This is a genomic window from Streptomyces sp. NPDC048057 (assembly GCF_040653095.1).
In the GTDB taxonomy this organism is placed as follows: domain Bacteria; phylum Actinomycetota; class Actinomycetes; order Streptomycetales; family Streptomycetaceae; genus Streptomyces.
The window spans coordinates 1-113878 of the sequence record NZ_JBEZNF010000003.1; the positions used below are offsets into that span (position 1 = coordinate 1).

General features: G+C 72.9%; 100 protein-coding genes, 1 rRNA gene and 4 pseudogenes (1 of these 105 cut by a window edge). 63 read left to right on the forward strand and 42 right to left on the reverse strand.

Annotation, left to right across the window (positions count from 1 at the left end; translation table 11 throughout):
* Positions 1-168: 168 nt before the first annotated feature.
* Positions 169-285: ribosomal RNA gene (gene rrf / locus AB0E05_RS03640) — 5S ribosomal RNA — on the forward strand.
* A 27-nt stretch (positions 286-312) separates the two neighbouring features.
* Here the strand turns inward: rrf and AB0E05_RS03645 are convergent.
* On the reverse strand, positions 313-1419 hold the full coding sequence (locus AB0E05_RS03645) for a hypothetical protein (protein WP_361958188.1): 1107 nt from the start codon (positions 1417-1419) through the stop codon (positions 313-315).
* A gap of 171 nt (positions 1420-1590) precedes the next feature.
* Between AB0E05_RS03645 and AB0E05_RS03650 the strand changes: the two genes are divergently transcribed.
* Positions 1591-2364: a hypothetical protein gene (locus AB0E05_RS03650; RefSeq protein ID WP_361958190.1), complete on the forward strand. Its 774-nt coding sequence runs from the start codon at positions 1591-1593 to the stop codon at positions 2362-2364.
* A gap of 71 nt (positions 2365-2435) precedes the next feature.
* On the opposite strand, the gene AB0E05_RS03655 is transcribed toward AB0E05_RS03650, so the two are convergent.
* A complete protein-coding gene (locus tag AB0E05_RS03655) occupies positions 2436-3716 on the reverse strand; it encodes a DUF1015 domain-containing protein (protein WP_361958193.1) in 1281 nt (426 codons plus the stop codon).
* 72 nt (positions 3717-3788) lie between these two features.
* On the opposite strand from AB0E05_RS03655, the gene AB0E05_RS03660 reads away from it, so the two are divergent.
* The 3 genes from AB0E05_RS03660 (at position 3789) to AB0E05_RS03670 (ending at position 6794) form a co-directional block, all read left to right on the forward strand.
* On the forward strand, positions 3789-4886 hold the full coding sequence (locus tag AB0E05_RS03660) for an HAD hydrolase-like protein (RefSeq protein ID WP_361958196.1): 1098 nt from the start codon (positions 3789-3791) through the stop codon (positions 4884-4886).
* 124 nt (positions 4887-5010) lie between these two features.
* The gene (locus AB0E05_RS03665; RefSeq protein ID WP_361958199.1) at positions 5011-5847 is read left to right on the forward strand and encodes an ABC transporter ATP-binding protein; all 837 of its coding nucleotides are present in this window, start codon (positions 5011-5013) and stop codon (positions 5845-5847) included.
* An 80-nt stretch (positions 5848-5927) separates the two neighbouring features.
* Entirely contained in the window at positions 5928-6794 is an 867-nt protein-coding gene (locus AB0E05_RS03670; RefSeq protein WP_361959042.1) for an isocitrate lyase/phosphoenolpyruvate mutase family protein, read from the forward strand.
* Here the strand turns inward: AB0E05_RS03670 and AB0E05_RS03675 are convergent.
* Both AB0E05_RS03675 and AB0E05_RS03680 read right to left on the reverse strand, forming a co-directional pair.
* A pseudogene (locus tag AB0E05_RS03675) lies at positions 6757-7100 on the reverse strand (IS5/IS1182 family transposase); the annotation flags it as partial. The gene AB0E05_RS03670 and the pseudogene AB0E05_RS03675 overlap by 38 nt on opposite strands.
* A gap of 5 nt (positions 7101-7105) precedes the next feature.
* Positions 7106-7453 (reverse strand): SCP2 sterol-binding domain-containing protein, encoded by a 348-nt coding sequence (locus tag AB0E05_RS03680; RefSeq protein ID WP_361958202.1) that lies wholly within the window; start codon positions 7451-7453, stop codon positions 7106-7108.
* Between the two features lie 42 nt (positions 7454-7495).
* On the opposite strand from AB0E05_RS03680, the gene AB0E05_RS03685 reads away from it, so the two are divergent.
* From AB0E05_RS03685 to AB0E05_RS03710, 6 genes are all read left to right on the forward strand, one after another.
* Entirely contained in the window at positions 7496-7822 is a 327-nt protein-coding gene (locus AB0E05_RS03685) for a hypothetical protein (protein WP_361958205.1), read from the forward strand.
* Positions 7823-7829: 7 nt separating this feature from the next.
* A complete protein-coding gene (locus AB0E05_RS03690) occupies positions 7830-8645 on the forward strand; it encodes a TlyA family RNA methyltransferase (protein ID WP_361958208.1) in 816 nt (271 codons plus the stop codon).
* Between the two features lie 11 nt (positions 8646-8656).
* Complete coding sequence (locus AB0E05_RS03695) at positions 8657-9577, forward strand: NAD kinase (protein ID WP_361958211.1); 921 nt, start codon at positions 8657-8659, stop codon at positions 9575-9577.
* 259 nt (positions 9578-9836) lie between these two features.
* Positions 9837-11579: a DNA repair protein RecN gene (recN, locus tag AB0E05_RS03700; protein ID WP_361958214.1), complete on the forward strand. Its 1743-nt coding sequence runs from the start codon at positions 9837-9839 to the stop codon at positions 11577-11579.
* Positions 11576-12379 (forward strand): hypothetical protein, encoded by an 804-nt coding sequence (locus AB0E05_RS03705; protein ID WP_361958217.1) that lies wholly within the window; start codon positions 11576-11578, stop codon positions 12377-12379. Before recN ends, AB0E05_RS03705 begins: the two co-directional genes overlap by 4 nt.
* A 78-nt stretch (positions 12380-12457) precedes the next feature.
* Entirely contained in the window at positions 12458-13567 is a 1110-nt protein-coding gene (locus tag AB0E05_RS03710) for a glycosyltransferase family 4 protein (RefSeq protein ID WP_361958220.1), read from the forward strand.
* Between the two features lie 570 nt (positions 13568-14137).
* Here the strand turns inward: AB0E05_RS03710 and AB0E05_RS03715 are convergent.
* The gene (locus AB0E05_RS03715) at positions 14138-15775 is read right to left on the reverse strand and encodes a PucR family transcriptional regulator (RefSeq protein ID WP_361958223.1); all 1638 of its coding nucleotides are present in this window, start codon (positions 15773-15775) and stop codon (positions 14138-14140) included.
* A 45-nt stretch (positions 15776-15820) separates the two neighbouring features.
* Positions 15821-17629, reverse strand: a complete 1809-nt coding sequence (locus AB0E05_RS03720) for a glycoside hydrolase family 15 protein (RefSeq protein ID WP_361959045.1) — start codon at positions 17627-17629, stop codon at positions 15821-15823.
* Between the two features lie 610 nt (positions 17630-18239).
* On the opposite strand from AB0E05_RS03720, the gene AB0E05_RS03725 reads away from it, so the two are divergent.
* From AB0E05_RS03725 to AB0E05_RS03780, 12 genes are all read left to right on the forward strand, one after another.
* Entirely contained in the window at positions 18240-19889 is a 1650-nt protein-coding gene (locus tag AB0E05_RS03725; protein WP_361958226.1) for a CTP synthase, read from the forward strand.
* 81 nt (positions 19890-19970) lie between these two features.
* Positions 19971-20630 (forward strand): NUDIX hydrolase, encoded by a 660-nt coding sequence (locus AB0E05_RS03730; RefSeq protein ID WP_361958229.1) that lies wholly within the window; start codon positions 19971-19973, stop codon positions 20628-20630.
* 214 nt (positions 20631-20844) lie between these two features.
* Positions 20845-23055 (forward strand): tetratricopeptide repeat protein, encoded by a 2211-nt coding sequence (locus AB0E05_RS03735; RefSeq protein ID WP_361959048.1) that lies wholly within the window; start codon positions 20845-20847, stop codon positions 23053-23055.
* Between the two features lie 145 nt (positions 23056-23200).
* A complete protein-coding gene (ald, locus tag AB0E05_RS03740) occupies positions 23201-24316 on the forward strand; it encodes an alanine dehydrogenase (protein WP_361959051.1) in 1116 nt (371 codons plus the stop codon).
* A 585-nt stretch (positions 24317-24901) separates the two neighbouring features.
* The gene (locus AB0E05_RS03745; protein WP_361535910.1) at positions 24902-25945 is read left to right on the forward strand and encodes a ParA family protein; all 1044 of its coding nucleotides are present in this window, start codon (positions 24902-24904) and stop codon (positions 25943-25945) included.
* Positions 25930-26508 (forward strand): hypothetical protein, encoded by a 579-nt coding sequence (locus tag AB0E05_RS03750; protein WP_361958232.1) that lies wholly within the window; start codon positions 25930-25932, stop codon positions 26506-26508. Before AB0E05_RS03745 ends, AB0E05_RS03750 begins: the two co-directional genes overlap by 16 nt.
* 44 nt (positions 26509-26552) lie before the next feature.
* A complete protein-coding gene (locus tag AB0E05_RS03755) occupies positions 26553-27578 on the forward strand; it encodes a segregation/condensation protein A (protein ID WP_361958235.1) in 1026 nt (341 codons plus the stop codon).
* Positions 27575-28210, forward strand: coding sequence for an SMC-Scp complex subunit ScpB (gene scpB / locus AB0E05_RS03760; RefSeq protein ID WP_361958238.1), 636 nt, complete (start codon positions 27575-27577; stop codon positions 28208-28210). The genes AB0E05_RS03755 and scpB overlap by 4 nt, the downstream gene beginning before the upstream one ends.
* Positions 28210-29343 carry a pseudouridine synthase gene (locus AB0E05_RS03765; protein WP_361958241.1) on the forward strand — a complete coding sequence of 378 codons (1134 nt, stop codon included), beginning with the start codon at positions 28210-28212 and terminating at the stop codon, positions 29341-29343. Before scpB ends, AB0E05_RS03765 begins: the two co-directional genes overlap by 1 nt.
* Positions 29344-29496: 153 nt before the next feature.
* Positions 29497-30147, forward strand: coding sequence for a nicotinamide riboside transporter PnuC (pnuC, locus tag AB0E05_RS03770; protein ID WP_361958244.1), 651 nt, complete (start codon positions 29497-29499; stop codon positions 30145-30147).
* 96 nt (positions 30148-30243) lie between these two features.
* Complete coding sequence (locus AB0E05_RS03775; protein WP_361958247.1) at positions 30244-31017, forward strand: NUDIX domain-containing protein; 774 nt, start codon at positions 30244-30246, stop codon at positions 31015-31017.
* Entirely contained in the window at positions 31014-32048 is a 1035-nt protein-coding gene (locus AB0E05_RS03780) for an ADP-ribosylglycohydrolase family protein (RefSeq protein WP_361958250.1), read from the forward strand. Before AB0E05_RS03775 ends, AB0E05_RS03780 begins: the two co-directional genes overlap by 4 nt.
* A gap of 351 nt (positions 32049-32399) precedes the next feature.
* Here the strand turns inward: AB0E05_RS03780 and AB0E05_RS03785 are convergent, their stop codons facing one another.
* Entirely contained in the window at positions 32400-33095 is a 696-nt protein-coding gene (locus tag AB0E05_RS03785; protein ID WP_361958253.1) for a nucleotidyltransferase domain-containing protein, read from the reverse strand.
* 29 nt (positions 33096-33124) lie between these two features.
* The gene (locus AB0E05_RS03790) at positions 33125-33562 is read right to left on the reverse strand and encodes a Rieske (2Fe-2S) protein (protein WP_361958256.1); all 438 of its coding nucleotides are present in this window, start codon (positions 33560-33562) and stop codon (positions 33125-33127) included.
* 214 nt (positions 33563-33776) lie between these two features.
* On the opposite strand from AB0E05_RS03790, the gene AB0E05_RS03795 reads away from it, so the two are divergent.
* The 4 genes from AB0E05_RS03795 (at position 33777) to der (ending at position 37900) form a co-directional block, all read left to right on the forward strand.
* Positions 33777-34862, forward strand: coding sequence for a prephenate dehydrogenase (locus AB0E05_RS03795; RefSeq protein ID WP_361958259.1), 1086 nt, complete (start codon positions 33777-33779; stop codon positions 34860-34862).
* Positions 34863-35011: 149 nt separating this feature from the next.
* Positions 35012-35701, forward strand: a complete 690-nt coding sequence (gene cmk, locus AB0E05_RS03800) for a (d)CMP kinase (protein ID WP_361958262.1) — start codon at positions 35012-35014, stop codon at positions 35699-35701.
* A 101-nt stretch (positions 35702-35802) separates the two neighbouring features.
* Positions 35803-36396: a lysophospholipid acyltransferase family protein gene (locus tag AB0E05_RS03805; RefSeq protein ID WP_361959054.1), complete on the forward strand. Its 594-nt coding sequence runs from the start codon at positions 35803-35805 to the stop codon at positions 36394-36396.
* Between the two features lie 55 nt (positions 36397-36451).
* A complete protein-coding gene (gene der / locus AB0E05_RS03810; protein ID WP_361958265.1) occupies positions 36452-37900 on the forward strand; it encodes a ribosome biogenesis GTPase Der in 1449 nt (482 codons plus the stop codon).
* Between the two features lie 76 nt (positions 37901-37976).
* On the opposite strand, the gene AB0E05_RS03815 is transcribed toward der, so the two are convergent.
* On the reverse strand, positions 37977-38279 hold the full coding sequence (locus tag AB0E05_RS03815) for a hypothetical protein (RefSeq protein WP_361958268.1): 303 nt from the start codon (positions 38277-38279) through the stop codon (positions 37977-37979).
* Between the two features lie 116 nt (positions 38280-38395).
* Positions 38396-39184: a hypothetical protein gene (locus AB0E05_RS03820; RefSeq protein ID WP_361958271.1), complete on the reverse strand. Its 789-nt coding sequence runs from the start codon at positions 39182-39184 to the stop codon at positions 38396-38398.
* A gap of 568 nt (positions 39185-39752) precedes the next feature.
* On the opposite strand from AB0E05_RS03820, the gene AB0E05_RS03825 reads away from it, so the two are divergent.
* From AB0E05_RS03825 to AB0E05_RS03840, 4 genes are all read left to right on the forward strand, one after another.
* Entirely contained in the window at positions 39753-40469 is a 717-nt protein-coding gene (locus tag AB0E05_RS03825; RefSeq protein WP_361958274.1) for a transglycosylase family protein, read from the forward strand.
* A gap of 156 nt (positions 40470-40625) precedes the next feature.
* Entirely contained in the window at positions 40626-41909 is a 1284-nt protein-coding gene (locus tag AB0E05_RS03830; RefSeq protein ID WP_361958277.1) for a glycosyltransferase family 4 protein, read from the forward strand.
* A 73-nt stretch (positions 41910-41982) separates the two neighbouring features.
* Positions 41983-42939, forward strand: coding sequence for a YafY family protein (locus AB0E05_RS03835; protein ID WP_361958280.1), 957 nt, complete (start codon positions 41983-41985; stop codon positions 42937-42939).
* 325 nt (positions 42940-43264) lie between these two features.
* Positions 43265-43480, forward strand: coding sequence for an I78 family peptidase inhibitor (locus AB0E05_RS03840; RefSeq protein ID WP_361958283.1), 216 nt, complete (start codon positions 43265-43267; stop codon positions 43478-43480).
* A 91-nt stretch (positions 43481-43571) separates the two neighbouring features.
* Here AB0E05_RS03840 and AB0E05_RS03845 read toward each other — a convergent pair whose 3' ends face one another.
* Positions 43572-44594 carry a phosphatase PAP2 family protein gene (locus tag AB0E05_RS03845; protein WP_361958286.1) on the reverse strand — a complete coding sequence of 341 codons (1023 nt, stop codon included), beginning with the start codon at positions 44592-44594 and terminating at the stop codon, positions 43572-43574.
* 472 nt (positions 44595-45066) lie between these two features.
* Here AB0E05_RS03845 and AB0E05_RS03850 point away from each other — a divergent pair, with 472 nt between their 5' ends.
* Both AB0E05_RS03850 and AB0E05_RS03855 read left to right on the forward strand, forming a co-directional pair.
* On the forward strand, positions 45067-46722 hold the full coding sequence (locus tag AB0E05_RS03850; RefSeq protein ID WP_361958289.1) for an MFS transporter: 1656 nt from the start codon (positions 45067-45069) through the stop codon (positions 46720-46722).
* 227 nt (positions 46723-46949) lie between these two features.
* Positions 46950-48140, forward strand: a complete 1191-nt coding sequence (locus AB0E05_RS03855; RefSeq protein ID WP_361958292.1) for an acyl-CoA dehydrogenase family protein — start codon at positions 46950-46952, stop codon at positions 48138-48140.
* Between the two features lie 63 nt (positions 48141-48203).
* On the opposite strand, the gene sepF is transcribed toward AB0E05_RS03855, so the two are convergent.
* Entirely contained in the window at positions 48204-48650 is a 447-nt protein-coding gene (sepF, locus tag AB0E05_RS03860) for a cell division protein SepF (protein ID WP_361958295.1), read from the reverse strand.
* A gap of 303 nt (positions 48651-48953) precedes the next feature.
* On the opposite strand from sepF, the gene AB0E05_RS03865 reads away from it, so the two are divergent.
* The 4 genes from AB0E05_RS03865 to AB0E05_RS03880 all read left to right on the forward strand — a co-directional run bounded on the left by AB0E05_RS03865 (position 48954) and on the right by AB0E05_RS03880 (position 53719).
* Positions 48954-50297 (forward strand): DUF5685 family protein, encoded by a 1344-nt coding sequence (locus AB0E05_RS03865; RefSeq protein ID WP_361958298.1) that lies wholly within the window; start codon positions 48954-48956, stop codon positions 50295-50297.
* Between the two features lie 706 nt (positions 50298-51003).
* Complete coding sequence (locus AB0E05_RS03870; protein ID WP_361959057.1) at positions 51004-51999, forward strand: LLM class flavin-dependent oxidoreductase; 996 nt, start codon at positions 51004-51006, stop codon at positions 51997-51999.
* Positions 51996-53021 carry an LLM class flavin-dependent oxidoreductase gene (locus tag AB0E05_RS03875; protein ID WP_361958301.1) on the forward strand — a complete coding sequence of 342 codons (1026 nt, stop codon included), beginning with the start codon at positions 51996-51998 and terminating at the stop codon, positions 53019-53021. The genes AB0E05_RS03870 and AB0E05_RS03875 overlap by 4 nt, the downstream gene beginning before the upstream one ends.
* Positions 53022-53242: 221 nt before the next feature.
* Positions 53243-53719, forward strand: a complete 477-nt coding sequence (locus AB0E05_RS03880; protein ID WP_361958304.1) for a hypothetical protein — start codon at positions 53243-53245, stop codon at positions 53717-53719.
* Between the two features lie 65 nt (positions 53720-53784).
* Here the strand turns inward: AB0E05_RS03880 and AB0E05_RS03885 are convergent, their stop codons facing one another.
* Complete coding sequence (locus tag AB0E05_RS03885; protein WP_361958307.1) at positions 53785-54717, reverse strand: DUF4231 domain-containing protein; 933 nt, start codon at positions 54715-54717, stop codon at positions 53785-53787.
* Positions 54718-54964: 247 nt separating this feature from the next.
* Between AB0E05_RS03885 and AB0E05_RS03890 the strand changes: the two genes are divergently transcribed.
* The 5 genes from AB0E05_RS03890 (at position 54965) to fxsT (ending at position 63615) form a co-directional block, all read left to right on the forward strand.
* The gene (locus AB0E05_RS03890) at positions 54965-55111 is read left to right on the forward strand and encodes a hypothetical protein (protein ID WP_361535321.1); all 147 of its coding nucleotides are present in this window, start codon (positions 54965-54967) and stop codon (positions 55109-55111) included.
* Between the two features lie 47 nt (positions 55112-55158).
* Complete coding sequence (gene fxsB / locus AB0E05_RS03895) at positions 55159-57459, forward strand: radical SAM/SPASM protein FxsB, inactivated metallohydrolase extension form (protein WP_361958310.1); 2301 nt, start codon at positions 55159-55161, stop codon at positions 57457-57459.
* A gap of 70 nt (positions 57460-57529) precedes the next feature.
* On the forward strand, positions 57530-58240 hold the full coding sequence (locus AB0E05_RS03900; protein WP_361959060.1) for an AAC(3) family N-acetyltransferase: 711 nt from the start codon (positions 57530-57532) through the stop codon (positions 58238-58240).
* Positions 58241-58352: 112 nt separating this feature from the next.
* Complete coding sequence (locus AB0E05_RS03905; protein ID WP_361958313.1) at positions 58353-59690, forward strand: TIR-like protein FxsC; 1338 nt, start codon at positions 58353-58355, stop codon at positions 59688-59690.
* Positions 59674-63615 carry an FxSxx-COOH system tetratricopeptide repeat protein gene (fxsT, locus tag AB0E05_RS03910; protein WP_361958316.1) on the forward strand — a complete coding sequence of 1314 codons (3942 nt, stop codon included), beginning with the start codon at positions 59674-59676 and terminating at the stop codon, positions 63613-63615. Before AB0E05_RS03905 ends, fxsT begins: the two co-directional genes overlap by 17 nt.
* A gap of 67 nt (positions 63616-63682) precedes the next feature.
* Here the strand turns inward: fxsT and AB0E05_RS03915 are convergent, their stop codons facing one another.
* From AB0E05_RS03915 to AB0E05_RS03925, 3 genes are all read right to left on the reverse strand, one after another.
* Positions 63683-64552 (reverse strand): alpha/beta hydrolase, encoded by an 870-nt coding sequence (locus tag AB0E05_RS03915; protein WP_361958319.1) that lies wholly within the window; start codon positions 64550-64552, stop codon positions 63683-63685.
* Between the two features lie 194 nt (positions 64553-64746).
* Positions 64747-65865: a DUF3533 domain-containing protein gene (locus AB0E05_RS03920; RefSeq protein ID WP_361958322.1), complete on the reverse strand. Its 1119-nt coding sequence runs from the start codon at positions 65863-65865 to the stop codon at positions 64747-64749.
* Positions 65866-66193: 328 nt separating this feature from the next.
* Entirely contained in the window at positions 66194-66862 is a 669-nt protein-coding gene (locus AB0E05_RS03925; protein WP_361958325.1) for a TetR/AcrR family transcriptional regulator, read from the reverse strand.
* Positions 66863-66919: 57 nt separating this feature from the next.
* On the opposite strand from AB0E05_RS03925, the gene AB0E05_RS03930 reads away from it, so the two are divergent.
* A complete protein-coding gene (locus AB0E05_RS03930) occupies positions 66920-68365 on the forward strand; it encodes an MFS transporter (protein ID WP_361958328.1) in 1446 nt (481 codons plus the stop codon).
* 161 nt (positions 68366-68526) lie between these two features.
* Positions 68527-69408 (forward strand): alpha/beta fold hydrolase, encoded by an 882-nt coding sequence (locus AB0E05_RS03935; protein WP_361958331.1) that lies wholly within the window; start codon positions 68527-68529, stop codon positions 69406-69408.
* 69 nt (positions 69409-69477) lie between these two features.
* Here AB0E05_RS03935 and AB0E05_RS03940 read toward each other — a convergent pair whose 3' ends face one another.
* Positions 69478-70455 (reverse strand): lytic polysaccharide monooxygenase, encoded by a 978-nt coding sequence (locus tag AB0E05_RS03940; protein ID WP_361958334.1) that lies wholly within the window; start codon positions 70453-70455, stop codon positions 69478-69480.
* A 367-nt stretch (positions 70456-70822) separates the two neighbouring features.
* Between AB0E05_RS03940 and AB0E05_RS03945 the strand changes: the two genes are divergently transcribed.
* Positions 70823-71269 carry a pyridoxamine 5'-phosphate oxidase family protein gene (locus AB0E05_RS03945; protein ID WP_361958337.1) on the forward strand — a complete coding sequence of 149 codons (447 nt, stop codon included), beginning with the start codon at positions 70823-70825 and terminating at the stop codon, positions 71267-71269.
* A 42-nt stretch (positions 71270-71311) separates the two neighbouring features.
* Here the strand turns inward: AB0E05_RS03945 and AB0E05_RS03950 are convergent, their stop codons facing one another.
* Entirely contained in the window at positions 71312-72001 is a 690-nt protein-coding gene (locus AB0E05_RS03950) for a response regulator (RefSeq protein ID WP_361959063.1), read from the reverse strand.
* A gap of 126 nt (positions 72002-72127) precedes the next feature.
* Between AB0E05_RS03950 and AB0E05_RS03955 the strand changes: the two genes are divergently transcribed.
* Genes AB0E05_RS03955 through AB0E05_RS03970 form a run of 4 tightly spaced genes read left to right on the forward strand, consistent with a single transcriptional unit; the run spans position 72128 to position 75626 of the window.
* The gene (locus AB0E05_RS03955; RefSeq protein ID WP_361958340.1) at positions 72128-73111 is read left to right on the forward strand and encodes a tripartite tricarboxylate transporter substrate binding protein; all 984 of its coding nucleotides are present in this window, start codon (positions 72128-72130) and stop codon (positions 73109-73111) included.
* The gene (locus AB0E05_RS03960; protein ID WP_361958345.1) at positions 73108-73668 is read left to right on the forward strand and encodes a tripartite tricarboxylate transporter TctB family protein; all 561 of its coding nucleotides are present in this window, start codon (positions 73108-73110) and stop codon (positions 73666-73668) included. The genes AB0E05_RS03955 and AB0E05_RS03960 overlap by 4 nt, the downstream gene beginning before the upstream one ends.
* Positions 73669-73672: 4 nt before the next feature.
* Complete coding sequence (locus tag AB0E05_RS03965; RefSeq protein WP_361958348.1) at positions 73673-75172, forward strand: tripartite tricarboxylate transporter permease; 1500 nt, start codon at positions 73673-73675, stop codon at positions 75170-75172.
* Positions 75173-75191: 19 nt separating this feature from the next.
* On the forward strand, positions 75192-75626 hold the full coding sequence (locus tag AB0E05_RS03970) for a GNAT family N-acetyltransferase (protein ID WP_361959066.1): 435 nt from the start codon (positions 75192-75194) through the stop codon (positions 75624-75626).
* A gap of 14 nt (positions 75627-75640) precedes the next feature.
* On the opposite strand, the gene AB0E05_RS03975 is transcribed toward AB0E05_RS03970, so the two are convergent.
* Entirely contained in the window at positions 75641-76117 is a 477-nt protein-coding gene (locus AB0E05_RS03975; protein WP_361958351.1) for a DUF402 domain-containing protein, read from the reverse strand.
* Positions 76118-76185: 68 nt separating this feature from the next.
* Between AB0E05_RS03975 and AB0E05_RS03980 the strand changes: the two genes are divergently transcribed.
* Positions 76186-76566 (forward strand): GntR family transcriptional regulator, encoded by a 381-nt coding sequence (locus tag AB0E05_RS03980; protein WP_361958354.1) that lies wholly within the window; start codon positions 76186-76188, stop codon positions 76564-76566.
* Positions 76567-76597: 31 nt separating this feature from the next.
* Here the strand turns inward: AB0E05_RS03980 and AB0E05_RS03985 are convergent, their stop codons facing one another.
* The 5 genes from AB0E05_RS03985 to AB0E05_RS04005 all read right to left on the reverse strand — a co-directional run bounded on the left by AB0E05_RS03985 (position 76598) and on the right by AB0E05_RS04005 (position 81404).
* Positions 76598-77740, reverse strand: a complete 1143-nt coding sequence (locus AB0E05_RS03985; RefSeq protein ID WP_361958357.1) for a DUF5925 domain-containing protein — start codon at positions 77738-77740, stop codon at positions 76598-76600.
* An 84-nt stretch (positions 77741-77824) separates the two neighbouring features.
* A complete protein-coding gene (locus AB0E05_RS03990) occupies positions 77825-78628 on the reverse strand; it encodes a polysaccharide deacetylase family protein (protein ID WP_361958360.1) in 804 nt (267 codons plus the stop codon).
* Positions 78625-79662, reverse strand: a complete 1038-nt coding sequence (locus tag AB0E05_RS03995) for a glycosyltransferase family 2 protein (RefSeq protein WP_361959069.1) — start codon at positions 79660-79662, stop codon at positions 78625-78627. Before AB0E05_RS03995 ends, AB0E05_RS03990 begins: the two co-directional genes overlap by 4 nt.
* A gap of 68 nt (positions 79663-79730) precedes the next feature.
* Positions 79731-80624 (reverse strand): glycosyltransferase family 2 protein, encoded by an 894-nt coding sequence (locus tag AB0E05_RS04000; protein ID WP_361958363.1) that lies wholly within the window; start codon positions 80622-80624, stop codon positions 79731-79733.
* A gap of 351 nt (positions 80625-80975) precedes the next feature.
* Positions 80976-81404 (reverse strand): hypothetical protein, encoded by a 429-nt coding sequence (locus AB0E05_RS04005; RefSeq protein WP_361958366.1) that lies wholly within the window; start codon positions 81402-81404, stop codon positions 80976-80978.
* Between the two features lie 68 nt (positions 81405-81472).
* Here AB0E05_RS04005 and AB0E05_RS04010 point away from each other — a divergent pair, with 68 nt between their 5' ends.
* Positions 81473-82282: an SGNH/GDSL hydrolase family protein gene (locus AB0E05_RS04010; protein ID WP_361958369.1), complete on the forward strand. Its 810-nt coding sequence runs from the start codon at positions 81473-81475 to the stop codon at positions 82280-82282.
* Here AB0E05_RS04010 and AB0E05_RS04015 read toward each other — a convergent pair.
* Entirely contained in the window at positions 82272-83930 is a 1659-nt protein-coding gene (locus tag AB0E05_RS04015) for a serine/threonine-protein kinase (RefSeq protein ID WP_361958372.1), read from the reverse strand. The two genes, AB0E05_RS04010 and AB0E05_RS04015, sit on opposite strands and share 11 nt — an antisense overlap.
* Before the next feature lie 478 nt (positions 83931-84408).
* On the opposite strand from AB0E05_RS04015, the gene AB0E05_RS04020 reads away from it, so the two are divergent.
* Positions 84409-84675 carry a hypothetical protein gene (locus AB0E05_RS04020; RefSeq protein ID WP_361958375.1) on the forward strand — a complete coding sequence of 89 codons (267 nt, stop codon included), beginning with the start codon at positions 84409-84411 and terminating at the stop codon, positions 84673-84675.
* Positions 84676-84809: 134 nt separating this feature from the next.
* Here the strand turns inward: AB0E05_RS04020 and AB0E05_RS04025 are convergent, their stop codons facing one another.
* The 4 genes from AB0E05_RS04025 to hmgA form a co-directional block, all read right to left on the reverse strand.
* A complete protein-coding gene (locus AB0E05_RS04025; RefSeq protein ID WP_361958379.1) occupies positions 84810-86024 on the reverse strand; it encodes a CaiB/BaiF CoA-transferase family protein in 1215 nt (404 codons plus the stop codon).
* 100 nt (positions 86025-86124) lie between these two features.
* A complete protein-coding gene (locus tag AB0E05_RS04030; protein WP_361958382.1) occupies positions 86125-87327 on the reverse strand; it encodes a type ISP restriction/modification enzyme in 1203 nt (400 codons plus the stop codon).
* 151 nt (positions 87328-87478) lie between these two features.
* Entirely contained in the window at positions 87479-88231 is a 753-nt protein-coding gene (locus AB0E05_RS04035) for a GntR family transcriptional regulator (protein WP_361958385.1), read from the reverse strand.
* Between the two features lie 22 nt (positions 88232-88253).
* Complete coding sequence (hmgA, locus tag AB0E05_RS04040) at positions 88254-89597, reverse strand: homogentisate 1,2-dioxygenase (protein WP_361958388.1); 1344 nt, start codon at positions 89595-89597, stop codon at positions 88254-88256.
* Between the two features lie 139 nt (positions 89598-89736).
* On the opposite strand from hmgA, the gene AB0E05_RS04045 reads away from it, so the two are divergent.
* The 4 genes and pseudogenes from AB0E05_RS04045 to AB0E05_RS04060 form a co-directional block, all read left to right on the forward strand.
* Complete coding sequence (locus AB0E05_RS04045) at positions 89737-90357, forward strand: TetR/AcrR family transcriptional regulator (RefSeq protein WP_361959072.1); 621 nt, start codon at positions 89737-89739, stop codon at positions 90355-90357.
* 218 nt (positions 90358-90575) lie between these two features.
* On the forward strand, positions 90576-92075 hold the full coding sequence (locus AB0E05_RS04050) for a CitMHS family transporter (RefSeq protein ID WP_361958391.1): 1500 nt from the start codon (positions 90576-90578) through the stop codon (positions 92073-92075).
* 46 nt (positions 92076-92121) lie between these two features.
* Positions 92122-93432 carry an MFS transporter gene (locus tag AB0E05_RS04055; RefSeq protein ID WP_361958394.1) on the forward strand — a complete coding sequence of 437 codons (1311 nt, stop codon included), beginning with the start codon at positions 92122-92124 and terminating at the stop codon, positions 93430-93432.
* A gap of 52 nt (positions 93433-93484) precedes the next feature.
* Positions 93485-93730: pseudogene (locus AB0E05_RS04060) on the forward strand (ATP-binding cassette domain-containing protein); the annotation flags it as partial.
* Positions 93731-93749: 19 nt separating this feature from the next.
* Here the strand turns inward: AB0E05_RS04060 and AB0E05_RS04065 are convergent.
* Both AB0E05_RS04065 and AB0E05_RS04070 read right to left on the reverse strand, forming a co-directional pair.
* Positions 93750-94513: pseudogene (locus AB0E05_RS04065) on the reverse strand (DMT family transporter); the annotation flags it as partial.
* A 134-nt stretch (positions 94514-94647) separates the two neighbouring features.
* The gene (locus AB0E05_RS04070; RefSeq protein ID WP_361958397.1) at positions 94648-95292 is read right to left on the reverse strand and encodes a TetR/AcrR family transcriptional regulator; all 645 of its coding nucleotides are present in this window, start codon (positions 95290-95292) and stop codon (positions 94648-94650) included.
* Between the two features lie 58 nt (positions 95293-95350).
* Between AB0E05_RS04070 and AB0E05_RS04075 the strand changes: the two genes are divergently transcribed.
* Together AB0E05_RS04075 and AB0E05_RS04080 are read left to right on the forward strand one after the other, a co-directional pair.
* The gene (locus AB0E05_RS04075; protein WP_361958400.1) at positions 95351-96502 is read left to right on the forward strand and encodes an acyl-CoA dehydrogenase family protein; all 1152 of its coding nucleotides are present in this window, start codon (positions 95351-95353) and stop codon (positions 96500-96502) included.
* A gap of 110 nt (positions 96503-96612) precedes the next feature.
* Positions 96613-97254 carry a TetR/AcrR family transcriptional regulator gene (locus AB0E05_RS04080; protein ID WP_361958403.1) on the forward strand — a complete coding sequence of 214 codons (642 nt, stop codon included), beginning with the start codon at positions 96613-96615 and terminating at the stop codon, positions 97252-97254.
* A gap of 28 nt (positions 97255-97282) precedes the next feature.
* Here AB0E05_RS04080 and AB0E05_RS04085 read toward each other — a convergent pair whose 3' ends face one another.
* Positions 97283-97744, reverse strand: a complete 462-nt coding sequence (locus AB0E05_RS04085) for a MaoC family dehydratase (RefSeq protein ID WP_361958406.1) — start codon at positions 97742-97744, stop codon at positions 97283-97285.
* A 168-nt stretch (positions 97745-97912) separates the two neighbouring features.
* Between AB0E05_RS04085 and soxR the strand changes: the two genes are divergently transcribed.
* Complete coding sequence (soxR, locus tag AB0E05_RS04090; RefSeq protein WP_361958409.1) at positions 97913-98455, forward strand: redox-sensitive transcriptional activator SoxR; 543 nt, start codon at positions 97913-97915, stop codon at positions 98453-98455.
* A 256-nt stretch (positions 98456-98711) separates the two neighbouring features.
* On the opposite strand, the gene AB0E05_RS04095 is transcribed toward soxR, so the two are convergent.
* On the reverse strand, positions 98712-99323 hold the full coding sequence (locus tag AB0E05_RS04095; protein WP_361959075.1) for a hypothetical protein: 612 nt from the start codon (positions 99321-99323) through the stop codon (positions 98712-98714).
* Between the two features lie 397 nt (positions 99324-99720).
* On the opposite strand from AB0E05_RS04095, the gene AB0E05_RS04100 reads away from it, so the two are divergent.
* Entirely contained in the window at positions 99721-102606 is a 2886-nt protein-coding gene (locus tag AB0E05_RS04100) for a penicillin acylase family protein (RefSeq protein WP_361958412.1), read from the forward strand.
* A 17-nt stretch (positions 102607-102623) separates the two neighbouring features.
* Here the strand turns inward: AB0E05_RS04100 and AB0E05_RS04105 are convergent, their stop codons facing one another.
* The 3 genes from AB0E05_RS04105 to AB0E05_RS04115 form a co-directional block, all read right to left on the reverse strand.
* Positions 102624-103964 (reverse strand): serine-threonine protein kinase, encoded by a 1341-nt coding sequence (locus AB0E05_RS04105; protein ID WP_361959078.1) that lies wholly within the window; start codon positions 103962-103964, stop codon positions 102624-102626.
* An 87-nt stretch (positions 103965-104051) separates the two neighbouring features.
* Positions 104052-105434, reverse strand: a complete 1383-nt coding sequence (locus AB0E05_RS04110) for an erythromycin esterase family protein (protein WP_361958415.1) — start codon at positions 105432-105434, stop codon at positions 104052-104054.
* Positions 105435-105521: 87 nt separating this feature from the next.
* Positions 105522-106784, reverse strand: a complete 1263-nt coding sequence (locus AB0E05_RS04115) for a DUF1343 domain-containing protein (RefSeq protein ID WP_361958418.1) — start codon at positions 106782-106784, stop codon at positions 105522-105524.
* Positions 106785-107004: 220 nt separating this feature from the next.
* Here AB0E05_RS04115 and AB0E05_RS04120 point away from each other — a divergent pair, with 220 nt between their 5' ends.
* Together AB0E05_RS04120 and AB0E05_RS04125 are read left to right on the forward strand one after the other, a co-directional pair.
* Positions 107005-107781, forward strand: a complete 777-nt coding sequence (locus AB0E05_RS04120) for an SDR family oxidoreductase (protein ID WP_361958421.1) — start codon at positions 107005-107007, stop codon at positions 107779-107781.
* A gap of 157 nt (positions 107782-107938) precedes the next feature.
* Positions 107939-108532: a TetR/AcrR family transcriptional regulator gene (locus AB0E05_RS04125; RefSeq protein ID WP_361958424.1), complete on the forward strand. Its 594-nt coding sequence runs from the start codon at positions 107939-107941 to the stop codon at positions 108530-108532.
* 10 nt (positions 108533-108542) lie between these two features.
* Here the strand turns inward: AB0E05_RS04125 and AB0E05_RS04130 are convergent, their stop codons facing one another.
* Positions 108543-109184, reverse strand: coding sequence for a TetR/AcrR family transcriptional regulator (locus AB0E05_RS04130; RefSeq protein WP_361958427.1), 642 nt, complete (start codon positions 109182-109184; stop codon positions 108543-108545).
* A 59-nt stretch (positions 109185-109243) separates the two neighbouring features.
* On the opposite strand from AB0E05_RS04130, the gene AB0E05_RS04135 reads away from it, so the two are divergent.
* Entirely contained in the window at positions 109244-109885 is a 642-nt protein-coding gene (locus AB0E05_RS04135; RefSeq protein ID WP_361958430.1) for an SDR family oxidoreductase, read from the forward strand.
* Between the two features lie 357 nt (positions 109886-110242).
* Here AB0E05_RS04135 and AB0E05_RS04140 read toward each other — a convergent pair whose 3' ends face one another.
* The 5 genes and pseudogenes from AB0E05_RS04140 to AB0E05_RS04160 form a co-directional block, all read right to left on the reverse strand.
* A complete protein-coding gene (locus AB0E05_RS04140) occupies positions 110243-111457 on the reverse strand; it encodes an acyl-CoA dehydrogenase family protein (protein WP_361958433.1) in 1215 nt (404 codons plus the stop codon).
* 26 nt (positions 111458-111483) lie between these two features.
* Entirely contained in the window at positions 111484-112506 is a 1023-nt protein-coding gene (locus AB0E05_RS04145) for a phosphotransferase family protein (protein WP_361958436.1), read from the reverse strand.
* A 112-nt stretch (positions 112507-112618) separates the two neighbouring features.
* Positions 112619-112960: a DUF202 domain-containing protein gene (locus tag AB0E05_RS04150; RefSeq protein WP_361958439.1), complete on the reverse strand. Its 342-nt coding sequence runs from the start codon at positions 112958-112960 to the stop codon at positions 112619-112621.
* Entirely contained in the window at positions 112957-113355 is a 399-nt protein-coding gene (locus AB0E05_RS04155) for a DUF202 domain-containing protein (protein ID WP_361958442.1), read from the reverse strand. Before AB0E05_RS04155 ends, AB0E05_RS04150 begins: the two co-directional genes overlap by 4 nt.
* A gap of 34 nt (positions 113356-113389) precedes the next feature.
* Positions 113390-113878 (reverse strand): annotated as a pseudogene (locus AB0E05_RS04160) (NUDIX domain-containing protein) (it continues 93 nt past the right edge of the window).

Here is a 113878-nt window from a genome sequence, read left to right on the forward strand (position 1 = left end):
GCCAGATCTGGAAGCCGGGTAACCGGTGGAGGTGACTGGTACTAATAGGCCGAGGGCTTGTCCATATTTGCTCGCGTCCACTGTGTTAGTTCTGAGGCAACGACCGTTGCCGTTTTGAGCAGAACGTATAAGTGAAGAGTGTGCTTGTTCGCTCGAAACCGATAGGGTTTCGGTGGTTATAGCGTGAGGGAAACGCCCGGTTACATTTCGAACCCGGAAGCTAAGCCTTTCAGCGCCGATGGTACTGCAGGGGGGACCCTGTGGGAGAGTAGGACGCCGCCGAACAATCTTTCAGGGCCCTGGGTCCAGCGTTCACGCTGGACCCAGGGTCTTTTTTCTTTGCCAGAGCGCGTGCCTTCGCTGGGTGCGCGAGAATGACCGCAGTACCTGAAGACAGGAGTCACGTCGATGTCCACCAACTCTCCCGACGACCGTCCGGAGCGCGATTCGCGCCGTCGAGACGGTGGTGACCGGGGCGGATTCCGGGGTGGCCGTGACGACCGTGACCGTGGTCCTCGTCGTGACGGGGACCGGGGCGGGTACCGCGGTGCACGGGACGACCGCGGTGGGCGCCCCAGTGGCGGAGGCTACGGCCGTCGTGATGACCGTCCGTCGTTCCGTCGTGATGACGACCGTGGTGGGTACCGCGGTGGTCGTGACGACCGCGACCGCGGGCCCCGCCGCGACGACCGTCGGGACGACCGCCCCTCCTTCCGTCGTGACGACGACCGTCGGGACGACAGGCGCGATGACCGCCGCGACGACCGGTCCGGTGGCGGCTTCCGTCGTGACGACCGCGACCGCGGGCCCCGCCGCGACGACCGTCGTGATGACCGCCCGTCGTTCCGGCGTGACGACGACCGCGGCGGATACCGCAGCTATGACCGCCGCGATGATCGCCGTGACGACCGTCGGGACGACCGGCCTCCCTTCCGCCGCAACGACGACCGTCGTGATGACCGCCCCTCCTTCCGTCGTGACGACCGTTCTGGTGGCGGCTTCCGTCGCGATGACCGGCGTGACGACCGGCGTGATGACCGTGGTCCGCGTCGTGACGACCGGCGCGATGACCGGCCCTCGTTCCGTCGTGACGACGACCGCGGTGGGCGCCCCAGTGGCGGAGGCTACGGCCGTCGTGATGACCGTCCGTCGTTCCGTCGTGATGACGACCGTGGTGGGTACCGCGGTGGTCGTGACGACCGCGACCGCGGGCCCCGCCGCGACGACCGTCGGGACGACCGCCCCTCCTTCCGTCGTGACGACCGTTCTGGTGGCGGCTTCCGTCGCGATGACCGGCGTGACGACCGGCGTGATGACCGTGGTCCGCGTCGTGACGACCGGCGCGATGACCGGCCCTCGTTCCGCCGTGACGACGACCGCGGTGGCTTCCGCGGCGGACGCCCCGGTGGGCGGGACCATGACCGCGACCGTGGTGGACGGCCCAGCGGTGGCTACGGCCGCGGCAGGGACGACCGCGGCGGCTACGGACGCCGTGACGACCGCGGCCGGGACCGCGACAGGCCCGAGCGCGAGCCGATCAAGCGGCTGCCGATCCCCGAGGAAGTCACCGGCGAGGAGATCGACAAGGACGTGCGGCAGGAGCTCCAGAGCCTGCCGAAGGGCCTCGCCGAGGACGTCGCCAGGAACCTCGTCATGGTGGCCAAGCTGATCGACGAGGACCCCGAGCAGGCGTACGGCTACTCCCGCGTCGCACTGCGGCTGGCCTCCCGGGTCGCCGCCGTCCGCGAGGCCGCCGGCTTCGCCGCGTACGCGACCCAGAAGTACTCCGAGGCCCTCGCGGACTTCCGGGCGGCCCGGCGGATGACCGGCAGCGTCGAGCTGTGGCCCGTCATGGCCGACTGCGAGCGCGGCCTCGGCCGGCCCGAGCGGGCGCTGGCGATGGCCGGCGAGGCCGAGGTGCAGAAGCTGGACAAGGCCGGACAGGTCGAGATGCGGCTGGTCGCGGCCGGTGCACGGCGCGACATGGAGCAGCTCGACGCGGCCATCGTCACGCTCCAGAGCCCCGAGCTGGCCTCGAACTCCGTACAGCCGTGGACCGCGCGCCTGCGGTACGCGTACGCCGACGCCCTGCTGGCGGCCGGGCGCGAGGGCGAGGCGCGGGAGTGGTTCGCGAAGGCGCTCGAAGCCGACAAGGACGGGTCGACCGACGCGTCGGACCGGCTGGCCGAGCTGGACGGCGTGGACTTCGTGGACGCCATGGACCTCGGCTTCGAGGAGCAGGGCAACGACGTCGCCGCCGCTGACGCCGGTGGCGACCGCGACGCCGACGTCGACGCGACCGACGACGACCACGCCGACGGCGACAGCACCGGCCCCGACGCCGACTCGCGCGACGCGAGCTGACCGACCGGCTCGACAACCAAAAGGGCGGCCACTCCGACGAGTGGCCGCCCTTTTGCGTGCGTGCGCGCCCGTCACTCCAGCGCGAGGCTCCGCAGCACCAGCCCCGTCGCCGGCTTCGGCCCGAACGACGTCGACTTGCGGGGCATCGTGACGCCCTCGCGGGCCAGCGCGCGGACCACCTCTTCCCGTACGGGGTGCATCAGCACCGCCGTCCCGCCGTGCCGTTCGGCCTGGGTGACCGCGGCCTGCGCGTCGTGGATGTACGCGATCTGCTCCGGCCCGTCCGGGATCCGCCACAACTGGTCCAGCAGCGTGGAGTGCAGCACGGTGGCGTCCAGGGTGCGCCACGCCTCGGGGCGGTCGGTGCGCACCGTGCGCGCCACCAGCTCCGGATCAGGGCGGTCGACCAGGTGGAACGCGCCGTCCCCGGCGAGCAGGAAGGCGTTCCCCCCGGCCGCGGCGAGCGCGAGTTCGTCGAGGGCCCGGGGCAGCGGGCCGTCCAGGTGCCGTACGCGGAAGGCGTCGCCCAGTGCGTCCAGGGCCTTCGCGGTCGGCAGGTGGTGCAGCAGCCGGTGGATGGCCCGTACGCGCAGCGGGTAGCGGGCGGTGTCGACGAGCAGGACCAGGCCGTAGCTCCAGGGCCCCGGCCGCGCGTGCTCGGTGCGCAGCCGCAGATAGGTGGCCCAGCGGTGGTGGCCGTCCGCGATGAGGGCCTGCCGGCGGGTGAGGTCGGCGTCGACGCGGGCGAGGGCCGCGGGGTCGGTGAGGGACCACAGGCGGTGGCTGAAGCCGTCCTCCGTCGTGGTGGCCAGCAGCGGCGGGCGCTGGACGGTCTCCTCGATGACGGCGGTCGCACCCGTCGCGTCGCCGTCGCCGACGTACGTGAGGAGCAGCGGTTCCAGGTTGGCGTCGGTGGTGCGCATCAGCGCGGCGCGGTCGGCGACGACGTCGGGCATCACGTCCTCGTGCGGCAGGACGACGCCCTCGGCCGGTTCGCTCAGGGCGAGGGCGCCGATGATCCCGCGCTGGAGGACGTCGCCGTGCCGCTGCTCGTACACGTAGAGCGCCGGCTCGGGGTCGGGGGCGAGGACGCCGTCGGCGAGCCAGCGGGCGAGGGTGTCCGCGGCCTTGCGGTGGCGGTCCTCGGGGGTGGCGGCCTGCGGGAGGATGAGCCGCACGATGTTGTGCGGATCGGCGGATTCGAGGTGGTGCAGTCCGTCGGGGCGCACGACGACGTCGTACGGGGGTGAGGTGACGGCGGCGAGTGAGCCCACCCGTTCCGGGACGTAGCGCAGTCCACGGAAGGGGATCAGGCGCAGGCCGTCGTTGGCCGCGGGACCATCGCTCTTCATCCGTGCATCGTATGTGGGTCGGGGCGTGCGCGATGATCGGGGGAGTGACACCGACGTAAGGAGCGTTGACGGATGAGTCCCCTGAACGGGAACCGGTCGGACGGGTCGGAGCGGTCGGCCCGGCCGGACCGGCCGGGTGGGAGCGCGACGCCGCTGTGCACCGCGTACGACACCGCGCTCCTGGACCTGGACGGTGTGGTGTACGCGGGCGGCGCGGCGATCGCGCACGCCGTGGACGCGTTGCTGACGGCCCGGGACGCGGGGATGCGGCTGGCGTACGTGACGAACAACGCGCTGCGCCCGCCGGACGAGGTCGCCCGGCACATCACCGAACTCGGGGTGCCGACGGAGCCGGCCGAGGTGATCAACTCGGCGCAGGCCGTGGCCCGGCTGATCTCGGAGCAGGTGCCTCCGGGGTCACGGGTGCTGGTGATCGGCGGGGAGGGGCTGCGGGTGGCGCTGCGGGAGCGCGGCCTGGTGCCCGTGGAGTCGGCCGACGACGACCCGGCGGCGGTGGTGCAGGGGTACGGGGGGCCCGAGTTGCCGTGGGGGCGGTTCGCGGAGGCGTGCTACGCGATCGCGCGGGGCGTGCCGTGGTACGCGTCGAACACGGACCTGACGATCCCGAGCGCCCGGGGGATCGCGCCGGGCAACGGCGCGGCCGTGGAGGTGGTGCGGATCGCGACGGGGGCCGAGCCGCAGGTGGCGGGCAAGCCGTTGCCGCCGATGCACCGGGAGACGGTCCTGCGGACGGGGGCACGCCGGCCGCTGGTGGTGGGGGACCGGTTGGACACGGACATCGAGGGGGCGTTCAACGGGGACGTGGACTCGCTGCTGGTGCTGACCGGGGTGACGGACGCGGCGCGGCTGTTGGCGGCCGAGCCGCGGCACCGTCCGACGTACGTGGACGCGGACCTGCGGGGCCTGTTGACGCCGCAGCCCGAGGTGACGGGCGGTCCCGGGAGCGGGTTCGCGTGCGGGGGCTGGCACGCTTCCGTACGGGACGGGGTCCTCGTGCTCGACGGGGACGCGGGCCTCGGAGGGGGTGGGGGCGAGGGCGGGGCGCCGATGGACGGGCTGCGGGCGCTGTGCGCGGCGGCGTGGTCGGCCGCCGGCGACGGTGCCTGTACGGCGGACGCCGGCAAGGCGCTGTCCCGACTGGGGCTGTAGCGCCGGGCCCGGGAGCGGGGCGGGAGGGTAGGCTAACCTAACTTTGCGTCGCTCGGCGGGCGGCGGACGGGGGTGGACGTTCCCCTCCGTCGAACGTGGGCCCACGATCCAGGAGTACGACCCCATGCAGCGACTCACCGCGGAATCGGTCACCCTCGGCTATGACCGGCGCGTCATCGCCGAGGAGCTGTCGGTGGTGATCCCCGACCGCTCCTTCACGGTGATCGTCGGCCCCAACGCCTGCGGCAAGTCGACCCTGCTGCGCGCCCTGTCGCGGATGTTGAAGCCGGAGCGGGGCCAGGTGCTGTTGGACGGGCAGGCCATCCACTCGATGCCCGCGAAGAAGGTGGCGCGGATCCTCGGGCTGCTGCCGCAGACCTCGATCGCGCCCGACGGGATCACGGTGGCGGACCTGGTCGCCCGGGGCCGCTATCCGCACCAGAGCCTGCTGCGGCAGTGGTCGCCCGACGACGAGCGCATCGTGCGCGAGTCGATGGAGGCCACCGGGGTCGGGGAGTTGGCGGAGCGCTTCGTGGACGAGCTGTCCGGCGGGCAGCGCCAGCGCGTGTGGATCGCGATGGCGCTCGCCCAGCAGACCCCGCTGCTGCTGCTCGACGAACCCACCACCTTCCTCGACATCCAGCACCAGCTCGAAGTGCTCGACCTCTGCGCGGACCTGCACGAGACGCAGGGGCGGACGCTGGTCGCCGTGTTGCACGACCTGAACCAGGCGGCCCGGTACGCGACCCACCTCATCGCGCTGCGCGACGGCCGGGTGGTGGCCGAGGGCGCGCCCGAGGACGTCGTCACCGCGGAGTTGGTGGAGGAGGTCTTCGGCGTACGCAGCCAGGTGATTCAGGACCCTGAGTCCGGTACGCCCCTGGTGGTGCCGGCTGCCAGGCGGCGTGCCACCGGGGGCGTACGGGACGCTGAGGACCGTACGACCGCGAAGGCGGGCTGACCCGGCCTGCCGGCGGATCACGATGTCGACGGGGTGTGGGTCGCGATCGTCCCTCTGACCTTCATGGTGCAATGTTGCTCATGGCAACACTTCTTGACGTGGCACAGAGGTTCCGTTCCCTGCATGTACCAGGCGCGCCGCTGGTCCTGCCCAATGCGTGGGACGGTGCTTCCGCCCGTGTGGTGGCGGACGCGGGTGCTGCTGCGATCGGGACCACAAGTGCCGGGGTCGCCTGGTCACTCGGACACGGCGACGGCGAGCACATGACCCGCGACCGGGCGCTTGGCGCGATCGCGCGGATCACGGCCGCTGTTGACGTACCGGTCACCGCCGACATCGAACGCGGCTACGCAACTGATGCGCCCGGCGTGGCCGAGACCGTCCGGGGCGTCCTCGCGGCCGGAGCCGTGGGCATCAACCTGGAGGACACCCTGCGCCCCGTCGCCGAGCAGGTCGAACGGATCTCAGCCGCCCGCCGTGCCGCGGACGAGACCGGCATCCCGCTGTTCATCAACGCCCGCATCGACACGCACCGCCTGCCGCCCGGTGACCGCACAGCCTGGCTGGACGAAACCCTCACCCGCGCCCGTGCTTACGCGACAGGTGGCGCGGACGGCATCTTCGTCCTCGGCGCACCGGACGCCGAGACGGTCAGAACACTCGTGAGTTCTCAGCCCCTCCCGGTGAACGTTCTGGCCGACCCCGGCTCACTCCCGGTGTCCGAGCTCGCGAAGGCGGGAGCCGCCCGCATCAGCGCGGGATCCGCCATCGCCGAGGCAGCGTACGGCCTGGTCCGCCGGGCAGCCCGCGAACTGCTGGAGAAAGGTACGACGACCACGCTGGAAGGCGGATTCGACTACGCCACGCTCAACGCGTTGCTCCTGGCCGAGTTCCCGCACTCAGACGCGGTCAAGAGCGCAGCCACAGCCGGATCGCCGCCACGGTGACGGTGCCGTGGAAGACGTAGGCCCGCTGGTCCTTCGGCTCGGGGACGGTGTGCTTGGTCTGGCGCCTGCGCAGGTAGCGGCGGTTGCGACGGGAGCTGTAGGCCTTGTCGCCCCCGAGGTGGTCGTGCCGCGTGCGCCGATGGCCGCCCAGGGGCGCGCGACCCGGATGCGCTCCAGGACGGGGAGCAGCTGCGGGCTGTCGCCCCACTGGCCCGGCGTGATCAGCGGGGCCAGTGGCTGGTGGGCTCGACACGAGGCGGAGTCCACGCCGACCAAGCTCCGATCGATTCGCCCCTGAGTGTCGGCGGCGGTCAGAGCAGGGATCTGAGGCGGAGCAGGTCGCGGAAGCCGGCTTCCAGCCGGACCCGACCCGTCGCCCACGCCTTCGCGAACTCCAACTCGCCGTCCACCATCGCCACCAGGTCGTCGCCGGTCATCGCGAGACGGATCTCGGCCTTGCGGCGCGGCGGGCCGTCGTGGTCGTCCGCCACCCGGATGCGGCCCCCTTCGAGCCGGCCCGTGAACGTGACGTCCAGGTCCTTGATGTGACAGCTCAGGGAGCGGTCGAGCGCGGTGGCGCTGCGGACGTCGCCCTCCGCCCGCGCCAGGTTGTCACTGAGTCTGCCGAGCGCGCTGCGGCACTCTTCCTTCGTGGCCATCGTGATCGACGTTACCGCAGGGCTTCGGGGTAGCGTCGGGGCATGAACGACTCACCGGCCGACGCACCGACCGGCCCGCCGGCCGTCTCGTCGAGCGCCGTGGACCAGCTTCCGCAGCCGGCGCCCGCGGCCCCCGCACCGGAGTCCGAGCCCGCCGCGCCCGCGCCCCTCGGCGTACCGCGGACGCCCACCGGACATCCCGGGGTGGACGCGCAACTGGAGCGCCTCGCGGACGTCGACCACCTCCCGTCCGACGGGCACCTGGAGGTGTACGAGGATGTACACGAGGGCCTGCGCACCACGTTGAGCGCGCTGGACGCCGGCGAGCACGCCCCCTCGCACCGCCCCCCGCACGACCACAGGAGCTGAACCGAACGTGGCAGGAGTCGCCCGTCGCCGTCTCGACGCCGAACTGGTACGCCGCAGCCTGGCGCGCTCGCGCGAACACGCGAGCCAGCTGATCGCCGCGGGGCGGGTGACCGTCGGGGGGAACGTCGCGACGAAGCCCGCGACCCAGGTCGAGACCGCCGCGGCGATCGTGGTCGCCGCGGCCGACGACGACCCCGACTACGTCTCCCGCGGCGGGCACAAGCTCGCGGGCGCGCTGGCCGCCTTCGTCCCGCTCGGACTGCGGGTGGAGGGGCGGCGCGCGCTGGACGCGGGCGCGTCGACCGGAGGGTTCACGGACGTGCTGCTGCGCGCCGGAGCGGCCCACGTCATCGCCGTCGACGTCGGCTACGGACAACTCGCCTGGTCGCTCCAGAGCGACGAGCGCGTGACCGTCAAGGACCGCACGAACGTGCGGGAGCTGACGCCGGAGGCCATCGACGGCGAGCTGGTCGACCTGGTGGTGGGCGACCTCTCCTTCATTCCGCTGGGGCTGGTGCTGCCCGCCCTCGTCGGCTGCACCGCTCCGGACGCCGATCTCGTGGTGATGGTCAAACCCCAGTTCGAAGTGGGTAAGGAGAGATTGGGGAGTGGCGGGGTCGTCCGGAGCCCCGAGCTGCGCAAGGAAGCCGTGCGGACGGTGGCCGCCCGCGCCGCGCAGCTCGGTCTGGGAGTGCTGGGCGTCACCGCCAGCCCGCTGCCCGGGCCTTCCGGGAACGTCGAGTACTTCCTCTGGCTCAGGGCGGGCGCGCCCGAGCTGGATCCGGCGGACGTCGATCGCGCAGTGGCGGAGGGACCTCGTTGACCACACCGGCAGTGACCACACCCGCAGTGACCACGGAACGCACCGTCTTCCTGCTCGCCCACACCGGCCGCAAGGCGGCCATCCGCAGCGCCGAACTCGTCGTGCAGGGGCTGCTGCGCAGCGGCCTGGGCGTCCGCGTGCTGGAGGCGGAGGCGGCTGACCTGCCGCTGCCGCCGTCCGTGGAGACCGTGCCCGAGGCCACGCCCGGCGCCCTGGACGGCTGCGAGCTGCTGATCGTCCTCGGCGGCGACGGGACGCTGCTGCGCGGCGCCGAGTTCGCCCGCGCCTCCGGCGTCCCGATGCTCGGGGTCAACCTGGGGCGCGTCGGCTTCCTCGCCGAGGCCGAGCGCGACGACCTCGACCGGGTCGTCAAACGGGTCGTCGAGCGGGCGTACGAGGTCGAGGAGCGCATGACCGTCGACGTCGTGGTGCACCGCAACGGCGACGTCGTGCACCGCGACTGGGCGCTGAACGAGGCCGCGGTCCAGAAGGTGTCGCCGGACCGGATGCTGGAGGTCGTCCTGGAGATCGACGGCCGGCCGGTGACCGCCTTCGGCTGTGACGGGATCGTCTGCGCGACGCCCACCGGCTCCACGGCGTACGCCTTCTCGGCCGGCGGCCCGGTCGTGTGGCCGGAGGTCGAGGCGCTGCTGATGGTCCCGATCAGCGCGCACGCCCTGTTCGCCAAGCCGTTGGTGACCTCGCCGACCTCGGTCCTCGCCGTCGAGGTGCAGGAGCACACCCCGCACGGGGTGCTGTGGTGCGACGGCCGGCGCACGGTGGAACTGCCGCCGGGCGCCCGGGTGGAGGTGCGCCGCGGGGCGGTGCCGGTCCGGCTCGCCCGGCTGCACCACGCCTCGTTCACGGACCGGCTGGTGGCGAAGTTCGCGCTGCCCATCGCCGGTTGGCGGGGGGCGCCGCCGCCGCAGTGAGCCCCCTCGGCTCGCCTTCGGGTGGCGCCCGAGCGGCGTGCTGGTTGCCGTGCCTCCTGCGTCTGCGGCGCGGTGGGGATGCCACCACTGCCCTCCGGGCGCGGGGCGGGCGCGCTCCTGGGGAGCGGCGGCGGCACGCCGATCATCAGTTCTGGTGAAGCCGAGCGGGGTCTTCGCCAAGGGCGCTCCGGTGGCCCCACCGGGGCCGCGTACGGCGGCGGCACGGGGCCGGCGTCGCGCGCCGGAGCCGAAACCTCGTATGGTCGTGTCCGTGTTGGAGGAGATGAGGATACGGTCCCTCGGGGTCATCGACGACGCCGTGGTCGAGCTGTCCCCCGGTTTCACCGCGGTGACCGGGGAGACCGGTGCGGGCAAGACCATGGTCGTCACCAGCCTCGGGCTGCTGCTCGGCGGACGGGCCGACCCGGCGCTGGTGCGCATCGGCGCCGCGTCCGCCGTCGTGGAGGGACGGATCGCGGTGCGGGCCGGTGGGTCCGCGGCCGTCCGCGCCCAGGAGGCCGGGGCCGAACTCGACGAGGGCGCGCTGCTGGTCAGCAGGACCGTATCCGCGGAGGGGCGCTCGCGGGCGCACCTCGGCGGGCGTTCGGTGCCCGTCGGACTGCTGGCCGAACTCGCGGACGACCTGGTCGCCGTGCACGGCCAGACCGACCAGCAGGGGCTGCTGCGCCCCGCGCGGCAGCGGGAGGCCCTGGACCGCTACGCCGGCGCCGCGGTCGCCGAGCCGCTCGTCGCGTACGCCACGGCCTACCGCCGGCTCCGGGCCGTCGTCGGCGAACTCGACGAACTCACCGTGCGCGCCCGGGAGCGGGCCCAGGAAGCCGACCTGCTGCGCTTCGGGCTCGACGAGATCGCGGGCGTCGAGCCGCGCGCCGGCGAGGACGTGGAACTCGCCGCGGAGGCCGAGCGCCTGGGCCACGCCGAGGCCCTGGCCTCCGCAGCCGCCGTCGCGCACGCCGCGCTCGCCGGCCACCCCGAGGACCCGGAGGACGTCGACGCCACCACCCTGGTCGCCGGCGCGGGCCGGGCGCTCGACGCCGTGCGGGCCCACGATCCGGCGCTCGCGGCCCTGGCCGAACGCATGGGCGAGATCTCCATCCTGCTGGCGGACGTGTCCGGTGAACTCGCGGGATACGCGGACGACCTGGACGCCGATCCGCTGCGGCTGGCGGCCGTCGAGGAGCGACGCGCGGCCCTGACCGGGCTGACCCGCAAGTACGGGGAGGACATCCACTCCGTCCTCGCCTGGGCCGAACAGAGCAACGACCGGCTCACCGAACTGGACGGCGACGACGACCGGATCGACGAGCTGACCACCGAACGGGACGACCTGCGCGGGGAGCTGTCCGCGCTGGCGCAGGCCCTCACCGACGCCCGGACCGAGGCCGCCGCCCGGTTCGCCGCCGCCGTCACCGAGGAGCTGGCGTCGCTCGCGATGCCGCACGCCCGGGTGTCGTTCGCGCTCCGACAGACCGAGGACCCCGAGGGCGTCGAGGTCGGCGGACGGACCGTGGCGTACGGCCCGCAGGGCGTCGACGAGGTCGAGCTGCTGCTCGCCCCGCACCCGGGTGCGCCGCCGCGGCCGATCGCCAAGGGCGCCTCCGGCGGTGAGCTGTCCCGGGTGATGCTCGCGGTCGAGGTGGTGTTCGCCGGGACCGACCCCGTGCCGACGTACCTCTTCGACGAGGTCGACGCCGGCGTCGGCGGCAAGGCGGCCGTCGAGATCGGGCGCCGGCTCGCCAAACTCGCCAGGACCGCGCAGGTCGTCGTGGTCACCCACCTTCCGCAGGTGGCCGCCTTCGCCGACCGGCAACTGCTGGTCGAGAAGACGAACGACGGCTCGGTCACCCGCAGCGGGGTCACCGTCCTGGAGGGCGAGGACCGCATCCGCGAGTTGTCGCGCATGCTCGCCGGACAGGAGGACTCCCAGACCGCGCGCGCCCACGCCGAGGAACTGCTCGCGACGGCGCGGAGCGACCGATGAGCCCGCTCGGGCCGCTGCGGCCGACGAGTCGGACCGGGGCGTTCGTCACGGCCTTCGCGGCCAGCCGGGCCGGGTACGAAACGCTGCGCCGGGTCGTCGGGGACACCTCCGACGGCTGGCGGCGCGAGAACCGGGCCGGCCGCAGCGTCGACCTGTTCGCCGGGCCCGCGGTCGCCGGCGGAGCCGTCCTCGCCAGCGGCGGCCCGGCCGGTGCCGCCGTGGCCGCGGCTGCCGTGTGCGGTGCGTACGACGACGTCGCCGGCCGGGGCGATCCGCGCCGCGGCTTCCGCGCCCACCTCGGCGCACTGCGCCACGGCGAGGTCACCAGCGGGACGGTGAAGCTGGTCGGCATCGGCGCGGCGGGGCTGCTCGCGGGCGCGCTGCTGAAGCGGCGGCCCGTCGACAAGGTGCTGGCCGGGGTGGTGATAGCGGGCACCGCGCACGCCGTGAACCTGGTGGACGTCGCCCCCGGGCGGGCCGTGCTCGCCGTCCTCGGGGCCGGGGCGCCCGGGCTGTTGCGCGGCGGCGCCGCCGGTGCGTACGCGGCCTCCGCGATGGGCTCGGTGGCCGCCGTCGCCCTCGACGACCTCGGGGAGCGGACCATGCTCGGCGACACCGGCGCCCACGCCGCCGGTGCGGCGCTCGGCACCGCGATCGCTGCCGGCAACGGACGCGTCGGACTGGCCCTGCACGCGGCGGCCCTCATCGCTACGGCCGCGTACGGGCAACGAGTGAGCGCCTTCGTCGCCGGCACGTCCCCCCACAGCGGCCCCACCGATGCGACCTCTTCACCCGTGTGAGTGATACGCGGGTGTGCGGGCCCTTGCCCCATACAGGCGCATTGCCGTAACGCCCGCACGGGCTGGCATCCTTGACGGGTGACACAGCTGCGTACGGTCCAGGTGCTGGGCGGCGGCAGCGCGGGGAGCAGCGCGCACGTCCGGTCACTGGCCTCGGGGCTGGTGGCACGCGGCGTACGGGTGACCGTGTGCGGCCCCGCCGCGCTGGAGCGCGACTACGACTTCCCCGGCGCGGGCGCCCGCTTCGCGCCCGTGCCCCGACGGAGCGATCCGGTGGCGATGGGGGCGCTGCGGGCGGCGTTCCTCGGCGCCGACCTGGTGCACGCCCACGGACTGAACGCGGCCCTGCGGGCGGTCGTGGCCCTCAGCGGGCTGCGGGTGCCGCTCGTCGTCACCTGGCACACCCGCTCCCACGCCGAAGGGACGCGCCGGCACGTGGTGCGGATGTTGGAGCGGCGGGTCGCCCGGGCCGCGGCCGTCGTCCTCGGCACCTGCTCCGAACTCGTCGACCGGGCCCGTCGCCGGGGTGCGCGCGACGCCCGACTCGCCCCGCTCGCAGCCCCCGTCTCCCCGCGCCGCGCCGACTACGCCGACGGCATGGAAGGCGACCTCGCCGCCGACAAGGCGAAGGCCGAACTGGGCGTCGTCGACCGGCCGTTGGTGATGACCATCGGCAGCCTGGTGCCCCACCGGGGGTACGGCACCCTGCTGGACGCGGCCGGCCGCTGGCGGGACCTCGGGCTGGACCCGATGCCGCTGGTCCTCATCGCGGGGGAGGGGCGGGAGCGGGTGGAACTCCAACGGCGCATCGACGCCGAAGGGTTGCCGGTGCGGCTGTTAGGACGCCGGGACGACATCGCGGACCTGCTGGTCGCGGCGGACGTCGCGGTCCTGCCCAGCCGGTGGGAGGCGCGCTCGCTGTTCGCCCAGGAGGCGCTGCGGCTGGGCGTGCCGCTGGTCGCCACCGCGGTCGGGGGCGTGCCCGAACTCGTCGGCGCCGCCGCGGAACTCGTCCCGTACGCCGACGCCGACGCGCTCGCCGACGCGGTCACCGGGCTGCTGGACGACGGGGCGCGGCGGGCCGAACTGGCCCGCGCGGGGCGGGCGCAGGCCGCGACCTGGCAGACGGAGGACGAGATGGTCGCGCAGGTGCTGAGCCTGTACGACGAACTCGCCCCGACCCTCTGACTCCTCGCCCGGGGTGCGGCGGAGCACCTGTGCCCCTTCTGGCTGCGCCGTTGTCGTTGCCGACGTCTTGGCCAGGCGCCGTGACGGCGCCTGGCCCGGAGGTGGGCTTGCCGCGCGGTTCTCCCACGCCCAGGCCCGCAGGGCACAGGGGGCGGAACTGCGCGAGAACCCACCACCGGGCCGCGAAGACCACCGCTCCCGCAGGGCCACGGCGGGTGTGTCACCAACGTCCCGGGACAACACACCTAGGGCGTGTCCGGAAAGTCCCGCCTGGCCCGCGACGCCCGGCACGCACAGTCGCTGCGTTGTCGGGTTTCCCTCGTACGTCCAGTACGAGGGAAACCTCCCCCTGGCTTCGCCGGGGGGACTCCCACCGCCTTGCGACTGCACGCACCGGACGCCGCAGACCCCGCCCATCGGGCGGACGGCGCTACTTTCCGGTCACGCCCCAGCGTCTGCGAAAGCCCGCCGGCATCGCGACCGACGATCCACCGGCCCGCGGGAGGGCGGCTGCCCCGGGGCGGTGACACGCCGGCCGAACGGTGCCGCCGGGGGGCGCGAACCGGCCCGTCAGGGCAGATGGCGGCGGGCGCGCAGCGCGAGGCTGAGCGCCAGGACCGTCTGCGGGTCGTCGAGGTCCGCGCCGAGCAGGTCCGCGATCCGGGCCAGGCGGTTGTACAGCGTCTGACGGTTCAGATGCAGATCGCGCGCCGTCTCCGCCTTGCGGCCCGCGTGTGTCAGATAGGACTCCAACGTCGGCAGCAGCGGCGGCCGGGACGTCGCGTCGTGCGCGCGCAGCGGCCCGAGCGCCCGCTCCACGAAGGCCGCGAGGTCCGGATGGTCCCGCAGCCGCCACAGCAGCAGCTCGGTGTCCAGGCGCCGGGCGTCGTACCACGGGCGGTCGGTGAGGCCCTGCGCGGCGGTCGCCGTCTCCGCGGCGTGCCGCAGGCTCGCCGGGACCGACGACCAGCCGACGGCCCGACCCACCACCACGACCGGGGGGTGCGCGCCGGCCCGCTCCAGACCGGCGCGCTCGACGCCGGCGCGCAGCGCCGCCGCGATCCGGTCCGCGACCGCCTCCCGGTCCGCCTCGGAACGCAGACCGGCCAGCAGCGGCACCCGGCCCTCCACCGGTCGTACGCCCAGCAGCACGGGCACGCCCACGGCCGCCAGCTCTTCCTGTACGGAGTGGGCGAGCGCCGCCCAGGTGCCCGCGGGGCCCGCGGGCGGGGAGAGCCGCATCACCACCGGCAGCAGCGGGCCGTCACCCGGCTTGAAGCCGAGGACCCGCGCCTGCGCGGGCGCTTCCTCGACCGCGATGCGGCCGTCGGCGAGGTCGGAGAGGAAGTCGCCCCGGCCGCGCGCGGCCAGCTCCTCCTCCTGGCGCGCCTGCATCAGCACCACCGCGAGCAGCCCCGCGGCGCGCTCCGCGGCCATGCGGTGCACGGCCAGCAGCGGGGAGCCGACGGCGGGCAGCACGAGGCGGGCCCGTACGGACGCCGAGCCCTGGCCGCCGCCGGGCACGTCTACCAGGACGGTGCCGGCGGGCGGCGACTCGCGCACCTCCCGCTGGCCGCGCAGCCCCTTCCAGACCTGGAGCGGATCGGCGGCGGCGGGCGCGCCGCCCGGGCCCGCCGCGTACAGCAGCTCGCCGTTCACCGTCTCCAGGAAGACCGGGCTGGCGGCGAAGTCCGCGAGGATGCGCAGCACCTGCGGGCCCCCGCCGCCGTCGAGCAGCACCTCCGTACAGCGGCGGTGCACCTCCTCGGCGCGCCGCAGCAGGGCGTAGTGGCCGTTGACGATCTCGGTGTGGACCTCTTCGGTGACCGAGACGAACGGGACCTCCCGGTGGAGCTGGACCAGCGGCAGCCCGGCGGTCCGCGCGGTGTCCACGATCGCCGCGGGCAGCCGGCTGAAGCGCGGCCCGAGTTCCACCACGAGCGCGGCGATGCCCCGCTCGACGAGCCGGTTGACGAACGCGCGCTGCTCGGCGGGTCTGGTGCCCAGGCCCAGACCCGTCGTCAGCAGCAGCTCGCCGCCCTTGAGGAGCGAGGCGATGTTCGGCACCTCGCCGGCGTGCACCCAGCGCACCGTGCGGTGCAGCCGGTCCGCGCCGGCGACGACCTCCGGCAGCCCGGCACGCAGCCCGGGCAGCTCCAGGGCCCTGCTCACGGTGATGCCGCCCTGGGGCTCCGGTGGGGTCTCCATGGGAACGTGCCGCCTTGCTTCTCGTACGTCTGCGGTGCTCAGTCGCTAGCCACCGTAGGCGCCCGACGCCGTCAGCCGCAGTGCGGTGTCGATCAGCGGCACGTGGCTGAACGCCTGGGGGAAGTTCCCCACCTGGCGGCCCAGCCGCGAGTCCCACTCCTCCGCCAGCAGACCGAGGTCGTTGCGGAGCGCGAGCAGCTTCTCGAACAGCTTGCGGGCCTCGTCGACCCGGCCGATCATCGCGAGGTCGTCGGCGAGCCAGAAGGAGCAGGCGAGGAACGCGCCCTCGTCGCCCTCCAGCCCGTCGACCCCGGCCTCCTCACCGGCCGTGGGGTAGCGCAGCACGAACCCGTCCTCCGTGGACAGCTCCCGCTGGATCGCCTCGATGGTGCCGATGACGCGCTTGTCGTCGGGCGGCAGGAAGCCCATCTGGGGGATCAGCAGCAGGGAGGCGTCCAGCTCCTTGGAGCCGTAGGACTGGGTGAAGGTGTTGCGCTCCTTGTCGTAGCCCTTGTCGCAGACGTCCCGGTGGATGTCCTCGCGCAGCTGGCGCCAGCGCTCCAGCGGGCCGTCGACGTCACCGGCCTCGATGAGCTTGATGGTGCGGTCCACCGCGACCCAGGCCATCACCTTGGAGTGGACGAAGTGCCGGCGCGGCCCGCGGACCTCCCAGATGCCCTCGTCCGGCTCCATCCAGTGCTTCTCCAGGTACTCGATCAGCTTGAGCTGGAGCAGGGAGGCGTAGTCGTTGCGCGCCAGACCGGTCATGTGGGCCAGGTGCAGCGCCTCGGTGACCTCGCCGTACACGTCGAGCTGGAGCTGGTGGGCGGCGCCGTTGCCGACGCGCACCGGGGTGGAGCCCTCGTACCCCGGCAGCCAGTCCAGCTCCGCCTCGCCGAGCTCGCGCTCGCCCGCGATGCCGTACATGATCTGGAGGTTCTCCGGGTCGCCGGCGACCGCGCGCAGCAGCCACTCGCGCCAGGCGCGGGCTTCTTCGCGGTAGCCGGTGCGCAGCAGCGAGGAGAGGGTGATGGCGGCGTCCCGCAGCCAGGTGTAGCGGTAGTCCCAGTTCCGCACGCCGCCGATCTCCTCCGGCAGGGAGGTGGTGGGGGCCGCGACGATCCCGCCGGTGGGCGCGTAGGTGAGCGCCTTGAGCGTGATCAGGGAGCGGACGACGGCCTCCCGGTAGGGGCCGTGGTACGTACAGTGCTCCACCCACTCGCGCCAGAACTCCTCCGTGGCCCCGAGCGCCGTCTCCGGCTCGGGGAGCGCCGGCGGCCGGTGGTGCGAGGGCTGCCAGGAGATGGTGAAGGCGATCCGCTCACCGGGGGCGACCGTGAAGTCGGAGTAGGTGGTGAGGTCCTTGCCGTAGGTGTCGGCGGGGGAGTCGAACCACACCGAGTCCGGGCCGGCGACGGCGACCGTGCGGCCGTCCACCTTGTGCACCCAGGGCACGATCCGGCCGTAGCTGAAACGCATCCTCAGGGCGGAGCGCATGGGCACCCGTCCGCTGACGCCCTCCACGATCCGGATGAGCTGCGGGGCGCCGTCGCGCGGCGGCATGAAGTCGATCACGCGGACGGTGCCGCGCGGGGTGTCCCACTCGGACTCCAGGATCAGGGAGTCGCCCCGGTAGCGGCGGCGGTCGGCGGCCTGCGGCCGGTCACCGGCGGCCGGGGCGGGACCCAGTCTCCAGAAGCCGTGCTCCTCGGTGCCGAGGAGTCCTGCGAAGACGGCATGCGAGTCGAAGCGGGGCAGGCACAGCCAGTCGGCTGTGCCGTCCCGGCAGACCAGCGCCGCGGTCTGCATGTCTCCGATGAGTGCGTAATCCTCGATGCGCCCGGCCACGTGCATCTCCAGTCGAACGGCCACGTCCGCCCCGTAGGGCGCTTGCTGTGGTCGAGGACGCGTCCTTGCGCGCACGGGGCCCTTCTGACCTGCGGAAATACGGCACCAAGCCGTCCCGCCCGTCGTCCGTCGCCACCCTGCTCTGATGCGCTTCACGCGCCCCTCGGCATCGCTCAGCAGAGCGAGTGTCCGAGCAGGATACGACGCAGCGGAGGCATCCGCGTGCTGGTCTTGACAACGTGCGTCATCCGAACGAGTGAGCCAAGGGTGAGCGGCAGTTGAGGGGCGGTTGGGACGGAGGTGAACACGTGATGCACAGCGGGTGACGGCGTCCGGCGCAGCGCCTAGGCACGGCCGTCGCGCGCGCCCTGCGCGGCCGGCGACCGCGGTGCGCGCACGGAGCGTGGCAGGGGGTGCACGGACGCGTGGCCGGAAGCGGCCTCCTCCTGGCGCTGATACCCTGGTACCCCGTGGACCGGTGGCCTGCCCGAGGAAGAACCCTCGGGAGACTCAGCCCCGAAACCGCAACGACGGCACCCCCCCGACCCCGCGCGGGTTTCGGTGCGGGCCGCCGGTACGCACCTCACCTCGCGACCACGGGAGCCCCCTCTTGGCGATGCCGCCCAACACCATGACGACCAAGCACATCTTCGTCACCGGGGGTGTCGCCTCCTCCCTCGGCAAGGGCCTCACGGCCTCCAGCCTGGGTGCGCTGCTCAAGGCCAGGGGCCTGCGGGTGACGATGCAGAAGCTCGACCCGTACCTGAACGTCGACCCCGGCACGATGAACCCCTTCCAGCACGGCGAGGTGTTCGTCACCAACGACGGCGCCGAGACCGACCTGGACATCGGCCACTACGAGCGCTTCCTCGACGTCGACCTCGACGGCTCGGCGAACGTCACCACCGGACAGGTGTACTCGCAGGTGATCGCCAAGGAGCGGCGCGGCGAGTACCTGGGTGACACCGTGCAGGTCATCCCGCACATCACCAACGAGATCAAGAGCCGCATCCGGCGGATGGCGACCGACGACGTCGACGTCGTGATCACCGAGGTCGGCGGCACGGTCGGCGACATCGAGTCGCTGCCGTTCCTGGAGACCGTGCGCCAGGTCCGCCACGAGGTCGGCCGGGACAACGTCTTCGTCGTGCACATCTCCCTGCTGCCCTACATCGGCCCGTCCGGCGAGCTGAAGACCAAGCCCACCCAGCACTCGGTGGCCGCGCTGCGCAACATCGGCATCCAGCCCGACGCGATCGTGCTGCGCGCCGACCGCGAGGTGCCGACCGCCATCAAGCGCAAGATCTCGCTGATGTGCGACGTCGACGAGGCCGCCGTGGTCGCCGCCATCGACGCCAAGTCGATCTACGACATCCCCAAGGTGCTGCACACCGAGGGCCTCGACGCCTACGTGGTGCGCAAGCTCGACCTGCCCTTCCGCGACGTGGACTGGACGACCTGGGAGGACCTGCTGGACCGGGTCCACAACCCCGCGCACGAGGTCACGGTCGCGCTGGTGGGCAAGTACATCGACCTGCCCGACGCCTATCTGTCGGTGACCGAGGCGCTGCGCGCCGGCGGCTTCGCCAACCGGGCGCGCGTCAAGGTCAAGTGGGTCACCTCCGACGAGTGCAAGACCCCGGCCGGCGCCGCCAAGCAGCTCGGCGACGTGGACGCGATCTGCATCCCCGGCGGCTTCGGCGACCGCGGGGTGAGCGGCAAGGTCGGCGCGATCCAGTACGCCCGGGAGAACAGGATCCCGCTGCTCGGGCTCTGCCTGGGCCTCCAGTGCATCGTGATCGAGGCGGCGCGCAACCTCGCCGCGATCCCGGACGCGAACTCCACCGAGTTCGACCCCGCCACCTCCCACCCGGTGATCTCCACCATGGAGGAGCAGCTGGCGTACGTGGAGGGCGCGGGCGACCTCGGCGGCACCATGCGCCTCGGGCTGTACCCGGCGAAGCTCGCCGAGGGCTCGATCGTCCGCGAGGTGTACGACGACCAGCCGTACGTGGAGGAGCGCCACCGCCACCGCTACGAGGTGAACAACGCGTACCGCGCCGAGCTGGAGAAGAAGGCGGGCATCGTCTTCTCGGGCACCAGCCCGGACAACAAGCTCGTCGAGTACGTCGAGTACCCCCGCGAGGTGCACCCCTACCTGGTCGCCACCCAGGCCCACCCGGAGCTGCGCTCCCGGCCCACCCGCCCGCACCCGCTCTTCGCCGGGCTGGTGAAGGCGGCCGTCCAGCGGCAGGCCGGCGCCTGACGATCAAGGCGATACGGTGGATCGGGGTACGCGTCACTCAAGGGACGCGTACCCCGATCGAGCATGTGGGAGGACCGACTCATGAACGAGACGACCGGGGCGGGGCCTGGGGCCGGAGCCATCGTGGACGTGCCGGAGGAGTGGCGCGTCACGGCGAGCGTGACCCCCTTCCAGGGCAACAAGACCAGCGTCCGCACCGACGACGTGGTCATGCCCGACGGCTCGGTCGTCCGGCGGGACTACCAGGTCCACCCGGGCTCGGTCGCCGTCCTCGCCCTCGACGAGCAGGACCGGGTCGTCGTGCTGCGCCAGTACCGCCACCCCGTACGGCAGCGGCTGTGGGAGATCCCCGCCGGACTGCTGGACGTACCGGGGGAGAACCCCCTGCACGCGGCGCAGCGCGAGCTGTACGAGGAGGCGCACGTCAAGGCCGAGGACTGGCGGGTCCTGGTGGACGTCTACACCACGCCCGGCGGCTGCGACGAGGCCGTGCGGATCTTCCTCGCCCGTGATCTTTCGGTCGCCGAGGGAGAGCGGTACGCCGTGTCGGAGGAGGAGGCCGACATGGAGCTGGCGCGGGTGCCGCTCCAGGACCTGGTGCGCGGCGTGCTCGCGGGGGAGCTGCACAACAACTGCCTGGTGGTCGGGGCGCTCGCGGCGGCTGCCGCGCGCGCCGGTGACGGGTTCGACGCGCTGCGCCCGGCCGAGGCGCCGTGGCCGGCCCGCCCCTTCGCCGTCTGACCCGACCGCGTCACCACGCCCCGTTCGGCCCTACCGGTCCGATGATCTGTAGATGTTATTGATCCGATCGGATGATCCGTCGGGCCTGCTCCGCACGATCCGTTGCAGAGAGTGAACTACGCTCGGAACGCCCGTGCGGATTCCCGTCGGGCTCGGCTCGTGCACGGACTGGACGGGAGCGTGGCCCGTGACGGATCAGGCGACGGATCAGGCGGTGAACCGGAGCGGCCGGACTGCCGCGCCCGGTGTGGCACGGAGTCAGTTCTTCGGTCGGCAAAGGGAGTTGGCTTCCCTGCTGGCCGACGTGGAACGGGCGGGGCTGGACACCATCGCGGGCCGCAAGGCGCCCAGGGCCCGGGTCCTGTTGATCGCCGGACGCCCGGGCTCCGGGCGCAGCGCGCTGGCCGAGCGGCTCGTCCGCTCGCTCGCCGACCGCTACTCCGGCGGCGTGCTGCGCGCCCGGCTGACCGAGCCGGACGGTCGGCGCGTCCCCACCGAGGAGACCGCCCGCGCGCTGCTCGACGCCCTGAGGGTGTCCGCCCCGCCGGGTGCGGACGCGGACGAGCTGTCGCAGTCGGTGCGCGAGGCGCTGGTGGGCCGGGAGGTCCTGCTGCTGCTCGACGACGCCGCCGACGCGGAACAGGTTGACGAACTGCTGCCCGAGGACCCCGACTGCCTGCTGGTGGCGGTCTCCGGCGGGCCGCTCACCGGCATCCCCGACGTACGGCCCTGCACGCTCGGCGGCATGGACCCCAAGGCGGCGATCGAGCTGCTGGCCACGTACACCGGGTCCGTCCGCATCACCGTCGACCCGCAGGCCGCGGAATCCGTCGCCGAGGAGTGCGCCGGGCAGCCCGCCGCGCTGGTCATGGTCGGCGGATGGCTCGCCGCCCGGCCCAAGGCGTCGGTCGCGGACGCGACGAAGCGGCTGCGGGCGCTGCCCGACGACGAGGAGGCGCCGAAGGCGCTGCGGCCGGTCGCCCGCGCCTTCCGGCTGGTGTACGAGTCGCTGCCGCAGCCCGCCGCGCGCACGCTGCGGCTGCTGGCGCTCGCCCCGGCAGGGCTCGTCGACGCGCACACCGCGTCCGCGCTCGGCGGCTGCTCCATCGACGACGCCCGCACCGCGCTCGGGAACTTCGCCGCCCTCGGCGTGCTGCACCGCGATGCCGCAGACGACGCTGCCGGCGAGGGGTACCGGGTGCCCGGCGTCCTGGTGCCGCTGATGGAGTCCCTGATCGACGCCCACGACAAGCCGTCCGAGGTGCAGCTCGCCCGGGCCCGGATGCTGGAGCGGGCCGTGCGCCGGCTCCAGTCCTGCCGGGCGGTCACCGAGCCGGAGGGCTCGCCGGCCCGCGAGGCGGTGGGCGCGCTGCCGAGCAGCCTGCGCTTCCCGGACGCGGCGAACGCCGCCGGCTGGCTGCGGGCGCGACAGCCCGCGCTGCTGGCCGCCGCGCGGGTCGCGGTCGAGGACGGCGAGCTGGACACCCTGGCGCGACGGCTGGTGGCCGCCCTGGTGCGGGCGCTGGCGGCGCACCGGGGGACCGAGGCCGCCGCCCCCGAGCTGTACGGGCTGCACCAGCTCGTGCTCGGGGTCGCCGAGCGCCACGGTCTGCACCGGGAGATCGCCGCGGCCCTGCTGAACCTCGCCGACCTGGACGCGCAGACCGGCCGTACGGAGGACGCCCTGGCCCGCTACCGGGCGGCGCTGGACGCGGGCCGGGCCGCCCGGGACCCCTACGCCACCTGCCGGGCGATGGAATCCGTGGGCGGCGCCTACCAGGAGCTGGGGGACTGGCAGCGGGCCGCCGACTGGTACGGGCGGGCGCTCGCCCAGCGCCAGACGCGACAGGAGCGCGCCGACGAGGCCCGGCTCTACGGGCGGCTGGGCACGGTGCACACCTACGCCGGGCGCTACGGCGAGGCCCTGCGCTGCTGGCGGGCGGCGGTCGCCGGCTACCGCAAGGTGGGCGACGTCCCGTCCCAGGCGCGGGCGCTGAGTGAGGCGGCCCGGGTACAGGAGTACGCGGGGCGGCCCGAGGAGTCGTTGCACACCTGCCGCGAGGCGGTGGAGTGGGCGCGGCAGGCCGGTGACGCACGCCTCCAGGCGGCGCTGCTGCTCAGGCTGGCCGACACCCTGGACCGGCTCGGCGACCCCGCGGCGGCCCGGCTGCACCGCTCCGGGGCCGAGCGTCTGCTGGAGACGGAGGAGGCCGCGGGCGGGCCGGTGGCGGCGGGGCGCGAGGGGGCGCAGGACCCGGCCGCCGCTCAGGACACCGATGTCGCAGAGGGCGCAGGAGGCGCAGGAGGCGCATCGTCCGCCCCGGGCGACGCGCAGGCCAGGGGGGCCGCCCCGGCGGGGAACATCACCGCGACCGCAAGGGCAATCGAGGGGTCTGCCTACGAAATCCGTAGTGCTGCTCGATAGAAATATTGGTTTGCAAGGCTAGACAGCGGGAAGTCCTTCATTAGACTGGCTCCATCGCGTTATCTCGCGGTGTGTACCCGTGTGCCGTGTGTGTACGGGATATATGGAATTGCCCCCATCCCCTGAGCCAAGGACCGTGATCGACGTGAAGGTCGGCATCCCCCGCGAGGTCAAGAACAACGAGTTCCGGGTGGCCATCACCCCCGCCGGCGTGCACGAGCTGGTGCGCCAGGGTCACGAGGTGGTCATCGAGCACGACGCCGGCGTGGGCTCCTCGATCACGGACGAGGAGTTCGCCGCCGCCGGTGCGCGCATCCTCCCCACCGCCGACGAGGTCTGGGCCACGGCGGACCTGCTGCTGAAGGTCAAGGAGCCGGTCGCCGAGGAGTACCACCGCCTCCGCAAGGACCAGATCCTCTTCACCTACCTGCACCTGGCCGCCTCGCGCGCGTGCACGGACGCCCTGCTGGAGTCCGGCACCACCGCGATCGCCTACGAGACCGTGGAGACGCCGGGCCGCCAGCTCCCGCTGCTCGCCCCGATGTCCGAGGTCGCGGGCCGACTGGCGCCGCAGGTCGGTGCGTACCACCTGATGCGTTCGGCCGGCGGTCGCGGCGTGCTCCCGGGCGGCGTCCCGGGCACCGCCGCGGGCAAGGCGGTCGTCATCGGCGGCGGCGTCTCCGGTTGGAACGCCACGCAGATCGCCGTCGGCATGGGCTTCCACGTCACCCTGCTGGACAAGGACATCAACAAGCTGCGGGAGGCCGACAAGGTCTTCGGCACCAAGGTGCAGACGATCGTCTCCAATGCCTACGAGCTGGAGAAGGCCGTCGTCGAGGCCGACCTCGTCATCGGCGCGGTCCTCATCCCCGGCGCCAGGGCGCCGAAGTTGGTCAGCAACGTGCTCGTCGCCAAGATGAAGCCCGGAAGTGTCCTTGTCGACATCGCGATCGACCAGGGCGGCTGCTTCGAGGACTCCCACCCGACCACCCACGCCGACCCGACCTTCACGGTCCACGAGTCGGTCTTCTACTGCGTCGCCAACATGCCGGGCGCGGTGCCGAACACCTCCACGTACGCGCTGACCAACGCGACGCTGCCGTACATCGTCGAGCTGGCCAACCGCGGCTGGGTCGAGGCGTTGCGGCGTGACGCGGCTCTCGCGCTCGGCCTCAACACCCATGACGGCCAGGTCGTGTACGGCCCGGTCGCCGAGGCGCACGGCCTGCCGCAGGTCGAGCTGTCGTCGCTCATCGGCTGAGTCGACTGATTGACTCGGCGACTGGTTCAACCGGTTCGCTGCGGACGGTCAACGGTCACCGTCAACACCCCACCTCTGGCCGGATCTTGCCCCTGCAAGGTCCGGCCGGACGTGTGTGCGGGCGTGCTCGCTCGCGCCGGATCGTTCAACTCGCCACGAACACCGGCTTTGCGTCGATGTGCACACCTTGGACCCGTGGGCCGAGTCACACCACGACGGTCGTGCGCCCTTGACAGAAGGGTGTTCCGTTGCCGACACATCAGGTCGGGTCCGGTGGATTGTGTTGCTGCGGAGCGGTGACACGCCATAGAGTCGCCAACCGTCGGCATGGTGCCACGCTGACCTATCGATAAAGTCCTGGTCATGTCCAAGGAGGTAAGACGACTTGTGAATGAGTCGACATTTACTTCCGCCGCTTTCGAGGGTGGTCATGCGGGGATGCCTGCTGTGGGTCCGGGCCCGGCGTCCGGGCGTACGACCGTCGGCTCTGTCGGTTCCAGGGGGTTCACGGGATTCGCCGGAACCGTCGGTGCCGTCGCCGTGCGGACCGTCACCACGCGCCAGGACGCCGTGCCCACCACGCACATGACGACAGCCCACACGATGAAGATGATGGACGGCCTACACGTGAACGCCACGGCCGGCAACGAGAGTGGCCGAGAGTCCACCCACTTCGCCGCCTACGAGGAACTCCCCGAGGGGCACTTCTACGACCCCGACGCCGAATACGAGCCCGATCCCGAATACGCGGCCACCCTCGCGCCCGACGCTGCGCGCCAGCGCCGCGAGCGCATCGGCCCCACAGGACGACCCCTGCCGTACTTTCCGATTCCGGGCCCCCTGACCGACCACGGCCCCGCGAAGATCATCGCGATGTGCAACCAGAAGGGCGGCGTCGGCAAGACGACGTCGACCATCAACCTGGGCGCCGCGCTCGCCGAGTACGGACGGCGCGTCCTGCTCGTCGACTTCGATCCGCAGGGCGCCCTGTCCGTCGGTCTCGGCGTGAACCCGATGGAACTGGACCTCACCGTCTACAACCTGCTCATGGAGCGGGGCATGTCGGCGGACGAGGTGCTGCTGAAGACCGCCGTCCCCAACATGGACCTGCTGCCGAGCAACATCGACCTCTCGGCCGCCGAGGTGCAGTTGGTGAGCGAGGTCGCCCGCGAGTCCACGCTCCAGCGGGCGTTGAAGCCGCTGATGTCCGACTACGACTACATCGTCATCGACTGCCAGCCCTCGCTCGGCCTGCTCACGGTCAACGCGCTGACCGCGGCGCACAAGGTGATCGTCCCGCTGGAGTGCGAGTTCTTCGCGCTGCGCGGCGTGGCGCTGCTCACCGAGACGATCGAGAAGGTCCAGGAGCGGCTCAACCCCGAGCTGGAGCTGGACGGCATCCTCGCCACGATGTACGACTCGCGCACCGTGCACAGCCGCGAGGTGCTGGCGCGGGTGGTCGAGGCGTTCGACGACCACGTGTACCACACGGTCATCGGACGGACGGTCCGCTTCCCGGAGACCACGGTCGCCGGCGAGCCGATCACCACCTACGCCTCCAACTCGGTCGGCGCCGCCGCGTACCGCCAGCTCGCCAGGGAGGTGCTCGCCCGGTGTCACGCCGAGTGAGTCTGCCCGGAGCCGACGAACTGTTCCGTACGACCGGGGGGATGGCGCTCCAGTCGTCCTCGCCGCGGCGGGGGACCAACGGCGAGCCGCGGGTGCCGGCGCCAGCGGGGGAGAGCGACCCCACCGAACGCGGCGCCGACGGCGAGCCCGCTCCGCGCTCCGCGCCCGCTTCATCCCAGGAGCACGCCGCGGCGGAGGCGGAAGGCGCCACAGAGGGCCGTAGCAGGGGCGAGGAGCCCGCGACGTCGGTTCCGGGGGCGTCGACCAAGGCCCGCCGCTCCCAGGGCGCCCAGGAGGCTCCTGCGGGCGCCGGCGGGCGGCGCGGCCGGGGCCGTGCGAACCGCCGGCCCAGCGGCCGTGAGCGCCACGACGAGAAGATCACGGTCTACGTGTCCGCCGAGGAACTGATGGACCTGGAGCACGCCCGGCTGGTGCTGCGCGGTGAGCACGGGCTCGCCGTGGACCGCGGGCGCATCGTGCGCGAGGCCGTCGCCGTCGTCCTGGCCGACCTCGAACAACGCGGCGACGCGAGCATCCTCGTCCGCCGTCTGCGGGGCCGCTGAGGGTAGCCTGCGCGCTGCCCCGCCGTGCTTCCCCTGGACCGCCCATGCCCCCGCCCGACCCGTCGCACCGCCCGTCCCGCCGTCCGCTGGGACGGGGGCCGGGCACGCCTCCGGAGCCCGGGCAGCCGGAGAGCGAACCGGAACAGTCGGGTCCGGGGCGGTCGGATCCGGAGCAGTTCGAGCCGGTGCCATCGGAGCCGAGCGGCGAGGCGGCCGAGGCCGGCGCCCCGGACGGCACGTTCACCGTGCGGCTGGTGAACTTCGAAGGCCCCTTCGACCTGCTGCTCCAGCTGATCTCCAAGCACAAGCTCGACGTGACCGAGGTCGCGCTCTCCCAGGTCACGGACGAGTTCATGGCGCACATCAGGGCCATGGGCGACGACTGGGACCTCGACCAGACCACCGAGTTCCTGGTGGTCGCGGCGACCCTGCTGGACCTCAAGGCCGCCCGGTTGCTGCCCACGGCCGAGGTCGAGGACGAGGCGGACCTGGCGCTGCTGGAGGCCCGGGACCTGCTCTTCGCCCGGCTGCTCCAGTACCGCGCGTACAAGCAGATCGCGGACATCTTCGAGGGGCGGCTGGACGCGGAGGGCCGCCGCTTCCCGCGCACCGTCGGCCTGGAGGACCACCACGCAGAGCTGCTGCCCGAGGTGGTCATCAGCATCGGCGCCGAGGGCTTCGCGAAGCTCGCGGTGAAGGCCATGCAGCCGAAGGCGAAGCCGCAGGTGTACGTGGACCACATCCACGCGCCCCTGGTCAGCGTGCGGGAACAGGCCCAGGTCGTGGTGGCGCTGCTGCGCGTGCGGGGCCGGGCGACCTTCGGCGAACTCACCGGGGACGCCCCGGACACCCTGACCGTGGTGGCCCGCTTCCTGGCGCTGCTGGAGCTGTACCGGGACAAGGCCGTGGCGCTGGAGCAGGAGACCGCGCTCGGGGAGCTGCTGGTGCGGTGGACCGGCGGGGACGGGACGGCGAGCGTCACCGACGAGTTCGACCGGCCCCCCGAAGCCGTACCTCCGAAGCCGGGGGCGCGCGCCGAGCGAGAGACGACGACGGAGGTCACGGCGTGAGCACCCCCCAGCCGGCAGCGCAGCCCGTGGGCGAGCTGAAGCCCGCCCTGGAGGCCGTCCTGATGGTCGTCGACGAGCCGGCCACCGAGGAGCACCTGGCGAAGGTGCTCCAGCGGCCCCGCCGCGCCGTCGCCGACGCCCTGCGGGAGCTGGCCGACGAGTACGCCGTCCAGGGCCGCGGCTTCGAGCTGCGCCTGGTCGCCGGCGGCTGGCGCTACTACACCCGCCCCGAGCACTCCGCAGCCGTGGAGCGCTTCGTCCTCGACGGCCAGCAGGCCCGGCTCACCCAGGCCGCGCTGGAGACCCTGGCGGTGGTCGCGTACCGCCAGCCCGTCAGCCGTTCCCGGGTCTCCGCCGTGCGCGGGGTGAACTGCGACGGCGTGATGCGGACCCTGCTCCAGCGGGGTCTGGTCGAGGAGGCGGGCGCGGAACCCGAAACAGGTGCGATCCTGTACAGGACGACGAACTACTTCCTGGAGCGGATGGGCCTGCGGGGCCTGGACGAGCTGCCGGAGCTGGCGCCCTTCCTCCCCGAGGCCGAGGCGATCGAGGCCGAGACGCAGGAAGGCGTCCCGTCGTTCGATCCGGACGCTCCGGACCCAGACGCAGATGAGAAGACGACGGAAACTTGATGCGAAGCAGCGGCAGGAACAGCAGCGGCGGTAAGAGCGGCGGGCGCGGGAACTTCCGCGGCGCGGGCAACAACCGCGACGACAGGCAGAAGCGCGCGGGCAAGCCCCGTCCCGAAGAGCGCCGCTACGACGTCGGCGGTTCCGGTTCCGGCCCTGCTTCCGGCCGCGGGGCCGGCTCGGGCGGCGACGGTCCGAAGAAGGGCCGCGGCGCCGCCGCACGCGGCGGCGCCAAGGGCGGGCCGAAGCAGTCGCCGAAGACGGGCGGCGCCGGGAAGTCGACGCCGGGCCGCGGCGGGCGCTCGGCCCCCGCACGCTCCCGTGAGTACGACGCCCGCGTCGAGGAGCGCAACCGCGAGCGGTACGCGAACAAGCCGCAGGTCAAGACGGTCAAGACGTTCCCCGGCGCGGAGCAGGAGGGCGAGCGCCTGCAGAAGGTGCTGGCCCGGGCCGGCATGGGCTCCCGGCGCGCCTGCGAAGAGCTGATCGACCAGGCGCGGGTGGAGGTCAACGGCGAGATCGTCACCGAGCAGGGGCTCCGGGTCGACCCGGAGAAGGACGAGATCAAGGTCGACGGGCTGACCGTCGCCACCCAGTCGTTCCTCTTCTTCGCCCTGAACAAGCCGGCCGGCGTCGTCTCCACCATGGAGGACCCGGACGGCCGCCAGTGCCTGGGGGACTACGTCACCAACCGCGAGACGCGGCTGTTCCACGTCGGTCGGCTGGACACCGAGACCGAGGGCATCATCCTGCTCACCAACCACGGTGAGCTCGCCCACCGCCTCACCCACCCCCGGTACGGCGTGAAGAAGACCTACCTCGCCGCGATCCAGGGCCCGCTCCCGCGCGAGCTGGGCAAGCGACTGAAGGACGGCGTGCGGCTGGAGGACGGCTACGCCCGCGCCGACCACTTCCGGGTCGTGGAGAACACCGGGAAGAACTACCTCGTCGAGGTCACCCTGCACGAGGGGCGCAAGCACATCGTGCGCCGGATGCTCGCCGAGGCCGGCTTCCCGGTGGACAAGCTGGTCCGCACGGCCTTCGGCCCCATCGCGCTCGGCGACCAGAAGTCCGGCTGGCTGCGTCGGCTGACGAACACCGAGGTCGGCATGTTGATGGGGGAGGTCGGCCTGTAGGCCGGGGCTCGAACGCCCCCGGTGTCACCAGCGCACCAGGGGACGCCCCAGAACACCGAAGACCCGCGGCGCCCGGCGCCGCGGGTCTTCTTTTCGTCTTGTGCCGCACACCACAGGTCTTTATAGTCATGGTGACTATTAAGGGGGGCCTGAGTGAGTTTCACGGAAGTCCTGGACTTCTTGCAGCGGCCGTTGTTCACGCTCCTTGACACCCCGGTCAGCTGGACCGAGGTGCTGGGCTTCGGCAGCGGCGCCCTGACCGTCTGGCTCACGACCCGACAACACATCGCCAACTGGCCCGTCAGCATCGCCAACGGCCTCTTCTTCATCGTGCTCTTCGGCCAGGCGGGGCTGTACGCGGACGCCGGCATCCAGGTCGTCGGCATCTCCCTCGCCTGCTTCGGCTGGTGGACCTGGCTGCGCGGGGGCGGCCCCGGCACGGACAAGCTCCCGGTGCGGCGCACCGGCCGCACCGAGTGGATCGCGTGGGCAGCCGCGACCGTGCTCGGCACCACGGGGCTCACCCTGCTCCTGGACCACGCCACCGACTCCACCGTCCCCTTCTGGGACGCGGTCACCGCGGTGCTGTCCCTGCTGGCGACCTTCGGACAGAGCCGCAAGCGGTTGGAGGCGTGGTGGCTGTGGATAGCCGCCGACCTCATCTACATACCGCTGTACGTGCACAAGGACCTCTATCTGACCTCGCTGCTCTACATCGGGTTCCTGACGCTCTGCGTGATCGGGCTGCGGAACTGGTCGCGCGACCTCGCCGTGGGCTCCCGGCCCGCGGAGGCGACTCCGTGACACCGGACCCGAGCCGCTGGGGCCACCCGGCTCCGCCCGGCCATCCGCTCACCCGTCCGCCCCCTTCCGTCCCGTACGACTCCAGGAGCACCACGCATGCACCGCCGCGCCTCCCCGTCCGCCGCGCAGTCGGCCCCGGCCCGTGACGACCTGCCGGACTACGACCCGCGCGCCTTCCCGCCCTTCGCGGTCACCGTCGACCTCGCCGTCTTCACCGTCCGCGCGGCACGGCTGAACGTGCTGCTCGTCGAGCGCGGCGAAGCGCCGTACCGGGGCGCCTGGGCCCTGCCTGGCGGCTTCATACGGCCCGACGAGTCCGCGGGCGCGGCGGCGCGCAGGGAACTCGCCGAGGAGACGGGCCTGTCCCCGCGCACCGTCCGCGACCTCCACCTCGAACAGCTCCAGACCTACAGCGAACCGGACCGCGACCCGAGGATGCGCGTCGTCTCCGTCGCGTACGCGGCCCTCCTGCCCGACCTGCCCGAGCCCCGCGGCGGCGGGGACGCCGCCGCGGCCCGCTGGACGGCCCTCGCGGACGTCTCCGCGCTCGCCTTCGACCACGACCGCATCCTCGCCGACGCCCACGACCGCATCTGCGCCAAGTTCGAGTACACCTGCCTCGCCACCAGCTTCTGCCCCCCGGAGTTCACCCTCGGCGAGCTGCAACAGATCTACGAGACCGTCTGGGGCGTCGCCCTCGACCGGCCCAACTTCAGACGGAAGGTCCTCGCCACCCCCGGCTTCGTCGAGCCGGTCGACGGACCGCCACGACGCACCGGAGGCCGGGGCAAACCGGCCGCGCTGTACCGGGCGGGCACCGCGTCCGCCCTGCACCCACCGCTTCTGCGCCCGGAAGGACGGCAGACATGAGCACCCTGAACACCACCCGCACCACCACCCGACAGGCCGCCACCGGGGCGCTGATCGGGCTCGCCCTCGGCGACGCCCTGGGCTTCCCGACCGAGTTCAACGACGTCCCGCAGATCCTCGCCAAGTGCGGCCCCTGGCGGGACATGGGACTGCCCCGGCCGGCGTTCGTCACCGACGACACCCAGATGACGCTGGCCGTCGGCCGCGCCGTGCGCACCGCCACGGACCGCGGCCCGCTCGCGCCCGACCGGCTCGTGGGCCCGCTGCGGGCCGAGTTCACCGCCTGGTACCGCGACCCGCAGAACAACCGTGCCCCCGGCCGCACCTGCCTGGACGCCTGCGAAGCCCTCGAAGACGACCGGCTGCCCTGGCAGCGGGCCAGCATCATCGGCTCCAAGGGCTGCGGGGCGAACATGCGCGTCGCCCCCGTCGGCCTCGTCCCGGGCCTCAGCGACGAACAGCGCGCCGGCGCGGCCCAGCTCCAGGCCGCGCTCACCCACGGCCACCCCACCGCGCTGGCCGCCGCCGACCTCACCGCCCGCGCCGTCCACCTGCTCGCTCGCGGCGCCGAACCCCTCGGCCTGGTCGGCGTGCTGCGCTCGTACGCGTACGAGAACCGCTACCGCTACCTGGAGCGCTGGCTCGGCGACCTGTGGACCCGCTCCCACGACCCGTCGCCCCAGGACTTCATCGCCCGCGGCTGGGAGGAGTGCCTGGACGCGCTGGACCGCCTCGCGACCGCCCTGCCCACCGCGAACCCGGAGCACGACCCCTGCCTGACCACCGGCGACGGCTGGATCGCCGAGGAGGCGCTGGCCACCGCGCTCCAGTGCTTCCTGCTCTTCCCCACCGACCCGCTCACCGCCCTGCGCCGCGCCGCCTGCACCCGCGGCGACTCGGACTCCATCGCCGCCCTCGCCGGGGCCTTCGCCGGCGCCCACCTCGGCGCCTCCGCCTGGCCGCGCCACTGGGCGGACACCATCGAGTACGGCAGCGACCTGGTGTCCCTGGGGGCGCTCTGGGACTCCTGACCGGCGGCGCGGATGGACCGGGCGGAGCCCTTTCGACAGCGCCGCTGCCTCAGCAGGCGCGCCGGCGCCGTGGTGGGTGTGCGGCGATGGCGTCCGCAACCCGGTGGTGGGCTTGTCGCGCAGTTCCCCGCGCCCCTCAGCGCCCTGCCCTCCGCACGCAGGTGACGGGGCAGCGAAACAGATGGCGCTGGGGTCCCGCACGGCGGGACTGCGCGGCAAACCCACCGTCGGCCGCAGACGGACGGGGTCGGGGGCGCGGGGAACCGCGCGACAAGCCCACCACCGGGCCGCACAGGCCAACGTTGCCGCAGGGCTATGGCGGCTCCGGCCAGAGGCGCGGGGGAGCGTGGCCTACTGGCGCGCTGAGGCGCGGCGGGTGCGGATGAGGAAGTCCTCGACCCGGGCGCGGTCCGGGGCCGGTGGGAGGGGGCTGTGCTCGGCCGCCGCGGTGGCCTCCTCGACGAGCCGGGCCATCCAGGTCTCGGCGCGCTCCCAGGGGACCTCTCCGCGGCGGACCGCGAGCAGCCCGTCCCGGTCGTCGCCGACGTCGAGGACGAGTTCGCCCGTACGCAGCAGGTCACGGCAGCTCAGCAGCAGGCGCAGCAGGTGCATCACCGGCTTTCCGCGCGGCGCCCGCTCTGCTCGGCGGTCCCCGGCGAGCTTCTTGGCCTGGCCCTCGGCGTACCGCACGAAGGTCCGCAGCACGTCCCGGGACAGGAACGCGTCGCGCAGCGAGAGCAGTTCGCGGCCGGTGGCGTCGACCCGCTCGACGAGCGGGGAGTGCAGACACTCCAGAACGGTCGGATTGGCGCGCAGCGCCAGCTCGCAGAACCGTTCGAGCTCCCAGGAGAACTGCTCGGGCAGCGGTCCGTCCACGTGCGTCGGCGGCTTCTCGAAGCGCCAGAAGAGCGGGGTGGGCGCGAGGAAGACGCCGCGCCGGTCCGTGTCGCTGTCCTCGGTCGCCAGCCCGAAGGCGCGCGAGCCCATGACGCAGGAGTACACGGTGTGGTCGCGTACGAGGTCCACGGGGGTCGGGCCGGAGTGCATGGCGACACGCTACGTGCCCCGCCGCCGCGTCAGTCCAGCAGGATCGCGTCGGTGGTGACGGTGATCTGCTGCGGCGGCAGGGGGCGGGCGGCCGGGCCGCGGGCCACCGAGCCGTCCGCGACGTGGAACTCGCTGCCGTGGCACGGACAGTCGATCGTGCCGTTCGCCACCTTGTCGACCAGGCACCCCTCATGGGTGCAGACGGCGGAGTACGCCTTGAACTCGCCGGCCGCCGGCTGCACCACCACGACCTTCTCGCCCTTGAAGACCGTGCCGCCGCCGACCGGGACGTCCGTCTTCATCGCCAACTGCTGGCCGGCGGACCCCGTGGCCGCGGGCGAAGGGCTGCCGGGCGAGAGGGTGGCGGTCTGCTCGCCGGAGCCCCCGCCGCCCCCGCCGCACCCGGCGGCCAACCCCGCCGCACCCGTGACCCCCACCGCAAGGACCGTCCGTCGTCGCGCGTCCATGGCCGTACTCCCTCACTCGCGCCCACCTGCGGGGCGCGCATCCTCCCACCGGCCGCCCGCCCGCTGCCCGCAGGAACGCGCTCGGCGGGGCGCGCCCCCTCCGACGGGCCAGCGACGGCCCGCCGCGCCGCCCGCCCAGCGCATACCCTGACCCTCACCACCACCCCGGCGCCGCCGCGCCGCGAGCCCCCGCCCCGCGCAAGGACACCGCCCAGTGAGAACCGCCCTCGTCATCGGAACCGGCCTGATCGGGACCTCCGCCGCGCTCGCCCTCGCCGGCCGCGGCATCGCCGTGCACCTGGTCGACCACGACCCCGAGCGGGTCCGCACCGCCGCCGCGCTCGGCGCCGGCACCGAGGAGCCGCCCGAGGGGCCGGTGGACCTGGCGATCGTCGCCGTGCCGCCCGCGCACGTGGCGTCCGCGCTGATCGACGCCATGCGGGCCGGGCTCGCCCGCGGCTACCTCGACGTCGCCAGCGTCAAGGGCGTGCCCCGGCGCGAGCTGGAGGCGGCGGACGTCGACCTGTCGGCGTACATCGGCACGCACCCCATGTCCGGCAAGGAGCGCTCCGGACCGCTCGCCGCGACCGCCGACCTCTTCGAGGGGCGGCCCTGGGTGCTCACCCCCACCCGGGACACCGACACCGAGGTGCTGAACCTCGCACTGGAGCTGGTCGCGCTCTGCCGCGCCGTCCCCGTCGTCATGGACGCCGACTCCCACGACCGCGCCGTCGCGCTCGTCTCCCACACCCCCCAGCTGGTCTCCTCGATGGTCGCGGCCCGGCTGCGGGAGGCGGACGAGACCGCCGTGCGGCTGTGCGGGCAGGGGATCCGGGACGTGACGCGGATCGCCGCCTCCGACCCCCGGATGTGGGTGGACATCCTCTCCGCCAACCCCGGCCCGGTCGCCGACGTCCTCGCCGGGCTCGCCGCCGACCTCGACGAGACCGTACGGGCGCTGCGGGCGCTCCAGTCCGCCGACGCGGACGAGCGCCGGCACGGCGTCACGGGCATCGAGGACGTGCTGCGGCGCGGCAACGCGGGCCGCGCCCGGGTGCCCGGCAAGCACGGCGCGGGACCGACCGCGTACGAGGTCGTCGCGGTGCTCATCGGCGACCGCCCCGGCGAGCTGGCGCGGATCTTCGGGGACGCCGAGCGGGCGGGCGTGAACGTGGAGGACGTGCGCATCGAGCACGCCACCGGCCAGCAGGCCGGCCTCGTCCAGCTCATGGTGGAGCCGTCCGCTGCGCCGGTGCTCACCGGGGCCCTGCGCGAGCGGGGCTGGTCGATCCGGCAGTAGGACCCGGCCCCCGTGCACCGGCCCCCGCTCACCGGGTCCCGCACACGTCCCGGCAGTCGGTAACCTTGTTCGGGGCCTTCGAAGAGCCCATCGGCGGGCCCGTCACGAACGCATCGACGGGCACCCCGCCTCCCACCACTGAAGGAAAGGTGTTCGACACCGTGGAATCCGCCGTGATCGTTGCCATCGACGGACCCGCCGGCACGGGCAAGTCGAGCACGTCCAAGGCCGTGGCAGCGGCCCTCGGACTGCGCTACCTGGACACCGGGGCGCAGTACCGGGCGATCACCTGGTGGATGATCGCGCACGGCGTCGACACCGCCGACCCCGCTGCCATCGCCACCGCCGCGGGCAAGCCCGCCATCGTCTCCGGCACCGACCCGGCCGCCCCGACGATCGCGGTCGACGGCGAGGACGTCTCCGCCCCCATCCGCACCCCGGAGGTCTCCGCGAAGGTCAGCGCGGTCAGTGCGGTCCCCGAGGTGCGCTCCCGGATCACCGCGCTCCAGCGCTCCATCGCCGCCGAGGCCGAAGCCGGCATCGTCGTCGAGGGCCGGGACATCGGCACCACCGTCCTGCCGGACGCCCATCTGAAGGTCTTCCTGACCGCCTCCCCGGAGGCCCGGGCGGTCCGCCGCACCGCCGAGCTGGCCGGCGCCGACCTGGCGGCCACCCGCGAGGCCCTGATCAAGCGGGACGCGGCCGACTCCAGCCGCAAGACGTCCCCGCTCGCCAAGGCCGACGACGCGGTGGAGGTCGACACCACCGAACTCACGCTGGCGCAGGTCGTGGCCGAGGTCACCGAACTCGTCGAGCAGCGCCGGGCGGCCCTTCGGTGACCGCGTCCGCCACCTCCCCGAAGCCCGCGAAGGACTCGTCGGCCGCAGACCTGCCCTCCGCGCACGGCGCGGCGGTCGGCCGGGGCATCGGCATCGGTCTGATGAACGGCCTGTGGAGCCCGCGGGTGCTGGGCGCCTGGCGGGTCCCGTCCGCCGGCCCGGTGATCCTCGCGGTGAACCACTCGCACGCGATCGACGGCCCCATACTCATGGGCACGGCGCCCCGACCGGTGCACTTCCTGATCAAGAAGGAGGCGTTCGTCGGCCCCCTCGGCCCCTTCCTGCGCGGCATCGGGCAGCTGGAGGTCGACCGGTCCGGCACCGACCGCACCGCCGTCACCGGCGCCCTCGGCATCCTGGAGCGCGGTGGCGTCCTCGGCATCTTCCCCGAGGGCACCCGGGGCGAGGGCGACTTCTCCGCGCTGCGCGCCGGGCTCGCGTACTTCGCCGTCCGCTCCGGCGCCCCCGTCGTCCCCGTGGCGGTCCTGGGAAGCACCGAGCGCCGAGGACGGTTGATCACGGCACTGCCCCCGCTGCGCGGCCGGGTGGACGTCGTCTTCGGCGACGCCTTCGAGGCGGGCGACGGATCCGGCCGCCGTACGCGCACGGCGCTGGACGAGGCCACCGTGCGCATCCAGGACCGGCTGACCGCCCACCTGGAAAACGCCAGGCGCCTGACCGGCCGCGCCGGGTAAGACTTGAGAGCGGATCACGCGACGTGATCCGGCCAGACACGAGGAAACGGACTTCATGAACGACCAGCACGACCACGGAGCGCTCGGCGACGCCGAGTACGCGGAGTTCATGGAGCTCGCCGCGGTGGAGGGCTTCGACGCCGAGGAGGTGGAGGACGCCATCGACGAGGCCGGTCACGGCCCGCTGCCCGTCCTCGCCGTCGTCGGCCGGCCCAACGTCGGCAAGTCGACCTTGGTGAACCGCATCATCGGCCGCCGCGAGGCCGTCGTCGAGGACCGGCCGGGCGTCACCCGCGACCGCGTCACCTACGAGGCCGAATGGGCCGGGCGCCGCTTCAAGGTCGTCGACACCGGCGGCTGGGAGCAGGACGTCCTCGGCATCGACGCCTCCGTCGCCGCCCAGGCCGAGTACGCCATCGAGGCCGCGGACGCGGTGGTCTTCGTCGTGGACGCCGCCGTCGGCGCGACCGACACCGACGAGGCGGTCGTCAAGCTGCTGCGTCGGGCCGGCAAGCCGGTGGTCCTCTGCGCCAACAAGGTCGACGGCCCCAGCGGCGAGTCGGACGCCACGGCGCTGTGGGCGCTGGGCCTCGGCGAGCCCCACCCGGTCTCCGCGCTGCACGGCCGCGGCACCGGCGACATGCTCGACGCCGTCCTCGAAGCGCTGCCCGACGCCCCCGCCCAGACCTTCGGCAGCGCGGTCGGCGGCCCCCGCCGCATCGCCCTGATCGGCCGCCCGAACGTCGGCAAGTCGTCCCTGCTGAACAAGGTCGCCAACGAAGAGCGCGTCGTCGTCGACGAACTCGCCGGCACCACCCGCGACCCCGTCGACGAGCTGATCGAGCTGGGCGGTGTGACCTGGAAGTTCGTCGACACGGCCGGCATCCGCCGCCGGGTCCACCTCCAGGAGGGCGCGGACTACTACGCCTCGCTGCGCACCGCCGCCGCCGTCGAGAAGGCGGAGGTCGCGGTCGTCCTGATCGACGCCAGCGAGACCATCAGCGTCCAGGACCAGCGGATCATCACCATGGCCGTCGAGGCGGGCCGCGCGATGGTGATCGCGTACAACAAGTGGGACACCCTCGACGAGGAGCGTCGCTACTACCTGGAGCGGGAGATCGAGACGGAGCTGGCGCAGATCGCCTGGGCGCCCCGGGTGAACGTCTCCGCCCGCACCGGCCGCCACATGGAGAAGCTGGTCCCGGCGATCGAGACCGCGCTCGCCGGGTGGGAGACCCGCGTCCCCACCGGCCGGCTGAACGCCTTCCTCGGCGAGATCGTGGCCTCCCACCCGCACCCGATCCGCGGCGGCAAGCAGCCCAGGATCCTCTTCGGGACGCAGGCGGGCACCAAGCCGCCGCGCTTCGTCCTCTTCGCCTCCGGCTTCCTGGAGCACGGCTACCGCCGCTTCGTGGAGCGCCGGCTGCGCGAGGAGTTCGGCTTCGAGGGCACTCCGCTGCACATCTCGGTGCGGGTGCGCGAGAAGCGCGGCCGCAAGAAGTAGCCCCCGCGCGGGCACACGGACGAGGGCGCTGCCCGGGTACTTCCCGGACGGCGCCCTCAGTGCTGCGGTGCCGCCCTCAGCGCCCTCCGGGTGCCGGTGGCAGCGCCGGGTGCTGGCGGACCGGGTACGGCTGCCAGGCCGTCGCCCCGTACGGCGGGTGGACGGCGAGACGGTTGCCCGGGTGGCCGGCGAAGCCGTGGAAGACGAGGTGCTCCTCGCCGGTCCGGTCCCCGGGCAGGGCCCGGAACGACCGCCGGTACTCCAAGTAGAGCGCGTCGAAGATGGGGGTCAGCGATTGACCTGCCGATCCCTCGTGCGTGGGGCGCATCGCGGGGATGTGGCTCGGGTACGGCTGGCGGATGGGATCGTAAGTCTGCACACTCCTGCAACGACCCACGACCCCGGCCCGTCACTCACAACCCGTTGCATTCCTGTCCGAACGGGTGTACATGGCACATCTGGCGCACCAGGCACACAACGGGCGCCCCGACGGGCTCAGGTGCCGGCGAGCGGCATCGCGGCGGCGACCAGCAGGCCCCGGGCCGCCGCCTTCTCCAGCGCGTCGCGCAGCAGGTCCTCGCGCGGCTGCTGGCCGATGGCGCCCACGGGGGCCGCGAACACCAGCACCGTCTTCGACTTGTTCGCCGCGGTCCGCCAGCCCTCCGTGACCTGGAGCGCCTGGTGGGCCTGCCACCAGGCGACGCCACCGGCCTGGAGGATGGCGTGCAGCTTGCCCATGGCGAGCAGCACGGACCAGCCCTGGAGGGGGGCGGGCAGCCCGTTGACGTCGTGGATCGGGGCGAAGCCCTGTTCCATCAGCAGCGGCAGGAAGTCGTCGCCGTCGCCACCGGTCGTGCCGGGGCGGGCGATGGGGGCGGTGGGCTCCACCACCAGCGCGGGGTGCAGATCGCCGTTGACCAGGATCAGCCCGCTGGTGACGCCGAGGACCGCCTGGTTCGGCGCGGCGTCGAGGGGCGCGGGGTCCACCGCCGGGGCGGCGGCCCGGGGCGCGCCGGTGATGGACCGCACGGCGCCCTGGAGCTGGTCCTCGGCGAGCTGGACGACCTGGGACGGGATGCAGCTGGCGTGCGCGAAGGCGAGTACGGCGGTCTCCTCGCCGACGAACAGCACGGTGCTGGTGCGCTCCTGCTCGGGGTCGCCCGGGGTGCGGCAGGAGGTGCAGTCGTAGCTGCCCGGGGCGGAGTCGCCGGCGAGCAGCCGATCGGCTTCTTCGTCGCCGATCTCGGCGCGGACGTCCTCGCTGACGTCGAGCATGGGGGGCACGGGTGGCTCCTCGGGACTTGTTCGGGTGCGCCGGGCGGTTCCCGGCTCATAAAGGGTTCAACGGGTGATCTGTGGTGGGAGTCACGCGCCCGGGAGTGCGGAATCAAGCCGTCCGGTGCGGACGGTGACATCGCTGGCGGAATCGATCACTCCAGGTCAACTCGTGGTGGACGCAAGGGTCCTGACGGGGTGAACCACCTCACGTTTGACCTCGATCGACTGTCCGGGATATCCCCACTTAAGGGTGTCAACGGGGCGCCAAGATCGCTGAAAGGCTGTCAAGTTACCTCTGGTAACGCCCAACTGGCCTGCGAAAACGAGGAATTGGTTGAGCTGCGGGCCGCGGACTCCGTACATTCCTCCGCCGGGTGCAGAGAGCACCGTCCCGGGTCGACCCGCCCAGGCGCCGTACCGCCAGTACGGCCCGTGCACCACCCGTGTCCGCACCGCCGGCGAACGCCGTCGTGGCGGACACCTCCCCGGCGGGTCGGGCGGTACGGGTCGGCGACGCCGGAAGCGTCGTCGTCCGGGCCGTGAGGGAGACCCCGGGTCCTTCGAGAGGTCTGTGATGTCCGCTCATTCCCGTCCCTCCCGCACCCACTCGTCCGCCACCCGCGGGCGCTACCCGGCGGCCCTGGTCGGCGCCGCCCTCGTCGCACCGCTCGCCCTCGTCGCCACCACGGCCGGCGAGGCCAGGGCGGCCGACAACGGGGTGTGGGACCGCATCGCCCAGTGCGAAAGCGGCGGAAACTGGCACATCAACACCGGCAACGGCTACTACGGCGGACTCCAGTTCTCCGCCTCCACCTGGAAGGGCTTCGGCGGCGGCGCCTACGCCCGCAGCGCCGACAAGGCCAGCAAGTCCCAGCAGATCGCGATCGCCACCAAGGTCCAGCGCGTTCAGGGCTGGGGCGCCTGGCCCACCTGTTCCCGCAAGGCCGGCGCCTACGGCAGCGCCCCCGCGTCCGCGCCGGTCGTGAAGCCCGCGAAGGCCGCGAAGCCGTACAAGGCGCCGAAGGCCACGAGCAAGACCGGCAAGCCGAGCAAGCCGAACAAGACGCAGCCGTACACCGGACAGCGCACGAGCGAGCCCCCGCGACGCACCGAGGCCCACACCGGCCGTGCCGTCGCGCGCGCAGGCACGTACACCGTCCGCCAGGGCGACACCCTCAGCGGCATCGCCGCCGCCCACGGCAAGGACTGGCGCGACCTCCACCGGGCCAACAGCTTGGTCGTCGGCGCCGACCCGAACCTCATCCTGCCCGGCCAGCGCCTCGCCCTCTGAGGCCAGGGCAGCACCGCACCACCCCCCACGCCGCAGCCCCGCCCGCCGTTCCCCGGGCGGGGCTGCGCCCGCCCGCGCCCCCCGTCCGGTCCGCGGGAGACCGCGGGCGCAGTAGAGTCCTGTTCGACCACATCTGAACAGGGGGCGCGGCAGCGCATGCGCATTTCCTTCCTGCTGCACAACGCATACGGCATCGGCGGCACGATCCGCACGACCTTCAATCTCGCCCAGGCCCTCGCGGAACGGCACGACGTGGAGATCGTCTCCGTCTTCCGGCACCGCGACGAGCCCCTGATGGGGGCGCCGAACGGCGTCACCATGCGCGAGCTCGTCGACCTGCGCCGGGGGAGCCCGGACTACGCGGGCGACCTGCCGGACTACCGCAGGCCCGCCCGGGTCTTCCCGCGCGGCGACGGCCGGCACAAGCAGTACAGCCGACTCACCGACGACCGCATCGGGGCGTACCTGCGCTCCGTGGACGCGGACGTCGTCGTCGGCACCCGACCCGGGCTCAACGTCCACATCGCCCGCCAGACCCGCCGCGGCCCGGTCCGCATCGGCCAGGAACACCTCACCCTGGACGGCCACAGCTACCGGCTCCGCCGGGAACTCGGCTTCCGCTACGGGCTCCTGGACGCGGTCACCACCGTCACCGAAGCGGACGCCCGCGCCTACCGCACCCGGCTGAACCTGCCGGGCGTACGCGTCGACGCCGTCCCGAACAGCGTGCCGGAACCGACCGTCACCCCCGCCGACGGCAGTGGCAAGGTCGTCGTCGCGGCGGGCCGGCTGACCCGGGTCAAGCGCTACGACCTGCTCGTCGAGGCGTTCGCCAAGGTCGTCGCCGCCCGCCCGGACTGGTCCCTGCGGATCTACGGCAGCGGGGACGCCACCGGCAACGAGCGGGACGCGCTGACCGCGCTGATCGAGGAGCGGGACCTCAAGGGCCACGTGTCCCTGATGGGCAACGCCAACCCGCTGGAGCCGGAGTGGGTCAAGGGCTCCATCGCAGCGGTCACCTCCAGCAAGGAGTCCTTCGGGATGACCATCGTGGAGGCGATGCGCTGCGGGCTGCCGGTGGTCGCCACCGACTGCCCGCACGGGCCGCGGGAGATCATCGCGGACGGCGTGGACGGACGGCTGGTGCCGGTCGGCGACGCGGACGCCGTCGCCGACGCGCTGCTGGAGCTGATCGAGGACGACGACCTGCGGCGGCGCACCGGGGCCGCGGCGCTCGCCGCGTCGATGCGCTTCGACCCGGCGCGGATCGCCGAACGCCATGAAGAGATCTTCACCGAGCTGGTCGAGCGGGCCCGGGCCCGGGGATCGCGCGGTGCGGCGCGCGATCTGGCACTGCGCTGCCGCGGCACGGCGTACGGCAGCGCGTACGCCCTGCGCTACCTGGCCGCCGCCACCCTGCGCCGACTGCGCAAGGCGTGAGGCACCGGGCGTAGGGCCCCGGCACGCAGGGCCCCGCCGGCGTCGTGCGGCGGGGCTTGGCAGACTGCGGACCATGTTGGAGACCTCCGCTCGACTGTTGCGCCTGCTCTCGCTGCTCCAGGCACGCCGTGAATGGTCCGGCGCCGAGCTGGCCCGGCAACTCGGCGTCACCGCGCGCACGGTGCGCCGGGACGTGGACCGGCTGCGGGAGCTGGGCTATCCGGTCAACGCCAGCCCCGGCACCGGCGGCGGCTACCGCCTCGGCGCCGGCGCCGAACTCCCGCCGCTGCTGCTCGACGACGACGAGGCGGTGGCCGTCGCCGTCGGGCTGCGCACGGCCGCCGGCAACGGCATCGAGGGCATCGGCGAGAGTTCCGTACGCGCGCTGGCCAAGCTGGAGCAGGTGCTGCCGGGCCGGCTGCGGCGCCGGGTGGGGGCGCTGAACTCCGTGACCGTGCCGCTGCTGCGCGAGCCCAGCACCCGGCTCGACGCCGCCGTGCTCACCGAGTTGGCGAACGCCTGCCGCGACAGCGAGCGGCTGCGGTTCGCCTACGAGGACCACAACGGCGCCTCCTCGCGCCGCACCGTCGAGCCCCACCGGCTGGTGTGCAGCGAGCGCCGCTGGTACCTGGTGGCCTGGGACGTCGATCGGGACGACTGGCGCACCTTCAGGGCCGACCGCATCGTGCCCGCGCCCCCGCACGGCCCGCGCTTCACCCCGCGCACCCCGCCCGCGGAGGACCTGGCGCGGTACGTCGCCCAGGGCATCTCCACCCGGGCGTACACCACCCGGGCGGTCATCCGGCTGCACATGCCCTACGAGCGGGCGGCCGAGCTGATCTCCCCGGCGGACGGGGTGCTGGAGCGGATCGACGACGAGCACTGCCTGCTGCGCACCGGGGCGACCAACCCGGACGTGATGGTGGTTCACGTCCTGCTGATGGGCGTGGACTTCGACGTCGTCGAGCCGGACGAGTTGAAGGACCACATCGCGGTGGTGCGGGACCGCCTCTCCCGCGCCGTCGACTGACGCCGGCTGAAGAAGCTCCGGCGGCCTGGTGGGAAAGTGCGGGGGATTGTGTAAGGAAGCCGTGAATGGGGCGGCTGTGGCAATTCGTCGGCGAGGGTTCGGCGAAGGGCCCCAGCAATTCCCCGCCGGAATTCTCCATGATCGTCCATCCGCCGGGAAATGCCGTGTGGGCGGTGCGGAAGTGCCCGTACGAGTGACGTCGTTTGGGCTGAACGTGTCCCGCCGCCTTGTGACAGAAGTGTGACGAGTGGGTGGCGCGGGAACGACCGGCGGGCGACCCCCGCTCCGCTTCCGTCACCGTCCGCTGCCACCTACCGTGGGAGGCATGGCACCCATACCGAGCCCCTCCGCCGAGCCGGACGACGCCACCGGTGCGTACGTCGGCCTGCGCGCCGACGACGCCGAACGGCGGGCCCGTCAACACGGCTGGAGCACCGTCCGCTCACTGCCCCCGGGCGCGATCATCACCCTGGAGTACCTCAGGGGCAGGATCAACTTCGAGGTCGAGCACGACACCGTGGTGCGCTGCTGGCGCGGCTGAGCGCCACCGGTGCGCGGTGCGCCGGGCACGGGGAAGGGCCCCGGCCTGGTCGGCGCGGGGCCCTTCGACGTGCGGTGGTACGGGAGCGGGCTCAGCCGCCGGACATCGTCCGGGACGCGGACGGCCGGTGGCTGCCCGAGGGGGTCACCGACGCCCGCTCGGAGCGCACCGGGTGCGTCCGGGCCTGGGCGCGCCGCGCCGTCGCCGTGCCGGACGACGCGGCGGTGGCACTCGGGGCGGCGGCCGGTCCGGGCAGGGTGGCGCCCAGGCTGACCACGGGCTCCCGCCGCTGGTCCTCGCCGCCCTGGCCGGCGGCCGTGCGCTGCGCCGCCACCGCGGGCCGGGGGCCGCCCGCCGCCACCGGCAGCGAGGGGACGAGGGCGCGCCGCGCGAGCCACCGGTCGCGCTGGCCCAGGATCCACGCCTCCGCGCGGCCGATCAGCGGCTCGCACCAGGGCAGCGCCAGCAGGATCAGCAGGCCGGCGGCCCAGCCCAGGAGCACATCGCTCAACCAGTGCGTACCGATGTAGACGGTGGTGAGTCCGACGCCGAGCGAGACCGTCGCCGAGAGCGCCGACAGATAGCGGCGGGTCGTCGGGGTGGTGGCCAGATAAGCCAGGATTCCCCAGGTGACGACCGCATTGGCGGTGTGGCCGGAGGGAAATATATCCCCGCCGGCGAACATCTCGGACGAGCCGATCTGCGTCGCGTAGTGGGGGCCGAGTCGGCCCAGTCCGATCTTGACGCTGCCGACGGTCACATTGAGCAGCAGCAGCGCGACGCCGAGCGCCAGCAGGGGGCGCAGGGTGTGCTGGCGCCAGGAGCGCCAGCCCAGCCAGGCCGCCACCATCACGGCGGTGGGGCCCCGCTGGCCGAGGACCACGAAGTAGTCGAGGAAGGCGTGCAGTTGCGGCCACTGCTGGTAGGGCCGGAACAGCATGACCTTCCAGTCGATGAGCACCAGCCACGTCGACGCCAGCACGGCCACGACGATGGCGACGTAGAACACGGCCGTCCCGCCGAAGAGGGCGAGACGGGTGCGGCTCATCCGCGGGATCTCTATCTTCGGCGGTTCCGGCTCCCGGTCCAACCGGGCGAAGATGTCGGTACGCACCCAATCGACGTTACAGCGAGTGAGGGTGCGACCCGGCCGATCCAGCGGGTTTGTGATGACGATGTGATGTGGAGTATGTCTCCTGACGCGGAATTTAAGACTGGCCATTCGGGAAATTCCGGAGCTCAGGTGTCGTAATGCTCCGGGAGGTCGCCCTGAAAGCCCCTTATCCCGGCGGGATCTGAGCGGCCAATTGCAGTTCATCGCATCCCCGTATGAATTTTTTCTCATCTGGCGGGCGCCCGTGGCCGACCCGCGGTGAACGGTGGCCGGTCCCTGACGGTGCGGGGGTGGCGTACGCCACATGCGGGCGCACCACGGCGTGAGAGGTGGGCCACGCGCCGTGCAGATGAACTCGCGTACGCTGACGGCTCACTCGTCCGTCGACGTCGGACCGCCGCACGGGACCGTCCCCGTCCCCGTTTCCCCCGGCCGGATCCACCGCGGACGGGGGAGTCACTGGAGGTTGTGGATGTCAGGGACGACCGCGACGGCGGCCCGCCCGCGCTCCGTCGGCGACGGCGGTCACCGCTGGGTCGTCCTCGTCGTCCTGTGCGTGAGTCTGCTGCTGGTCGCCGTGGACGCCACGGTGCTGCACGTCGCGGTGCCCGCCGTCACGGAGGACCTGCGGCCGAGCGGTGTCGAGCTGTTGTGGATCGTCGACGCCTACCCCCTGGTCTGCGCCGCGCTGCTGATCCTCTTCGGCACCCTCGGCGACCGGGTCGGGCGCCGCCGGGTGCTGCTCATGGGGTACGTCCTCTTCGGCGTCGCCTCCGCCTTCGCCGCGTTCGCCACCACGCCCGAGGTGCTGATCGCGGCCCGCGCCCTGCTCGGCGTCGGCGGCGCGATGATCATGCCCGCCACGCTCTCCGTCCTCCGCGCGGTCTTCCCCGACCGCCGCGAGCGGGCGATGGCCATCGGCATCTGGACCGCGGTCGCCGCCGTCGGCGCCGCGACCGGACCGCTCCTCGGCGGCTTCCTCGTCGAGAACTTCCGCTGGGGCTCGGTCTTCCTGATCAACATCCCCCTGATGGTCGTGCTCCTGCCGGTGGCCCGCTGGCTGCTGCCGGAGTCCCGCAGCGGCGCCGAAGGCCCCTGGGACGTGCTGGGCGCGCTGATGGCCGCGGCCGGCGTGCTCGGCCTCGTCCTCGGGGTGAAGCGGCTCGGCGTGGGACACGGGATCCTCGACGCCGGCACCGCCCTGCCGCTGCTGGCCGGTGGCGCACTGCTGGCGGGGTTCGTGCACCGGCAACGCCGTCGCCGCCATCCGCTGGTGGACGTGCGGATGTTCGCCGCCGCCACCTTCTCCACCTCGGTCGGCTGCATCGTCCTCGCCATGCTGGCACTGGTCGGCCTCCAGCTGATCGCCGTCCAGTACCTCCAGCTCATCCTGGGGCTGAGCCCCGTGGAGACCGGGCTGCGGCTGCTGCCGCTGACCTTCGCCGCGATGGCCGCGGGCGCCACCGGCTCGTACACCCTGCGCCGGATCGGGCCGCGCCGGATGGTCTGCGGCGGCTTCCTGCTGACCGCCGCCGCCGTGCTGCTGCTGACCCTGATGGGGCAGCACGACCGGCCGCTGCTGCTCACCGCCGGCTTCGTGCTCCTCGGCTTCGGCCTCCAGACGACCCTCTTCGCCTCCTACGAGTCGATGCTCAGCGAGGCACCGGCGAAGCAGGCGGGCGGGGCCGCCGCGATCGGCGAGACCTCGTACCAACTCGGGGCCGGCATGGGGATCGCGCTGCTCGGCAGCGTGATGAACGCCGCGTACGCACCTGCCTTCGGCTCGCTCGTCGGGGTGCCGCCGGCCGCGAGTTCCGCCGCGTCGCACTCGCTGGGCGAGGCGTACCAGGTCTCCGACCGGCTCGGCGGCGCGGCGGGGGAGCTGCTGCGCTCCACCGCCCGCACCTCCTTCGTGCACGGCCTGCACGTCACCCTGGTGGTGAGCGCGGGACTGCTGCTGCTCGGTGCGCTCGCCGCGTTGCGGCTGCCGCGAGGCATGGAGTGCGCGGCGGTGGCGCCCGTCCACGACGAGCCCCGCAAGGCGGGGTGCCTCCGCCGGGCCGTGCCGGCGAGCCGTGAGCCGGGCGACGCCACGGGCGCGGACCGCGAGGTGGCCGCCCGCCCCTAGGACCGGGCACCCGGCGCCCTTGGACGCCGCCGCCGCGTCCCTGCGGAGCGTCGGTCAGACGCCATTACTGCACACCCATGACGGCGCGACCGCGCCCGCCGAGGGGGCGGGGGACCACGGACCGGCATCGCGGGGCAGCGCGGACGGGTGCGCGCGGTCGTGAGGGCTACCGCTGCTAGTTTTCTGGGCACAGCGCACCGCAGACGAGCGTCCGAAAGGCCCCCGCCATGTCCGCACCCGATCAGCTCGCGCCCTTCGACCCGTACGACCCCCTCGGCATCGACGACCTGCTCACCCCCGAGGACCTCGCCGTCCGCGACACCGTGCGTGCCTGGGCCGCCGACCGCGTGCTGCCGCACGTCGCGCACTGGTACGAGCAGGGCGAACTGCCCGAGATCCGGGAACTCGCCCGGGAGCTCGGCTCCATCGGCGCCCTCGGCATGTCCCTGGAGGGGTACGGCTGCGCCGGAGCCAGCGCGGTCCAGTACGGACTGGCCTGTCTGGAACTGGAGGCCGCCGACTCCGGAATCCGCTCCCTCGTCTCCGTACAGGGCTCGCTCGCCATGTACGCGATCCACCGGTACGGCTCCGACGAGCAGCGCGAGCGCTGGCTGCCGGACATGGCGGCCGGCCGGACCATCGGCTGCTTCGGGCTGACCGAGCCGGACCACGGCTCCGACCCCGCCGGCATGCGCACCCGCGCCCGGCGCGACGGCTCCGACTGGGTGCTCACCGGGCGCAAGACGTGGATCACCAACGGCTCCGTCGCCGGCGTCGCCGTCGTCTGGGCCCGTACGGACGACGGGATCCGCGGCTTCGTCGTCCCCACCGACACCCCCGGCTTCGCCGCCCCCGAGATCAAGCACAAGTGGTCGCTGCGGGCCAGCGTGACCAGCGAACTCGTCCTGGACGAGGTGCGGTTGCCCGCCGACGCCGCGCTCCCCGACGCCCGCGGGCTACGGGCGCCGCTGGGCTGCCTCAACCACGCGCGCTACGGCATCGTCTGGGGCGCGATGGGCGCGGCGCGGACCTGCTTCGCCACGGCACTGGAGTACGCCCGCACCCGGGTGCAGTTCGACCGGCCCATCGGCGGCTTCCAGCTCACCCAGGCCAAGCTCGCCGACATGGCGGTGGAGTTGCACAAGGGCGTCCTGCTCGCACACCACCTCGGCCGGCGGATGGACGCCGGGACGCTCCGTCCGGAGCAGGTCAGCTTCGGGAAGCTCAACAACGTGCGCGAGGCCATCGAGATCTGCCGCACGGCCCGCACCGTCCTGGGCGCCAACGGGATCTCGCTCGAGTATCCGGTGATGCGGCACGCGACCAACCTGGAGTCGGTGCTCACCTACGAGGGCACCGTGGAGATGCACCAGCTCGTCCTCGGCAAGGCGCTCACCGGCCTGGACGCCTTCCGGTGACCGGGCGGCGCGACGGGGGGACTCCGGCCCTTCGGCCGGGGTCGCGCCCGATGCGCCGACCGGTCAGCTCTGGTTGAAGAATCCGTCCTGGGGCCGGCCGGGGGCCTGGCCGTTGACGACCTCGGTGTGCGCCGGGCTGAGCAGGAACACCCGGGTGGCGACCCGGTCGATCGAGCCGCGCAGGCCGAAGGTGAGCCCCGCGGCGAAGTCGACGACGCGCTTGGCGTCGGCGGGCTCCAGGGAGGTGAGGTTCACGATGACGGGCACGCCCTCGCGGAACAGCTCGCCGATCCCCCGGGCGTCGCGGAAGCAGGTGGGAGAGACGGTCGCGATCCTGCGGCCGTCCTCCTGGGCCGAGTCGGAGGCAGTGCGTACCCGCGGGTCGGTGACCCAGGCGTCGCCGCCGTCGGCACCCTCGGCGTACTCGCCGTCGTAGCCGTCGGCGTAGTAGCGGTCGTCGCTGTCCTCGACGAGCCCCAGCCAGGCACTCGCCTTGCGCACAGATCCCATCGACGCCTCCTTTCGCTGTGGTCCGCCCTCCGGCGGTCTGTCGTCATCCCTGTCCCTATGGTCGTCCATCATGCGGATCGGGTGCCAAGTGGATAGCCGCCGTGCAGGGGATTCGTGACGGTACTGGTGCAGAAGATATGGCGGTTCGTCAGGGTTCTTCCCAGATACACCTGATGATCGTCGCAAAATATGAAAGTCGGGCCAGATGGGTGAGTCGACCGGCCCGGATGCGTACGCAGGTCTGGTTACGATGCCCCGGCGGCGCTGTCGAGCGCTGCTGAACGGCTCCACGGGGGGAAAGCCTTGTTCGGAATTGTCAGGCCCTGTGCCCATCGGTTGACCCAAGGGCTCAGGGCCGACTGGATGGCGCACCTGTGCGGGCTGTGCCTCGCGCTCCGCGCCGACCACGGGCAGTTCGCCCGGGTGGTCACCAACTACGACGGGCTGATCATTTCAGTTCTGACGGAGGCTCAGTCCGTGCGCACCGCGGACGACCGGCGCACCGCGGGACCCTGCCCGCTGCGCGGGATGCGCACCGCGCCCGTCGCCCGGGGCGAGGGAGCGCGGCTGGCGGCGGCGGTTTCGCTGGTGCTGGCCTCGGCGAAGGTGCGCGACCACGTGGCCGACGGGGACGGGGTGCTGGCGCGCCGTCCGATGGCCGCCGCCGCGCGCCGGGTCGCCTCCGGCTGGGACCGGGCCGGCGCGCGCACCGGCGCCGAGCTGGGCTTCGACACCGCTGTCCTGCTCGACGCGGTCGACCGGCAGGGCGGCATCGAGTCGCTGGCCGGGACCGGCACCCCGCTGCTGACCGTCACCGAGCCGACGGAGACCGCGACCGCCGCCGCCTTCGCGCACACCGCCCGGCTCGCCGGCCGCCCGGACAACGCCGCGCCGCTCGCCGAGGCCGGTCGCCTCTTCGGTCGTCTCGCGCACCTGTTGGACGCGGTGGAGGACCGGGCGGCGGACGCGGCGGCCGGCGCGTGGAACCCGCTCACCGGGACCGGCACCCCGCTGGCGGAGGCGCGCCGGCTCGCGGACGACGCGGTGCGGGGGGTGCGGCTCGCGCTGCACGACGTCGCGTTCGTCGACGACCGACTCGTCCACCAACTGCTCACGCACGAACTGGAAGTGGCCGTCGACCGGACCTTCCGCCAGGTCCACCAGGGCCCCCCGGGGCAGGGCGGCAACCCGTACGGCGGCAATGCGTACGGCGGGAATCCGTACGGCGGGAATCCGTACGGCGGGCAGGCGGCGGGGAGCGGGGGGAACCCGTACGCGGGTGGCGGGGCCGGCGGTGGTTCCGGCGCGGGAGGTCCGGGCGGTGGTGACGGCTGGGGCCGGTTCGGCGACCAGCCGCCCGAGCCCGACCGCACCCCCCGGCCGCGCAGCTTCCTCGGCGGCTGTCTGGCCGCCACCTGGATCTGCTGCACCTGCCAACCCCTGTGCCGCAGCCGCTGGGAGGGTCCGTGGTCGCGCAAGCGCCGCAAGGGACTGGAAGGGGAGTGCTGCGACCAGGGCGGCTCGTCATCGTCTTCGGGCGGCGGCGGCGGGAGCGGTGGCGGCAGTGGCAGTGGAGGCGGTGGTGGCGGTGGTGGTGGAAAGGACTCGTCCTGCTGTGACTGCAATTGCGACTGCGGCAGTTGCTGAACCCGACGGGCCCTCACATCGGACGAGGAGGCGCTGAGGGGAGTGGTGCGTGTCGTCGCTGCGGTGCCCGGGCGCACGAGGACGCGCGGACACGGGCCGCTGTGGGGCCGGCGGTCAGTTCCGGATCAACAGGAACGCGTACGCGGACGCGTACAGGAATGCATACAGGAACAGGAACACACCCGACCGAAGTCGATGTGGCGGCGGGTGACCAGCCGTCGCTGTGCATGCATGTGCTCAGTGGAACAGGCATGTGTCGGTGCGTCAACTGTTCCCCGAGCCACCGCCCACACTCCGGACGGCCTTGACACGCCACACCGACCAGCGCCTAGCCTGCGGTCACGAGACCGTGCTGAGGGGCGCGGTCCGTGTCGTCGCTCGACCGCTGCTCAGCCCCACGCCTTCGTGCCGTGGGTGAACGCTCCTGTGCTCGATCCATGCGTCCACGGAGCCTTCCCCCGTCCGCGCGCGGACCGCGCCGCGGGGCGCTGTGAGGTCGCTTCCCGCCGCCGTCGGTGCCGCGCCAGGCGCCGCACCCGTACGGCCGGCCCTCGCCCTGAGTGAACCGTGGGCGTCCCCGCGCCCGGCGCCCCCCTGGCCGCACCGCCGACCCGTGCCAGGGACCGACCCCTCCGGAGGAGCCATGCCGACCAGGCACACCCCGCCCCCGCCCCTGCCCGTGCCGTCCACCCGGTCCCGGCACCGGATGCTCCACCTCGCCGTCGCGCTCGACGGCCCGCCGCGGTTCGACCCCGGCCACTTCACCGACCTCGCGCGGCTCGCCGAACACGGCGCCCTCGACTTCGTCACCCTCGGCGACTCCTTCGCCCGGCCTGGCCCGGACGCCCTCGCCGTGCTCTCCCACGTCGCCCCCGCCACCCGACGGATCGGCCTGGTGCCGACGGTCACCACCACCCACACGGAGCCGGACCGCATCGCCGCCGCCCTCGCCACGCTCGACTGGGTCAGCCGGGGCCGGGCCGGGTGGTACGTCGGCGTCTCCACCACCCACGCCGAAGCCGCGCTCTTCGGGCGCCGCCCCGCCGCCCCGGCCCCCGCGTTATGGCAGCGCGCCTGTGCCGTCGCCACCGCCGCCGCCCGCCACTGGGACGGCCCGACCGGCGACCCGGCGCCCGAACCCGGGCCCCGCCCGCCCCAAGGGCGTCCCGTCACCGTCGTCGACGTCACCGGAACCGGCCAGGACGGACTGCGGTGCGCCGCCCGGCACGCCGACGTGGTCCTGGTCCGGGCGCCGTCGGCGGAACGGGCCGCAGCCCTGCGCACCCGCGTCCGGCACGAGGCCACGGTGTACGGCAGGGACCCCGACGACCTGCGGGTCCTGCTCTCGCTCGTCGTCGACCTGGGGGAGCGGGAGTCCGCCCGGGAGCCGGGGCTGCTCGACGCGGGCCCCTCGCTCGCCGCCCACGGCTCGTACTACAGCGGCGGACCGGTCGACCTCGCCGGGCTGTTGGCGCGCTGGCACGACGCCGGCGCGGTGGACGGCTTCCACCTGGCACCCATCGCACCCCACCGCGACCTGGAACGCATCGTCAACGGAACGGTCGCGCTGCTGCAACACCGCAGCCTCTTCCGCACCTTCCACCCCGGGGGCACCCTGCGGGAGCACCTGGGGCTGCCCCGACCCGCGGCCGGTCGCCCGACGGCCGGTCGGTCGGTCACCCGGGAGAGGAACGCGTCATGACCGGTACGCACCGTCAGCTGCACCTCGCGGTCCACCTCCCGGGGAGTGCGACCGGCCGCGGGCCGCTCGACTTTGCGTCGTGGGAACGGCTGGCCCGCACCGCCGAGCGCGGCCTGTTCGACTTCCTGGTCGTAGGACCCGACACGGCACTCGGGTCCTACGAGCCGTACCCGGGCCCCGACCCGTACGCGGTGCACGAACCGACGGCCGTGCTCAGCGCGCTCGCGGCCGTCACCGACCGCATCGGGCTGGTGGCCGCAGCCGCCCCCGGCGCGCACGAACCCTTCGAACTCGCCCGCGCGCTGGCGACCCTGGACCACCTGAGCGGCGGGCGGGCCGCCTGGCACCTGGTCGGCCCCGGCGGCGCGGGCGACGGCCACACCGCGGAGTTCGTCGGTACGGCCCGTGAGCTGTGGGACTCCTGGACCCCCGAAGGCCGGCCGCGGACCTTCGACCACCGGGGTCGACACTTCACCGTCAGCGGCGAGTTCACCGTCCCGCGGACCCCGCAGGGACGTCCGGTGGTGATCCACCCGCTGGACCCGGACGACGCCGCGGCGCGGGAGTTCGCCGTCTCGACCGCCGACGTGCTCTGTCCCGCGCACCGCACCCCCTGCGACGACCGCACCCGCTACACCGACGTCAAGCGCCGCTCCGCCGCGCACGGCAGGGCGCCGGACGACCTCCTGGTGATGGCCCGGGCCGTCTGCGTCCTCGGCGCGACGGACGCCGAGGCCCACGCCCGCGCCGCCGGGATCGACGACAACGATGCCGCCGGGCCGTCGGCCTTCGTCGGAGCGCCGGACACGGTGGCGGCGGCCCTGGCGGAGCAGGTCGCCCACGGCGCGGCCGACGGCTTCGTCCTCGTACCCGGGCACCCCCTCGACCTCCTCGACACCCTGGAGGTCTTCGTCGCCGAGGTCGTCCCGCTGCTCCAGGAGCGGGGCGCCTTCCGCACCGAGTACGTCGGGCGTACGCTCCGGGGCCATCTGGGGCTCCCCGAGCCCGTGTGGCAGGGGTGAAGGGCGCCCACCCCAACGACCGGTGGACCGGGGGCGCACGCCCGTGCGGCCCCTCCGCGCCGGAACCCGCCTCCCACCAGGGGCGCGCTCCGGCGCGCCCCGTTCGAGCGTCGAACGACCAACTGACGTCCTCCATACGGACGGGGGCTCGACGGAGCGTTCCGTTCTGGGACCATGTGCACAGCGTGGTCAGCTCGTTGGACACGGGGGGTCGCACCGCAGTGAAGCGCATCGGAATCACCGGTCACCGGGTCATTCCCCCGGAGGGGCACGCCGACATCCGCGCGGGCCTGCTCGCCGTGCTCCGCCGCCACGAGGGCCCTCTGGAAGCCTTCTCCAGCCTCGCCGTCGGCGCCGACCAGATGTTCGCGGACCTCGCCCTGTCCTGCGGCGCCGAGCTGACCGTGGTCATCCCCAGCGGGGACTACGAGAACGACTTCACGCCGGGGGAGTTGGTCGGCTTCCGCCGCTACCGCCGGCGCGCCACCCGCGAGGTGCAGCTCTCCTTCCCACACTCCACCGACGAGGCGTACTACGCGGCCGGCACCTACATCGTCGACAACTGCGACCGGCTGCTGGCCGTGTGGGACGGCGGCCCCTCGCGGGGGCTCGGCGGCACGGGCGACATCGTGGAGTACGCCCGCGCGTCGGGGAAGCCGGTGACGGTGATCTGGCGCGAGGGGCTGCGCCGGCCCTGAGGACCGGCGCGCCCGGGTGCGGCCCAACTGCGGTGACGCAGCCGAGGACCGGCGAGCAGCACGGCTCAACTGCGGTGGCGCACCAGCCAGTCCGTGTGCTGCGGGGAGACGATGCGCTCCGTCTCGTACACCGCGGACGGCCACTGGAGTTCGTCCACCGAGGTCTCCATGGCGGAGTGCAGCGCAGCCAGGTCCTGCTCCACCAGGGAGTGTGCGGCGATCAGCGGCTTGCGGCGGCTGATCTCGCTCCAGGCGATGCCCGCCGCCGCCGCCGCGGAGAGCGCACCCAGCAGATCCAGCGACTCGGCCGCGGAGAACGTGTGCAGCAGCGAAAGGACCAGCGCCAGCAGGGTCAGCACCACGATGGTGGTCGACCACAGCGCGGTCGACTTCCGGGACGTCTCCGCACTGCGGTGGTACCAGTTCCGCTGTTCGATGAGACGGTCCCGGATGTACGTCTCCTTGCGGAGGTTGAAGGGCTTGTCGCGCAGCCTTCGCATCGCCGGAGTGATCAACTCCGCGTCCGCCACCTCGGGAACTGCCGTTCGAGGGTCTTCCCAACCCACCTTGCACAACTCCCCGAGCCCTTCCTCTAACCGCTGGACGAACAATTCGTCCGGGTCGTCGGCGCGGGCGTCAAAAGGTGTTCCATGCACGGAATAGCGCCAGCACAAGGACTTGATGTACTCCGCGGCGGACCGGTTCAGTTGCCATTGCGACTTTGCTCGACGACGGGCCGCGCCGGTGCCGAGGGCGAGCACCCCGGCGTACGCCAACACGCTGAGTGCACCCGCGAGTTGGATCGAGCTTCCGAGCTTCCAGGAGGCGGGCAGCGCCGCGGCGGCGGCGCCCAGGACCAGGAGGAGCAACTGACGGCGCGTGGCGCCGGCGGCTTCGCGCTGGCGGGAGATGGCTATGGTGTCCGTGTGATGGAAAAGCGCAGGTAGATCGCTATTGCGGAACACCGTGCTGTGCGGCTGGCCGGGAATGCCCGACATGCCTCCCCCTGTCTGCCTGGCTGCCCGTCCACGGGGTTCTGTCGTCACCCGAGAGACGGAATCGCTTCCTCCGTGCATACCTGTCAGAATGTGAAGCAACTCTAATCGTTGGTTGTTCACGGCTTGAGTTGCTACCAGTGAACTTGAGAGTAGAGTCGTGCCGCCAGACCCCGCAATGGTGCCTGGTTATCCATGCTGTACAGCAAGATCGTGCGCGATCGTGTACACAGAACAAAGGACGGCCCCCATGACGATCTCCGCATCCTTCGCCGCAGCGAAGCGCAACCGTGTGTCCCTGCCCCAGTCCGCGCGTGGCACGGCGAAGAAGGCGACCGGGGCTGCTCCGGCCACCGACCGCGCCGTGCGCATCGCGACGTTCAACTCGTCGCTCTAGTCTCGGTTTGGGCCACTTTGCGTGGCAAAGGACCGTAGACTGGTGGAATGACAGGACCCCTGGTCCCATTCCGCGAGATCGTTCTGAAGGTCCACAGCAGGTGCGATCTCGCCTGCGACCACTGCTACATCTATGAACACGCTGATCAGAGCTGGCGAACCCGCCCGAAGGCAATCTCTGACGAAGCGATTTCCTGGACAGCTCTGCGACTGGCCGAGCATGCCAAAAATCATGCCCTGCCCTCCGTGTCAGTGATCCTGCACGGAGGGGAGCCACTCCTGGCGGGGCCCGCGCGACTGCGCCGCGTCTGCGAGGAACTGACCCGGGCGCTGGACGGCATCGCCGATCTCGACCTGCGCATCCACACCAACGGCCTACAGCTGAGCCCGCGCTACCTCGACCTCTTCTGCGAGTACGACCTGAAGGTCGGCATCTCCCTCGACGGCGACCGGGCCGCGAACGACCGTCACCGCCGCTTCGCCGACGGGCGCACCAGCCATCCCCTGGTCCTCAAGGCCGTCGACCTGCTGCGCGAGGAGCGCTACCGCCACCTCTACCTCGGTCTGCTGTGCACCGTGGACGTGGCCAACGACCCCGTCGCGGTCTATGACGCACTGGCCGAACTGGAGCCCCCGCGCATCGACTTCCTGCTTCCGCACGCCACCTGGGACCAGCCCCCGGCCCGCCCGGACGGCTCCCCGACCGCGTACGCGGACTGGCTGTTGACGGTCTTCGACCGCTGGGACGCCGGCGGGCGCCCCGTCCCGGTCCGGCTCTTCGAGTCCGTCTTCTCCACCCTCGCCGGAGGCCCCAGCCTCACCGAGTCGCTGGGCCTGGCGCCCACCGACCTCGTCGTGGTGGAGACCGACGGCGCCCTGGAGCAGGTCGACTCGCTCAAGAGCGCCTACGAGGGCGCCGCGGCCACCGGGTTCGACGTGATGCGGCACGCCTTCGACGAGGTCGCCGCCCACCCCGGCGTCCGCGCGAGACAGTTGGGGCTCGCCTCCGTCAGCGACGCCTGCCGCGCCTGCCCCGTCGTACGGTCCTGCGGCGGCGGCCTCTACACCCACCGCTACCGCACCAGCAACGAGTTCGACAACACCTCCGTGTACTGCACCGACCTGGAGGCCCTGATCCGGGGCGTCGAGCGGCGCATCGCGACGGAGCTGGTGCCGCTGGCGGTCGTCGAACCGGGCGCGCTGCTCGCCGATGACCAGGACGTGACGCGGATGCTCAGCGGCACGCTCACCGACGAGTTGGCCGGGCGGGCCGGGGAGCCCTGGGCGGACGCCTGGGACCTGCTCGTCGACCTCGACGAGAGCGGCGACGTCCTCGACGAGGTGTGGGGCCACCCCTATACCCGACCCTGGCTGGCGCGGGCCGTGGCGGCGGCGCACGAGGAGCGGCCCGAAGCCGTCCCGCTCGCCCTGGAGCTGCCGGCCCGGCTCGCCGCCGTCCAGGTCCGGCACGGCCACGGCTCGGACGTCCGGGTGCCGTACGAGGACGGGGTGCTGCGGCTGCCCGCCCTCGGCGAGTTGACGCTGCCGGTCGAGCGCGGCGTGGTCACCGTGCGCGCCGTCGACGGCGGGTTCACCGCCGCGCTGCCCGGTCGGGCGCCGATCCGCGTGCGCCTCGACGACCCGGGGGCGAGCGAAGGATGGCGGCCGGTGCACACCGTCGGCGGTCGCGACGGGGCGCCGCTGCTGCGGCTGGACGACCTCGACCCGTACCGCGACTGCCACGGGGCGACGGCGCGCGGCCGGCTCGACGAAGCGGAGGTCGCGGTCTGGGACCGACTGCTCACCGAAGCGTGGGCGCTGCTGCGCACCACCGCGCCGCGCCAGGCGGCGGAGGCCGCGGCCTGTCTGACCACGCTCACCCCGCTGGAGCCACCGGCAGACGACCGGCCCGACGCGAACGAATCCGATGTGTACGGGTCCGTTGCATACGGGTCCGTTGCGTACGGCTCCGGGGCGGGCGGGCACGGCTACGGCGCGCTGGGCATCGCCCTGCCCGCCTCGCCCGTCGAACTGGCCGGGGAGTTGCTGCGGGGGCTGCGCCGCAGCAAGCTGCACGCCCTGCTCCAGGTCTGCGATCCGTACGTCCAGGACGGCCAGTGGCTGCACCCCGCGCCCTGGCGCGACACGGAGGTGTCGGTGTCGCAGCTGCTCGCCGAGACCTTCGTACGGGTCGGGCTCGCCGCCCTCGACCCCGTCGGCGCCCGCGCGGCCGGGGCCGCCCTGGACACCCTGGAGCGCGCCCCGGAGCTGACCGTCAGCGGGCTGCGGCTCGTGGACGAACTGCGCAAGGAACTGGCCGCGGCGGGGGAGGAGCACGGCCGTGGCTGAGGTGTCCACCGCGTCCGGGGCGTCCGCCCCGCTGGTGGACGCCTTGGTCGAGCTGGGCGTGACGCCCGGGATGACGCTGCTGGTGCACGCCGCCCTGAGCGGGACCGGGTTGGACGCGGACGGGCTGAGGGACGCGCTGCTGCGGGCGCTCGGCCCGGACGGCACCCTGGTGGCCCCCGCCTTCACCCCGGAGAACTCCGACACCTCGCACGCCCATCGCGCCCGGGTGCACGGTCTGACACCCGAGCGGGCGGCGGCCTTCAGGGCGAGCATGCCGGCCTTCGACCCGGCCACCACGCCCAGTCAGGGGATGGGCCGGTTGGCCGAGTCCGTGCGCAGCGCGGCCGGGGCCGTGCGCTCCGACCATCCGCAGACCTCGTTCACCGCGATCGGCCGTCACGCGGCCAAACTCCTCGCCCACCATCCGCTCACGTCACACCTGGGCTGGGACTCTCCGCTGGGCGCCCTGTACCGGGCGGATGCACACGTCCTCATGATCAATGTGGATTTCCGGGTCTGCACCGCGTTCCATCTCGCCGAGTACCACCCGAATGCGCCCCGCAGGACGTACTCCTGTGTGGTTCGACAGCCCGGAGGGGGTAAGAAGTGGACAACGTACGAAGACGTCGTCCTGGACGACAGCGAATTTGACACGATCGGTGCCGACTTCCCTTGTCGGCCGCAATGGAGGGCGCGGTGGGCGAGTAAGCCCGCCCGATTGTTCTCGATCAAGGAAGCGGTTGATCACGCGGATCGCTGGATGTCTGAAAAGCGGCGTTGATTGACTGAACGACGGGGGGATGGAGCTGTCCGGGCTCCGGAATGATGAATTCGCTCGCATCTCCCCTCGATGTCGGGCGCGAGGGCGGGCGTTCACACAGGACGGGGGTCGTGTGTCGGAAACAGCGCAACGTACGGCGGATCATCGGCCGTACTTCTTCTTGAGTTACGCGCACACGCCGCGGTACGGGGCGGGGGGTCCCGATCCGGACATGTGGGTGGAGCGGCTCTTCCGTGACCTGTGCGGTCACGTGATGGCCATGACGGACCTGCCGGCCGGTGCTCCGGCCGGATTCATGGACCGGGAGATCCGTTCGGGCGAGGGCTGGTCCGAGCGGTTGGGCGAGGTGTTGGCGAACTGCCGCGTCTTCGTCCCGCTGTTCTCGCCCCGGTACTTCGCGAGCGAGATGTGCGGAAAGGAGTGGTACGCCTTCGCCCAGCGGGCGATCTACCACCAGGCGAAGAGCAACCGCCCCGCCGAGGCGATCGTGCCCGCACTCTGGGTGCCGATACCCCCGGAGCAACTGCCCGGGCCCGCCGAAAGACTCCAGTTCAACCACCGGGCCTTCGGCGACCGCTACGTCACCGACGGACTGTACGGCCTGATCAAACTCCGCATATTCGCGGAGGAATACGAAGCGGCCGTCTACGAACTGGCGAAGCGCATCGTCGCCGTCGCCGACACCACACGCGTGACTCCCGGCTCCCCGGTCGACTACCGGCACGCACCCAGCGCCTTCGGAAAGGCGAGCAGCGGCCCGCGCCCCATGCACCTGATGGTCGCCGCACCCACCCACCACGACCTCCCCGAGGGCCGCGCCCCGGACTACTACGGAAAACAGTCCCAGGACTGGAATCCGTACCTTCCGGACTCCGCACGGCCCTTGGCCTATGTCGCCCAGGACCTGGTGCGCTCCCTGGACTACCAGGCCACCCTGTCCTCGTTCGACCACGAGACCCTGCCCGACGCCGGACAGCCGCCCAACCGGCCCGAGATACTGATCATCGACCGCTGGGCCCTCGCCGACGACGCGCGCTGCGCCAGGCTCGCCGAGTTCGACGCCCAGCCCCGGCCCTGGATGACGGTCGTGGTCCCGTGGAACCGCGACGACCCGCAAAGCAGGCTCTCCGAAGCCGAGTTGGCCGAGCGTTTGGAGCGCACCATGCCGCACCACCTGAGTCACGGCCGTCCCGCCTGCAGAGCCGCCGCCCGCGGGGTCTTCAGCATGGAGGCGTTCGGGCAGATCCTGCCCCAGGTCGTCGAAGCCTCCGCCCAGGAGTACCTCCGCCACGCCGAAGTCTTCCCACCCGCCACACCCCCCGGCGCCGCTCCCCGCGAACGGCCCCGGCTGCGCGGCCCGATGGCCGACCACGGCACCACCCAGTACGTCCCGGACAAGACGCGCGGTTTCGCCCCCGATGCGGAGGACACGGATGACAACCAGTCGTGACGGACGCATCGTCACCTTCTACTCGTACAAGGGAGGCACGGGCCGCACGATGGCCCTGGCCAACACGGCCTGGATCCTCGCCGCCAACGGCAAGCGGGTCCTGGCGGTCGACTGGGACCTGGAAGCCCCCGGCCTGCACCGGTTCTTCCACCCCTTTCTCGACCCGTCCACCCTCGGCGCCACCACCGGTGTCATCGACCTGATCACCGAGTACGCCTGGGCGGCGATCACCCCCGACACCGCACGGCGCGACGACTGGCACGTGGACTACGCCCGCATCCAGCCGCACGCCGTCTCCCTCACCCCCGAGATCCTGGGGTGGGAGTTCCCCCAGGGCGGCACCCTGGACTTCGTCTCCGCGGGCAGGCAGAACCGCGAGTACTCCGCGACCGTCTCCACCTTCGACTGGGACAACTTCTACGACCGGCTCGGCGGCGGCCTCTTCTTCGACGCCCTGCGCGACGACATGAAGGCCAACTACGACTACGTCCTCATCGACAGCCGCACCGGCCTCAGCGACATCGCCGACATCTGCACCGTCCACCTCCCCGACGTCCTCGTCGACTGCTTCACCCTCAGCGACCAGTCCATCGACGGCGCGGCCTCGGTCGCCCGCCAGATCGACGAGCGCTACGGCGGCCGGAACATCAAGATCTACCCCGTGCCGATGCGGATCGACGAGGGCGAGAAGGAGAAGGCGGACGCCGGACGGGCGCTGGCCCGGGTCAAGTTCGACCGGTTGCCCAACGGACTCACCGGCGAGGAACTCACCGCCTACTGGGGCGCGGTGGAGATCCCCTACCGGCCGTACTACGCCTACGAGGAGACCCTGGCCACCTTCGGCGACGAGGCCGGGCTGACCAACTCCCTGCTCTCCGCCTTCGAACGGCTCACCGCCGTCGTCACCGAGCAGGACGTCACCTCGATGCCGACCGTCGGCGAGGACACCCGGCTGCGGATCAAGGACGCCTTCACCCGGCGCCGACCCGCGCTCCCCGCCGACCTCCTGCTCAGTTACGTGGCGGAGAACCGGATGTGGGCCGACTGGATCGAGTCGCTGCTCACCCGCGCCGGGTTCCGGGTGGTCCCCCGGGACGTCTCCGTGGAGCGCGAGCAGGGCGAGGGCACCGTCATCAACGAGAACGCGGCGCGCACCGTGGTGCTGCTCTCCTCCGCGTACCTCAAGTCCGCCCGCGCGGTGGAGGTCTGGTCGCGGACGGTCGCCGAGGACCCCGGCGGCAGCCGACAGCACCTGCTGCCCGTCCGCGTCGGAGACGTACGGCTGACCACCCCGTACATCGACCGCAACCCCGTCGACCTCTTCCGGCTCGACGAGATGCAGGCCGCCAGCGCGCTGCTGCGCGCCCTGGACCGGCCGGTGCAACTGCCGGACAGCTCGGCGCCCGGGCCGCGCTTCCCCGGCACCGTGCCGAAGATCTGGAACGCGCCACCGCGCAACCCCGGCTTCACCGGCCGCGCGATGGCGCTGGAGCGGATGCGCGACCAACTCGGCGGCGGGATGTCCGTGGCCGCCGTGCTGCCGCAGCCGCAGACGATCTACGGCCTCGGCGGCGTCGGCAAGACGCAGGTCGCCATCGAGTACGTGCACCGCTTCATGGCCGACTACGACCTGGTGTGGTGGATCTCGGCCGAGCAGACCGACGACGTCGTGGCGAGCCTCGCCGAACTCGCCGTGCGCCTCGGCGCCCAGGGCGGCGACGACATGGCCGCGGCCTCCCGGGAGGCCATCGACCTGCTGCGGCGCGGGGTGCCCTCCACCCGCTGGCTGCTGATCTTCGACAACGCGGACGACCCCGAGCAGCTCAAGCGGTTCTTCCCGCCGCAGGGGCCGGGGCACATCCTCGTCACCTCCAGGAACCAGACCTGGTCGCAGTACGGTGACGCCCTGCCGATCGACGTGTTCACCCGCGAGGAGTCGATCGAGCACCTCCAGCGCCGGGCCCGCGGCCTGAGCGTCGACGACGCGGACCAGGTCGCCACCGCCGTCGGCGATCTCCCGCTCGCCGTCGAGCAGGCCGCGGCCTGGATCGCGGAGACCGCCACCCCGGTCACGGAGTACCTGGAACAGCTCAAGGAGCAGGCCACCAGCGTCCTCGCGCTCAACCAGCCCGTGGGCTACCCCGAGCCGGTGGCCGCGACGTGGAACGTCTCCATCGAACGGCTCAAGGAGCGCTCGCCCGCGGCGGTCCGGCTGCTCCAGCTGTGCGCCTTCTTCGCGCCCGAGCCGATCTCGGCCAACCTCCTCTACAGCAAGGAGATGATCGACGCCCTCAAGCCGTACGACCCCTCCCTCCAGGAGAAGCTGGTGCTCGGGCGGGTCATCCGGGAGATCGGCCGGTTCGCCCTCGCCAAGGTCGACACGGTCTCCAACAGCATCCAGGTCCACCGCCTCGTCCAGGCGGTGATCCGGGCCCAGTTGACCGACGAGGAGCAGCGGCAGGCGCGGCACGCCGTGCACCAGGTCCTCGCCGGCGCCCGCCCCGACGACGACGAACCGATCGACAACCCGTCCACCTGGCAGCAGTTCGCCACCATCTGGCCGCACCTGACCACCTCGGAGGCGCGCAACTGCCGGGAGCCGGAGACCCGTCGGCTCCTGATCGACCGGGTGCGCTACCTGTGGAAGCGGGGCGACTGGGCCTCGGCCGCGACCCTCGGCGCCGAGGTGCGCGAGACCTGGCGGGAGATGCTGGGGAACAACGACTACCAATACCTCTACCTGCGCTTCCACCTCTCCAACATCCTCCGTTCACAAGGGCGTTACGTGGAGGCGAAGGACCTGGACGAGGTCACCCTGGAGCGTCAGCGCAAGGTGCTCGGCCCGACCCATCCGCACACGTACATGACCACCAGCGGACTGGCGATGGACCTGGGCACCCTCGGCCAGTACGGCAGGGCGATGGAGCTGGCGACCGAGGCGCACGAGGGCTTCAGTCAGATCTTCCACGAGTCCCACCCGCGCACCCTGGCCGCCGCGAACAACCTGGCGCTGAACCTGCGCATGGTCGGCCAGTACGCCCGGGCCCGCGAGCTGGACCAGGACGTCTTCGACCGGCGCACCGAGGTGCTGGGCCCCACGCACCCGTACACCCTCTCCTCCGCCACCTCGCTCGCCCGCGACCTGCGGGAGGTCGGCCGGTACGAGGACTCGGTGGCGCTGCTGGCGCGCACGTACGACCTGCTCAAGCAGCAGTTGGGGCGGACCTTCCCCGGGACGCTGGCGGCGGCCAAGAGCCTCGCGGTGTCGCTGCGCCGGGCCGGTCAGCTGGAGGACGCGCGCCGGCTGACCACCGCGACCCGCAACCGCTACCGCACCCAGTACGCCTCCGCGAACCCGGACTCGCTCGCCTGCGACCTCAATCTGGCGGCGGACCTGTTCGCGGCCGGGGAGCCGGTCGCGGCGCGGGACCTGGCGCAGGAGGTCGTGGACCAGTACGTGCTGGTGCCGGGGGAGAAGCACCCGTACACCCTCGCCGCGATGAACAACCTGGCCATCTTCCACTGGGGCTGCGGCGACCCGGAGGCGTCCGAGCAACTGTTGGTGAGCGTGGTCAGGCGGATGAGCGCGGTGCTCGGGGACAGCCATCCGCACGCCCTGTTCTCCACGATCAACCTCGCCAACGCCCTGGCCGACCTCGGCAATCTGGAGGAGACGCTGGAGATCGAGCAGCGCACGGTGACACGGCTGCGCGAAGTGCTGGGGGCGCACCACCCCGAAGTGCTGGGCGTGGCCTCGAACCTGGCGGTCACCCTGTCGATGCTGGGGCGCAAGGACGAGTCGGCGCAGCTGCGCAACGAGACCGTGGAGGAGCTGGGCCGCCAGCTCGGGGACGACCACGCGCTCACCCGCATCGCCCGCGACGAGCGCCGGGTCCACCGGGACCTGGAGCCGTTGGCCGTGTGAGACGGACGAGGCACCAGAAGTGAGACGGCGGGGGCGACATCGCCCCCGCCGCCTCATGGCACCGGAGCTACAGGTCCTCGATCAGCCAGGTGAGGATGCGCGGCAGGGCGTGCAGCGCCTCGAAGTGCGCGGCGGCCGGTTCGAGGACGGCGGTGGCGCCGGGGATGCGCTCCGCGAGCCACCGGGAGTGGCCCACCGGCGAGAAGACGTCCTGCTCGCCGTGCCAGAGCATCACCCGACCCGTGATGTCCGCCGGGTCGAAGCCCCACGGGCTGTTGAAGGCGAGGGCGTCGTCGATCCAGCCCCACGCCGACATCCGCAGCGCTTCCTGGTAGTTGCGGAGCAGCATCGAGCGCACGCCGGCGTCCGCGACGATCATGCGGTCCGAGTCGGGCAGCTCGCGCCGCAGGTCGTTGAGGAGCTTGATGGGATCCTTGCGGATCTCGTCCGAGCGGTGCGTGAACACCTCGGCGAGTCCGGAGGGGTCGTCGAGGGCGGAGGTGTACGCGTCCACGTTCGACGCGGTCATGCCCTCGAACCAGTCCAGTCCGTCCGCGTCCCGGGGCGCGAGCGTGACCAGCGCGGCGGTCCGGTCGACCCGGTCGGGCATCAGCGCGGCGCACGCCAGGGCGTGCGGCGCACCTCCCGAACGACCGACGACGGAGAACCGCTCCAGACCCATCTCGTCCGCGATGGCGCGGACGTCCTCGGCCACGTCGGCGACGGTGCGCCCCGGCAGCCGGTCCGAGCCTCCGTAGCCCGGACGGTCGTAGACGATCATCCTCATGCGGCGCTGGTAGAGCACCATTCCCCGGGGAGCCGGCCCCAGCCGACTGCCCGGAGTGCCGTGGAGCAGGAAGACCGGCTTGCCCCGAGGGTCCCCCAACTGCTCCGTCATCAGATGGCGCCCGTCCTTCGCGCACACCCGACGTCGCACCCCCGCCCCCTTATGTCCCTTGCGCCCCGGGCCGTGTCCGACACGGCACCGTGCGGGCTGACGGCCATGAAGTGTGTGCATTCCCCGACCCCTTGATGATTACCCATTCCACGGCCGGAAGCTCGCGCTTTCGGTATCGCGGGGCGGCAGATGCGGCGGACGTCGCGTGCAGGTTCCGCGACCGTGCGCCGGTACTACGCCCCCCGGGGCGTCCCGCTGCCACCGGCAGCCGCCGTCCCGGGCGGCGCGCCGTCCCGCTCGTTCGCCCTGCGGCGCAGGAACGCGCAGACCATCGTCACCACGGCGCCGCCCGCGGCCCACGCGGCGACGACCAGCAGCGGACCGGTCGCGCCGTTGCCGTCGAAGTAGGTCAGGGAGCGGGCCGCGTAGGTGCCCGCGCCCGGTGGCAGCGCGGGCCCGATCGCCTGCCAGAACGGGGGCAGCAGCGGATACGGATAGGCGCCGCCGGCGCTGGGGTTGCCGAGGACCACCACGAGCAGGATCGCCAGCCCGATGCCGACGATGCCGGCGAGCCCCTGGAGCGCGAGGGTGATGGCGCCGACGGCGAACACCAACAGGGTGCCGAGGCCCCACAGGGCCGGTACGCCGCTTGGTAGGGCGTCCAGGACGGGGCCCGCGATGACCGCGCCGAGGAGCCCGGTGACCGCCGCGTACACCAGCAGCACCGCCAGTCGGATGAGTCCGCGGGCGGGGTTGGCGGGGCGGGCGCCCGCGCTGATCGCGAGCACGGCCGCGCACAGGTAGCCGCCCACGCACCAGCCGATGACGAGGTAGAAGGAGGTCAGACCGCGGGCGTCGCCGGGGGCGTTCGGCACCAGGTCGACCACGTCGACGCTGCGGCCCTGCGCCCGTTCCGAGCGGGTGACCACCGCGGTCAGCGCTTCGGAGAGGGAGGCGCCGGAGGCACTGGCCACCAGCAGCCGGTCGGTGGCGCCCGTGGTCAGGACCAGGGCGCCGTCCACGTCCCGGTCGCGCACCTGGGCGGCGGCGCTCGCCGCGTCGGCCACCGCCCGGGGGGCGAGCGGATCGCCGGGCAGCGCTCCGAGCCGACGCACGGCCTGCTCCGCCGCGGCCGGCGTGGGCGCGGCGACCGCGATCGGCACCTCCTTGGGCTTCGGGTCGTGGAAGGCGCCGATGTACGAGGTGATGAAGCCGAGCTGCAACGCCAGCACGCCGATGATCAACAGCGCGGCCCGTACGTGCACCGCGTCCCTGACCTCGTCGAAGAAGCCGGGGCGGGGCGGATCGGTCTTCGTGGCGGCGGGGCGCGGGTCGTCGGAAGTCGGCGTCATGGCCCCACGTTCGACGGGCCGGCGGCGGCGCGCAGTCGGGCGGAGCCGAATGGCTTACGCGGTCGGCCCGGTGGTGCGCCCGCCCCGGTGCCGGGCCGGTCGCGCAGTTTCTCCCCCTGTGCCCAGGGGGGCGTGGTGGTACCCCCAGCGCCCCTGAGAACCCTCGCCGTTCCCCTGCGGGAGCCATGACCACCGCGGCTCGGTGGTGGGCTTGTCGCGCAGTTCCCCGCGCCCCTGAACCCCCGTCCGTCTGCGGCTCGGTGGTGCGGAGACCAACGCTCCCGCAGGCAGGAGTACGGCGACTTCGTCCAGAGGCGTAGGGCACGGCCTAGCCGTGGGGGAGGAGGCCGTTCACCAGGGATCTGAGGCCGTCGAGGTAGGTGTCCTCGACGGTCAGGCGCGCCCAGTGGGGGGCGACCTCGGCCAGTCGGGGGAGTTCTTCCGGGTCGACCTCGGCGAAGACCTGGTCCCGGTACGTCGTCCGCTCGTCCTGCGCCCGCCGCCTCGCCGCCGTGGCGCGGACGACGATCTCGCCGGCGGTGTAGTACCAGATCGCGCGGTAGCCGTGCACGGCGCGCTCGGGGGTCAGCCCGCACTCCACGAGGCCGTCGACGATCTGCTCGACGAACCACAGCGCGGACGTGGACGTGAGGTCGTCGGCGACGAGCACCTCGACGACCCAGGGGAAGGCGGCCAGCGCCTCGCGGATCGCCACGGCGGCGGCGACGACGCGTTCGCGGGGGTCGGCGTGCGGCTCGGGGCGGCGCAGGGTGCGGGCCGCGTGGTCGTCCAACAGCAGGACGAGCAGCTCTTCCTTGTTGCGGACGTGGTGGTACAGCGCCATCGGCGTGCTGCCGACCTCCGCCGCCAGCCGGCGCATCGTCAGCCGGCCCACCCCCTCGTCGGCCACGATGCGGCGGGCCGTCTCGATGACCTCGGCACGGGAGATGCGAGCAGGTCGGCCGGGGGACTTGCGCGGTGCGGACGGTTGCGGCATGGCCTCATCATCCCCCAGCGCATCGACAGCGCCGCCGACGGGCGCTAGTTTTCGTACATGTATAAAAACTTAAAGGGGAGTCCGGGGACGGTCCTCGCGGCCGTCGCCGTCGCCCAGTTCGTCGTCGCCCTGGACATGTCCGTGGTGAACGTCGCCCTGCCGTCGATCCGCACCGCGCTCGGCTTCGCGCCGCTCGACCTGTCGTGGGTGGTGCACGTCTACGCGCTCGTCTTCGGCGGCTTCCTGCTGCTGGGCGGCCGGATCTGCGACGCGTACGGCCAGCGCCCGACGTTCGTCGTGGGCCTCGTCGTCTTCGGGGCCGCCTCGCTGGCGGGCGGGGCGGTGCAGGAGCCCTGGCAGCTCATCGTCGCGCGCGCCGGGCAGGGGCTGGGTGCCGCCGCGGTCGCCCCCGCCGCGCTGGCGATGCTCACCACCACCTTCCCCGAGGGGCCCGCGCGGGTGCGGGCGCTCGGGGTGTGGAGCGCGGTGACCGCGGCCGGGGGAGCGGTGGGCGTGCTCGCGGGCGGGCTGCTGACCCAGTACGCGGGGTGGCGCTGGGTGATGCTGGTCAACGTGCCCGTCGTGGCGGCGGCCCTCGCGCTGGTGGCGCGGGGCGTGCCCATCGGACCGCGCCCGGCGCGACGGGAGCCGCTGGACGTGCTCGGCGCCGTCCTGGCCACCGGCGGCATCGGTCTGCTGGTGTACGGAGTCGTCCTCGCCGACGCCGTGGGGTGGGCCTCCGGGGTCACGGCGGCCACCTTCGGTGCCGCGGCCGTGCTGCTGCTCGCCTTCGGTCGCGTCGAGGCGCGCACCGCGGCGCCGCTGCTCCGTCTCGGCCTGCTGCGCAGCCGTTGGGTCGCCGGCGCGAACGTGCTGGTGTTCTTCGCGGCGGCGGGGCAGTTCGCGGCGTTCTACTTCGTCTCGCTCTACATGCAGCAGGTGCTCGGGATGGGGGCCGCCGCGACCGGGGCCGCGTTCCTCCCGTTCACCGCGGGCCTGGTGGCGGGCACCGTCGTCGCGATCCGCGTCACCGCGGCCCGCGGGCCCCGGGCGTCCCTGGTCCCCGGTGCGCTGTTGGCCGCCGCGGGGCTGGCCTGGTTCGCCTTCGTCAGCCCCGACGGCGGCTTCCTCGTCGACGTGCTCGGGCCGTCGCTGGTGGCGAGCGTCGGCACCGGGCTGGTGCTGGCGCCGGTCGCCGCCGCGGCGACCACCGGGGTCGCGCCCGGCGAGGCCGGCGCCGCCGCGGCCGTCCTCAACAGCTCCCGCCAACTCGGCGGCTCCGTCGGCGTGGCCGCCCTCGCCACCGTCGCCGCCCACCGCACCGAAGGGGCTGCGGGGCCCGCGGCGCTCAACGACGGGTACGCCCTCGGGCTGGCCGTGGCCGCCGGCCTCTTCCTGGTCGCGGCGGTCGTGGCGATCGGCGTGCTGCCGCGGCGGGCCGCCGCACCGGCCGGGCCGTCCGCTGCTCCCGCCGAGGGGCGGCTGGAAGAGCGGGCCCCATGACGGTCGCCCTGATGTGCGGTCAGTTTTTACCGACGCGTAACTTCCCCCCGTCGGTTACCCGTGCGTAGCTTGTCGTGAGCACAGCAAGTACTGGAGTCGCACGGTCCGCCCGGTCCCCGCCGGGGGACCGCCCCCACTTTGAGCTGCGAGGAGGCCGCTCGATGCTGCCGTGGAAACGTTTCGTACGACCCGTCGCCGCGCTTCTGCTGGCCGCCGCCATGGGCTTCGCTCCGGCGGCCACCGCCATTGCCGCCCCGGATGCCGGGGGCGGTGCACAGGCCCGGAGCAGCGGCTGGAACGACTGGTCCTGCCGGCCCTCCGCCGCCCATCCGCGGCCCGTCGTGCTGGTTCACGGCACCTTCGGGAACTCGGTCGACAACTGGCTGGGCCTCGCGCCCTACCTGGTCAACCGCGGATACTGCGTCTACTCGCTCGACTACGGGCAGCTCCCCGGCGTCCCGTTCTTCCACGGGCTCGGTCCGATCGAGGAGTCCGCCCGCCAACTGGACCGCTTCGTCGACCGGGTGCGGGCCGCGTCCGGTGCGGCGAAGGTCGACCTCGTCGGCCACTCGCAGGGCGGCATGATGCCCCGGCACTACCTCAAGTTCCTCGGCGGAGCCGAGGAGGTCAACGCGCTCGTCGGGCTGGCCCCCAGCAACCGCGGCACCACCCTGCTGGGCCTGACCAAGCTGCTGCCCTTCTTCCCCGGCGTCGAGGGCCTGCTGAAGGCCACCACCCCCGCCCTCGCCGACCAGATCGTCGGCTCGCCCTTCCTGACCCGGCTCAACGCCGGCGGCGACACCGTCCCCGGGGTGCGCTACACCGTCATCGCCACCCGCTACGACCAGGTGGTGACCCCCTACCGGTCGCAGTTCCTGACCGGGCCGAACGTGAAGAACGTGGTGCTCCAGGACCTCTGCCCGCTGGACCCGTCCGAGCACGTGGCGATCGGGACCGTCGACCGGATCGCCTTCCACGCGGTCGCGGGCGCCCTCGACCCGGCCCGCGCCACCACCACGAACTGCGCGTCCGTCATCGGCTGAGGTCTTCAGCGGACGACGGACGCGCAGTCCCTCGCACGGGAGGCTCACGCCTCCCTCAAGCGTCGGCGATCAGCGACCGCCGGCCGACGCCCTGCGCCGCGCCGTGGCGAACATGGCGCCCGCACCCACGGCGAGCACGATCGCACCGCCGGCGGCGATGTACGGGGTGTTCCCGTCGCCGCCGGTCTCCGCCAGCGTCGCCGAGTCGCCGCCCTGGGGCTTCGCGGCCTTGGTGGCGGCCACCTGGGTGGCGCTGTGCCCCTGGGCCTCGTGCCCGGCCGCGTACGCGCCGTTCTGCTTCACCTCGGCGGGCGTGTCGCCGCCGTGGCCGCCGTGGTCGACGGAGGACTTGCCCGCGCCCTGCTCGATCTGCTGGTCGGTGGGCGCCTTGGCCGCCGGGGCGCCGCCCGTGCCGCCGCCGAACGCCACGTCCGAGCAGGTGTAGAACGCCTCGGGGGAGTCCGAGCGCTGGAGGATCGAGTAGACCAGGTGACGGCCGGTCTTCTTCGGGACCTCGCCCTTGAACACGTATGAGCCGTTCACCAGCGGCGGGTTGGTGACGGAGACGAAGGGCTGGGCCTCCAGGTCCGACCACTTCAGCGGCTTGGTCGGGTCGTACCCGTCCTTGGTGATGTACAGCGACAGGGTGCCCACGTGCGGCGCGGTCGCCCGCCACTGGAACGTCTTCTGGCCCGCGGCCATCGCGGTGGTCGGCCAGTCGGTCCGCGGCAGGTCCAGGCCCTTGTACTTGTCCCGGCCGACGCTGCACAGCTTGCCGTCGGGGATCTGCTGCTGGTGCTGCCCCGCCACGGCCGGCAGGTTGACCTCGTTCCAGTCGTACAGCGGCTGGGTGCCGCCGGCGGCGACCAGCGCCTTACAGGCGGCGGAGTCGGGGCTCTCCGGCCCCTCCGCGTGACATGCGGCGATCCTGCTGACCGGGTCCGCCATGGAGCCGTGGGCGGCGGCCGGAGCGGCGGAGATCCCGGCCAGCGCGAGCGGCGCCAGACCGAGGAAGGCGGCCGTGGTGACCTTACGGCGTGCGGTCATGGTGTCGTACTCCTCAGGAACACTGGGGGGAGTTGGAGCTCTTGGGGGGAGCCGGAACCGGCCCGGACGTCCGCGCAGCCCGTGTTCACCTCACACGCGGTGGTCCGGACCAAGTTCCGACGCCGAGAAAGCTAACCCCTCCGCACCCCGAAATCCCCTGCCGGGCGGGGATGATGATGATCCTTATCCTTGCTTTAAGGAGGCGCTAAGCACGGGCTCAGGAAGGGGCGCTGCACCCCGCCGACCCGGCGTTCGCCACCCGTATCGCGCCCGATGGCCGGAAATCGACTGACATCACGTGATGTGCCGCCACAACATGCATCATCGAGTGACAACGGAGATCCACGTCGAGCGAAGGAGACAGCCCATGGCGCACCTGGCCAAGGTCCTGACCCGTGAAGAGCGCGATGAGTTCCTCGTCCAGCCCCACATCGGCGCCCTGTCGGTGGACTCGGGCGAGGAGGACCGGGCGCCGCTCACCGTCCCCGTCTGGTACCGCTACGAGCCCGGCGGCGACCTGTGGGTGATGACGGCGGCCGACTCGCGCAAGGCCCGGCTCATCACCAAGGCCGGCCGGTTCTCCCTGATGGTCGAGCGGACCGAGCCCACTGTGCGTTACGTATCGGTCGAGGGACCGGTCGTCGGCATCAGCGACGCCACCCCCGAGGAACTCGAAGACGTCACCCGGCACTACCTCGTCGACCCCGAGAAGATCGCTGACTACCTGGCCTTCGCCCGACGGGAGCACGGACCCCAACTCGTCGTCCGCATGCGGCCGCAGCGCTGGCTCAGCGCCGAACTCGGCGAGGCGTAGGAGCCGCTGGGGGCGCCGGTGCCGGCCGGTCGGGCGGGCGCTTCACCGACCCCCGGCCAGCCGGTACCGGCGCTCCGGCCGACCCGTACCCCCGTAACGCAGCGTGACCTCCACCCGCCCGGTCTCCACGAAGTACTCCAGATAGCGCCGGGCGCTCACCCGTGAAAGCGAGCCCGCCTCGGCGCACTCCGACGCCGACAGGTCGCCCCCGCGCTCCCGCAGGACCCGCTCCACCAACTCCGCCGTGTGCGGCGCCAGCCCCTTCGGCAGGCCCCGGGCGCCCGGCGGACGGGTCCCGAAGATCTGGTCCACGTCCTCCTGGCGCGCCTCGCCGAGCCGGTCGAAGCGGGACCGCAGCGAGGCGACGTGGCGCAGCTGCTCCTGGAGCGCCGTCTGGTTGAAGGGCTTGATCAAGTAGTGCAGCGCGCCGGCCCGCAGCGCCGCGCGCACCACCTCCGCGTCCCGTGCGGCGGTGATGAACAGCGCGTCCACGGTGGCCCGCCCCGGATCGCGTTCCTCCGCGGCCCTCAGCTCGCGCAGCACCGTGAGCCCGTCCATGTCGGGCAGATAGACGTCGAGCAGTACGACGTCGGGTCGTAGCCGCTCCGCGGCGCGCAGCGCCTCGGCCCCGCTGTGCGCCACACCGACGACCTGGAAGCCCGCCGTCACCGACACATAGCGGCTGTGCAGCTTGGCGACCATGAAGTCGTCGTCCACCACCAGCACTTTCATCACGCGCTCACGCTATGGCGCGACCACAATGACCACAACGTCCGTTGATTCCGGAAGAGAGACACTTTCTTAACGCGACGGCAACATGTGGGCCACTTCACACTCCCCTACCGAGAGGCGGCTCACGTGCGATTGCGCACTCCCCTCGCCCTGCTCGGGGCAGCGTTGCTGGTGCTGGTGGGGCCGCCCCTGCTCAACACGGGCGACGGCTCCGACACCGGCGGCAAGATCCCCGGGCTGCGGTTCATGGTCCCCAACACCCCGGGCGGGGGCTACGACATCACCGCGCGCACCGCGGCGAAGAACGCCGAGGACGCTGACCTCACCCATGACATCGAGGTCTTCAACCTGCCGGGCGCCGGTGGCACCGTGGGCCTCGCCCGTCTCGTCAGCGAGCACGGCAACGGCAAGCTGGCGATGTCGATGGGCCTCGGCGTCGTCGGCGCCGTCCACGCCAACAAGGCTCCGAAGACCCTCGCCGACACCACCCCGATCGCCCGGCTCACCGAAGAGCAGGACATCGTCGTCGTCTCGAAGGACTCCCCGTACAAGACCATCCAGGAGCTGGTGGAGGCCTGGAAGAAGAACCCCGGCAAGCTGTCGGTCGGCGGCGGGTCCTCGCCCGGCGGCCCCGACCACCTCGCGCCCATGCTGATGGCGAAGGCCGTCGGCATCTCCCCGAAGTCGGTCAACTACGTTCCGTACGACGGCGGCGGCGAGCTGCTCGCCTCCATCCTCGGCAACAAGGTCGGCTTCGGCGTCTCCGGGGTGAGCGAGTACCTCGACCAGATCCAGTCGGGCGAGCTGCGGCTGCTCGCCGTCACCGGGCCCAAGCGGGTCCCCGGGCTCGACGCACCCACCCTGCGCGAAGCGGGGATCGACACGGAGTTCACCAACTGGCGCGGCATCGTCGCACCGCCCGGCCTCTCCGAGACCGAGCGGGAGAAGTTGGTCAGCCTGATCGAGAAGCTCCACGCCTCCGACGAGTGGAAGAAGTCGCTGGAGAAGAACGGCTGGACCGACGCCTTCCTCGCCGGTGAGGACTTCGGCGAGTTCCTCGACGAGCAGAACGAGCGCGTGGAAACGGTGCTGAAGGAGTTGGGACTGTGAGCTCTCACGAAACCCCCACGACGCAGTCGACGGAGACCTCCCCCGGACCGGCCCGCGAGGGCTTCCGCTCCTGGCTGCGCGACCACTCCGAACTCGGCGTCAGCGTCCTGCTGTTCGCCATCGGGGTGCTCGTCCTCGGCGACGCCCTCACCATGGACGTCGAGATCGCCCAGCGCGGCCCCGTCGGCCCCAAGACCGTCCCGATCGTGGTCGGCGTCGGCCTCCTGCTCATCGCCGTGCTCCTCGCCGTCGACGTGATGCGCGGCGGGCGCGGCGAGGCCGAGGGCGGCGAGGACATCGACCTGAGCGAGCCCAGCGACTGGCAGACCGTCCTGCTGCTCGCCGGGGTCTTCCTCGCCTTCGCCGTCCTCATCAGCCCGATCGGGTTCCCCATCGCCGGCGCCCTGCTGTTCTGGGGTGCGGCCTTCGCGCTCGGCAGCCGGCACTTCCACCGCGATCCGCTGATCGCAGCGGTGCTCTCCCTCATCACGTACTACGTCTTCAACGACCTGCTCGGCGTTCCCCTGCCGGGCGGCCCGCTCATGGGGGTGCTGTAGCACGATGGATTCGCTCAACTCACTCGTCGACGGCTTCGGCACAGCGCTGACGCCGATCAACCTCCTCTGGGCAGTGATCGGGGTGCTGCTGGGCACCGCGATCGGCGTGCTGCCCGGAATCGGCCCCGCCATGGCGGTGGCCCTGCTGCTGCCCGTGACGTACGGCCTTGAGCCCACCGGCGCGTTCATCATGTTCGCCGGCATCTACTACGGCGCCATGTTCGGCGGCTCCACCACCTCGATCCTGCTGAACACACCGGGGGAGAGCGCGGCGGTGGTCGCCGCGATAGAAGGCAATCCCATGGCCAAGTCGGGGCGCGGCGCCCAAGCGCTCGCCGCCGCCGCCATAGGCCACTTCGCCGGCGGCATCATCGGCACGATGCTGCTGGTCGCCCTCGCGCCCACGGTCGCCGACCTCGCGGTGGACATCGGCGCCCCCGACTACTTCGCCATCATGGTGCTGGCCTTCATCGCCGTCACCTCCGTCCTCGGCTCCTCCCGGATCCGCGGCCTCGCCTCCCTGCTCATCGGTCTCACCATCGGACTCGTCGGTCTCGACCAGATGACCGGCCAGCAGCGCCTCACCTTCGGCTCGCTGCACCTCGCCGACGGCGTCGACGTCGTCATCGTCGCCGTCGGGCTCTTCGCCATCGGCGAGGCCCTGTGGGTCGCCGCCCACCTGCGCCGCGGCGGTGCGCCGCCGATCCCGGTCGGCCGCCCCTGGCTCGGCAAGTCGGACCTGAAGCGCACCTGGAAGCCCTGGCTGCGCGGCCCCTTCATCGGCTTCCCCTTCGGTGCCATCCCGGCCGGCGGTGCGGAGATCCCCACCTTCCTGTCGTACGTCACCGAGAAGCGGCTCTCCAAGAACAAGAAGGAGTTCGGCAAGGGCGCCATCGAGGGCGTCGCGGGACCGGAGTCGGCGGCGTCCGCCTCCGCGGCCGGCACCCTGGTCTCCATGCTGACCCTCGGCCTGCCCACGACGGCCGTCGCCGCCGTGATGCTCGCCGCGTTCCAGCAGTACGGCATCCAGCCCGGACCGCTGCTCTTCGAGCGGGAGCCCGACCTGGTGTGGGGCCTGATCGCCTCGCTCTTCGTCGGCATGGTCCTGCTGCTGGCGCTGAACCTGCCGCTGGCCCCGGTCTGGGCGAAGCTGCTGCGGATCCCCCGCCCCTACCTGTACGCGGGCATCCTCTTCTTCGCCGGCGTCGGCGCCTACGCGGTCGGCGGCGAAGCCCTCGACCTGGTCATCCTGCTGATCATCGGTCTGATCGGCTTCGGGATGCGGCGGTACGGGCTGCCGGTGCTGCCCGCCGTCATCGGCGTGATCCTCGGTCCGGGTGCGGAGCAGCAGTTGCGCCGTGCCCTCCAGATCAGCGACGGCAGCGTCAGCGGCCTGTTCAACACCGCGTTCTCGGTCACGGTCTACGTGGTGATCCTGATCCTGCTGGCGTGGCCACTGATCAAGAAGGTGCTGCTGCGTCGCCGCAATAACATGTCCGCATGACCCTGGATTTGAGATGAACATGAACACCCGCCTCGCCGTCGTCGACGATGTGCCGCTGGTGAAGAAGGTCACCGACGCGGCCTACCACCAGTACATCGATCGCATCGGGGTCGTGCCCCCGCCGATGAAGGCGGACCATGCCGCCGATGTGGCGGCGGGGCGGGTGTTCGTCACCGGGGAGCCCGTGCAGGGCGTCATCGTCCTGGTGCCCCGGGGCGACCACCTCTTCCTGGAGTCGGTCGCGGTCCACCCCGACTCCCGCGGCACCGGCCTCGGCCGCACCCTGCTGGGCCTGGCCGAGAGCCGGGCCCGGGAGCTCGGATTCACCGAGATCCGGCTCTACACCAACGCCCTGATGTGGGAGAACCAGAACATGTACGCCCGTTACGGCTACGAGGTCATGGAGCGGCGGGTCGGCGCGTACGACTGCATCCACTACCGCAAGCCGCTGTAGTCGCGGGTCCCACCTCAGCCCGCCAACTCCGCCGCCAGCGCGCCACCGCGCGCCAGCGCCTCCACTTCGGCCAGCGCGTCGACCGCACGCTCCGCCGCCGACGGGTCCCGCCGGTCGAGACCGCTCGCCGCGAACTCGTCCTCGTCCAGCCGCAGCACCGCGGCACCGTCCGCCGACACCCACAGGTCGAGGTCCAGGTCCTCCACGGTCAGCTCACGGCCCGTCACCCGGGCCGGCCGGGTGACGTCGCAGTACCAGCCCTTGAGCGTGCCGTCCGCGGTCCGCACTTCTTTGACGGCGTACCACCTCGTCCGCCAGTAGTGCTCGGTGAACACGTCCCCCGGCTCGAACCGGACGAAGCCGAAGTCCCGCACCCCCGGGGCGGCCCACGGGGCGCGGACCACCAGGTGGTCGCCGTCGTCCCGGACCAGCTCCGCCGGGTAGGTGATCTTGGTCTTGCCCGCCTTCTCCAGACGCACCTCGACGTTCATGTGCCGTCCGCCTTCCCTTCCGGCTCCGCCGGCGCGCCCACGGGGCGCGCGTGATGGACAATCGGTCCGTGACCTTGAAGATCGAAATTGACGCCGCATCGGGCGTCGCCCCCTTCGAACAGCTCCGCGGCCAACTCGCGGAGCTGGCCCGCTCCGGCGCGCTGCCCGTGGGATACCGGCTGCCCACGGTGCGGGGGTTCGCCCAGGAACTGGGGCTCGCCGCCAACACCGTCGCCAAGGCGTACCGCGCGCTGGAGGCGGACGGGGTGGTGGAGACCCGGGGCCGCAACGGCACCTTCGTCGCCCCTGCGGGTGACGCGGCAGCGCGCGAGTTGGCGCACGCCGCCGCGGCCTTCGCCGAACGCGCCCAGCGCCTCGGCGCCACCGCGCCCGCCGCCCGCTCGGCGGTCGAGGACGCACTGCGCGCCGCGTACGCCTCCCCGGCCTGACCCGCGCCCCGCAAGATCCGTGAGAAGGGCCCTAGAGGTACAGGCCGGGCGCGGAGCGGCGGGAGTTGGGGATCCCCGGCGGGGTCGTGCCGCGGCGCAGCGCGTACAGCTCCGCCAGCGTGGAGCCCTCGTCGCCCACGCCCTGGTCGGTGCCGAGCCAGGCGACGGACTCCGCACGCGTCAGCGGGCCGACCTCGATCCGGGCCAGCGCCCGCCCCGGCCGCACCACCGCGGGGTGCAGCCGCTCCAGGTCCTCGTTGGTCGTCACCCCCACCAGCACGTTCCGGCCCTGCCCCAGCAGGCCGTCCGTGAGGTTCAGCAGCCGCGACAGCGCCTGGCCGGTGGCGTCCTTGGCCTCGCCGCGGATCAGCTCGTCGCAGTCCTCCAGCAGCAGCAGGCGCCACCGCTCCTTCTTCTGCTCCCCGGCCCCGCCCGCGTCGTCATCGTCGTCGTCGGCCCCGTCCTCGTCGCCGATCGCCAGGTGCATCAGATACCCGACGTCGTTGAAGAGCCGCTCCGGGTCCAGCACGCAGTCCACCTGGCACCAGTCGCGCCACGCCCGCGCCAGCGTGCGCAGGGCGGACGTCTTGCCGGTGCCGGGCGGGCCGTGGAGCAGCAGCAGTCGGCCGGCGACGTCGTCCGGGGTGAGCTTCATCAGCCCGTCCATCGCGTCGACCACGGGCGCCGTGTAGTTGCTCCGCACGTCCTGCCAGGAGGCCGCCGCGATCTGCCGGGTGGTGCGGCGCGGGCCGCGCCCCGGCACGTGGTACCAGAACCCCATCTTGACCTGTTCCGGTACGTCCTCCGGCTCGTCGTTCGCGTCCTCGACGGCCAGCTTCAGCATCCGCTCCGCCAACTCCGCGGAGGTCGCCGTCACGGTCACGTCCGCGCCCGCGTTCCAGCGGGACACCAGCACGGTGAAGCCCTCGCCCTCGGCGAGCAGCGCGCTGCGGTCGTCGCCGCGCGCCGCCCGCACCACGGTGGCGCCCGGCGGCAGCAGGCTCGCGTCCCGCTTGGCGCGGTCGATGGTGGTCGTGTGGGAGTAGGGCTGGTCACCGGTGGCGAAGCGACCGAGGAAGAGCGCGTCGATGACGTCCGACGGGGAGTCGTTGTCGTCGAGGCCCAGCCGGATCGGCAGGACGTCGTGGAGCCGTGGGGCAGACATGCCGCCCATGATGTGACACGAGCGCCGCCCCGTGCGCGTACTTTTTCGAACGGCGGGCCGAGCCGGCGCGTCGTGACTCCTTCGGGGCCTTCCTCAGCCCACCGCCTCGCGCAGCAGCGCCAGCCCGCGCCGGGTGCGGCGCACCGCCGCGTACCCCTTGGTCAGGGCCCGGTCCTTGGCGAAGGTGCGGGCGATCGCCCGGCCCTCGACGACCCGGACGAACTCGTCCAGACCGGTGCTGCGGCGCACCGTCAGCCGACGCAGCGCGTACGGCCCCTGCTCCGGCCGGGCGAGGGAGTTGCCCACGGCGAACGACTGGGCGAAGCCCGCCGCCCGCACCGCGGTGCGCACCCGACGGCTGGAGTAGCCGTAGGGGTACGCGAAGGAGCGCGGCGCCGTCCCCACCTCGTCCGCCACCAGGTCGCGGCAGCGGACGGTCTCGTACCACAGCTGCTCGTCGTCGAGCTGGTCCAGCTGGGGGTGGCTGTGGGTGTGGCCGCCGATCTCCGTGCCGGCCGCGGCCAGCTCCCGCACCTGGTCCCAGTCCAGCATGGTGTCCAGGGCGCCGCCCTCCTCGTGCGCGCCGCGCAGCCAGCCCGTGGAGACGAAGAGGGTGGCGGCGAAGCCGTGCTCGGCGAGGACGGGCAGGGCGTAGCGGTGGACGCCCTCGTATCCGTCGTCGAAGGTGACGAGGACGGGGCGGGCGGGTAGCCGGCGGCTGCCGCTGGAGCGCCAGACCTCGCCCAGCTCCGCCGTGGTGAGGGGGGTGAAGCCGCGTTCGTGCAGCACCTGCATCTGCTCGGCGAAGGCACCGGGGGAGACGGAGAGCGCATGGGTCCTGCGCGCCGGGTCGTGGGCGATCGCGTGGTACATCAGGACGGGTACGGGGTCGGTCATGTCGTGCCGTTCGCAAGAGGGGTTCGACCAGCGGGCGCAGGGGCGTCGGCGGGCGTGCCGGAGGTGACGGGTTCGATGGGGCCCGAGGAGAAGGTCACGCCGCCCCGGCGCGCCCGTACCGTGCCCACCGCGTAGCCGCCGGCCGCCGCCGCGACGCCCGCGACGATCGCCCCGGCCCGACCCGCGCCGCCCGGGCGGCCCCGGGCCGCGTCCCGCAGCCCGCGCACCACGCCCGCCGGCAGCACCCGGGTGGTGTAGCGCCGTTCGGACTCCAGCCCCTTGCCCGCGCCGACGCTCTTGGCCACCAGCGCCTTCGACAGGCCCTCGGCGTACGTCCGGGTGCGGAAGTACGCGAACCGCTCGCGCACGGTGGGCACCTTGTGGTGGATCACCGCGCGGTCGTCGATCAGGAGCACCGCCGACGGCAGCGCCTTCGACAGCCGGATGCACAACTCGGTCTCCTCGCACCCCAGCGGGCGCTTGTCGCCGTCGCGCCCGATGCCGGTCGCGAACCCGCCGGCGGCGTCGAACGCGGTGCGCCGGAAGGAGGCGTTGCCGCCGAGGACGTTGCGGACTTCGACCTTGCCCGGGGGCAGTCCGCGGTACGTGCAGCCGACGACCCAGTCGAACTCCTCGGGGAACCAGACCGGTCGGCGGCCCGACGCCCAGGCGGCGTCGGTCCGGCCGCCGACGGCCATGACCACGGGGTCGTCGTACCCCTGTGCGAAGTACCGCAGCCAGTCGCGCTCGGCCACGGCGTCGTCGTCGAGGAAGGCGACGAACTCGCCGCGGGCGGCGGCGATCCCGGTGTTGCGGCCGGCGGACAGACCGCGGGGGCCGGCGTTGGCCAGCACCCGCACCGCGGGCGGGCCGCCCGCGGCGTCCACGGCGTAGTGACGGTCCAACCGGTCGAGCAGTGCGGGGTTGTGGTCGACGACCAGCAGGACCTCCAGGGCCGGCAGCGACTGGCCGCGCACCGAGTCGACGGCGGCGAGGATGTCGTCCCAGCGGTCCTCGGTGTACGCGCAGACCACCACGGAGAAGCGGCGGTCGGCGGCGGACGGGGTGGGGGAGGAGGGGGAGGGCTCGGGCGGGGCGGTGCTCAAGAGGTCTCTCCCCGCGCGACCTTCACGCCGAGGGTGCCCGCGCCGCGTCGGCGGGCGGCGCGGGCCACCCCCCTCTCCTTGAGGATGACCTTGAGGACCCTGATCCCGTCGCGCACGGCGCTGAGGTTGCTGACGCCGTGGATGCGGACGTACTCGTGGCTGGGCACCTCCTGGACCCGCAGCCCGGCCTTGACGACCCGGATGTTCATCAGGGTCTCTATCTCGAAGCCGGTGCAGTCGAGGGTGATCTCGTCCAGGCAGTGCTTCCAGAAGGCGTTGTAGCCGTAGCACAGGTCGGTGTAGCGGGCGCCGAACTTGGCGTTCACGACGGTGCACAGGGCCCAGTTGCCCAGCTTGCGGATGAAGGTCATGTCGTCGGTGCCGCCGCCGTTGGCGAAGCGGGAGCCCTTGGCGAAGTCCGCCCCGGACACCAGCGCCGAGACGTAGGAGACGATCTCGCCGCCGTCGGCGGAGCCGTCCGCGTCCACCATCACGATGATGTCGCCGGTGCACGCCGCGAAGCCGCTGATCAGCGCATCGCCCTTGCCCTTGCCGGCCTGTTGGACGACCTTGACGTCCGGCCACAGGCGACGGGCGACCTCCACCGTGTCGTCGGTGGAGTTCCCGTCGACGAGCACGACCTCGTGGATCCAGTCGGGCAGGGTCTTGAAGACGTGCGGAAGGTTCTGCGCCTCGTTCATCGCGGGGATCACCACGCTCACCGGCGGTGCGATCGCCAGGTGCGACGAGATCGGCCGGTACCGCCCCGTGGCGGGGGCCGCAGGCGGCTGCTGCGGGGCCCGTCTCTCCCCGCCGTCCGCGCCGTCGCGTTCGACGTCAGCCGTGGCGGGATCGTGCTCCGGAGCGGCCGGGCGCAGGACTGAACTCATGGATCTTCTTTCCCTCTCCACCGGTGGAACGCCCGCCCCCGGGCGATCCGGATGAGTGTCCGGTTTGAAGGGGGTTTCCTTCTCCCCCGGCCGTGTCGGAGCAATGCTCCGCGCAGGTGGGCGAGTTACAGAACCGGCCGTGCGACGGCTCGTCGACGCATGCGACGACCCGGCACGGCACCCCCCTACCGCATCACCCGTGTCAACCCATCGCGAGGCGCGTGCCCTCCCCTTGAGCCGCTTGGCGATGGTTCGATGCGGGTGGATGTATCACGGTATTGATGTTGGCGACTGTATGACAAGCCCACGAACATGGCCCTGCTTTTTGCATTATTGATACCGATTTGGTGGTCATGAGTTCGACCGTGGTGTAGATACGTGCCCGCGCCGACGCTCCCACGTCGCCCAGAGGAACATCAGTGCGGTAGCCGCCACGATAGCGGTCACTCCGATACCTACCACCGGTACCTCCAGCCACGACAGCGCCGCCGCGAACGCGAGGTTGACGACCAGTGAACCGCTGGCTGCGGCGCTCGTGCGCACCCACGGCTCCAGTCGGTGCAGCGCCGCGTACAGGCCGGCCGCGGGCGCCAGGAAGAGGAAGAGGAGCACGAAGGGGGCGCGCAGTGGCGAGTTCGAGCCGGTCAGGGCCAGGACGGCACCGGTGCCGGCCGCGGCGCACGCCACCCCGGCCAGCAGGGGGAGCAGGTCGCTCGTGAGTCGCGAGACCGGTGTGCGCCGGGGTGCCGTCGCGCCGGTGTGGCCGACCTCTTTTGTCATGGACACTTCCTATCAGGGGCGTTGCCTGCTACGACAGTTGACGCAGCGATCCTGCTAAAGGAGCTTCCATGAAAACGTCCCCCCTCCTGGCGTTCGCGTCCGCACTCCTCCTCGGCGCCGTCCTCGCTCTCACCGGAGCGAGCCCGGCGCAGGCCGCCCAAAGGGCCGCGGCCATCGACTACGTGGCCCTGGGCGACTCGTACTCGTCCGGCGTCGGCGCGGGCAGCTACGACGCGGCCAGCGGCGACTGCAAGCGCAGCAACCGCGCCTACCCCAAGCTCTGGGCCGCCGCGAACTCACCCTCGACGTTCGCGTTCACCGCCTGCTCGGGCGCTCGTACGAGTGACGTCACGGCCGGCCAACTCGGCCCGCTCGGCCCCGGCACCGACCTCGTCTCGCTCACCGTCGGCGGCAACGACGCCGGCTTCGCCGACGTGATGACCACCTGCGTCCTCAACTCCGAGGCCGCCTGCATCAACCGCGTCAACCAGGCCAGGGCGTACGTCGACGGCACCCTCCCCGGCCGGCTGGACGGCGTGTACTCGGCGATCCGCGCCAAGGCGCCGTCCGCCCGCGTCGTCGTCCTCGGCTACCCCCGCTTCTACAAGCTCGGCGGCAGCTGCATCGCCGGGCTGAGCGAGAACGAGCGCTCCGCCATCAACGCCGCCGCCGACCACCTCAACGGCGCCCTTGCCAAGCGCGCCGCCGACCACGGCTACGCCTACGCGGACGTGGTCCCCGCCTTCACCGGCCACGAGATCTGCTCCGGCGCCTCCTGGCTGCACAGCGTGAACTGGCTCAACATCGGCGACTCCTACCACCCCACCGCCGCCGGACAGTCCGGTGGCTATCTGCCGACCTTCGCCGCTAAGGCGTAGCGGGGGCGGTCGCGGCTCCCGGCGTCGAGGAGCCGCTGGCCGAGGGTGACGGGCCCGTGCACGTCACCGTGAAGGACACCCACGCGGAGCGCACCCCGACCGGCTCCCGGACCTCCACCCGGATCCGGTCGCGGTGCGCTTCCTCGCGTCCGTCCGCCCACGCCGACGCCGGCAGCGCGTACTCCACCGTCCGCTCCGCGCTGCCGGCCGTGTCGTACGACAGCGTCCGCCAGCGCTCGTCCGAGCCCTCGCCGCCCTCGGTCACCCAGCGGTACTCGACCGCGGCGGGGGTGCGCCCGACCGTGATCGTCGCGCGGAAGGAGGGCGTCCGCGACTCCGGCGGCGGGCAGTCGCCCGAGTAGCTCCCGCGGACGACGGCCACCCGCACGCTCACGGTCTGCGGAGCCACCGTCGGGTCCGACGCGTCGTCGTCATCGCCGTCGTCGGTGGCGCCGTCGCCGGGAGCGGTGCCCGTCGACTGCTGGGCGGAGGCCGACGCCACGGGTGCCCCCGCGCCCCCGGAGGCGCCGTCGCGGTCCGCGTCGTCACCCCCGCGGTTCGCCAACAGTGCCCAGACGAGCGCCCCGACGGCCAACAGCAGCACCGCCAGGCCGACGGCGAGGACGGTCGTGGCCCGTCGCGGCGCGTCCTGCCGTACGACGTCGGCGGTGGCGGGCGGGGTCCCGTTCAGCGGGCCAGGCAGCGACGACGGCACGGTGGTCGGCGCGGTCGGGCCGTGCGGCCCCCCGGCGCCTTTCGTGGGTGCGGACGGCGAAGAGGGCGATGCGGGCGCCGTCGTCGCGGTGGAGGCGCGGCCCGTACCGCCCGCGGCCACCACCCGCAGCAGCCGCTCGGCCTCCCGGGCCGACCACCGCTGCGCCGGGTCCTTGTGCAGCAGCCCGGCGATCACGGGCGCCAGGTCGCCGGCCCGCCGCGGCGGCGGCAGTTCCTCGTCCACCACGGCCCGCAGCGTGTTCAGCGGGGTGTCCTGGCGGAACGGCGTCACGCCCTCCACCGTCGCGTACAGCAGCACTCCGAGGGACCACAGGTCCGACTCCGGCCCCGGGGTGCGCCCGACCGCGCGCTCGGGGGCCAGGAACTCCGGCGAGCCGATCAGCTCGCCCGTCATGGTCAGGCCCTGGGTGCCCTCGACGGTGGCGATCCCGAAGTCCGAGAGCACGACCCGGCCGTCCAGGGCGAGCAGGACGTTGCCCGGCTTCACGTCGCGGTGCAGCACGCCCGCCGCGTGGGCCGCGGTGAGCGCCGCCAGCACCTCCGCCCCGATGTGCGCGGCGCGCCGGGGAGGGAAGGGGCCGTCCGCCTCCAGGGCGTCGGCGAGCGACATGCCGCGCACCAACTCCATCACGATCCAGGGGCGGTCGTCGTCGCTGGCCACGTCGTACACCGTCACCACGTTGCGGTGCGAGATCCGGCCCGCGGCCCGGGCCTCGCGCTCCAGGCGGGCGTAGAGGCGGCGCACGTCGTCCCGGGTCAGGCCGACCGGGGCCCGCACCTCCTTGACGGCGACGTCCCGGCCCAGGACCTCGTCCCGGGCGCGCCAGACGACGCCCATCCCGCCCTCGCCCAGCCGGGCGAGAAGTCGGTACCGTCCGGCGACCAGTTGGTTCTCGGGCACATGAGCCCCCATTCGCCACAGCACGGCAGCGCGTGGAATGCGGAATCCCGGCGGAAACCCCTCCACGCTAGCTCAACTCCGGCTTTCTGCCTCCCCTTTGGGCGCAGTTCCGGTCCGGCGGGCGCGGCGCGCACGACCGGCGCGGGTGTGAGTGCGCTCACACCCGCCGGGGTAGGAATCCCCTTCGGGGTGCACAAGCGCCCCCGTGGCCTCCGGCGGCTCCTCCGTCCCGGTCCGGCAGCGGGCAGGCGGGGCCGCTCACCGGACGGTTGCTCTCGGTCCGAAGTGTCCAACTCGCCCTGGAATCTCATGCATTGAGCGGCCGGTGATCGCCCTCTGTCAACCCACGTACGGGTGCCGTAACGGCCTTGGCCGGGATACACGGGTGTCACCGGGGGACGATAGGGTTAACCTGCCCGGGCCGGGTGCGTAGTGACGGGTGGGGCCAGAAGGCGGGGAGTGACGGTGGGGAACGAAGGTGGGGAGTAACGTGGAACAGATAACAGTACGGAGCAGGGCGCGCGTGCCTGCCATCACCTGCGGGTCCAAAGCGACCAGTTCGCGACTGGACCGGCACCTCTCGGTGCTCGGCGGCCCCGCCGTCCCGCAGCGCGAGACGGTCGAGGCGACGTCGCTGATGCTGGAGCTGACCTCGCGTGACGTGACGCACGACCGTCACCGGAGCAAGCGGGGACGCGTCTCCCTCTTCGCCCCGTTGCGTCGACTGCGCCGCACGCTCTTCGGCAGTCACCGCTGAGCGAAGGCCGTCGTCGGCCGCACGCACGTCCGTCCCCGCTCACAGCTCGACACGTGTCACCGCCTGTGGCGGCCCCGCGCCCGGGCGAACGCACCGAACCCTTCTCCCCGGACACCGCCTGACGGCCACGGCCGTCAGGCGACCACTCCGTCCCGACGCAGCCCGGCCCGCTCGTCGTCGGACATCCCCAAGGACTTCAACACGGCCTCCGTGTGCTCGCCCAGTCCGGGGAACGCGCCCATCCGTGCGGGCGGGCCGCCCGGCAGCGTGATCGGCGGCAGCAGCGCGCGCAGCCGTCCCACCGGTGAGCCGACGTCCCGCCAGCGGTCCCGTGCCGAGAGCTGCGGGTGCGCCGCGACGTCCGCCACCGTGTTCAGTCGGGCGCAGGCGATGCCCGCGTCGTCCAGGGCCGTCACCGCCTCGTCGGCCGTCAGCCGGCCCAGCGCCCACGCCACCGCCGCGTCCGTCGCCGCACGGTTCGCCGTGCGGGCCGTGTTCGTCGCGAACCGCGGGTCGTCGGCCAGTTCGGGACGGCCCAGCACCCGCTCGGCCAGCCGGCGCCACTCGCGGTCGTTCTGCACCGCCAGCAGCACCTGGGCGCCGTCGGCGGTGGCGTACGCGTCGTAGGGCGCGATCACGGCGTGCGCCACGCCCGTGCGCGCGGGCGACTCGCCCCCGTGCATCCCGTGGTGCAGCGGATGCCCCATCCACTCCGCGAGCGCCTCCAGCATGGAGACCTCCACCGGGCCGCCGCGCCCGGTGACACCGCGCCGCACCAGGGCCGCGAGCACCCCGGAGAAGGCGTACATCGCGGCGGCGATGTCGGCCGCCGGCACGCCCGCCTTCACCGGCTGCTCGGCCGTCCCCGTCACCGACACCAGCCCGGCCTCGCACTGCACCAGCATGTCGTACGCCTTCTTGTGCGCGTACGGGCCGCCGGTGCCGTACCCGGAGATGTCCACCGCCACCAGCCGCGGGTGCGCGGCGCACAGCGTGGCCGCGTCCAGGCCGAGTCGGGCCGCCGCGCCCTGCGCCAGGTTCTGCACGAAGACGTCCGCGTCCGCGACGAGCCGGCGCACCAGGCCCAGGCCGCGCGGGTCCTTCAGGTCGACCGCGACGGACTCCTTGCCGCGGTTGCACCACACGAAGTGGGAGGCGAGTCCGCCGGCCGCGGTGTCGAAGCCGCGGGCGAAGTCGCCGCCGTCGGGGCGTTCGACCTTGATCACGCGAGCGCCGAGGTCGGCGAGTTGGCGGGTGGCGAAGGGCGCCGACACGGCCTGTTCGACGGCGACGACCGTGACGCCGTCGAGCGGGCGGGGCTCTGCGGAGGGGTGCGCTGGTGTCTGCATGGACGTGTGCCTACCCCGTGACGGCGGTGGTTGTCACCGGGGCGGACGCCGTGGGCGGCGTCACAGCGGTGTGACGGCGGTGTGACGGCAGGGCCCGGCGTCACAGCAGGGCGAACTGACCGTCCGGCCCTTCCTCGCGGTGGTCCAGGACCGACGCGGGCCGCCGGGACGCCGCGGGCGGCGGCAGCACCCCGGGCAGCTCCGCGATCTCCTCGAAGGCCGCCGGGGACGACAGCGCGGCGCGGCGCGGGGCGAGTTCGCCGAGCAGGGCCAGCACGGTGATCAGCTCCAGCAGGTCCGACGTCCACTCCTGGGGCCAGGACGCGGGACGGAGCGCGGCCAGCGTGCCCGGCTCGGCCCCGGCCGTACGGAGGGCGAACCAGTGCTCCAACATCCGTACCCCGCCGACGTGGAGGTCCCAGGCTTCCGCGGGGACCGGCGAGATCCGGCCGTCGTCCAGATGCAGGCTCAGCTCCGTGCGGTCGTAGTCGAGGACGGTCGGACGCGGCGGTACTGCGGCCCGCACGTAGGGGCGGCGGCCCCCGGGCAGGCGTGGGCGGTCCCCGCCCCGCGCGCCCCTGAGCTGGACGTCCAGCAGCTGCCGGCCGAGGTCGACGCCGTCGAAGAAGACCTCGGGGTCGGTCGGCAGCGGCACCGCGCAGCCGGCGGGGGAGTGCCGGGCCGCCGCCAGGATCCAGGCGAGCACGGCGAAGGCGTCCACCTCGCGGCCGTACCGCTCGCCGAGCGCCGGCAGCAGCCCGGGCGCGAGATTGGGTTCGACGCCGCCGGGGCGGCGGAACAGCGGGCGGATCCGGCCCGGCCGCCCGGCCGGTGCATGACCGTCCGGCAGATACGGCGAGACGACCACCGCCGGTCCCGCGAGGTCGCCGTCGGAGCCGCTGCCGACCGCCGGCGTGCCCTGCTCGACGACGAAGACCTGGTGGTCGTCCGCGACCCGCCACAGCTCCGGGCGGGCCACGTCGATCAGCCGGTGGTCGGGGAGGAGCCACTGCCGGTCGAAGGGGCCGTGCGCCACCGGGACGGGCGCGGGACACCGGCCGCGCTCCGCGGCGAACCGGGTCGTGGCGCCGCGCTGGCCGGGCAGCTGGCTCACGGCCGCCTCCGGGGTGCGGACCCGGGTGGGGTGGAACAGGGCGGTGCGCTCGGCGCCCTCGGCCCGTACCAGAGCGTCCCAGCGGGCGGTCAGCGTTCCCGGGTCCGGGGCCAGCACCCAGGAACGGCCCAACCGCAGCGGGCGCACGCCCCAGGGCATCAGCTCGTCGAGCATCGGCATGCGCCCCATCCTCCCCGACACCGCGCGCCGCACGGAAACCGCGCCCGCTCGGCCCGCCCCGTCTGCTAGGTCAGCCCCCTGAGTCACGTCGGACCCGTCGGACCCGTTGGACCCGTCGGACTCGTCGGAGCCGTCTGCTCCATCAGCTCCGTCAGCTGGGTCAGTCCGCGTCGATCGTGACGGAGAAGGAGAACCGGTCGCCCCGGTACTGGATGCGGGCCACGTCGATGACCCGGCCCGCCGCGTCGTAGGTGACCCCGGTGTAGTGCAGGATCGGGCTGAGCAGCGGCACCTGGAGCAGCTCCGCGGTCTGCGGGTCCGCCAGCCGGGCCTCCACCGTGTCCGTGATCCGGCTGATCTTGACGCCGACCGCGTCCCGCAGCACCTTCGTCATCGGCCAGCGCTCCAGGTCGGCGACGTCCACCTGGGCGGCGACGTCGGGGCGGACCGCGTTCTGCGCCCAGTTGGTGGGCTCCCCGCTGTCGCCGTCCCGGCGCAACCGACGGAAGGTGACGACCTCGGTCAGATCAGGGAAGTGCTCCGCGAGGTCACCGGGCACCGGCTCGGGACCGTGGCCGAGGACGGTGGTGCGCTCGCCGGACTGCTGCGCCACCACGGCGTCGATCGAGCCCAGCAGCCGCCGGGGCGCGCCCCGCCTCGCCCCCGGCTCGATGAAGGTGCCGCGCCGCCGGTGCCGGCTGATCAGCCCCTCCGCCTCCAACTCCTTGAGCGCCTGGCGCATCGTCAGCACGCTCACTCCGTAGTGCGCGGCCAACTGCTCCTCGGTCGGCAGCCGCAGCGAGGCGTCCGGCGCACGGCCGAGTATGGAAGCGCGCAGCGACTGCGAGACCTGGTACCACAGCGGCAGCTTGCGGTTGAGCACCAGGGAGTCGGGGGCGAAGGAGGAGGTCACGGGGGCTCCGTATCTCCGTAGGTCAGGACCTGAAGTGACGCTCAAGACCCTGCCACACCCCGTCGTACCCCTTCTGTAGGTGTCCGGCCTCCGCCGCGCGCGCGGTGGTGACGACGGGCCAGCGGGTCTCGAACATGAAGGCCAGGCCGTCGTCGATCTTCTGCGGCTTCAGCTCGGCCGCGCTGGCCCGCTCGAAGGTGTCCCGGTCGGGGCCGTGCGCGGACATCATGTTGTGCAGCGAGCCGCCGCCGGGGACGAAGCCGCCCTTGCCCGCGGTCTTCGCGTCGTACGCGCCCTCGATCAGGCCCATGTACTCGCTCATGACGTTGCGGTGGAAGTAGGGCGGCCGGAAGGTGTCCTCGCCGACCAGCCAGCGCGGCGCGAAGACGACGAAGTCCACGCCGGCCAGGCCCGGGGTGTCGGTGGGGGCGGTGAGGACCGTGAAGATGGACGGGTCCGGGTGGTCGTACGAGATGCTGCCGATCACGTTGAAGCGGCGCAGGTCGTAGACGTACGGGACGTGGTTGCCGTGCCAGGCGACGACGTCGAGCGGGGAGTGGTCGTAGGTGGCGGACCAGAGGTTGCCGCAGTACTTGGTCACCACCTCCACCGGGCCCGAAACGTCCTCGAAGCGGGCGGTGGGGGCGCGGAAGTCGCGGGCGTTCGCCAGGCCGTTGGCGCCGATGGGGCCGAGGTCGGGGAGGCGGAAGGGCGCGCCGTAGTTCTCGCAGACGTAGCCGCGGGCCCGGTCGTCCAGCAGCTCGACGCGGAACCGCACGCCCCGGGGGATCAGCGCGACCTCGCCGGGGCGGGCGGCGAGCGCGCCCAGCTCCGTGAGCAGCAGCAGACCGCCCAGCTCGGGGACGATCAGCAGCTCGCCGTCGGCGTTGCCGAAGACGCGGTCGGTCATGGCGGTGTCGGCGTGGTAGAGGTGCACGGCCATGCCGGTGCGGGCGGCGGCGTCGCCGTTGCCGCCGAGGGTCCACAGACCTGCCAGCCAGTCCGTGCCGGGCGCCGGGTCGGGCAACGGGTCCCACCGCAGGCGGTTGGGGTCGGGGACGGCCTCGGTGAACGGGGCGCCGCCCAGCGAGCCGCCGTCGACGCGGACGAGCGGCGGGTGCGCGGCGGAGGGGCGGATCCGGTACAGCCACGAGCGCCGGTTCGCGTCGCGCGGCTCGGTGAAGGCGGAGCCGCTGAGCTGCTCCGCGTAGAGGCCGAGGGGGGCGCGCTGGGGTGAGTTGCGCCCGGTGGGGAGGGCGCCGGGGACCGCTTCGGACGCGTGCTCGTTGCCGAAGCCGGTGGCGTACTCCAAGGCGTCGGCCGTCTTCCGCGCCCGCTCGCTCCGCGCCTGCCCCAACCCGCTCATCGTCAGCTCCCGGTGCCGAAGGAATCTTGCCGAAGGATCAAAGGAATCAAGTGAAGGAATCCATGCCGAAGGCAACAGCAATCCTATGGACAACCGTAGGATTGCGTGCCGGTCCCGTCAACGGCAATCGCGCGGCATGATGGACGGCGTGTCCCACGCACCCCTACGCCGTGAGCCCGTCCAGCAGCGCTCCGCGCGGCGGCTCGCGCGGATCCTGGACGCCTGCGCGGAACTCCTCGACGAGACCGGGTACGACGAGCTGTCGACCCGTGCCGTGGCGGCACGGGCGGGCGTGCCCATCGGGTCCGTGTACCGCTTCTTCGGCAACAAGAAGGCGCTCGCGCACGCCCTGGCCGCGCGCAACCTCGACCGTTACGCGGCCCGGGTCGACGAGCGGGTGGCGGCGCTTGCGCAGGGGGACTGGCAGGGGCTGCTGGACGCGGTCCTGGACGAGTACCTGGCGATGAAGCGGACGGTGCCCGGGTTCTCCCTGGTGGACTTCGGCCATCAGATCCCCGTCGGGGCGCGCCCCGCGGGCGCCAACAGTGCCGTCGCCGACCGGCTGGCCGACCTCCTCGCCGTCCATGTGGGGCGCGGTGTCGACGTCGGGCTGCGGCGCGCGGTCCTGGTCGCCGTGGAGGCGGCGGACGCGGTCCTGCAACTCGCCTTCAGAGTGGCCGATTCGGGGGACGAGGAGATCGTCGCGCAGGCCCGGGTGATGTTGCGGGCTTATCTCTCCGAGGTCCTGGGCAAGCCTTAGGGGACCCTAAGTTCAAAGGGTCCTTAGATGGCATACCGGCCAGTATGTCCGGGTGGCGGGCGCCCGGCGGGCCGCATTTCTTGGAAGCTCTTCGTTGACCTGGGGTTTTGCTCGTATTGCTCACACGTCAACATCTTGTTAACGCCAAATGACGCGACCTAACGTCATCCGGACCGCCGCTCCGGTGGGAGTTCAAGGATGAACGTTAGGTAGCCCCCATGCTGACAATCCTCGGCTTCGCCATGATCGCGACCTTCCTGGTCCTGATCATGACGAAGAAGATGTCGCCCATCGCGGCGCTCGTTCTCATCCCCGCACTCTTCTGCGTCTTCGTCGGGCAGGGCGCGAAGCTGGGGGACTACGTCATTGAAGGCGTCGGCAATCTCGCCCCCACGGCGGCGATGCTGATGTTCGCGATCGTCTACTTCGGCGTGATGATCGACGTGGGTCTCTTCGACCCGATCGTCCGCGGCATCCTGCGGTTCTGCAAGGCGGACCCGATGCGGGTCGTCGTCGGCACCGCGCTGCTGGCCGCGATCGTCTCCCTCGACGGCGACGGCTCCACCACCTTCATGATCACCGTCTCGGCGATGTACCCGCTGTACAAGCGGCTGAAGATGAGCCTGGTCGTGATGACCGGCATCGCGGCCACCGCGAACGGCGTGATGAACACCCTGCCCTGGGGCGGCCCCACCGCCCGCGCGGCGACCGCGCTGAAGCTGGACGCGGCCGACATCTTCGTGCCGATGATCCCGGCGCTGCTGGTCGGACTTCTCTTCGTCTTCATCCTCGCGTACTTCCTGGGCCTGCGGGAGCGCAAGCGGCTCGGCTACCTCTCCCTGGACGAGGTCCTCACCCCGCAGAGCGAGACCGTGCTGGTGAAGTCCGGCGCGAAGGGCTCCGACAAGGGCGCGGACAAGGGCAGGGCCACCGGCTCCGCGGGCGGCTCGGCCGACGAGCCCGCCAAGGACGCTGCCGAAGCCGCCGACGCCAAGGACACGAAGGACGCCAAGGACGCCAAGGACACGAAGGACGCCAAGGACGCCAAGGACGCAGAGGAAGACGACCTCGACGGCTTCCAGGGTCTCGACCCGAACCGCGAGACCCTGCGCCCCAAGCTGTACTGGTTCAACGCCGGCCTCACCATCGCCCTGCTCACCGCGATGATCATGGAACTGCTGCCGATCCCGGTGCTCTTCCTGCTCGGCGCGGCCCTCGCCCTGACGGTCAACTACCCCAACATGGCCGACCAGAAGGCCCGCATCGGCGCCCACGCGGAGAACGTCCTCAACGTCTCCGGCATGGTCTTCGCCGCCGCCGTCTTCACCGGCGTCCTCACCGGCACCGGCATGGTCAAGCACATGGCGGACTGGCTCGTCGGCGCCATCCCCGAGGGCATGGGCCCGCACATGGCCATCGTCACGGGGCTGCTCAGCCTGCCGCTGACATACTTCATGTCGAACGACGGCTTCTACTTCGGCGTCCTGCCCGTCCTCGCCGAAGCCGGTGCCGCCCACGGCGTGTCCCCGCTGGAGATCGCCCGGGCCTCCCTGGTGGGCCAGGCCCTGCACATGTCCAGCCCGCTGGTGCCCGCCGTGTACGTCCTCGTCGGCATGGCGAAGGTCGAGTTCGGCGACCACACCCGCTTCACCGTGAAGTGGGCCGCCCTCACCTCGCTCGTCGTGCTGGCGGCCGGAGTCCTCTTCGGCATCATCTGACCGGCCGGCCGGCCCCCGCGGCCGGCCACGAGCGTCGAGGAGCACCATGGACCGGGGATGGCTGCTGCGTCTCGTCATCGCCTTCGGCTTCACGCAGGCGGCGGTGTCGATGGCGCGGCCGGCCGTCTCCTACCGGGCCCTCGCACTCGGCGCCGACGAACGCGCCATCGGCGTGATCGCCGGCGCCTACGCGCTGCTCCCGCTGTTCGCGGCGGTCCCGCTGGGCCGCCGCACCGACCACGGCCGGTGCACCCCCCTGCTCTACCTCGGCGTCGCCCTGATAGCGGCGGGTTGTGCGCTCAGCGGCACGGCGGACAGCCTGACCACGATGGCGGCCTGGAGCGGGGTGATGGGCCTCGGCCATCTGGCGTTCGTCATCGGAGCCCAGTCGATCGTGGCCCGTCGCTCCCTGCCGGAGGAGCAGGACCGGGACTTCGGCCACCTCACCGTCGGCGTCTCGCTCGGCCAGCTCGTCGGCCCGCTGGCCGCCGGCCTCACCGTCTCCGGGCAGGACGGCGCCATGGGCCGCACCAGCGCCCTCGCCCTCGTCATCGCCGCGGGCGTCTCGGCGGTCGCCCTCACCTCGATGTGGCGCGTCGAAGTCCGTACGGCCCGCGAGCACCGCACGGACCGCGGACGGCGGCGCGGCCGGACCGGCGCCGGGGGCGGGGAGAAGCCGGCCGCCGTGCCCGTCAGCCGCATCCTGCGCACCCGGGGCGTGCCCGCCGGCATCTTCATCAGCCTCGCCGTGCTCTCCGCGGTCGACGTGCTCACCGCCTATCTGCCGGTGATCGGCGAGGAACGCGGCATCGCCCCCTTCGCCGTCGGCCTGCTGCTGAGCCTGCGCGCCGCCGCCACCATCGCCTGCCGTCTGGTGATGGCCCCGCTGATCCGGCTGGTGGGCCGGACGGTCCTGCTCGCCGGCACCTGTCTTCTGGGGGCCCTGCTCTGCAGCGCCGTCGCCCTCCCGATGCCGCTGTGGGCGCTGGCTCTGCTGCTGGCCGCGCTCGGGTTCTGCCTGGGCGCGGGCCAACCGCTGTCGATGACGACCGTCGTCCAGGCCGCGCCCCCGCAGGCGCGCTCCACCGCCCTCGCCCTGCGGCTGACGGGCAATCGGCTGGGCCAGGTCGCCGCCCCCGCCGCCGCCGGACTCCTCGCCGGGGCCACCGGACCGGCGGCGCCCTTCCTGATGCTCGGCGTGCTGCTGCTGGGGGCGGCGGGGCTCAGCGGTCGCAAGCCGAATCCCCCGCAGGGCAACGGAATTCGGAGAGTTTCCCACCATCGTCCGCGGGACTCGACCGGCACGGGCAACAAGCGCAACGCACATCGGTCCGACGCATTCCCCGAAAGGGATTAGGGTCCGGCTTTCCGGCACCCCGACCGCACGCCCCACATCGCGGCGGTCCCTTTTGGCGCGCGCCATCTCGCTGACCCACGTCACCAAGCGCTACGAACGCGGACGGCACACCGCGGTCGACCGATTCACCCTCGATAGCGAGCCGGGGGAATTCGCGGTCCTCGTCGGCCCTTCCGGCTGCGGAAAATCCACCCCTCCTCCGCGCGAGGGCGGGCTGGAAGACGGCGCCGAAGGGGAATTGCTCCTCGACGGCGCCCCGGCGGGCCATCCACCGCCGCGCGAACGGGACACGGCGATGGGTGTTCCTCCGCCCAGCTCTACGTCTTCGACCACCGTGGCACCCGGATCTTCGCGTTCCCAGGCGTGCCGGTGGGCTTCGGGCGGGGGCGCGAGACCGCGACCTCCGTCAGGCACAGCGCGCCGCCCGCCAGCGTCAGCCAGCCCGGGACCTCGTCCAACAGCAGCCAGGACATCGCGACCACCAGCGCCGGGACCGCGTACGTCGTCGCGCCCATCCGCCCCGCGGTCGCACGGGCCATCGCGTACGCCCACGTCGTGAACGCCAGCGCGGTGGGGCCGAGCCCCAGGTACACCATGTTCGCGGTCGCCGTCAGCGGCGCGTCGCCGACCTCCTCGACGAGCTGCCCGGCGAACGGCAGGCAGGCCACTGCCTGGCGAACGGCAGGCAGGCCACTGCCCCCACCAGACACCCGTACGCCGTCACCTGGAGGGCGCTCGCGTGCGCCAGCGCCGGCTTCTGCGCCACCGCACCGGCCGCGTAGCCCACCGCCGCGATCAGGCACAGGACCACCCCGAGGGCGGAGGCGTCCGGCCCCGAGCCCGTCAGCGAGAACCCGACGGCGACCGCGCCCGCGAAGGACACCGCCATGCCGGCCAGCAGCCGCGGCGGCAACGCCTCGCGCGACAGCCGTGCACCGAGCAGCACCATCAGGACCGGCCCGACGTTCACCACCATCGCGGCGGTGCCCGCGTCCACCTCCTGCTCGCCCCAGTTGAGCACCACCATGTAGACGCCGAACCAGACGGCGGCCAGCACCGCGGGCCACGCGCCGCGGGGCGGGGAGACGACGGATCTCTTCATGGGCCGACGGCAAGCCGCCGTCGGTGCGGTCCCCGCCGAATCGTCGGCGCCGTCATGCGGCCGTCATGTGCGCGGGCCGCGCGCCACGTAAAGGCCCTGGGTCGGTGTGTGGTTCACGTGCGCACGGTGGCCGCGTACCGGCTGGCCAGTCCGTCGACGATCGCCCGCAGACCGGTCTCGAAGGCGCCCTCGTCGACCTGCTGCCGATGCTCCGCCAGCAGGTGCGCCCGGCCCAGGTGCGGATAGTCGGCGGGGTCGTACGCCGTCTCGTCGTCGACGAAGCCGCCGGCGAAGGAGGCGAGCGCGGAGCCGGTGATGAAGTACCGCATCAGGGCGCCGATGTGGGTGGCCTGGGCGGGCGGCCAGCCGGCGCGGACCATCGCGCCGAAGACGGCGTCGGCGATGCGCAGCCCCGCGGGGCGGCGGCCGGGGCCGCGGGCGAAGACCGGGACGATGTTCGGGTGCGCCTTGAGGGCCGCCCGGTAGGACACCGCCCAGTCGTGCAGCGCGGTGCGCCAGTCCCGCCCGTCGGCCGGGTCGAACATCGACAGGTCGACCTGGGCGCTGACGGCGTCCGCCACCGCTTCCAGGATGTCGTCCTTGGTCCGGAAGTGGTTGTAGAGCGAGGGCCCGCTCACGCCCAACTCGGCGGCGAGCCGGCGGGTGGAGACCGCCTCCAAGCCTTCCGCGTCCACCAGTGCGCTCGCCGCGGCGACGATCCGGTCACGGCTCAGCAGGGGCTTGCGGGGTCGGGCCATGGGGCACATAGTAGGGCTGCCCACCAAAAACTAGCAGTGCTAATTAAAAGGGGAGCCCATGGACCTGGAGCTGAGCGAGGAGCAGTCGGCCGTCCGGCAGCTCGCCGAGGACTTCGTACGCCGGGAGGTCACCCCGAACGCCGCCGCCTGGGACCGCGCCGAGAGCGTGGACCCCGGCATCGTGCGCCGGCTCGGACAGTTGGGCTTCCTGGGGCTGACCGTCCCCGAGGAGTACGGCGGATCGGGTGGGGACCACCTTGCGTACTGCCTGGTCACCGAGGAGCTGGGGCGCGGGGACTCCGCCGTGCGCGGCATCGTCTCCGTCTCCCTCGGGCTGGTCGCCAAGACCCTGGCGGCCTGGGGCGACGAGACGCAGAAGCGGGCGTGGCTGCCGCGGCTCGCCGCGGGCGAGGCCCTCGGCTGCTTCGCGCTCACCGAGCCCGGCACCGGCTCCGACGCCGGGAACCTGACCACCCGTGCCGTGCCGGACGGCGGGGACTTCCGGATCACCGGCACCAAGATGTTCATCACCAACGGCACCTGGGCCGACCTCGCCCTGGTCTTCGCCCGCACGAACGACACCCCCGGACACCGGGGCCTGTCCGCCTTCCTGGTGCCCACCGACGCCCCCGGCCTCGACCGCCGCCCGGTGCACGGGAAGCTGGGGCTGCGAGGCCAGGCCACCGCCGAGCTGGTCTTCGACGACGTCCGGGTGCCCGCGTCGGCGATGCTCGGGCCCGAGGGCAAGGGCTTCTCCGTCGCCATGTCCGCACTCGCCAAGGGGCGGATGTCGGTCGCGGCGGGCTGCGTCGGCATCGCCCAGGCGGCCCTGGACGCGGCCGTCGGCTACGCGCGCGAGCGCGAGCAGTTCGGCCGGCCCATCGCCGCCCACCAGCTGGTCCAGGAGCTGATCAGCGACATCTCCGTGGACGTCGCGGCGGCCCGGCTGCTGACCTGGCGGGTGGCCGACCTCGTCGACCGCGGCCTGGACTTCGCCACCGCCGCGTCCCAGGCGAAGCTGTACGCCTCCGAAGCGGCCGTCCGGGCGGCCAACAACGCCCTCCAGGTCTACGGTGGCTATGGCTACATCGACGAGTACCCGGTCGGGAAGCTGGTCCGGGACGCCCGGGTGATGACGCTCTACGAAGGCACCAGCCAGATCCAGAAGCTGATCATCGGCCGCGATCTGACCGGGGTCTCCGCGTTCTGAACCGGTGCGCGCGGGCGCCGTGCCCGGCCCACTGGCGGCGTACGGACCCTAAGCGCTTGCTCACCTTCGGGGTATGGTGATCCCCCTTGATGAGCCCCTAAGGAGAGCCGATGGCAGCGGCGGAGCACCTGACCCGCGAGAGCGAGGGCGAGGGCGAGGACGCGCCGTGGGGCGAGGTCGAGCCCGATGCGGCGAGAAAGCTGCTCGTCGCCGCCGTCGCCGCCTTCGCGGAGCGCGGCTACCACGCCACGACCACCCGCGACATCGCGAGCCGCGCCGGCATGAGCCCGGCCGCGCTCTACATCCACTACAAGACGAAGGAAGAGCTGCTGCACCGCATCAGCCGCATCGGGCACACCCGGGCGCTGGCGGTGCTGTCGTCGGCGGCCGAGGGCGCCGGCACCCCGTCGGAGCAGTTGGCCGCGGCCGTCAGCTCCTTCGTGCGCTGGCACGCCGGACGCCACGACACCGCGCGGGTGGTGCAGTACGAACTCGACGCGCTCACCCCCGAGCACCGCACCGAGATCGTGGCGCTGCGGCGGCGGAGCGACGCCGTGGTGCGGGAGATCCTGAGCGCGGGCGTGGAGAGCGGCGAGTTCGACGTGCCGGACGTGCCCGGCACCACCCTCGCCGTGCTCTCGCTCTGCATCGACGTGGCGCGGTGGTTCAACGTGCGGGGGAGCCGCACCCCCGAGGAGGTCGGCGACCTCTACGCCGACCTCGTGCTGCGGATGGTCTCCGCCGGGCGGTGAGCCCCCGTCGGCCGGGGGCCGGGCGCGGTCAGAAGAAGTAGCGGGAGACGGACTCCGCCACGCACACCGGCTTGGTGCCGCCCTCCCGCTCGACGGTCACCCGCGCCGTGACCTGGACGCCGCCGCCGGCCTCCGCCACCTCGGCGAGCGTCACCGAGGCGCGCAGTCGCGAGCCCACCGGCACGGGCGCGGGGAAGCGGACCTTGTTGGTGCCGTAGTTCAGGCCCATCTTCATGCCCTCGACCCGCAGCACCTGCGGAACGAGCACGGGCAGCAGCGACAGCGTCAGGTACCCGTGGGCGATGGTCGTCCCGAAGGGGCCGTCCTTCGCGCGCTCGGGGTCCACGTGGATCCACTGGTGGTCGCCGGTCGCCTCCGCGAAGAGGTCGATCCGCTGCTGGTCGACCTCCAGCCAGTCGCTGTGCCCCAGCTCCTCGTCGACCGCGGCGCGCAGCTCGTCGGCGGAGGTGAAGATCCTCGGCTCGGCCATGTCCCTGCTCCCTGCCTCTCGCGGGCGGTCGTATGCACGGCGGCGCGCGGGGGCGCATGCGTGGTCGCACGAGCAGCCGCCCACTGTCGTCCGTACCTTCTAAGCGTTTGCTCAGCATGCGTGGGCGGGCGCTCCGCTGTCAACGGACCACCCAGTAGGGTTCGACGGATGCCCCAGACGCGCGACACCCGCAATGAACTCACCGTCGGCCAGCTCTCGCTCCGCAGCGGCGCGGCCGTCTCCGCCCTGCACTTCTACGAGGCCAAGGGGCTGATCCACAGCCGCAGGACCAGCGGCAACCAGCGTCGCTACAGCCGCGACACCCTGCGGCGGGTGGCCTTCGTGCGCGCGGCGCAGCGCGTCGGGATCCCGCTCGCCACCATCAGGGACGCCCTCGGGGAACTGCCCGAGGAGCGGACGCCGGACCGGGACGACTGGGCGCGGCTGTCCCGCGTCTGGCGCCGGGAGTTGGACGAGCGCATCAAGCAGCTCGGCCGGCTCCGGGACACCCTCACCGAGTGCATCGGCTGCGGCTGCCTCTCGCTGGAGACCTGCGCGCTGTCCAACCCGGAGGACGCCTTCGGCCGCCAGCGCCCGGGCTCGCGTCTGATGCCGGGACCGCTGTGGGGCGAAGACCGCGAGAGCCGGGAGGCCGCCGCGGGGTCGGACGACTGCGGCGCCCCCGACGGCGGTACGGACCCCTGCCGCTGAGCCGTCGGAGCGGGCGACTCCGCCCGTGCCGGTGGCGCCCGTCGTGCTTGCGGACGGGCCCGCACCCCCGTTGAGGCGGGCCCGTCACCACGCGCCGGGCCGCCTCGGCGGCCTTCGCGTCTGCCCAACTCTCCCTATGGCAAACCAGTGGGGCCACCGCATTTTCATCTGCTACGGGGCGGCACTCCTCCCGCCGCGGGGCCTTGCGTAGACCGGACCGCTCGGGGTCCGCTCTGGCCGACGGGGTCGTCCGCGCTCAGGCCACGGAGGCGAGTTCCCTGCTCCCGGCCGCCTTGGCCGCCGTGACCGCCTGCGTGCTGAGCACCGGCCGGGGCACCACGATGCCGCAGCCGGTGCACACCGGACCGGTCCACGGCTCCTGTTCCAGGTCGTGCCGCCACACGATGTCCGCCGCCCCGCAGACCGGGCAGACCGCGCCGGGCTCGTCCTCCAGGGCGGCCACCAGCCGCCGCAGCACCTCGTCCAGGGGTGCGGAGGGGTGGGAGCGGGGGCTGTCGCAGCGGGCCACGCCGTTGCCGCCCCAGGCGTGCCGGTGCCACTCGTCCGCGGACGACGGTCGGCGCAGCCCGTCGTGCTTCTCGCGCTTGCGACGGTCGGCGAAGCCCTCTTCGTAGCCGAGCCAGATCGTGCGGGCCCGCTCCAACTCGTCGAGCGCGGCCACCAGCCGCGCCGGATCGGGGGCCCGGTCCTCGGGCTCGATGCCGTGCCTGGCGCACAGGTGGTCCCAGGTCGCCCGGTGTCCGTACGGGGCGAAACGCTCCAGGCACTTGCGCAGTGAGTAGCGCCGTAGCGCCAGGTCACACCGCGGGTCGCGCACCTGTCTCGCGAGACTGCGGAAACCGGCCATCGTCACTGCCACCTCCGTCGCTGTACTTCGGCGTCGAGGAATGGACGTACGAGTGCCCGATCCGGCTCCATCGGAAATCCGATGGGGGCCATCAGGCAAACGCCCACGGCAGGCTGCGGCCGGTCGGCGTCCGGTCGTCTCCTCGATCTCTTGGGTCCCTTCGCTCTGCTCATGCCTCGCGTCTGCCCCGAGCGGCCGGCTCTGAACGGGCTTTCCGTCCATCTCCACGTCTTTGACGGAATCGCCACCGCTGCACCGGGGCGAAGACCGCGAGGGCCGGGAGGCCGCCGCCTCCGGTTTCGTGGCGATTCGGCGAAGGTGACGGTTGTTCACCTTACTCCGACGGCTTACCCACAGTAACCTCCGCGGCACACCGGCCCCACCGAGGAGTACCGCCATGCGACGACGCATCGGAACCACCGGACGCCACCCCACCCGCGCCGGGCGCGCCAGACGGACCGCCGTCGGGACCGCCGCCGCGGTGCTGGCGCTCACCGCCTCGCTCCTGACCCCCGTGCCGCAGGCCCTCGCCGCGGCGCCCGCCCCCGCGGCGCCCGCCGCCCGGGCCGCGGTCGACGGCGACCTGTGCGGCGGCCGGTGCTCCGACGTCCTGCCGCCGGGCCAGAACGGCAACGCCACCCTCGCCGAGATCCTCGCCCACCGGGTCCTCGGCACCCGCCCCGGCCACAGCTCCGACCAACTCGCCCGCTACGACTCGCTGGTCGGCGGGTACGGCGGCATCACCGACGCCAAGGTCAACGACTTCTTCAACGACGCCTCCTTCGGCGTCCCCGCGGACCAGGTGGAGTCCGTCGTCTCCCCGCGGCCCGACGTCACCATCACCCGCGACAAGAAGACCGGCGTCCCCCACGTCAAGGGCACCACCCGCTACGGCACCGAGTTCGGCGCCGGCTACGCCGCCGGCCAGGACCGGCTGTGGATGATGGACCTCTTCCGCAACATCGGCCGCGGCTCCCTGACGCCCTTCGCCGGCGGCGCCCTCGCCAACCAGGGGCTGGAGCAGCAGTTCTGGCCCCAGGCCCCGTACACCGAAGCCGACTACCAGGCCCAGGTCGACCGCATCCGCACCACCGAGGGCCCGCGCGGCGAGCAGGCCATGGCCGACGCCCAGGCGTACGTCGACGGCATCAACGCGTACCGCGTCCAGTCCAAGAACGGCCGGTACTTCCCCGGCGAGTACGTGCTGACCGGGCACGTCGACTCCCTCACCAACGCCGGGGAGATCAAGCCCTTCACCCTCACCGACCTGATCGCCATCGCCTCCGTCGTCGGCGGCCAGTTCGGCGGCGGGGGCGGCGGCGAGGTCCAGGCCGCGCTCTCCCTGCTCGCCGCGCAGGAGAAGTACGGCCTGGCCGAAGGCACCCGGATCTGGGAGACCTGGCGCCAGCGCGAGGACGCCGAGGCGCAGCTCACCGTCAACGACGGCACGAGCTTCCCGTACGCGCAAAAGCCCGCGAGCCCGCGCGGCACCGCACTGCCCGACCCCGGCTCCGTCGTCCCGGAGCAACTGGTGCACGACCGCACCGGCTCGGCCGTCACCAGCGGCCCGCGCGCCGCGGCCAAGGACCCCGTCCGCGCCCCGAAGGCGCTGCGCCCCGCCCAGGGGATGTTCGACGACGGCGTCCTGCCGCCCGGCAGCCTGGACCCGAAGAAGGGCATGTCCAACGCCCTCCTCGTCTCCGGCGCGCACACCGCGAGCGGCAGCCCCGTCGCCGTCTTCGGCCCCCAGACCGGCTACTTCGCCCCCCAGCTGATGATGCTCCAGGAGCTCCAGGGGCCCGGCATCTCCGCCCGCGGCGTCGCCTTCGCCGGCGTCGGGATGTACGTGCAGATGGGCCGCGGCAAGGACTACGCGTGGTCCGCCACCTCCGCCCTCCAGGACATCACCGACGTGTACGCCGTGGACCTGTGCGCGCCCGACGGCGCCGCCCCCGGCAAGGACGCCACCCACTACCTGTTCCGGGGCGCCTGCACCCCGATGGAGAAGCTGGAGCGCCGCAACGCCTGGCGGCCCTCCGTCGCCGACTCCACCGCCGCCGGCTCCTACCGGATGCAGGTCTGGCGCACCACGTACGGCCTGGTCACCCATCGCGCCACGGTGGGCGGCAAGCCCGTCGCGTACACCTCGCTGCGCACCACCTACCGCCACGAAGCCGACTCCATCATCGGCTTCCAGATGCTGAACGACCCCTCCCACGTCACCGACGCCCGCTCCTTCCAGCGGGCCGCGGCCGAGATCGGCTACGCCTTCAACTGGTTCTACGCCGACTCCCGCACCGCCGCCTACTTCAACAGCGGCGACAACCCCGTGCGGGCGCCCGACGTCGACCCGGCGCTGCCCGTCGCCGCCGACCGGGCCAACGAGTGGCGCGACTTCGACCCGACCGCCAACACCGCCGCGTACACGCCCTTCGCCCAGCACCCCCAGTCCGTCGGCCAGGACTACTACGTCTCGTGGAACAACAAGCAGGCCAAGGACTTCGCCGCCGCGGCCTTCGGGTTCGGCTCCGTGCACCGGGGCGATCTGCTCGACGACCGGGTCGCCGGGCTGGTGGCGGCCGGCGGGGTCACCCGTGCCTCGCTCACCCGGGCGATGGCCGAGGCCGCCGTCACCGATCTGCGCGGTGAGCAGGTGCTGCCCGTGCTGCTGGCCGTGCTGCGCTCCCAGCCGGTCGCCGACCCCCGACTGGACGCCGTGATCCAACAGTTGGACGCCTGGCGCGCGGCCGGTGCCCGGCGCAAGGAGTCGGCGCCCGGCTCGCGCAGCTATCCGCACGCCGATGCCATCCGGGTGCTGGACGCCTGGTGGCCCCGGCTGGTCCAAGGCGTCTTCGAACCCGGGCTCGGCACCGCGCTGTACCGGGCCCTGACCGCGAACCTCGCCGTGGACGAGTCGCCGGGCGCCGCCCACGGCCCGACCGGTGCCCACGGCGGCTCCGCCTTCCAGTACGGCTGGTGGGGATATGTCGACAAGGATCTGCGTCGGGTGCTGGACCGCCCCGTCCGGTCGCCGCTGGGCGCGGAGTACTGCGGCAACGGCACCCTCGCCGCCTGCCGCGACGTGCTCCTGACCACCCTCAAGCAGGCCGCGGCGCTCCCCCCGGCGCAGGTGTACCCCGGGGACGCGAGCTGTGCCGCGGGCGACCAGTGGTGCGCGGACGCGATCGTGCACCGGCCGATGGGCGGCATCACCCACCCGACGGTCCACTGGCAGAACCGGCCGACGTACCAACAGGTCGTCGAGTTCCCCGCCCACCGCTGACGGCGCGGCCCGCCGGATCACGCCCCGAGGCGGCCCGCCTGCACGACGACGTGCGCCAGCTCCGGATGGCACACGTCGTTGTGCGCACCGGACGGTGGGCCGCCGCGGCGCACCACCGAGGAGGCGTCCACGCTGACGCAGCCCGTCCGCGGCAGCCCCCGGGCCAGCGCGTCGGCCAGGGTGAGCCGCGTCGCGTGCGGCGCCGCGCGGAACCCGTCGTGGCCGAGGGCCCACCAGCGCGGGCCCGGATCCGGGAAGGGCAGCGGCGCGGCCGTACCGGGGGCCGCGTCGAGGCGGGCGGTGCGGTCGTCGCGGGCGAGCCCGGAGGCGATCGGGTAGAAGGTGCCGAGCGCGGTGTCGTGGTGGGAGTGGCAGGCCACCACCGGCCCGTCGACCCGCTGTTCCATCGAGCGCAGGGCGCCGGAGCGGCCGGCCGCGTGCGGCAGGCTGTGGGCGAACGCGTAGTGCGAGAACGCGCCCTGGAGCAGAGTCACCGACTTCACCGTGCGCACCCCGTCGGGCAGCCCGCGCAGGGCGAAGGCGACCAGGCGCGCGCCCTGGCTGTGGCCCACCAGATGGATCCGCAGCGCCGGGCGCGAGCGGGCGAGCTGGGCGAGTAGCGGCCCGAGCCCCAGCTCCCCGACCGTGCCGGCCCGGCGCTTCATCGCGTAGTACGTGCTCTGCCGCAGCAGCTCCTTCGCGCCCCGCCACAGGCCGTCCCACCCGTCGGGCGGGTCGAAGCCGAAGGCCGGGACGGGCCCGGGCCGCGCGCCGTCGTCGACCTTCGCCAGCGCGTGCGCGAGCCGTCGGGAGAAGGCGATCGGGTCCTCGAACAGCACCGCGGGCGGGCCCTGTTCGTCACCGGGCAGGTCGTCCGTGAAGCAGGACGTCTCCAGTCCGCCGGCCGGCGGTTCCGCGAGCCGTCGGGCCAGCCGCCCGAACTCCGCCACCGCCGACGCCGACGCCGGCCGCTCGTCGAGCAGCTCGCCGAGCCGGGCGACCGCGCCCGAGTGCCAGGGGAAGAGCCCGGCGAGCGCGTGCCGGCTGGCCGCGTCCAGGCCGGCCGACGGCACGGCCCGGACCGTGGCGCCCGGCAGTTCGGGCGGCGGTTCGTCGCCGAACTTCATCGACGGCCAGACCACCCCGGCGTACCCGAGCCGCACCCCCGGGCCGACGAATCCGGGGAAGTACGCGAAGAAGGCGGAGTGCAGCCGCTCGGCGACCGCGGGGGAGGTGTTCCAGCCATGCGCGAACACCACCACGTCGGTCGCCTCCACCCCCAACAGCCGGTCCCGCTGCTCCGGATCGACGTCACCGTCCTTGTCGAAGGTGATGTCCTGATAAGGCCCCACGTCCATCCACACCACGAGCGCCCCCTCCCCAGCCGAATCCGATAGCAGGATCCTGCGCAAGGAGGGGGCCGGCCATACCTCGGACGTGATCGATCAGATCAGGTCGGCCGCCGTGACGCGGGGGAGGTGGGCCAGTACGTCGTACGTCCCCAGCAGCCGCGTCGGGTCCGCCGGGACGGGCCAGGCGGTGCCGATGCTCCGGGTGGGGCGGGCGCGGTCCGCCCACGCCCGGGCCGCCGGGGGAGCGGTACGGAGATCGAGGTAGTAGTCGCGGCGCGCCACCCGCTCCAGGACCTCCTCGTTGCTGCCGGGCCCGGCCGGGCCCACGGTGAACTTCCGCACCGGTTCCGCCGGGTCGGTCAGGTCGGACGCGTTGAACGAGCCCTGGCCGAAGGTGAATCCCACGGTCACATAACCGCGTCCGATCGCGTCCCGGATGAACGCCCCCTGCATCTTGGGGTACTGGTCGGGCTGCGGTGACGCGTACCCCACGTGTGCGTTGTGCGCGGAGAGCACCACCTTCTGGCCCGTCTGCCGATGCCACCACACGGTGTTCTCGGCCATGATCCGGTCCCGGTGGAGCATCGACTGCCGGGTGCCCTCCGGGGTGGTGAAGTCATGCGTGTACAAGGCGCCGACCTGGGCTATCACCCGGGCGTGCTGAAGCGTCCAGGCGCGCTCCCCGGCGTCGGTCCCGGCGCCGGGACGCTGGCGCTCCAGCAGCACCAGCGCCTCGTGGACGTCGGCGGACATGGCCCGCCTTTCGGCCAACGGCCGCTTCAGGTACGCCGTCATCGTCGCGTCGACCGAGCCCGTCGGCCGGGAGGCCGCGTACAGCTCCCGGAACCGCGGCAGCAGCGCGGGGTGGTGCTCGGCGACGTACCCGGTCACCCGGTCGAAGAGCTCGGGGCCCGCGTAGCCGATGTCGTTCCCGGTGAAGTGCACGGGGTCGTTCGGATGGCGGAGGTTGTACTGCCGCATCCAGCGCAGCAGGTCCTCGTACTCCCGGGTGTGCCACGACCGGTAGGAGTTCTGGAACTCCTCCTGCATGATGCGCCGCAGGTCGCCCCGGCCGTGCAGCACGTAGTCGTCGAGCCGCAGGCCCGCGCTCCAGTTCGCCTCCAGGGAGAAGGCGCGGAAGCCCCGCTCCTCCACCAGGTGGCGGAAGACGCGGTGCTTCGTGCGGAAGAACTCGCCGGAGCTGTGGGTCGCCTCGCCCACGCCGACGATCCGGGCCGAGCCGACCATCCGGGCGAGCGGACGCAGGTCGGTGAGCGGGTGCGCCGCCCGCCGCAGGGCGGCCACGGTGCGATCGGGCGCGCCCTGCTGCGCCGGGGAGGGGGCCGCGGCCGACGCGGTCCCCGTCACCGTGGTCGCCAGCACGGCCCCGAACGCGAGCGCGGTGAACCCCCGGCGCGGCAGGTGCAGCCCCGGGCGCGGGCGGGGGAGCGGTCCGGTACGTCGTGTCACATCCATGATCCAAGGATCCGCACGGGCCGCGGCCCCCACCAGACGGCTGACCCCCCGCCCGGAGGTGGAGCAAACCCCCGGGCAGCGGTCGGGTCAGTACCTCAAGTACCTCTTGCGCACCGCTCGGAAGGCGGCCAGCTCCTGCTGCCAGGCGCCCACGACCTCGTCCGTCCCCGCCCCCGCGTCGATCGCCGTGCGGACCGTCGCCGAGCCCGTGAGCTTGTCGATCCAGGTCGGATTGGAGGCCAGCCAGGCGAACTCGCGCCAGGTGCGACGGGCCGTCACCAGCAGCCCGATGCCGGTGCGCACCGGGTCGAACGACGCCCGGTCGTGGACGTGGACCTGCACCCCGCCGACCGTCTTGCCCTGGTGCTTGCTGAACGTCGGGGTGAAGTACGCCTCGCGGAAGCGCACCCCGGGCAGCCCCAGCCCGTTCGCCGCCTCCGCCCACCGCCAGTCCACGCCCGGCGCGCCCAGCAGTTCGAAGGGCCGGGTGGTGCCCCGCCCCTCCGACAGCTGCGTCCCCTCGAACAGACAGGTGCCCGCATACACCAGTGCCGTCTCGGGCGTCGGCATGTTGGGGCTCGGCGGCACCCACGGCAGCCCGCCGTCGTCGAAGAAGTCGGAGCGCCGCCAGCCCGACATCCGCACGGTCTCCAACTCCACCGGCCGGTCGGTGAGGAACTCGCCGTTGAAGAGGAGCGCGAGTTCCGCGACCGTCATCCCGTGCACCTGGGAGATGGGCCGGCGGCCCACGAAGGAGGCGAACCGCGGGTCCAGCACCGGCCCGAGCGCCGCCCGGCCCGTGATCGGATTCGGCCGGTCCAGCACGACGAACCGTTTCCGCGCGAGCGCCGCCGACTCCATGCAGTCGAAGAGCGTCCAGATGTACGTGTAGAAGCGCGCACCCGCGTCCTGGATGTCGAAGACGACGGTGTCCACGCCGGACGCGGTGAACACGTCCGCCAGCGGCTGGCCGGACTTCTGGTACGTGTCGTACACGGGCAGCCCGGTCGCCGGGTCGTCGTGGCGCCCCTCGGAACCGCCCGCCTGCGCGGTGCCGCGGAAGCCGTGTTCGGGTCCGAAGACCGCGGTGAGGTCCACCCGGTCGTCGCCGTGCATCACGTCCACGACGTGCCGTACGTCGGAGCTGACGCCGGTCGGGTTGGTGACCACGCCGACGCGCTGGCCGGCCAGTTGCGCGTATCCGCCCGCCGCGAGCCGGTCGAAGCCGGTGCGCAGCCGGCGCCCGCGCTTCTTCTCGTCCGCGTTGGCGGCCGGTCCGGCGGCGACGAGCGCGCCGGCGACACCGCCCGCGGCCAGCAGGTTCCTCCTCGACAGATGCGACGGTCTCATGCGACTCCTTCGGTCCGGTGCGCGCTGCGGCGCGTGCTCCGTCAAGGTCACGCACGCTAGTGCCCACGGCCCGCCCGGGATAGGGAACGATCAGCGGACGGGGCGAGGAGTCGCGGGCGGGACGCGACCGACCGACCTCTTCCCCCGCACATACCGACTGCTTAGCATGTCCCCGCTCGGTGAACGGACGTCAGGTCGAACACGGAGAAGGGCGGTTCCCATGAGCCAGTTGCGGGGTGCGACCGTGGTGGTCACGGGCGCGGGCGGGGGCATCGGCGCCGCGCTCGCCCGCCGGTTCGCGGCCGAGGGTGCCCGGCTGGTCGTCAACGACGTCGACGCCGAGAAGGCGGGTGCCGTCGCCGCCGCCCTGGGCGCGAGGGCCCTGCCCGGTGATGCCTCCACGATCGCCGCCGCCGCGCGCGACGCGCTGGGCGGCACCGTCGACGTCTACTGCGCGAACGCCGGGGTCGCCGCGATCGGCGACCCCTTCGCCGAGGACGAGGGCGTCTGGTCCGCGGCCTGGGACGTCAATCTGATGGCGCACGTACGGGCCGTGCGCACGCTGCTGCCCGACTGGCTGGAGCGCGGCAGCGGCCGGTTCGTCTCCACGGTCTCCGCGGCGGGGCTCCTCGCCATGCTCGGTGCGGCCCCCTACACCGCTTCCAAGCACGCCGCGTACTCCTTCGCCGAATGGCTCTCCCTCACCTACCGTCACCGGGGCCTGAAGGTGCACGCCGTCTGTCCCGGCGGGGTGCGGACGAACATGATGACCGAGGCCGGGGAGTTGGGCGAGATGATCCTCGCGCCGCACGCCATCGAGCCGGCGGCGGTCGCGGACGCCGTCATGGCCGGCATCGCGGCCGACCGCTTCCTGATCCTGCCCCACCCGGAGGTGGCGGAGTACTACCGGGCCCGGGCGGCGGACCCGGAAGCCTGGCTCGACGGGATGAACGAGGTGCAGCGGGCCTGGGAGGAGCGGTCGGCCGGCCCCGCGTGACCCGCCCCGGCCCCCGCCGCGCACCGGCGGCAGCCGCTCCCGACGGACAATGGGAAGATCGTTCCGCGGGCTCCGGGGACGTTCGACGTCCGACGGGGCGCCGCGCAGGATCCGTAGCGCGGCACCGGCAGGTGCCGGAGGAGAGGTGGGTGGCCCGATGGCCAGGACCACGGACGGGGAGGAGACCCCCGTCCCGCAGAAGCTGCTGGCCACCGCCACCCGGCTCTTCGCCGAGCAGGGGTACGACCGCACGTCCGTGCAGGAGATCGTGGAGGCGGCCGGCGTCACCAAGGGGGCCCTGTACCACTACTTCGGTTCCAAGGAGGACCTGCTCCAGGAGGTCTACGGGCGGATGCTCCGCCTCCAGCAGGAGCGCCTGGACGCCTTCGCGGACGCCGACGAGCCGGTGGAGGCGCGGCTGCGGGCCGCCGCCGCGGACGTCGTGGTCACCACCATCGACAACCTCGCCGACGCCCACATCTTCTTCCGCTCCATGCACCACCTCTCGCCCGCGAAGCACCAGCAGGTGCGCGCCGAACGCCGGCGCTACCACGAGCGCTTCCGGGCGCTGGTGGAGGAGGGCCAGCGCAGCGGGGTCTTCGCCACGGCGACCCCCGCCGACCTGGTGGTGGACTACCACTTCGGGTCCGTGCACCACCTGTCGACCTGGTATCGCCCCGACGGGCCCCTGACCAAACGGCAGGTCGCGGACCACCTGGCGGACCTGCTGATGCGCGCCCTGCGCCCCTGACGCCGCGTCGCTACGCCGTCGGCCCCGCGCCCGGCGCGGGCGCGGGGAGCAGCCCCCCGAGCAGGGTCCGGGCCAATCCGGCGGCGAACTCCTCCACCGGCTGCGGCGGCGGCATGCCCTCCGACGCGTCGTACACGAAGGCGCGTTGGGAACAGGCGCCGAGGAGCAGGGTGGCCGCGGCCTCCGGGTCGGCGTCCGGCCGCAGCGCGCCGCGGTCGCGCTCGGCCCGCAGATAGCCGGCGAGGGCCACGAGCGGGACGTGGGGGCCCTGGCCCAGCTCCCGTACGCCCTCGAAGTGCCGCTTCCTGAGCGCGGGTTCGGCGAAGAGCGAGGCCGTGATGGGCAGGCTCTGCTCGTAGAAGCGGACGGCGTGCTCGGCGATGCGGATCAGGTTGCGCTCCACGCCGAGGTCGCCCGGGTCCCGGCGCAACTCCTCCAACAGCGGGTTGAGCCGGGGCAGCCGGTCCTTGAGGACCCGGACGTAGATCTCTTCCTTGCTGCGGTAGTGCTTGTAGAGCGCCGCCTCCGAGCAGCCGGCCTCGCGGGCGATCTCCTTGGTGGTGGTGCGGGCCAGACCGACCGAACGCAGCAGGTGCTCCGCGGCGTCGACGATCCGTTCGCGGGTGGGACGCGTTGACTTCGGAGCGGACATTCACTCATCCTAAAGGTGAGTGAGTACTTACCCACCACCCCTGTCATCGGAGGTATGACGTGCGGTACACGGTCTTCGGGGCCACGGGCGGCACCGGCCAGCAGCTCGTGCGCCAGGCGCTGGACGCGGGTCACGAGGTCACGGCGGTCGTGCGCAACCCGGACCGGCTGCCCGAGCGGGAGCACGAGCGACTGACGGTGGCGGTGGTGGCCGACGTGACCGACGCGGCGGCGCTGCGTCCGGTGGTCGCGGGCCGCGACGCGGTGCTGTCGGGCCTCGGCGCCCCCAACAACAAGGCCGCGGGCATCGCCTCCGCGGGCGCCCGCGCGATCCTCGAAGCGCTCGACGCCGAGGGCGTACGGCGCTACGTCGCGGTGAGCGCCGCCCCCGTCGGGCCGCTGCCCGAGGGCGAGGGGCTGTTGTACCGCGCCGTGGTGTGGCCGCTGGTGGGCCGGGTGTTCAAGGACGTGTACGCGGACCTCGGAGTGATGGAACGCGAAATCCGGGCCAGCGCCACGGACTGGACGCTGGTCCGGCCGCCCCGGCTGACGGACGGCCCGCGGACGGGCGCGTACCGCACCACGATCGGCGGCGCCGTGCCCCGCGGCCACGAGGTGAGCCGGGCGGACCTGGCCCACGCGATCCTCACGGCCGTCGACGACCCCCAAACGGTGCGGCAGGTCATCGGCGTCGCGAACTGACCGGGTCCGCCCCGCCCCGGGCCCGGGTCCCGCGCGGTTCCGCCCCCTGTGCGAGAGGGCATGGGGGACCCCAGCGCCCCTCAAGACCCTGACCTCAGCCCGCAGGCGAATGACGGGGGAAGCGAGTCAGGGGCGCTGGGGTCCCCCGGAAACCACCCACCGGGCCGCAGGCGGACGGGGGTTCAGGGGCGCGGGGAACTGTGCGACAAGCCCACCGCCGGGCCGTGGAGACCAACGCTTCCGTGGGGGACGGCGGGTTCGTCCCGAGGCGCAAGGTGAGCGCAGCCAAGCGCGCCGCCCGGCGGACGGGGCTGGCTCGCACACCGCCCCGCGGGCGGACGGCGCCCCGGCCGCCCGCTACGCGTACCGCCGCAGCTCGCGGCGGGCCAGCGAGCGCTGGTGCACCTCGTCCGGGCCGTCCGCCAGCCGCAGGGTGCGCGCCGCCGCCCACAGCTCCGCCAGCGGGAAGTCCTGGCTCACCCCACCCGCACCGTGGATCTGCACGGCCCGGTCCAGCACGTCGACCACCGCCCGCGGTGTCGCGATCTTGATCGCCTGGATCTCGGCGTGCGCCCCGCGGTTGCCCACGGTGTCCATGAGCCACGCCGTCTTCAGCACCAGCAGCCGCAGCTGCTCGACCGTCACCCGGGCGTCGGCGATCCACTCCTGCACCACGCCCTGCGCGGCGATCGGCTTCCCGAACGCGGTGCGGGACGCCGCCCGCCGGCACATCAGCTCGATCGCCCGCTCGGCCATCCCGATCAGCCGCATGCAGTGGTGGATCCGCCCCGGCCCCAGCCGCGCCTGCGCGATGGCGAAGCCGCCGCCCTCCTCGCCGATCAGGTTCGCCACCGGCACCCGCACGTCGTCGAAGACGACTTCGGCGTGCCCGCCGTGCGCGTGGTCCTCGTATCCGTACACCCGCATCGCGCGCACCACGCGCACCCCCGGCGTGTCCCTGGGCACCAGCACCATCGACTGCTGCCGGCGCACGTCGGCGGCGTCCGGGGCGGTCTTGCCCATGACGACGAAGACCTTGCAGTTCGGGTTCATCGCACCGGAGATGTACCACTTGCGGCCGTTGACGGCGTACGCGTCGCCGACCCGCTCGATGCGGGTGCGCACGTTCGTCGCGTCCGAGGACGCCACCTCCGGCTCGGTCATCGCGAACGCGGACCGGATCTCGCCCGCGAGCAGCGGCTCCAGCCACTGCTCGCGCTGCGCGGGATCGCCGAACTGCGCCAGCACCTCCATGTTCCCGGTGTCCGGCGCGGCGCAGTTCAGCGCGGTGGGGGCGAGGTGCGGGCTGCGGCCGGTGATCTCCGCGAGCGGCGCGTACTGAAGGTTCGTCAGGCCCGCGCCCAGCTCGGCGTCCGGGAGGAAGAGGTTCCACAGGCCCTGCCGACGGGCCTCGGCCTTCAGCTCCTCCACGACCGGCGGCGTCAGCCACGGCGAGGCGAGCGCGGCGCGCTGCTCCTCGGCGATCGACTCGGCGGGGTGCACGTGGTCGGTCATGAAGGCGAGGAGGCGCTCCCGCAGTTCCTCGGTGCGCGCGTCGAAAGCGAAGTCCACGGCTCGTCAGCCTTCCTGGAGGGCGGTCAGTCGTCCTGAAGCGTGGTCAGTCCGCGGGCGATGAAGACGGGCACCAGCTCGCCGATCCGGTCGAAGCCCGCGCCGACGGTCTGCCCGAGGGTGTAGCGGTAGTGGATGCCCTCCAGGATCACGGCGAGCTTGAACCACGCGAACGCCGTGTACCAGGAGACGTCCGAGACGTCGCGGCCGGAGCGCTGCGCGTAGCGCGCCACGATCTCGTCCACCGGGGGGTGGCCCGGCGCGGCGGCGGTGGTGCTGATCGGGGCGCCCTGGACCGGGAGTTCCGCGCTGTACATCGCCAGCAGCCCGAGGTCGGTGAGCGGATCGCCGAGGGTGGACATCTCCCAGTCGAGCACCGCGCGGATCCGGTCGTCGGGCCCGACGAGGACGTTGTCGAGACGGTAGTCGCCGTGGACCACCGCGGGCGCGGGGGAGCGCGGCAGCGCGCGGCCGAGCCGGGCGTGCAGGTCGTCGATGCCCGCCAGGTCCCGGCTGCGGGAGGCGGCGAGCTGCTTGCCCCACCGCCGCAGCTGGCGGTCCAGGAAGCCGTCGGGGCGGCCGAAGCCGTCGAGCCCCACGGCCGCGGGGTCGACCGAGTGCAGCTCCACCAACGCGTCGACCAGCCCGAACACGGTGGCGCGGGTGCGCTCGGGGCCGAGCGCGGCCAGTTCGTCGGCGGTGCGGTACGGGGTGCCCGGCACGTACTCCATCACGTAGAACGGCGCTCCGATGACGGTCTCGTCCTCGCACAGCAGCACCGGCTCCGGCACCGGCACGGACGTGGGGTGCAGGGCGCTGATGACCCGGTGCTCGCGCTTCATGTCGTGCGCGGTGGCGAGGACGTGGCCCAGCGGCGGGCGGCGGACGACCCAACGGCCGGTGCCGTCGGTGATGCGGTATGTGAGGTTCGACCGCCCGCCCTCGATCAGCCGGGCGCCGAGCGGCCCGCTCACCAGCCCCGGCCGCTCGCGGTCGAGGAGGCCGCGCAGCTTCTCGGGGTCGAGTCCTGGCGGGGGTACGGAGCTCATCTGAACACCTCCGACGGGCGGAAGAACAGGACCCGTCGATGATGACCGACCGGTCGGTATGTCGTCCAGTGTCCGGGCGGGCGGGGAGAGTTGAGCCCCCGGAGGGGGCGGCTCAGCGGACGACCGCGACCGCAGCCGCCGCGAGCGCCACCGCGCACCCCGCCGCGGCCAGGGCCCCGCGGTGCGACATCACCGGCGGGCGCACGTCCGCCTTCAGCACCCTTATCCGCTGCTGCGCCACCCCGAGGAAGGCCAACCACACCAGCAGCGCGAGGAAGAAGCCCAGCAGACCCACGAGGTCCGCGCCCCCGATCGCGGTCTGCCGGGCCGCCAGCACCGCCACGACCGTGAACGCCAGGGTCGTACGCCGCCAGGCCAACCGGGTCCGCTCCGGCTGGAGCCCCGGATCCCGCTCCGGCGCCGGTCCGCCCGCCCCGCCCGCCGCGGCCGTCACCGCCCGCCCTCCCAGCCGAACGCCACCACGACCACCATCACCACCGCGACCAGGGCTATCACCAGGCTGAGCAGCGCCGGCAGCCGGGACACCGGCAGGTCCTCACCGCGCCGCATGGCCCGCTCGCACCGCACCCAGTGGTTCACCGCCCGCAGCGCGCACACCACCCCGGTCGCCAGCAGCGCCAGCGCCAGCCCCGCCCGCACCGCCCAGTCCAGGTCCGGCAGGAACTGGTCCACCGCGAAGCCGCCGGCGATCAGCGCGAGCGCGGTGCGCAGCCAGGCGAGGAAGGTCCGCTCGTTGGCGAGCGAGAAGCGGTAGTCGGGGGTGGTCCCCTCCTGCCGCACCCGTTCGGGCGCGAACCACATCCGTACGCTGCGCACCAAGTCCCTCATTTTTCGCACGATACTCGCGGGGCGATCAAGTGGCTCAGTGGTGCTCGCCACCTCCCGGACCTCTTGCGCTCCCCGCCTCATGGGTGGCGCGCCGCAGCCGCGGCCAGGCCGCCAGACTGTCCGGGGCCCACGCCCACTCGGTCAGCCGCCGCTCGACCTCCTCCTCGGGCAGGAAGGCGTACCAGTCCACTTCCTCCTGCTGCGGCTGCACCGGGAGCGCACAGCGCACCTCGTACACCGCCGACCACCACGACTGCCCGTCGTCGCCCTGGTAGAGGAAGGTGAACAGCCTGGTCGGGCGGGGCAGTCCGGTGACGCCCAACTCCTCCTCGGCCTCCCGCAGCGCCGCGTCGTCGTAGGACTCGCCGGCGCCGACCACACCGCCGACGAACATGTCGTACATCCCCGGGTGCACCTGCTTCGTCGCCGTTCGACGGTGGACGAAGATCCGGTCGCGCTCGTCGCGCGCCAGCACGAACGTGACGCGGTGGCACAGCCCATGGGGGTCCCCCCACGCCTTCTA

Coding starts and splice junctions, on each gene's coding strand:
- AB0E05_RS03775 (WP_361958247.1), top strand. CDS start 30,244: ATGCACCGCCGCGCCTCCCCGTCCGCCGCGCAGTCGGCCCCGGCCCGT.
- AB0E05_RS03825 (WP_361958274.1), top strand. CDS start 39,753: ATGTCCGCTCATTCCCGTCCCTCCCGCACCCACTCGTCCGCCACCCGC.
- AB0E05_RS03830 (WP_361958277.1), top strand. CDS start 40,626: ATGCGCATTTCCTTCCTGCTGCACAACGCATACGGCATCGGCGGCACG.
- AB0E05_RS03840 (WP_361958283.1), top strand. CDS start 43,265: ATGGCACCCATACCGAGCCCCTCCGCCGAGCCGGACGACGCCACCGGT.
- AB0E05_RS04100 (WP_361958412.1), top strand. CDS start 99,721: ATGCGACGACGCATCGGAACCACCGGACGCCACCCCACCCGCGCCGGG.
- soxR (WP_361958409.1), top strand. CDS start 97,913: ATGCCCCAGACGCGCGACACCCGCAATGAACTCACCGTCGGCCAGCTC.
- sepF (WP_361958295.1), bottom strand. CDS start 48,650: ATGGGATCTGTGCGCAAGGCGAGTGCCTGGCTGGGGCTCGTCGAGGAC.
- AB0E05_RS03870 (WP_361959057.1), top strand. CDS start 51,004: ATGCTCCACCTCGCCGTCGCGCTCGACGGCCCGCCGCGGTTCGACCCC.
- AB0E05_RS03850 (WP_361958289.1), top strand. CDS start 45,067: ATGTCAGGGACGACCGCGACGGCGGCCCGCCCGCGCTCCGTCGGCGAC.
- AB0E05_RS04130 (WP_361958427.1), bottom strand. CDS start 109,184: ATGTCCGCTCCGAAGTCAACGCGTCCCACCCGCGAACGGATCGTCGAC.
- AB0E05_RS04085 (WP_361958406.1), bottom strand. CDS start 97,744: ATGGCCGAGCCGAGGATCTTCACCTCCGCCGACGAGCTGCGCGCCGCG.
- AB0E05_RS03705 (WP_361958217.1), top strand. CDS start 11,576: ATGAGCCCGCTCGGGCCGCTGCGGCCGACGAGTCGGACCGGGGCGTTC.
- AB0E05_RS03975 (WP_361958351.1), bottom strand. CDS start 76,117: ATGAACGTCGAGGTGCGTCTGGAGAAGGCGGGCAAGACCAAGATCACC.
- AB0E05_RS04050 (WP_361958391.1), top strand. CDS start 90,576: ATGCTGACAATCCTCGGCTTCGCCATGATCGCGACCTTCCTGGTCCTG.
- AB0E05_RS03930 (WP_361958328.1), top strand. CDS start 66,920: ATGTATAAAAACTTAAAGGGGAGTCCGGGGACGGTCCTCGCGGCCGTC.
- AB0E05_RS03665 (WP_361958199.1), top strand. CDS start 5,011: ATGCAGCGACTCACCGCGGAATCGGTCACCCTCGGCTATGACCGGCGC.
- AB0E05_RS03885 (WP_361958307.1), bottom strand. CDS start 54,717: ATGTCGGGCATTCCCGGCCAGCCGCACAGCACGGTGTTCCGCAATAGC.
- AB0E05_RS04110 (WP_361958415.1), bottom strand. CDS start 105,434: ATGGATGTGACACGACGTACCGGACCGCTCCCCCGCCCGCGCCCGGGG.
- AB0E05_RS03925 (WP_361958325.1), bottom strand. CDS start 66,862: ATGCCGCAACCGTCCGCACCGCGCAAGTCCCCCGGCCGACCTGCTCGC.
- AB0E05_RS03935 (WP_361958331.1), top strand. CDS start 68,527: ATGCTGCCGTGGAAACGTTTCGTACGACCCGTCGCCGCGCTTCTGCTG.
- AB0E05_RS03920 (WP_361958322.1), bottom strand. CDS start 65,865: ATGACGCCGACTTCCGACGACCCGCGCCCCGCCGCCACGAAGACCGAT.
- AB0E05_RS04095 (WP_361959075.1), bottom strand. CDS start 99,323: ATGGCCGGTTTCCGCAGTCTCGCGAGACAGGTGCGCGACCCGCGGTGT.
- AB0E05_RS04070 (WP_361958397.1), bottom strand. CDS start 95,292: ATGGCCCGACCCCGCAAGCCCCTGCTGAGCCGTGACCGGATCGTCGCC.
- AB0E05_RS03950 (WP_361959063.1), bottom strand. CDS start 72,001: ATGAAAGTGCTGGTGGTGGACGACGACTTCATGGTCGCCAAGCTGCAC.
- AB0E05_RS03685 (WP_361958205.1), top strand. CDS start 7,496: ATGAACGACTCACCGGCCGACGCACCGACCGGCCCGCCGGCCGTCTCG.
- AB0E05_RS03805 (WP_361959054.1), top strand. CDS start 35,803: ATGAACGGCCTGTGGAGCCCGCGGGTGCTGGGCGCCTGGCGGGTCCCG.
- AB0E05_RS04075 (WP_361958400.1), top strand. CDS start 95,351: ATGGACCTGGAGCTGAGCGAGGAGCAGTCGGCCGTCCGGCAGCTCGCC.
- AB0E05_RS03985 (WP_361958357.1), bottom strand. CDS start 77,740: ATGGGCGGCATGTCTGCCCCACGGCTCCACGACGTCCTGCCGATCCGG.
- AB0E05_RS03965 (WP_361958348.1), top strand. CDS start 73,673: ATGGATTCGCTCAACTCACTCGTCGACGGCTTCGGCACAGCGCTGACG.
- AB0E05_RS03900 (WP_361959060.1), top strand. CDS start 57,530: ATGACGCTGCTGGTGCACGCCGCCCTGAGCGGGACCGGGTTGGACGCG.
- AB0E05_RS04015 (WP_361958372.1), bottom strand. CDS start 83,930: ATGGGGGCTCATGTGCCCGAGAACCAACTGGTCGCCGGACGGTACCGA.
- AB0E05_RS03790 (WP_361958256.1), bottom strand. CDS start 33,562: ATGGACGCGCGACGACGGACGGTCCTTGCGGTGGGGGTCACGGGTGCG.
- AB0E05_RS04105 (WP_361959078.1), bottom strand. CDS start 103,964: ATGGACGTGGGGCCTTATCAGGACATCACCTTCGACAAGGACGGTGAC.
- AB0E05_RS03990 (WP_361958360.1), bottom strand. CDS start 78,628: ATGACCGACCCCGTACCCGTCCTGATGTACCACGCGATCGCCCACGAC.
- AB0E05_RS03670 (WP_361959042.1), top strand. CDS start 5,928: ATGGCAACACTTCTTGACGTGGCACAGAGGTTCCGTTCCCTGCATGTA.
- AB0E05_RS03655 (WP_361958193.1), bottom strand. CDS start 3,716: ATGAAGAGCGATGGTCCCGCGGCCAACGACGGCCTGCGCCTGATCCCC.
- AB0E05_RS03940 (WP_361958334.1), bottom strand. CDS start 70,455: ATGACCGCACGCCGTAAGGTCACCACGGCCGCCTTCCTCGGTCTGGCG.
- AB0E05_RS03730 (WP_361958229.1), top strand. CDS start 19,971: ATGAACGAGACGACCGGGGCGGGGCCTGGGGCCGGAGCCATCGTGGAC.
- AB0E05_RS04125 (WP_361958424.1), top strand. CDS start 107,939: ATGGCCAGGACCACGGACGGGGAGGAGACCCCCGTCCCGCAGAAGCTG.
- AB0E05_RS03720 (WP_361959045.1), bottom strand. CDS start 17,629: ATGCACGTGGCCGGGCGCATCGAGGATTACGCACTCATCGGAGACATG.
- fxsB (WP_361958310.1), top strand. CDS start 55,159: ATGACAGGACCCCTGGTCCCATTCCGCGAGATCGTTCTGAAGGTCCAC.
- der (WP_361958265.1), top strand. CDS start 36,452: ATGAACGACCAGCACGACCACGGAGCGCTCGGCGACGCCGAGTACGCG.
- AB0E05_RS03875 (WP_361958301.1), top strand. CDS start 51,996: ATGACCGGTACGCACCGTCAGCTGCACCTCGCGGTCCACCTCCCGGGG.
- AB0E05_RS04030 (WP_361958382.1), bottom strand. CDS start 87,327: ATGGGGCGCATGCCGATGCTCGACGAGCTGATGCCCTGGGGCGTGCGC.
- AB0E05_RS03855 (WP_361958292.1), top strand. CDS start 46,950: ATGTCCGCACCCGATCAGCTCGCGCCCTTCGACCCGTACGACCCCCTC.
- AB0E05_RS04000 (WP_361958363.1), bottom strand. CDS start 80,624: ATGAGTTCAGTCCTGCGCCCGGCCGCTCCGGAGCACGATCCCGCCACG.
- AB0E05_RS04115 (WP_361958418.1), bottom strand. CDS start 106,784: ATGAGACCGTCGCATCTGTCGAGGAGGAACCTGCTGGCCGCGGGCGGT.
- AB0E05_RS03755 (WP_361958235.1), top strand. CDS start 26,553: ATGCCCCCGCCCGACCCGTCGCACCGCCCGTCCCGCCGTCCGCTGGGA.
- AB0E05_RS03785 (WP_361958253.1), bottom strand. CDS start 33,095: ATGCACTCCGGCCCGACCCCCGTGGACCTCGTACGCGACCACACCGTG.
- AB0E05_RS04080 (WP_361958403.1), top strand. CDS start 96,613: ATGGCAGCGGCGGAGCACCTGACCCGCGAGAGCGAGGGCGAGGGCGAG.
- AB0E05_RS03745 (WP_361535910.1), top strand. CDS start 24,902: ATGACGACAGCCCACACGATGAAGATGATGGACGGCCTACACGTGAAC.
- AB0E05_RS04145 (WP_361958436.1), bottom strand. CDS start 112,506: ATGAGCTCCGTACCCCCGCCAGGACTCGACCCCGAGAAGCTGCGCGGC.
- AB0E05_RS03835 (WP_361958280.1), top strand. CDS start 41,983: ATGTTGGAGACCTCCGCTCGACTGTTGCGCCTGCTCTCGCTGCTCCAG.
- AB0E05_RS04010 (WP_361958369.1), top strand. CDS start 81,473: ATGAAAACGTCCCCCCTCCTGGCGTTCGCGTCCGCACTCCTCCTCGGC.
- AB0E05_RS04025 (WP_361958379.1), bottom strand. CDS start 86,024: ATGCAGACACCAGCGCACCCCTCCGCAGAGCCCCGCCCGCTCGACGGC.
- AB0E05_RS04155 (WP_361958442.1), bottom strand. CDS start 113,355: ATGAGGGACTTGGTGCGCAGCGTACGGATGTGGTTCGCGCCCGAACGG.
- AB0E05_RS03645 (WP_361958188.1), bottom strand. CDS start 1,419: ATGGTCCCGCCCACCGGGGCGTCCGCCGCGGAAGCCACCGCGGTCGTC.
- AB0E05_RS04045 (WP_361959072.1), top strand. CDS start 89,737: ATGGACGGCGTGTCCCACGCACCCCTACGCCGTGAGCCCGTCCAGCAG.
- AB0E05_RS03725 (WP_361958226.1), top strand. CDS start 18,240: ATGCCGCCCAACACCATGACGACCAAGCACATCTTCGTCACCGGGGGT.
- AB0E05_RS03715 (WP_361958223.1), bottom strand. CDS start 15,775: ATGGAGACCCCACCGGAGCCCCAGGGCGGCATCACCGTGAGCAGGGCC.
- AB0E05_RS03890 (WP_361535321.1), top strand. CDS start 54,965: ATGACGATCTCCGCATCCTTCGCCGCAGCGAAGCGCAACCGTGTGTCC.
- AB0E05_RS04120 (WP_361958421.1), top strand. CDS start 107,005: ATGAGCCAGTTGCGGGGTGCGACCGTGGTGGTCACGGGCGCGGGCGGG.
- hmgA (WP_361958388.1), bottom strand. CDS start 89,597: ATGAGCGGGTTGGGGCAGGCGCGGAGCGAGCGGGCGCGGAAGACGGCC.
- AB0E05_RS03660 (WP_361958196.1), top strand. CDS start 3,789: ATGAGTCCCCTGAACGGGAACCGGTCGGACGGGTCGGAGCGGTCGGCC.
- AB0E05_RS03970 (WP_361959066.1), top strand. CDS start 75,192: ATGAACACCCGCCTCGCCGTCGTCGACGATGTGCCGCTGGTGAAGAAG.
- AB0E05_RS03765 (WP_361958241.1), top strand. CDS start 28,210: ATGCGAAGCAGCGGCAGGAACAGCAGCGGCGGTAAGAGCGGCGGGCGC.
- AB0E05_RS04005 (WP_361958366.1), bottom strand. CDS start 81,404: ATGACAAAAGAGGTCGGCCACACCGGCGCGACGGCACCCCGGCGCACA.
- AB0E05_RS03945 (WP_361958337.1), top strand. CDS start 70,823: ATGGCGCACCTGGCCAAGGTCCTGACCCGTGAAGAGCGCGATGAGTTC.
- AB0E05_RS04055 (WP_361958394.1), top strand. CDS start 92,122: ATGGACCGGGGATGGCTGCTGCGTCTCGTCATCGCCTTCGGCTTCACG.
- recN (WP_361958214.1), top strand. CDS start 9,837: ATGGTCGTGTCCGTGTTGGAGGAGATGAGGATACGGTCCCTCGGGGTC.
- AB0E05_RS03680 (WP_361958202.1), bottom strand. CDS start 7,453: ATGGCCACGAAGGAAGAGTGCCGCAGCGCGCTCGGCAGACTCAGTGAC.
- AB0E05_RS03780 (WP_361958250.1), top strand. CDS start 31,014: ATGAGCACCCTGAACACCACCCGCACCACCACCCGACAGGCCGCCACC.
- fxsT (WP_361958316.1), top strand. CDS start 59,674: ATGACAACCAGTCGTGACGGACGCATCGTCACCTTCTACTCGTACAAG.